A 110271-nucleotide genomic window follows, 5' to 3' on the forward strand; every position below is an offset into this window, starting at 1 on the left:
CGTGAACCCCGGCTCGGGGCGGCCGGTGACGGGCGGGACGACGCCGTCCGTCGTCAGGGGCTGGAGCTCCAGGTGGCCGCGGCGGAAGTGGGCGCTCGCGTCGAGCAGGTGGTCCACCCACCGCTGGCCCGACGCCGGGTAGGTCACCCCGATCGTGTGCCGCACGCCGTCGCCGCTGATGCGCTGCGAGACGCCCGCCAGGCCGAGGCTGTGGTCGCCGTGCAGGTGCGTGATCGCGATGCGCGTGAGGTCGGTCGCGGACACGCCCGCGAACGACATCTGGCGCTGCGTCCCCTCGCCGGGGTCGAAGAGGATCGCCTCGTCGTCCCAGAACAGCACGTAGCCGTTGTGGTTGCGCGTGCGGGTCGGGACCATGCTGGCCGTCCCGAGGACGACGAGCTCGCGGCGGGACATGGCCCCAGCGTGCCACGGCGCCGCTCCTCGTGGGGTGGCTCGTAGGGTGGCGGGAGTACCCCCGAGATCCGGAGAACCATGCGCCTGCTGCTCGTCCGCCACGGACAGACCCCGTCCAACGTCGCCGGCCTGCTCGACACCGCCCTGCCCGGCCCGGGCCTCACCGCGCTCGGCGCGCGCCAGGCGGCGGCGATCCCGGACGCGCTCGCCGACCGCGTCGTCGAGGGCGTCGCGGTGTCGACGCTCGTGCGCACGCACCTCACGGCCGCGCCGCTGGCCGAGCGGCACGGCTACGACCCGCTCGAGCTCGACGGGTTCCGCGAGGTCGACGCGGGCGACCTGGAGATGTCGGCCGAGCACGACGACCACATGACGTACCTCGAGACGGTGTTCGCGTGGGGGCGTGGCGAGCCGGGCCGACGCATGCCCGGTGGCCCCGACGGCGCGGAGTTCCTCGCTCGCTACGACGACGCCGTCGCGAGCGTCGTGCGCACGGGGTGGCGGACCGCCGTCGTCGTGTCGCACGGGGCGGCGATCCGCGCATGGGCGTGCGCGCGCGTCGCGGGGGTCGACCTCGACCTGCTCGCCCGGACCCCGCTCGCGAACACCGGGCTCGTCGAGGTCGAGGGCGACCCGACGTCGGGCTGGCGGCTCGTGGGCCTGAGCGACGGCCCGCTGGGCGGGGCCGCGCTGGACGACCTCGTCGCCGAGGACCCGACGGGCGAGTCCGTCGCCGAGGAGGAGCGACGCGCCGCGGCGGACGACTGACCTCTACCGACTGGTCGGCATGACGCAATGATTCGATCAGGGCGACATCCGCGAGGCATCGCACGGATCTAGCGGTCGTCACGTTCGTGACATAGCCTGACGGGATGGCCGCCGACGCACCGCTGCCCGCGCCGAACGAGCGCGCGCTCGAGTCCGACATCGTCACCGACCTGCGCGAGCAGATGACGTACGGGTCGTACCTGCACCTCGACACGCTGCTCGCGGCGCAGGATCCGGTGAGCGACCCCGAGCACCACGACGAGATGCTGTTCATCGTCCAGCACCAGACGACCGAGCTCTGGCTCAAGCTCGTGCTTCACGAGCTGCGGTCCGCGCGCGACCTCCTCGCGGCCGACGAGCTCGGGGTCGCGCTCAAGCGCATCGCGCGCGTCAAGCACGTGCAGCGCACGCTCACCGAGCAGTGGTCCGTCCTCGCGACGCTCACACCCAGCGAGTACGCGCAGTTCCGCGGGTTCCTCGGCCATGCGTCGGGCTTCCAGTCGTGGCAGTACCGCGCGGTCGAGTTCCTGCTGGGCAACAAGAACGCGCGCATGCTCGCGGTGTTCGACGCCGAGCCCGAGGCCCGCGCCGAGCTCGCCCGGCTGCTGGCCGAGCCGAGCGTCTACGACGAGTTCCTGCGTCACCTCGCCCGCCACGGGCACGACGTCCCGCAGCACGTGCTGGACCGCGATCTGACCGTCGCGCACACCCTCGACGACGACCTCGTCGAGGTCTTCCGGCGCATCTACGACGACCCCGAGGCGCACTGGTCGGCGTACGAGACGTGCGAGGAGCTCGTCGACCTCGAGGACAACTTCCAGCTCTGGCGGTTCCGGCACATGAAGACCGTGCTGCGGATCATCGGCACCAAGCGCGGCACGGGCGGGTCGAGCGGCGTCGGGTTCCTCCAGAAGGCGCTCGACCTCACGTTCTTTCCCGAGCTGTTCGCGGTGCGCACGGAGATCGGGCGGTCGTGACCGGCGCTCCCCTCGGCCGGCCGGGCGACGGCGGCACCTGGCTCCCGCCGCTTGTCGACGCGCACGTGCACCTCGGCCTCGTCGACCCCGTCGCGGTGCGGCGCGGCGGGATCGCCGTCGTGCACGACCTCGGGTGGGTGCCCGACGTCGCGCGCAGGTGGCCCGGCACTCCCGGCTTCCCCGAGGTCGCGTTCGCGGGCGCGTTCCTCACCGCGCCGGGCGGCTACCCGTCGGACCGGTCGTGGGCACCCACCGGGTCGGTCGAAGAGGTCGCGACGCCCGACGAGGCCGTCGCCGCCGTCGACCGCCAGGTTGCCGCGGGCGCGTCGTTCGTCAAGGTCGCCTTGCACTCCGACGCCGGGCCGGTGCCCGACGACGTCACGCTCGCCGCGCTCGTCGGCCACGCCCACGCACGGGGCCGGGACGTCGTCGCGCACGTCGAGGGGCAGGGCATGGCGGCGCGCGCGTTCGAGGCCGGCGTCGACCGCTTCGCGCACGCCCCGTTCAGCGAGCACCTGCGCGACGACCTCCTGCGTGCGATGGCGCGCCCCCGCGCGTCGGCCCGCCCGCGCCCCGACTCGCCGCGGCCCGACGCCGAGCACGACCCTGCCCGCCGTCGAACACGACCTGGCGGTCGAAAGGAGCCGGACAACGACCCTCATGTCGTGTTCGGCGGGGCGGGGGTGAGCTGGGTGAGCACGCTCGACGTCCACGGGTGGGGGAGCCCGAGGGCAGAGCAGGGCGTCGCGGTCGACAACGTGCGGCGCTTCGTCGCGCTCGGAGGCACCGTCGTCTACGGGACCGACCTCGGCAACGGTCCGCTGCCGCTCGGTGTGAACCCGCGCGAGCTGCGGGCGCTCGCGGCGGCCGGTCTCGACGCGCACGACCTCGTCGCGGCCCTCACGCGCGACGCCCCGGCCGGGCGCCGCACACCCGCTCGCGCGCCGCACGTCGAGACGGGGCGCCGGAACGCCGCGCTCGCGACGTGGGTCCCCGGCGACCCACCCGACCCCGACGACCCCGACGACGTCGCCGCGTGGCTCGCGCGCGCCGTCGTCGTCGAGCGGGACCGCGCAACGGACCCCGCTCCGGGCCAGGAGTTCCCGGACGCCGACCCGGACCCGGACGAGCCTGGAACCGACCCCGACCCCGACCCCGAAGGATGACCATGACCGAGGACCACGCCGCCCTTGCCGCCGCGCTCGACGCCGCCGACCCGCTCGCGCGGTTCCGGGACGCGTTCGTCGACTCCGACGAGGTCACGGCGTACCTCGACGGCAACTCGCTCGGGCGCCCGACCCGGGCGAGCGCGGACCGCCTCGCGCGGTTTGCGACCGAGCGGTGGGGCGCGCGGCTCATCCGGGGCTGGGACGAGGAGTGGTACGACCTCCCGCTGACGCTCGGCGACCGGATCGGCGCGGTGACGCTCGGCGCGGCACCCGGCCAGACGTTCGTCGGCGACTCGACGACCGTGATCCTCTACAAGCTGGTCCGGGCGGCGCTGTCGGCGCCGCAGGTCGCGGGCCGCGACGAGATCGTGCTCGACGCCGGCAACTTCCCGACCGACCGCTACGTGCTGGAGGGCGTCGCGCGCGAGCACGGCGCGACGCTGCGGTGGATCACGCCCGAGCACGACGCAGGCGTGACGCCCGAGCAGGTCGCCGGCGTCCTCTCCGACCGGACGGCGCTCGTGCTGCTCAGCCACGTCGCGTACCGGTCGGGGTACGTGAGCGACGCCGCCGCGATCACCGCGCTCGCGCACGACGCCGGGGCGCTCGTCCTGTGGGACCTGTGCCACTCGGTCGGGGCGCTGCCGGTCGAGCTCGACGCGTGGGGCGTCGACCTCGCCGCGGGCTGCACGTACAAGTACCTGAACGGCGGGCCGGGCGCGCCCGCGTTCGGCTACGTGCGGGCCGACCTCCAGGACGCGCTGACCCAGCCGATCCAGGGCTGGATGGGCAGCGCGGCGCCGTTCGAGATGGGCCCGGCGTACGCGCCGCACGACGGCGTCCGGCGCTTCCTCTCCGGGACGCCCGCGATCGTCGGGATGCTCGCGATGCAGGACATGCTCGACCTGATCGACGACGCGGGGATCGCGGCGGTGCGGGCGAAGTCCGTCGCGCTCACCGAGCACGCGACGGCGCTCGTGGACGACCTGCTGCTCCCGCTCGGAGCGCGCTACGCGTCCCCGCGCGACCCGGCCCGGCGGGGGAGCCACGTCACCGTCGACCACTACGCGTTCGAGGCGACGCTCCCGCTGCTGTGGGAGCGCGGCGTGATCCCCGACTTCCGACGCCCCGACGGGCTGCGCCTCGGGCTGTCCCCGCTGTCGACGTCGTTCGACGAGGTGCGTGTCGGCGTCGAGGCCGTGCGCGACGCGCTGCGGGAGGTCCTCGACGGCCGCGCGGTCGCGGTGGCCCGTGTCTCGGGCACGGCCGGGAGTGCGACGGGCCCGGACAGGGACGCCGCAGGCCTGGGCGGGGACGCGACCGGCCCGGACGGGGTCGCGTGATCCTCGACGACCTCGACTCCCGTCCCGGGAGCGCGACGTCGCTGCTGCGCAGCGTCGTCGGTCTGTACCTGCGTGACCTCGGGGGCGCGGTCGCGGTGGCCGACCTCGTCGAGCTGCTCGGTGCGCTCGGCGTCCCGGCGGTCGGTGCGCGCGGCGCGATCTCGCGCGTCAAGGCCAAGGGGCTGCTGGTCCCCGAGACCGTTGACGGACGCGCCGGGTACCGGCTCGCGCCCGGGGCCGGCTCGATGCTCGCGCGCGGCGACCGGCGGATCTTCGCGTACCGGCAGCAGGGCGACGACGACCCGTGGTGCCTCGTGTCGTTCTCGCTGCCGGAGGAGCGGCGCGCCGCGCGCCACCAGCTCCGGCGGCACCTCGCGTGGATCGGTGCCGGCACCGTCGCGGACGGCCTGTGGATCGTGCCCGGCCACCTCGCGGACGAGGTGGAGGAGGTCCTCGTCGCCCTGGGTGTGCGCGAGGCCGCGACGGTGTTCGTGACCGGACCGCCACGAGTCGCCGGGCCGTTCGCCGACGCCGCCGCGCGCTGGTGGGACCTCGACCGCGTCGCGGCGCTGCACCGCGACTTCCTCGCGCGCCACGGCGGCGCGGCGCCCAGCGGCACGGCGCCCGACGTCGCGGCGCCCGACGTCGCGTCCCCCGACGTCGCGTCCCCCGACGACACGTCGCCCCAGGACGTCGGCGCCTCGCCCCGCGCCGCGTTCGCCCGGTGGGTGCGCGCGGTCGACGACTGGCGACCCGTCCCGTACGCGGACCCCGGCCTGCCGGGCTCGTGGCTGCCCGCCGACTGGCCGGGAGCGGCGAGCGTCGCGCTGTTCGACGCCCTCCGCGGGGACCTCGCCACCGCCGCCGAGGACCACGTCCGGGTCGTCGTCGGGCGGTGACGGGGGCACAGTGAGGTCATGAGCGACTCGACGCCCGACCTCCCGCCCGCCCTGCGCACGCTCGTCGACGCGACCAACGCGGGCGACTCGGCGCGCTTCCTCACCGCGTTCACCGACGACGGCTTCCTCGACGACTGGGGACGTCAGTTCCGCGGGCACGACGAGCTCGCGAGCTGGGACCGCACGGACAACATCGGCAAGCGGTCGCGATTCGACGTAACCGGGCTGCGCGACGGCGCGTCCGCGGACGAGGTGCTGCTGGACCTCACGGTGTCCGGCGACGGGTACAACGGGCCGGCGACGTTCACGATCCTCCTGCGCGACGGCCTGATCGCGAGCCTCGTCATCTCCTGACCGGTCGGCCCTCGGCCGGGCGCGGGTCGACGCCGGTCCCTGCGCGACCCCACGCCCCCGGCTCCCGGAGCGGGTGCACCGAGTTCGCCGGTCGGTCCGCCGGTGTTCACCCGGGCGACGGATGCGCGCCACCCGGGCTCCCTACGGTGACAGCGCTTCCCACACGGGTTCGTCGCCGCCACGGTGGTCCGACGGTCGTCGCCGCGCGGACCCCTGACCCGCGAAGGAACCCATGAACCCGCAGACCTCCCGGCTGCCCGGCGCGCTGACGCGCGCGGCGGCCTCGGCGCTCGCCGTCTCCCTCGTGGGGACGGTGCTCGTCGCCGCGACCGCGACGCCGACGGCCGCCGCCGACGAGTCCCTCCTCTCGACGTCCGGCACGACCTGGCGCTACCTCGACGACAACACGAACCCCGCGGCCGGCTCCGCGGACCAGCAGGTGTGGACGACCACGGCGTTCGACGACTCCGCCTGGAAGTCCGCGACCGGCGCGTTCGGCGCCAAGCGCGGCGCCGCGACGGGGATCGGCGCCGCGTTCCCGATCACCACGCTCCTCACCCAGTACATCGAGGGCACGACGACGGACGTCCCCACGTTCTTCTTCCGCACCGACGTGGAGCTCACCGCGGCGGACCTCGACGGCGTCCCCGCGTTCGAGGGCGAGATCGTCTACGACGACGCCGCGATCGTCTACGTGAACGGCGAGGAGGTCGTGCGCCTCGGCGACGACGGCCGCGAGATCACCGAGAACCTCCAGTACCACGGCAACGGCCGCACCGACCCGGTGACGGGCACGTTCGTCGTCCCGTCCGACGCGTTCGTGCCGGGCGAGAACACGATCTCCGTCGCGCTCTACCAGGACGCGCCCACGAGCTCGGACATCTACCTCGACGTCCGCTCGCTCGTCCCGACCCACGGCGAGGTGCGCGACGTCGCCCTCAACGTCGGCGCGGACGAGACGCAGGCGAACGTCGCGTGGTTCTCGACCCTGCCCGGCGCGGGCGAGGTCCGGTGGGCCCGTGCCGACGAGGCGGGCGGCGAGGTCGACTGGCAGGCCGCCGCGACGTCGTCGTCCCGGAACGGCACCGCTGCGGACGGCGCGACGTACCACCACGCGACCATCGCCGGTCTCGAGGAGGACACCGCGTACGTGTACCGCGTGGGCAGCGCGACGACCGGCTGGTCCGAGCCGACGACGTTCACCACGGGCACGTTCGGCGACGAGTTCAGCGCGCTGTTCATCGGCGACGCGCAGATCGGCGCGAGCGGCAACGCCGCGAACGACGCCACCCGCTGGGCCGAGAACCTCGACAGCATGACCGCGCGGCACCCCGACACGGCGTTCCTCATCTCCGCCGGGGACCAGGTGGAGCACGCGGGCAGCACCCAGCAGTACACCGGCTTCCTCGCGCCGCGCCAGATGCGCGAGCTGCGCTTCGCCGTCCAGGACGGCAACCACGACACCGCGTCCGCGCTCTACGACCAGCACTACGCGATGCCGAACCTCTCGGCCGAGCAGCGCCGCGACTACTGGTACGCGTACAACAACGTGCTCGTCGTCGCGATCGACTCGAACGACTCGTCGACCGAGCAGATCGCCGGGCACGAGGCGTTCCTGCGCGACGTGGTCGGCACGCACGGCGACGCGTACGACTGGGTCGTCGTGACGTTCCACCACTCGCTCTACAGCCAGGCGTTCCACTCGCGCGACACCGACGTGGTGCGGATGCGCGACGCGCTGTCGCCCGTCTTCAGCGACCTCGGCGTCGACCTCGTGCTCGCGGGCCACGACCACATCTACACGCGCTCGTACCTCATGGAGGGCACGACGCCCGTCGTCCCCGCCGAGGCGCCCGCCGAGGGTGACGTCCTGACCCCCGACGAGGACCAGGTCCTCTACCTCACGGGCAACTCGTCGTCGGGCTCGAAGTTCTACGACTTCGACGGCGCGAAGCCGTGGACGGCCCGCTGGGAGCAGTCGCGCGAGGCGAGCTACTCCGACCTCGACGTCACGCCGACGTCGCTCACGGTCACGACCTACGCGACCGGGTCGCAGCGCGTCGTCGACCAGGTGACGCTCCAGCGGGCGGACGCCTCGGGCCCGGCGCTCGACGTCGAGACCAGCGCGCGCTGCCTCGCCGGCACCGCGTACGTCGCGGTCCGCGCGACGAACACGGGCGACGTCCCGGCGGACGTCACGCTGACGACGCCGTTCGGCGCGCGGACGGTCGCCGCGGTCGCGCCGGGCAAGGCCGCGTACCAGTCGTTCTCGGCGCGGTCGGCGGCTGCCGAGGCGGGGTCCGTCACGGTGACGGGAACCCTGCCCGACGGCGGCGCCTCGTCCGCGCAGGACGTCGCCTACCCGGCGGTCGCCTGCGGCTGAGCCACCCCGCCGAACCCGGGGTCGTTCCCCAGCGCGAGCGTGCGCTGGGGAACGACCCCGGGTTCGGCGCGCCAGGACGCCCGAGTCTCAGGGCGCGTCGGCGAGCGGTTCGACGACGATCCCGCCGAACCGGGCGTCACGCGCCCGGTGCTCGACGCCACCGATCCAGACGCGCCCACCCCGTACCGCGCCGGTCGCGGGCGACCCGTCGAGGTAGTGCGCCTGGTACCCGCCGCCGAGGTCCACGTTGCTCAGGGACACCGGCCGGCCTGCCTCGTCGGTGACGGCGGCGGAGCACCAGGCGCACACGTGCCGGGGGTAGCGGGGGTTCTCGCGCTGCCGGGTGCCGCACACGGGGCACCACTGCGCGGGGGCGGTGCCGCCGTCGGGCAGGGCGAGGCCCCCGGCGCGGGCGAGGCCGCCCTGCGCGGTGCGGCGGGCGAGGGCCGTGAGCACGCGGACCCCGATGCCGGGCCAGCCGTGCACGGCGGACGCCCATTCGTCGGGGACGGACCGCGCGCCGTAGCGGGCGCCGAGCAGCGAGCCCGCGATCGCGGCGACGGTGTCGGTGTCGCCGCCGAGACCGACCGCCTTCTGGAGCGCGGCCACGACGTGGTTGCGGTGGGCGAAGCTCGGTCCCTCGGCGCCGGACGTCGTCGCGATCGCGTGCCACGCCGCCTGCAGCGCGGTGACGGTGAAGCCGTTCTGCCGCAGGTCGGCCGCCGGTCGGGGGAGCTCGGCGTCCGTGATCCACGCCGACCAGCGCGCCGCCGCGTCGGCGTCGAGCAGGTCCAGGCCCGCGCGCACGTCGAGCCGCTCCTCGGTCACCGCGACCCGCACCGCCTCCGACCACAGCACGCACGACTCCGCCGCGAGCGGGTCGGTGTGCGTGACCTCCGCGACGGCGCGCGCGGCCCGCGCGGTCTCGTCCCGGTCGGTGAGCGCGACGAGCCCGACGACGCCCGTGCGCATGAGCGCACCGTTCCCGGCCGTCCGCCCGGTCGCGGCGTGCAGGGCGCGCGCAGCGTCGCGCAGGCGCGTCGCGGCGGGTCCCCGGCGGGCGGCGGCGTCGCGCAGCACGGCGGCGGTCTGCGTCCCGACGTCGGTCGCCCCTCCGGTCCGCCAGGCCTCGAAGGCTGCGGCGACCTCGTCGAGCGGCGTCGCGCCGAACGCGTCGGGAACGGGGGAGAGCACGTCACGGGCCGCGGTGACCCGGGCGACGCACACCGACATCTGGGTGTCGTCGCTCCACTCGCCCGGCGCGTACGGTCCGAGGCCACCGCCGCGCATGACCGCGACGGCGTCGCGCTGCCCGGGGCCCGGCGGCTGCGCGAACTCGTACGGCACGCCCAGCGCGTCGCCCGCCGCCTGGGCGAGCAGCACGCCCGACGCGCGGTCGAGGAGGGAGTGGTCGAGCGGGTCGAAGGTGCCGTGGGCGGGCGGGGGCGGCGTCGTCGTCACGGCGCGATCGTGCCACGATGACGGCATGACGACGACGCCCGACGACCTCGCCGCACTCCTCGCCTCCGTCGAGTCGGACGAGCGCGACCTCGTGCTGAGCACGTTCACGCACGACGACGCGTGGCGCCTCGGGTGCCTCCTCGTCGAGCTCGCGGACGAGCGCGACCTGCCCGTGACGATCGACGTCCGCAAGGGTCCGCAGCAGGTGTTCCACGCCGCGCGCGAGGGCACGACGCCGGACAACGACTCCTGGGTCCAGCGCAAGGTGCGGGTCGTCGAGCGGTTCGGGGCGTCGTCGTACCTCGTGGGGCTGCGGGCCCGCGCGAAGGGGACGACGTTCGCCGACCAGCACCAGCTCCCGCTGCAGGAGTACGCCGCCCACGGCGGCGCCTTCCCCGTGCGGGTCGAGGGCGTGGGGATCGTCGGCGTCGTGACCGTGTCGGGTCTCGCCCAGGGCGACGACCACGCGCTCGTCACCGAGGCGCTGCGGTCGTTCCTCGGGCGGTAGCGCCGGTCACTCCCAGACGAGCGGGACGTCCTCGAACGTCGGCCACGTGGGCACGACGTTCACGTAGAGCGACCGCAGCGACTCGTCGACCGGGCGCGGCAGGTACACCTCGTACCGGACGGGGCGGTCGACGACGGTGCGCGCGAAGAGCGGGTCCGTCTCGAGCTCGCGTGCGCCGCTCCCGCGCACCGGCGTGTAGGAGACGAGCGCGTACGGGTCGACGGCGGACGGCCGCAGCGAGCCCTGGCCCGTGAGGTCGTACACGGTGATCCGGTCCGCCTCGCCGTCGACCGGCCCCAGCGGGGTGAGCTGGACGCGCAGCCGCATGACGGAGCCGCGGACGACGATCGGTTCGACGGCGACCCGCACCTCCTCCACGCGCCCCTCGTCGTTCGGCACGACGACGGTGGTCTCCACGACCGTCTCCGCGTCCTCGACCAGGTCGGCGCGGGGGCCGTCGCCCGGCTCGTAGAGCGCGGTCACCGGCTCGAGCTCGTGCTCCTCGATCTCGATGCCGGACTCCCCGGGCGTGGTCCCGGAGTAGCGGAGCTCGACGCGGCGGTTCTGCGCGCGGTCGTCGGCGACGTCGTCGCCCGCCTCGTCGACCTTGAGCTGCGACTCCCCGAGCCCCTGGACGTCGAAGGTGACGTCGGGCCGGGCGACGCCGGCCGCGTCGGCCACGGCCTGCGCGCGGCGCTGCGAGAGGTCCAGGTTGTCCGCGTCCTCGCCCACGGAGTCCGTGTGCCCGAGGACGCTCGCGGTCACGCCGTCGGGCAGCTCGGCCGCGATCTCCTGGACCCGGGCGACGGCCGCGTCGGACAGCTCCGCGGAGTCGACGTCGAACAGCACGTCCGTCTCCAGGGTGACGACGACCTCGTCCTCCACGACCTCGACGTACTCGAACGACGTGACCGCGCCGTCGAGCTCGAACGTCGTCGCCGTCCCGGGGTCGAGACGCTTCGTCGCCCGGTCGAGGTCCTCGCGGCTGGGCGGCCCGCCGAGGTCGTCGAGGGTCAGCGGGTCGACGCCGGGGACGAAGCCCTCGGTGCCGTCGTCCGTGGCGGCGGTCGCGGGGGCCGCCACGGGGGCACCGACGACGAGCGCGGCGACGAGAACCGCCGACGTCGCGAGCCCCGCCCTGCGCCGCCTCACTCCTCGCTCTCCCACGTCACCGGGACGTCCTCGAACGTCGGCCAGGAGTCGTGGAGCCGCACGTCGACCGCGGCCGGGTCGCCCTCGGGCCGCGGGAACCACGCCTGGTACAGCACGGGGCGCCCGTTCACGGAGGCGGCGTGGACGACGTCCGTCGCGAGGTCGGTGCCGGACCCGGACACGACCTCGTACTGGGTGAGCGCGTCGACGTCGACGATCCGCGGGTTGTGGTCCTGGCCGAACATCTCGTAGACCGAGTGGGTCTCGGTCGGGTCGTCGCCGGCGAAGTGCGGCGTCATGAGGACCTTGAGCTCGACGGTCGAGCCGTCGGCGGTGAGCGAGACCAGCCCGAGCGTCACCTCGTCGTCGGGGGAGCCGGGGACGGGGAGCCGCGCCTCGAGGGCGGGCTTGTACTCCTGGGCGCCGACCGCGACGGGCGTCGGGCCCTCGTCGGCGTCGCCGCTGCACGCACCGAGGACGAGGGCGAGAGCGACCAGGCCGACGGCCGGGGCCGCGCGACGCGGGCGGGACGGCATGGCCCCGGGAGCGGGCACGGTCGAGCGCGGGGACGTGGGGCTCGGCATGGCCGGAAGAGTAGTTGACCGGGGCCCTGTGCGGGAACGGCCGCTCATGGGGAGAGGTGCCCACCGGGACGTCGGACGAGGCCGGCACCGCTGGGGTGCCGGCCTCGTCCTCGGGCCCGGTCGCGCAGGGGCGGGCGCGACCGGGGGTCATGGCCGGTGCGACGCCGCGCGTCGCACCGGCGGCGTCAGGCCGCGCGCGTGACCTCGATGCGCTGGGGAGCGCGGCCGGCGAACACGCCGGCGACGGTCACGGTGAGCACGCCCGCGTCGTACGACGCGCGGACGGCGTCGGCCTCCGCCGTCTTCGGCAGGGTGACGGTGCGGCGGAACTCGCCGAACCGCACCTCACGGATGCGCCGCCCGGCCGGGGCTGCCTCGGCGACGGCGGCGCCCGCCTCGGCCTGAGCCTCGGGCTGCGCGTCGGTCTGCTCGCCCTCGGCCTGCTCGCCGTCCGCGGCGTCGTCGGCCCCGGGGGACTCGACCGCGCGCTGGTCGCGTCGCTCGCCGCGGACGACGAGGCGACGGCCCTCGAGCTCGACGGTCACGTCGCGCTCCGGGTCGACGCCCGGCAGGTCGAAGCGGGCGACGAGGTCGTCGCCCTCGCGGTAGACGTCGGCGGCCGGCGCGTAGCCGGGCCGGGCGACGGGGGCACCCGAGGGCCGCGTCCAGAGCTGGCGCACGACGCGCTCGGTGGGCAGCGGGCGGAACGGTGCCACGGTGTAGGTGCTGATCATGGTGGTCCTCCAGGTCTGTCGTGCCACGGTCGGCCCGTGGCGTCCTGACCCGTCCAACCTTGAGCGCGCCTCGCTCAATCCCGCGTTCGCGCACGACGAACGTGCCCCCGGGACCTCAGCACAGCGCGTGGTGCTGCCACACGCCCCACTCGGTGTACGACGGCGTCTCGCCCCGGGTCCACCAGCGCGCCTGCCACAGGCTCCCGCCGTGCAGCACGCGGTCGCCACCGACGTAGACCGTCGTCGCGGACCATGCGGTGAGCGTCGGGTCGTCGCACTCCTCGGGGTGCTCGGGCTCGGGGTCCGGAGTGTCCGTCGGCTGCGGCTCGGCCGGGTCGGTGGGGTCCGGCGTCGGTTCCTCGGTGGGACCGGGCGTCGGCGTGCCGTCGGCGGGCACCACGGGGACGCCGGGGTTCACGAGGCCGTCGCCGCCGACGACCGTGTTGTCGTCCGTGACGGTGACCGGGCAGGTCACGGGGTCGTGCACGGTGACCTCGATCGCGTACCGACCGCTGCCCGCCGCGCCGTTGAGGTCGGCGTGGTTGCCGCGGAACACCGTCCCGCAGCCCCACCCGGGCGACTGCTGGTGGGTCTGGAAGCCCGACTTCGTCGTCGCCGTCCCCACGTTGTCCTCGACGACGTAGTCGTTCCCCTTCACGTCGACCCACGAGTCGTCGTAGTTCGCGCCCGTGAGCCCGTCTCCGACGAACGTGTTGCCCGCGATCCGTCCGCCCGTCGTCCCCTCCTTGACGTCGACGTTCTCGCCGCGCACCCGCGGCCCGATGGTGTTGTCGAGGATCTGCACGTGGTCCGACCGGTCGGAGTAGTCGTTCGCCGAGCCGACGTACACGCCCTCGCCCATGCCGCGCCGGTTCTGGCCCGTGTCGTGGATCGTCGAGCCGCGCACGACCCCGTACGAGCTCGACGACCGGAAGTGGATGCCCTCCATGTCGAGGTCGTGCACGGTGACCCCGTCGATCGTCACGTGGTCGGACGAGTCGACCATGATGCCCTTCTGCGCGTGCTGGAGAGTGACGCCCAGAACGGTCCAGTGGTCGGCGTCGGTGAGGTGCAGGACGTTCCCACCCCCGCTCGACGTCCGCAGCACGGCCGCGGCGCTCCCGCGCAGCATGACCGGGGCGCTCGCGGTCCCCGCCCGGCCCGTGACCTTGAAGTTGCCGACGTACGTCCCGTCCGCGAGCTCGATCGTCTGCCCCGGCGTGGCGGACGTCAGGGCCGCGCGCAGCTCGTTCGCCGTCTCCACGTGCACGACGACGTCACTCCCCGCGTCGTTCGCCGCGGCGCTCGCGGGCGCTCCGGCGAGCACGGCGCAGACCCCGACGAGGGCTCCGACGAACACCGCGCGGGGATGGTGCGACCGCGGTGCGGCCGCGCGCGGTGCCGAGGGCGGGGCCGGAGCGGGGATCGATCGGGTGGCGACCTCGTCGTCGCGTGCGGTGCGGGCCATGGGGCGACGGTCCCGCCGCGGCCTCCGCCCGGTCAACGGCCGGCGGCAGATCGTGTGGTTCTCCCGCACCGGCGTACGGGGAATCACTATCCTGGCCGCGGTCGCGGACAGGGTGACGCGACGTGGGCAGGCGGGCGGGACGGACGGTACGCATGGACGGGCGACGACGCAGGGGCGCCGCACGGCGGCGGGCCGCGGCATGGACGGCCGTCGCGGCGACGGTCGTGAGCGCGACGGCCTGCGGCGGCGCGGACGACGAGCTGCCCGGCGGGCACACCTGGGTCGTCGCGCTCAGCCACGCGGAGGGCGACTGGCGGGGGTGCCTCGACACGTCGGGGACCGCGGTCGTTGAGGAGTGGGGGACGGCCGACCTGCCGTCGTCCTCCTGGGCCGTCCGGCTCGCGCCGCGCACGACGCGGGATACCGCGGAGGCTCTCGTGGCGTGCATCGAGGGTGAGCTGACCGGCGGCACGGTGACGCTCGACGACGGCGGCACCTGGACCGGGAGCCCGTAGGGAGGACGTCGCCGCGAGTCGTTGCCCGGGAGGCTCGTTCAGGCACGCCGCACGGTGCGCCTCCTCTTGCGGGCGGCCGCGGCGCGCTCCTCGGCGGCGTCGAGCCGTGCGTCGGCCGCGTCGAGCGACTCGCGGGCCGTGGCCTCGGTGTCGCGCGCGTCGGCGAGCCGCGCACGCAGCTCCTCGCGCTCGTCGGCGAGCCGGGCCAGCTCGTCCTCCACACGCCCCAGCGCGTCCTCCACGTCGCCGACGGCGTCGCCTGCCGCGCGCACCGCGGCGTCGGCCTCGTCGCGCTCGGCCTCCCGGCGGTCGACCTCGGCCGCGGTCTCGTCGACCTCACGCTCGGCAGCCGCGACGGGGTCCTCGGGCGGCTCGTCGTCCGCGCGGGAGGGCTCCGAGCGCGAGGACCCGGCACCGGGCGCTCCGCTCCCGTCCCTCGCCTCCTTCTCCGCGGTCCCGGACCCGCCGCGCTCGGCCGCGCCGACGTATGCCCTCAGCTCGACGACGTCGGCGGGCTCGCCGCCCTCGTCGACGATGCCGAACCCGACGTGCTGGAGGGCCTGCGAGAGCCGCCCCGCGCGCACGAGCGCCCCCGCGTCCGGGTCCATGACCGCGGCGGTGAGCGTCTCGGCGAGCCGGTCGAGCGCCGTCGCGGACACCGCCCGGCCGGCGACCTCGCCCGCGTCGCGGATCTCGCCCACGATGCGCTCGACGCGCTCGCGCCGCAGCCGGTCGAGCGTCCTGATGCGCGTGCGGTCGCGGTCCGCCGTCGCGTCGCGCAGCTCGTCCCCGAGGCTGACGAGCGCGGCGACGTCGTCGGGTCGCTCGCGCGCGACCTGGTTGACGACCCACGCCGCCACGGTCGGCTTCGCGAGCCGCGCCACGCGCTCCGCGCCGACGGCGTCCCCCGACGCCTTGATCTCCTTCGCCGCCGCGGTGCGGGCGACGACGAACTGCTCGAGCGGCAGCGCGAAGAGCCCGTCGACGAGCGCGCCGACGTCGGTTGCGGCGCCGTCCGCGGTGCCGGGCGTGGTGCCCTCGCTCATGACGCCCAGCGTCGCACCCCGGTGCCGGACGTGCGCCCGCTCGCGGTGTCCCGCGTGGCGAGCAGGGCCGCGAAGGCCGCCTCGGTGACGACGGGGATGCCGTAGCGGCGGGCGGTGCGGGCCTTCGTCGAGAGCGAGTCCGGGTCGGCCGCGACGACGAGGCGGGTACGGCGCGTCACGTAAGGCCAGGGGGAGAGACCGGCGGCGCGCACGTCGCGCTCCCAGGTCTCGCGCGGGCGGGACATCGACCCGGTGAGCACGACCTCGGCGCCGTCCGAGAGCACGAACGCCGGACGCGGCCCGACCGCCGTCTCCTGCGTGAGCCGCGCCCCGAGCGCCGCGTCGACGGCACCCGCGACGTCGTCGGCGTCGAGGCCGAGCTGACCGGCGACCTCGTGCAGCGCGGGATCGTCGCGCAGGGTCGTGGCGTCGTCGTCGCGGGCGCCGCGGTCGGTCGTACCGGCTCGCGCCGCGACCTCCGCCGTCGCGAGGGCGGCGAGATAGTCCCGGTGCACCCGTTCGACGGCCGGGCGGTCGAGACCGGCGCGGCGTGCCTCGGCGACGAGCGCCGCCCGCTCGGCGTGGGACACGTACCGGTCGAGGAGGGCGTCGTCGAGCAGGCGCACGTACGCGTCGGGCGAACGCCCACCGGGGGTGCGGGGCACCACCTCGTCGAGCGCGGCGAGCCAGTGGCCGCGCGCACGGCTGGCCCCGCGCAGGACGGGTTCCACGTCGGGGAGCGTGGCGGGCAGCGACCACCGCACGCCGTCGGCCGCGGCGCGCGCCACGTCCCAGCACTCGTCGTCGGCCGCGACGTCGAGGTAGTGCCCGAGCAGCCCCGCGGTGGCGCGGGCGTCGCCCAGGGCCGAGTGGACGCCGTCGTGCACGACGCCGACTGTGGCGCAGCACGCGGCCAGCGCGCGCGAGCCCGTGAGGTAGCGGCCGGCGAGCTGCTGCGTGCACAGGCACGCGACCGGGTCGATCGCCGCAGAGATCCCGGCGCGCCCGATCTCCGCGCGCAGGAACCGCGTGTCGAACGCCGCGTTGTGCGCCACGAGGACGCGCCCGGCGAGGAGGCGCAGGAGGGCGGGGGCGACGCGGTCGAACGTCGGGGCGAGCGCGACGTCCGCAGCCGCGATGCCGTGCACGTGCTGCGGCCCCAGGTCGCGCTCGGGATTGACCAGGGTGCACCACTCGTCCTCGACCTGGCCCGCGTCGTCCAAGAGGACCACCGCGACCTCGGCCACCCGGTCGCCGAGCCGCGGGGAGAACCCCGTGGTCTCGAGGTCGACGACGGCGAATCCGGGCACGGGGCACATTCTGCCCGACACCGTCGCCACCCCCGTCCCGCCCCGCCGGACCGTGACGGCCACGTGAACACCCGGCGCCGTGGGGCGCAGGGCTTTCGCGCACGCCCCTGCGGGCCTACGCTCGCCAGCACACGAGCCTCCGCAGCGTCGCGTCTCGTGTGCGACTCGGCCGGACCCCGACACGACCGGGGGCGGTCGGCGGGGGCCACTGTCGAGGAGGATGCGTGAGACCACGAACGATCGTCCCGTCTGTCGCCGCCGCGAGCCTCGTGCTCGCGGCTCTGACCGCGGCGCCCGTCGGCGCCGCTCCCGGAGGTGGCCTGCGTGCCGCCGCCGGGCCGCCCCCGCTCGAGGACCTCGTCACCGGCGACGCGGTCATGGAACGGCTCCAGGACTTCCAGGACATCGCCGACGCCAACGGCGGCAACCGCGCGATGGAGACGCCCGGCTACGAGGCCAGCGCCGCGTACGTCGAGCAGGAGCTCGCCGCCGCCGGCTACGAGCCCGAGCGCCAGTACTTCACCTTCGAGGACCTGGTCACCGACGACCTGTCCCTCACCGCGGCGGGCGTCTCCGTGACGTCCGACCTGTACCCCGCCGAGTTCGCTCCCGACACCCCGGACGACGGCGTCACGGGCCCGATCGTGCAGCCCGGCGACCCGCTCGTGCAGGGTTGCACCGCCGACACCTGGGACGGGATCGACGTGGCGGGTGCCGTCGCGCTCGTCAGCCGCGGGTCGTGCCCGTTCGCGGACAAGGTGCTGCACGCCTCGACCGCCGGGGCCGCCGCCGTCATCCTCTACAACAACACCGACGGTGCTCTCAGCCCGACGCTCGGTGCGGAGAACGACGCGTGGGTCCCGACGGTCGGCATCACGCAGGCCGACGGCCAGGCGATCCTCGCCGCGATCGCGGGCGGCGCGCCCGCGGAGGCGACGTACGACCTGCAGACGCACGTCGAGCAGTTCGAGTCCTTCAACGTGCTCGCCCAGACCCCGGGCGGTCGCGACCACAACGTCGTCATGGCGGGCGCGCACCTCGACAGCGTCGAGGACGGTGCGGGGATCAACGACAACGGGTCCGGCTCGGCCGCGATCCTCGAGGTCGCCGTCCAGCTCGCCGCCGCGACCGACGGCGGGCAGGACGTCGAGAACGCCGTCCGGTTCGCGTGGTGGGGCGCGGAGGAGGTCGGCCTGCGCGGCTCGACCCACTACGTCGACGACCTCGTCGCGAACGACCCGGCGGCGCTCGACGACATCGCGACCTACCTGAACTTCGACATGGTCGGCTCGCCGAACTACATCATCGGCGTGTACGACGCGAACGAGTCGACGCACCCGGCGCCCGTGCCGGTGCCCCCGGGCTCGGCCGAGACCGAGGCCGTGTTCACGGACTACTTCGACGGCATCGGGCAGGCGTGGGTCGACACGGAGTTCTCGGGCCGGTCCGACTACCAGGCGTTCATCGAGAACGGCGTCCCGGCTTCCGGCCTGTTCACCGGCGCGGACGGCTCGAAGACGGCCGAGGAGGTCGCGCTGTTCGGCGGCACCGAGGGCATCTTCTACGACCCGAACTACCACTCCCCGGCGGACACCATCGACAACGTCGACCCGACGGCGCTCGACATCATGTCGCGTGCGATCGGGCACGCGGTCGCGGCGCTCTCCGAGGACACGTTCGCGGTCAACGGGGTGGGCAACCCGCGCGTCGACGGCATCGAGGCGCAGGCCCGCTGCCTCAACGGGACCGCCTACGTCGCGGTGCGCGCGACGAACGGGGAGGACGCCCCCGCAGACGTCCGACTCATCACCACGTTCGGTGAGAAGAAGGTGTCGTCCCTCGCGCCGGACAAGAACGTGTACCAGTCGTTCAACACCCGGGCGACGTCCGTCGCGGCGGGGACGGCGACCGTCGCCGCGTACCAGTGGCGCGGGGGCGACCCGGTCTACCAGCGGTACGACGTCGCCTACGACGCGATCGACTGCGGCTGACGCCACCGCACCAGGCGCCACCGTACAGGCGCGGCGCAGCGGGCCGGGGTCGTCCTCCACGTGGGGGCGGCCCCGGCCCTGCCATGCCGCGGGGTCGAGGTGCAGGCGCCCACGGGCACCGGCGTCCCGGCGTGCGACCGAGGTCTACGCTGACCCTCGGTGCGCCCGCCGTGGGGTGCGACGACGGGGGGCCACGTGGCGAAGGAACCGTTCCTCACGACGACGGACGACGAGCCGGGCGACGGCCCGGACCTGCCCGGGGTCGTGCCGGGCGACGACCGCGGCACCCTCGCACGTCTGCTCGGCGAGCGCCGGCTCCTGCGCGTCCCCACGCTCCCGACGATCCCCCGGCCGACGCTGCCCGCGGTCCCGCGGCCCACGTTCTCGCTGCCGGGCCGCCGGGCGCGACGTGACGACCCGACCGCGACGCCGGTGGCGGCGACGCGTCCTGCGGCCGAGGACGACGCCGCCGGCGCCGAGGGGGCGGACGTCGTCGACCCGCGCCTGGACGCGGAGCTCGAGGACGCCCTGGTCGAGGCGCTCGCCGGGGACGCTGACGTGCCGGAGGACGCGACCGAGGACGCGCCCGAGGGCACGACCGAGGACGAGACCGACGAGGGCGGGCTCGACGAGGTCGTCGCGGACTGGGTCCGGCGCGCGATCGCCGCCTACCCGCGCCCGTCGTACCCGCTGGAGCGCGAGTGGGACGTGTCGGTACAAGGCGTCGTGCGGCTCGTCCCGTACGTGCCGCGGTTCGCGACGGCGCCGCTCGCGCTGCTCGACCGGTTCGGTGCCGTGACGATTGGCCCCGAGAGGGTCGGCCTCGACGGGAAGGACGTCGAGTGGGACCGCGTGGTCGAGGTCCGCACGGCACCCGCGTGGACGTGCCTGTCCGCGGAGGCGCTCGAGGTGAACCTCGCGCAGTACGTGGTCGCGCTGCCGCCGCTGCCCGGCCGTGCGTGGGTGCTGCGCAAGATCAGCGAGCTCCTGCTCTCCCTCTACCTCGCCGTCCTGCCGCCGGACGAGGACGGCGCCGACGCGGTCGCCGACGCGCAGGCACTCCTGGGCAGGGAGGGCGACAGCACCGGTGACCGGCCGGACCCGATGTTCGACCGCGTCGTGACCCAGGTCGTGTACCGGCGACGGTTCGGGACGGGCGAGACGCAGGCGAGCACGACGTCCGTCCTGCTCCAGCTCGCGCTCCGCGGCGCGACCGACACGATCGTGCAGACCGCCGCCGAGCGCGGGGTCGAGGTCGTTCACGAGCGCGCGGAGGACACGAGCGTCGGGCAGGTCGTGGCGCGCGCCGCGACGTGGCGCCGCACCGCGCTCGACCTGCACGACCGGGTCGAGCGCCGCGTCCGGCGACGCTGAGCGCTACCGGTCGAGCGCCTCGAGGACCGGGGTCTCGCCCGCGGTGAAGCGGACGAAGCGACCGGAGGACGCCGGGGTGCGCAGCGCCTGCGCCACCACCATCGCGACGTCCGCTCGCGAGACCCGCGAGGCCGCGCCGTCCGGGACGTCGTCGGCCCCGTCGAGCCCGTCGGCGCCGTCCCCGACGACGCGGATCGCGCCGGTCGGGTCGTCGTCCGTGAGGGTGCCCGGGCCGAGGATCGTCCAGTCGAGGTCCGTGCCGCGCAGGTGGTCGTCGGCGGCGAGCTTCGCGTCCGCGTAGGGGAAGAAGCTCGAGTCCGGGTCGACGCCGTGGTCTGGCACCGACCCGATCCACGACACCATGACGTACCGCGGCACCTCCGCCGCGCCCGCGGCGTCCATCGAGCGGCTCGCGGCGTCGCGGTCGACGGCGTAGGTGCGCTCCGGGCTCCCGCCGCCCGCGCCCGCGGACCACACGACGGCGTCGAACCCGCCGAACGCGGCCGTGAGCTCGTCGGCCGAGGCGTGCTCGACGTCGAGCAGGAGCGGCTCGCCGCCCAGGCGGCGGACGAGCGGGAGCTGCTCCTCGGCGCGCACGATCCCGGTGACGGCAGCACCGTGGTCGACGAGGATCGGGACGAGCAGCCGGCCCACCTTGCCGTGGGCTCCGACGAGGGCGATCTTCATGCGGCGCACTCCTGTCTGCTGGCGGTGTGCGTCCACCGTGCTACCCCGTGGACGCCGTCGCCACCCGGGGAGCGTGTCAGGGGGGCGGGAGGTGTGTCAGGGGCACTTCCGTGCGTTCGGCGCGGCCGCCAACGTCACCGTGGCCGAGCCGCGCAGGAGGTCGCCGGCCGCCGGGTCCTGGACGCAGACCGTCCAGCCGTTCGACACGCCCGGCAGGGCACCCGCGCCCGGGTCGCGCGCGTCCACGACCACCACCGTCGACGCGCCCCGCTGCGCCAGGTCGGCGCGCGCCTGCCGGATCTTCGTCTCGACGAGGTTCGGCATCGGGAACGCGGGCTCGATCTCGACCGAGACCTCGACGCCGTCGGACCCGCCGGGCGGCACCGGCTGGCCCGGCCCGGTGGTCGGGGTCTCGGTGGGGCCGTCGGTCGGGGCCGCGGTCGGCTCGGCGGTCGGTCCGGTGGTCGGCTCAGCGCTGGGGGACGGCGGCGGGGTGCCCGGCCCGCCGGGAAGACCCTCGGCGCGGCACCCGGCCAGCGCCGTCGCGGCCACGACCGCGAGCACGGCGACGCGCCCCGCGCGTCGTCGGTTCCTGTTCCTCGTCCGGTACGTCGTCGCCGACGGTGCCGTCGTTCGTCCTGCCACCACACGTGCCCCCGGTTGCCCCTGCGAACTGCCTTGCGTCTTCGAGGGTACGTGACGGTCGCCGCGGGCGCGGGGCGGAGGGCCGCCGACGCCGGGTGATCCTCGGGGTGTCAGTCCCGTCCCGGCGTGGGGCGCTTGGGCGGCCGGACGGTCGGCACGTCGCCGACGATGGGGATCGGCCGGCGGTGGAAGGGGAACCCGTAGCGCGTGACCAGGCCGGCGAGCGTCGTCAGGCGGTTCCGCGGCCCGATGAGCCCCATGATGTGGACGAACAGCCACGCGAGCCACGCGACGCCCCGCGTGAGCCGGAGCCTCCCGACGACCTCAGCGATCGCCGCGCGCCGCCCGATGACCGCCATGGTGCCCTTGTCGAAGTACCGCAGGGACGTCGTCGGCCGGCCCTCCACCAGCGCGAGCACGTTGCGCGCGACCTGCGTGCCCGACTGGATCGCGGGCTGCGCGAGCTGCGGCAGACCGGCCGGCGAGATCGCGATGTCGCCCGCGGCGAAGACCCCGGGCAGCCCCTCCACCTGGAGGTCGTCGCCCACGACGACGCGCCCGCCCTCGCCGCGCGGCAGCCCCCAGTCGTCGACCTCCTCGTGCGGGTGGACGCCCGCCGACCACACCGTGAGGTCGGAGCGGATGCGCGTGCCGTCCGTGAGCACGACGGCGTCCGGCAGCACCTCGGCGACGCCGGCACCCAGGTGCAGGCCCACGTGGCGACGGCGCAGCTCCTCCGCCGCGTACCGGCGCAGGCTCGGGTGGAACGACTTCAGCACCTCGGGGCCACGCTGGACGATCTTCACCTCGAACGCGTCCCCGTGGATCTCGGGGTACGCGGGCCGCAGCCCCGCCGTGCGCAGCTCGGCGAGCGCGCCCGCGACCTCCACGCCCGTCGCGCCGCCGCCCACGACCACGACGCGCAGCCCCTCGTCCGTGCCCGGGTTCGCCGCGGCCTTCTCGAGGCGGATGAAGAGCGTGTCGCGGATCTTCATCGCCTGGGACCGCGAGTACATGGGGAACGAGTTCTCCTTGGCGCCCGGGGTGCCGAAGAAGTTCGCCGTGACGCCGTTCGCGAGGACCAGGTAGTCGAAGTCGACCCACTCGTCGTTGAGCAGCCGGATGCGCCGCGCCTCGTGGTCGACCTCGACGAGGTGCTCGTGCACGACCCGCACGTTCTTCTGCCCGAGCCGCAGCCCGCGCAGGAAGTACGTGACGTCGCCGGGGTTCAGGCCGCCCGTCGCGACCTGGTAGAGCAGCGGCTGGAACGTGTTGTACACGCGCCGGTCGACGAGCGTCACGCGCACCGGCGCCTTCGCGAGCCCCTTGACGACGGCGAGACCGGCGAACCCCGCGCCGACCACCACGACGTGCGGCGTCCGGGCGGCGGCTGCCGGGTCGGGCGCAACGGTGACGGGCTCGGGCACGGGGCCTCCTCGGGGCGACGGGCGGGGAGAGCGCCGGTGCTCGCCCGCCTGCGTCGCGGACGTCGCCGACGACGTCTGCCAGGTTACGGCGAACCCCGCCCGTACGCCGAACAGGCGGCTCGCTCCGCGAGGTAGAACCCTGGTCTGCCGAGGTAGAACCCTGGTTGCGCGAGGTAGAACCCTGGTTGCGCGAGGTAGAACCGTGGTCGGCCGAGGTAGAACTCTGGTTCTTGTGCCCGACGGCGCGTGGCTGGGTGGGTGGTCGGGGTGGGTGGTGGTGCCGCGTCTACCATCCGCCGCTCGTTCCTCGCGGCTCCCGCCAGGCCCGCCACGACGCGGCACCACCACCCACCCCGACCGTCGTCGTCTCACCCTGGCCTTGGCTCGCCCTGGGCTGGCGCCGCGCGGGCGGCCTCGGGCGCGCGACCCGGCCGGCGCCGGAGTCGTGGCGCTCGGTGGCCCGACCGCGGCGGGTCACCGCCCGCCGGACATCGGGGAGCACGTGACGAACGACCGCCGCGGGCGGCCGGTCGTCGCTGGGCACGACGGCGGTTCTACCTCGCGCGACCACAGTTCTACCTCGGCGGACCACAGTTCTACGTCGGGCGACCAGGGTTCTACTTCGGCGGAACCGGGGTTCTACCTCGCGCGACCAGGGTTCTACTTCGGCGGGACGGGGTTCTTGCTCGCGGGGGCCACGGTTCTGGGTCCGCGGGTCGGGTCTGCTTCGGGGTCAGGGGCGGTGGCGCTCGACGTCGTCGCGGTGCAGCAGGTCCTCGCGCACGACGCGGCGCAGGACCTTGCCGATCTGGGAGCGCGGGAGCTCCGGCACGACGGCGAGCGTGCGCGGCAGGGCGTAGCGGGCCAGACGCTGCTCGCCCCACTCGCGCACGGCGGCGAGGTCGACGCGCGGGGGTGAGCCGGCGCCGTCCGTGTCGTCGAGCACGACGACGGCGGCGACGTGCTCGTCCGAGCCGCCGCCCGGCACGCCCACGACGGCGACGTCCCGGACGCCGGGCATGCCGCGCAGGTGGTCCTCCACCTGGGAGGGGTACACCTTGAACCCGCCGGTGACGATCATCTCCTTGATGCGGTCGACGAGCGTGACGAGCCCGGCGTCGGGGCCGTCGAGCGCGACCCGTACGACGTCGCCGGTACGCAGCCACCCGTCGTCCAGGAGCTGGTGCGCGGTCTCCTCGGGGCGGTTCCAGTAGCCCTGGAACACCTGCGGGCCGCGCACGAGCAGCTCGCCGCGCACGGTGCGCGGTGCCGCGGGATCGTCCGTCGGCTCGGGGTCGGCGTCGCGCAGGTCGCCCGCGTCGAGCGCGTCGGCGTCGACGACGCGGATCTCGGTGCTGGGGAAGGGGAGGCCGAGCGTCCCGGGGCGGCGGTCGTCGGAGCAGGGGTTGCCGAGCGAGATCGGCGACGTCTCGGTCATGCCGTACCCCTCGATGAGCAGCCCGCCCGTCGCGTCCTCCCAGCGCGCCGCGGTCTCGGCGGTGATGGGCATGGCGCCCGCGAACGCGAGGCGGATCGAGGTCAGGTCGCCGCCGGCGCCCGGCACCGCGTCCGCCGCGTCGACGATGCGGTCGAACATGGGGGCGACGCCGGGCAAGAACGTCGCGGGGCGGCGCGCCTGCGCGGCGACGAACGCCTGCGGGTCGAACTTCGGGAACGCGACGAGCGTCGCGCCGATGCGCGCGGGCAGCGTGAGGCAGAACGTCAGGCCGAACGCGTGGAAGAAGGGCAGCACGCCGTAGACCGTCTCCGCGCCCTCCTCGAACGTCGCCCACGCCTGGCCCTGCACGACGTTCGCGACGAGGTTGCGGTGCGTGATCACCGCGCCCTTGGGCGTGCCGGTGGTGCCGCCCGTGTACTGGAGGAGCGCGACGTCGTCGGCACCCGGGTGGGGGAGCGCCGGCGGGAGCGCCCGCGCGCGGCGGACGAGGTCGTGCCAGTCGGGGACGCCGGCCGGCACGGGGCCGCGCAGCGCGTCGCGCTGGGTGCGCGCCCGCGCGACGGGCAGGCGCAGCGCGAGGCGGCTGCCGCGCGGCAGGTCGCGCGCGATGTCGAGCCCGACGACGGTCCGCAGCCCGGGCGCGTGCGCGCGGGCGTCGAGCACGGCGGGCACCGCCTTGGTCCACACGACGGCGACGCTCGCCCCCGAGTCGGCGAGCTGGTGCGCGAGCTCGTCGGCGGTGTACGTGGGGTTGTGCTCGACGACGACGGCGCCGAGGCGCTGGACGGCGTAGAACGCGACGACGTGCGACGTGCTGTTCGGGAGCACGAGCGCGACGCGGTCGCCGCCCCGGACGCCCAGGTCGTGCAGCGCGCTCGCGGCACGCTCGACCTGCGCGACGAGCCGGGCGTAGGTCGTTGTCGCGCCGAAGAAGTCGACCGCGACGCGGTCCGGCCAGCGCTCGGCCGCGCGGTAGAGGGCGGCCGTGACCGGCTCGTCAGGGACCTCGACGTCCTTCGGGACGCCGGGGGCGTAGCGGTCGGTCCACGGCCTCGTCGCCAGAGTGTTCACTACGCCACCGTAACCTACGGTTGCGTAGGTTCTGTGCCGCCACGGTGCGGGCCCGGTCGGAGACCGGCGCTCCGAGTTCCCGGCGAGGGTTCACCCTGCGTCTGCCGGGACCACCTCGTAGGCCTCGCCGGGGAGCCGCACGGTCACGACGAGGCCGCCCTGCGTCCGCGCGGCGAGCGTCACGTCCCCACCGTGCGCTGCCACGACGGCGCGGACGATCGACAGGCCGAGCCCGCTCCCCGCGCCGGCGCCGGTCCGTTCCCCGCCGAGGCGCCGGAAGGGCTCGAACAGGCCGGCGAGGTCGTCGGGCGCGACCGGGGGACCGGAGTTGGCGACCTCGAGCACGGCGTCGCCCGCGGCGTCGGACCGCGTGGTGACCCGCACCCAGCCGTGCGGGAGGTTGTGCCGCACGGCGTTCTCCACGAGGTTGCGCACGAGCTGCTCGAGAAGCAGCGGGTCGCCGGACGTGGGGGCCTCGTCGCACGACGCCTCCACCCGGACCCCGAGGTCCGGCGCGGGTGCGCCCGGCGGAGGGTCCAGCACGTGCTCGACGACGTCCGCGAGGTCGACGAACCGGCGGTCGGCGAGCCCGCGCTCGGACCGGGCGAGGAGGAGCAGACCGTCGAGCAGCCGCTCCTGCCGGGCCGTGACGTCCAGCAGGGACTCGCCGAGGCGGCGCACGTCGTCCGACGCCCCGGGCCGCTCGACCGCGACCTCGACGAGCGCGCGGTGCAGGGTCAGCGGCGTGCGCAGCTCGTGGGACGCGTTCGCGACGAACCGCCGCTGCGCGTCGAACGCGTCGTCGAGGCGCCCGAGCATGCCGTCGAACGTGTCCGCGAGCTCCGTGACCTCGTCGCGCGGGCCGTCCATCCCGATCCGCTCGTGCATGCGCCGGGCGGCGTCGGGGGACTCGGCGATGCGGTGCGCCGTCGCGGTGATCGTCGACAGGGGCCGCAGCATCCGCCCGGCGAGCAGCCACCCCGCCCACGCGGCGAGCGCACCCACCGTGACGAGCGCGAGCGCCCCCTGGGTCAGCACCGCGGTCAGTGCCTCGCCCCGCGCCGCGCCGACGAGCCCGACCAGCACCTCGTAGGTGATCTCCTGCCCGGGGGCGACGGGCGACTCGTCGGGTGCGGTGCAGCAGAACGACGCGCTGACGAGCGACGCCTCGCCCACGAGCCGCTGCCGCACGAGCGCCCAGGTGAGCGCGAGCACGACGGCGCCCGCGACGACGAACAGCGCGGCGTGCACGACCGTGAGCCGGGCGCGCAGCGTCAGGCGCGGACCTCTCGACCCGGACCGGCTCACCGGATCCGGTACCCCACGCCGGCCCCGGTCTCGATGATCGCGGGCTCGCCGAGCTTGCGGCGCAGCTTGAGGATCGTCACCCGGACCACGCCCGTGAGGGGGTCGACGTTCTCGTCCCACGCCTTCTCCAGCAGCCGCTCCGCCGAGACGAACCCCCCGTCCGCGAGCAGGAGCTCGACGAGGACGGCGAACTCCTTGCGCGACAGCGGCACGTAGCGGCCGTCGCGCACGACCTGGCGGTGGTGCAGGTCGACCCGGACACCCGCGCGCGACAGGACCGGGGGAGCCGCGGGTCGCGACCGTCGGCCCAGCGCCTGCACACGCGCGCCGAGCTCGGCGAACGCGAACGGCTTGGCGAGGTAGTCGTCCGCACCCATCGCGAGGCCCGCGACCCGGTCCTCCACGCTCCCGGCCGCGGTGAGCATGAGGACGCGCGTGGTCGGTGCGGACGCCGCGACGTGCCGGCACACGTCGTCGCCGTGCACGACGGGCAGGTCGCGGTCGAGGACGACGAGGTCGTAGTCGTGGACGGCGACGCGTTCGAGCGCGCTCGCGCCGTCTCCCACCACGTCGACGGCGTGCGCCGCGCCGCGGAGCCACTCGGCGACGGCGTCCGCGAGCAAGGGCTCGTCCTCGGCGACCAGGATGCGCATCCGCACAGTGTCGCGTGCCGCCCGTTGCGCGGGCGTTACCGGGACCGGTCACGCCCGGGAAACGCGCCGTCCGGTGGGGTGGAGGGCCAGGAGGACGGCCACGTCCTGCTCCCCACCGCCGAGGAGGCGCTCATGACCAGGTCGAGGAGGACCGCAGCGATGTCCGGACCGACCGGACCGACGGCCGGACCGACGACCGGACGGAGGCGCCGAGGGCGGGCGCCGGTCCTGCCGGCCCTCGCGCTGATCGTCGGGCTGCTCGTGACACTCCCGGTCGGGTGCGCACCGGGCGCCACGAGCGACGCGCCGTCGGTCGCGTCGCTCGACGACGCGACGACCGGGACGCCGACGAGCACCCCGTCGGAGCCGTCGGTCGACGGCGACCCGGCGGGCCTCAGCGCGTGCATGGAGGAGCAGGGCGCTCCGATCCCGCCGCCGACGAGCTCGGACGGCGAGTTCACCTACACCTACCCCGACGGCGTCTCGCGCGCCGAGGCCGACGCCGCGTTCGCGGCGTGCGGGCGCTACCTCCCGGGCGGCGGAGCCCCGCCGGACGCGGACCCGGAGCAGCTCGCCCGCCTGCGCGAGCTCGCCGCCTGCATGCGTGACCACGGCGTCGAGGGATTCCCCGACCCGAACCCCGAGGGCGTCGTCGACATGCCCGCGGGGAGCGGCGTCGACCCGTCGTCGCCGGAGTACACGACCGCGCTCGACGCGTGCACGGAGAGCCGCGCGCCGGCCGGGGAGGGCCAGGGATGAGCCCGCGGCCGGGCGGGCGCGCGACCGTGGCGCGCCGCGCGGGATGGGCGGTGCTCGGCGCGGCGACGCTGGCCGGTCTCGGACTCGTGGCCGCCGCGGCGGACGGGTTCGGGTTCGGGCCGTCCGACGGGCCGGTGGGTGCGGTCGCACCCGCGACCACGGAGGTCACGCGCCAGGACCTCGTGGCGACGACCGAGGAGCCGGGCGAGGTCGGGCTCGTCGGGCGCCGGACGCTCCGCGCTGCGTCCGGCGTGGTCACGTGGCTCCCCGTGGCGGGCGCCGTCGTCGGGCGCGGGGAGCAGCTCTACCGGGTCGACGAGGTGCCGACGGTCCTGCTGCTCGGGGACCTGCCCGCGTACCGGACGCTCCAGGAGGGCGTCTCGGGACCCGACGTGCGCCAGCTCGAGGAGAACCTCGCGGCCCTCGGCCGGACGGGCTTCGACGTCGACGACCGCTTCACGTCCGCCACCGCCGTGGCCGTGCGGGCGTGGCAGGCGGACCTGGGCGTGGCGCGGACGGGCGTCGTCGAGCCGGGGGTCGTGCACTACGCGCCCGACGCCGTGCTGGTCGCCGACCTGGTCGCCGAGGTCGGGGACGACGCCGCGGGCGACCTGGTCGTCGTCGCGGGGCAGGAGCGCGTGGTCACGGTCGACCTCGACCCGCGCGACGCACGGTTCGCCGTCGCGGGCGCGACGGTCTCGGTGACGTTGCCCGACGGCTCCGTGCTCCCCGCGACCGTCGCGCGCGTCGAGACCGTCGTGGTCCCCGGCCCGCCGGGCGTGGCCGGCGAGGAGGACGGCACCACGGTGCTGCGAGCGACGGTGACGCCCGACGACCCGGCGGCGCTCGCGGGGGACGACGCGCCGGTCGCGTCGACCGCGCGTGTCGCGTTCGCGGCGGACCGGCGCGACGACGTGCTCACCGTGCCGGTCGCAGCGCTGCTCGCGCTCGCCGAGGGCGGCTACGCGGTGGAGCGCGTCGACGACGGCGGGACGGCGCTCGTCGCGGTCGAGACCGGGCTGTTCGCGGACGGTCGCGTCGAGGTGTCCGGGGCCGGCCTCGCCGCGGGCGACCGGGTGGTGGTCCCGGGATGAGCGCCGTCGTCGAGCTCGACGCCGTCACCAAGGAGTACGACGGCGTCGTGGCGCTCCGGGACGCCGACCTCACGGTCGAGGAGGGCGACTTCGTCGCCGTCGTGGGCCCGTCCGGCTCGGGCAAGTCCACGCTGCTCCAGATCGTCGGGACGCTCGACCGCCCGAGCGCCGGCACGGTCCGCGTCGACGGGCACGACGTCTCGCGTCTCTCCGACCGCGGCCTGTCCGCGCTGCGTGCGCGCCGCATCGGGTTCGTGTTCCAGCAGTTCCACCTCGCCGCCGGGGTGAGCGCGGTCGAGAACGTGGCCGACGGGATGCTCTACCAGGGCGTCGCGCCGGCGCGACGTCGGCGCCTCGCCGTCGAGGCGCTGGAGCGGGTCGGGCTGGGCCACCGGCTCGCGCACCGGCCGCACGAGCTGTCGGGCGGCGAGCGCCAGCGGGTCGCGGTCGCGCGCGCCGTGGCGGGGTCGCCCGCGCTCCTGCTCGCCGACGAGCCCACCGGCAACCTCGACTCCGCGTCGGGCGGCGAGGTCATGGCCCTCCTCGCCGGGCTGCACCGCGACGGGACGACCGTCGTCGTCATCACGCACGACGCCGAGGTCGCGGCGAGCGCGCGGCGGCGCGTCGTCCTGCGCGACGGGCGGGTGCACGCGTGAGCGCGCTCGTGCCGGCGCGGCTGCGCGCCGCCGACCTCCTGCGCGTGGGTGGGGCCGGGCTGCGGGCGCGCCCCGCGCGGGTCGTCCTCTCCGCGCTGGGGATCGCGATCGGGATCGCGGCGATGGTCGCCGTGGTGGGCATCTCCAGCTCCGGTCGGGTCGAGCTGGACCGGCAGCTCGACCGGCTCGGCACCGACCTGCTGCGCGTCGTCCCCGGCGACGACCTCCTCGGTGGCGCGGCCGCCCTGCCCGACGAGGCCCCGGCCATGATCGCCCGCATCGGGCCCGTGACGGACGTGTCGTCCGTGGGGGCGGTCGACGCCGCGGTGTACCGCAGCGACCTCGTGCCCGCGGTCGAGACGGGCGGCATCGCGACGTACGCCGCGGACCTCGACCTGCCTCCCGCGCTCGGCGCGACGGTCGCCTCGGGGGCGTGGCTGAACGCCGCGACCGCCCGGTACCCGGCGGTCGTGCTCGGCGCGACCACGGCCCGGCTCCTCGGGATCGGTCACGCCGACCCCGAGGTGCAGGTGCTCGTCGGGGGCGAGCGGTTCACCGTCGTCGGGGTCCTCGACCCCGTGGTGCTCGCCCCGGAGATCGACACGGCGGCGCTCGTGGGCCGCCCCGTCGCGGCCGAGGTGCTCGGCTTCGACGGGCACCCGACCACGGTGTACACCCGTTCCGAGGAGGCGTCGGTCGCGGACGTGCGCGCCGTGCTCGCGGCGACCGCGAACCCGGCGGCTCCCCACGAGGTCAGGGTGTCGCGACCGTCCGACGCGCTCGCGGCGCGGGCGGCGGCGGACGAGGCGTTCACGGGGCTCCTGCTGGGACTCGGGGCGGTCGCGCTGCTCGTCGGCGGCGTCGGGGTCGCGAACACGATGGTGGTCTCGGTGCTGGAGCGCCGCGGCGAGATCGGCCTGCGCCGCTCGCTCGGCGCGACGCGCGAGCACGTCCGCGCCCAGTTCCTCGCCGAGTCCCTGCTGCTCGCGCTCCTGGGCGGGACCGCGGGCGTCGTGCTCGGCGTCGTCGCGACCACCGCGTACGCGGCCCTGCGCGCGTGGCCGACCCACGTCCCGGCGTGGGCCTCGCTCGGCGGCCTCGCCGCGACGGTCGTGGTCGGGGTGGTCGCGGGCCTCTACCCGGCCGAGCGCGCGGCCCGGCTCTCTCCCACGGAGGCCCTGGCCGTCCGGTGAGCCGTCAGCCCGCCAGGACGCGGTCGAGCGCCGCACGCCCCGCGGGCCCCCAGTGGGCCTTGCCGCCGGGCAGCCCGCGGTCCCCGTTCTGCCCCATGAGCAGGAGGAAGAGGGACTTGAGCGCCGCGAGACCACGGGCGCGCCGGACCGTCGCCTCGTCGGCACGCGCGTAGGCGTCGACGAACCGCGCGGCGGCGCCGGCGGGCAGCAGCACCCATGCGGCGGCGATGTCCCACGCCGGGTCGCCCGCGAACAGGTCGCCGAAGTCGACGACGCCCGCGAGCGTCCCGTCCGCGACGACGACGTTCGCGGGGTGCAGGTCCCCGTGCACCCACACGGGCGGCCCCTCCCACTCCGGGGCCGCGACGGCGTCGGCCCAGACGGACCGGACGGCGGCGGCGTCCTCGGGCGCGACGGCGCGGAGGAACCCCTCGAAGCCGTCCGTGGCGTCGCGGGGGTGGGCGCCCCGGTCCGTGGACGCGGGCGCGTCGGCGGGCGCCGGGACGTGCAGGGCGCGGAGGAAGCCCGCCAGCGCGTCGGCGGCGTACGCGCCCCGGGTGATCGTGCCGTGGTCGAGCGGCTCGCCGGGCACCCAGGTCATGACCGTCCAGTGCCGCGCGAGGGGTGCGGACGGCTCGCCGTGCCGCACGGGGACGGGGACGGGGAGGGGCAGGGTCGGGGCGAGGACGGGCAGCCACCGCCGCTCCTTGAGCTGGAGCTCCGGCGTCGGGTCCATGCGCTGCACCCGCACGGCCAGGTCGTCGCCGAGCCGCCACATCTGGTTGCCCCACCCGCCCGCGACCTCGCGGAGCGGCAGCCCCGCCAGGTCGGGATGCTGCTCGCGCAGCGCCTCGCGCACGCGGTCCTCGGTGATCTCGGTGCCGACGGCGCTCATGCGCGCCCACTGTACCGACGCGGCGACGGTGGTCCCGCGCCCACGTCGCCCCGGGCGCCGGCACGTGGTCAGGCGGGGTGCCAGCGGGCTCCCCACCTGCGGGTGAGCCGACCGCCCGACGTCGCGGCGTGCGCGCGCACGCCGGTCTCGACCGCGTCGGCGACCGCGTGCGCGGACGCGTCCGTGTCTGCGAGGAACCGGACGGTGACGCGCGCCTCGCCCCGCACGACACTGACGTCGTACGCCTCGACCGTGGTCAAGGCGCGGGCCGCCTCGGCGGCGGCCGGGAGCACGGCCTCGGGGTCGGCGCCCGGGTGCAGCAGACCCACGGCGAGGGTCACGCGGTACGACGGCACGGCTCAGCCGACCTCCGGCAGCCCGGCCGCGTCGCACGGGTCGAGGTCGACCGGCCCGGAGGCGTCGAGGCGCACCAGGTCGCCGTCGACGGTGACGCGTACCGACCACCCCGCGGCGTCCTCCGTCTCGACGTACGCAGACCCGCCGTGCTCGGGATACACGACGTCCGACGGCTCGCCGAGGCCGTGCTCGGCGAGCACCGGGGCGATCACGTCGGGGACGTCCGCGAGCAGGTCGTACGGGTCCGCGACCTCCTCCCTGAGCTTGGCGTCGGGGAGGAAGACGACGCAGCGCCCGTCCGGCTGCTCCTGCGCGCCGGGGCCGTCGTCCACGGTCCAGCCGTCCGCGCCGTAGACGTCCTGGACGGCGGCGAGGACGTCCTGCCGTGCCTGCTCGTAGGCGGCGACGGCGTCCGGGGCGGGCGGCGGCTCCGTCGGCTCGGCGTCGCCGCCGCACGCGGCGAGCGTGGCGAGGGCGCCCAGCGCGAGCACCGCCCGTGCGGCCCGCGTCGTCGCCCCGGCGCCGCGGTGTCGTGTCGTGGATCGCTCCGTCATGGTCCCCCTCGGCTCGTCGAGCGCGTCGTCCGCGGGGGACGCTACCAGCGGGGCCCCGGCGCGCGGCCCGCCGCGGCATGGGGAGGGCAGCCCATGGCCGCGGCGCGGCGACGGCGGTACCGTCACGGCGACCTGCGGGCGAGGGGGAGACATGAGCGGGATGTACGGCGCGGACGTCGCGGAGCTGCGACGGCTCGGGCAGCGGCTGTCGGAGGCCGCCGACCGGCTGGCGACGCTGCGGGGCGAGCTCGACGCGCTGGTGACGTCGAGCCCCTGGGAGGGGCCGGACGGCGACGCGCTGCGCGGGGAGTGGTCCACGTCGCACGGCCCGGCCGTCGCGGCGGTGGGCGCGGTCCTCGGGGACGCCGCGACCGCCGTCGTGCGCCAGGCGGACCAGCAGGAGGTCGCGAGCACCGACGGCACCGGCGGTCCGGGCGGGGGCGGCCCCGGCGGAGGCGGGGGCGGCGGCGACCGCGGCACGCCGGGCGAGGACGGCGACCGGCCCGGCGACCCCGGCCTCACCGACGACCTCGGCGACTACGAGGACGTCCCGCCGATCGACCTCGAGAACGAGGACTTCTCGATCCACGACATCAACCAGGGCCAGGTCGGGGACTGCTGGTTCCTCGCCGGGCTCGGTGCCGTCACCACGACCGACCCGGAGTTCCTGCGCGAGCACATCCGGCTCAACGACGACGGCACGTACACGGTGACGATGTACGAGGACGGCGAGCCGGTCGAGATCGTCGTCGAGCCGACCGTCCCGGAGAACGGCGTCGGCGGCCAGGACGGCGCGCCGAACTGGGTGTCGATCTACGAGAAGGCGGCGGCCGAGTACTTCGGCGGCGACTACCAGGACATCGACGGCGGGCACTCCGACGACGCGTTCGAGGCCATCACCGGCCGCCCGGCCGAGCGGTCGGGCGAGCTCAGCCTCTCCGACATCCAGGACCGGCTCCAGGACGGGCCGGTGGCCGTGGGGACGGAGGACGACGACGCGTTCTGGTTCTGGGAGGACGAGGTCGACGACAGCCGGATCGTCCCCAACCACGCGTACGTCGTCACCGAGGTCAAGGAGGTCGACGGCGAGCTGAAGATCCACGTCGTCAACCCGTGGGGACCCGGCGGCGGCATGCTGGACGGCGAGCAGAAGGTCGGCGACCTCTGGCTCACCGAGCAGGAGTACAAGGACAACTTCGACTCCGTCTACACGGGAGGCTGACGCATGGACGACGAGCTGCGCAGGGCCCGCGTCCCCCAGGGGGCGCAGGCGTCGTTCGCCGACGTACGGGTGGGGGTGATGCGCATCGGGGTCGGTGCCGGACGCGCGCTCGCGCAGATCGCGGTCCGCTCGCCCCGCGGCGAGGACGTCCTGCGGGTCGACCTCGGGGACGCGATCGACCTGCACGGCGCGGGCATGCTCCACGTCGACGACGTGGAGGGTGAGCCGGGCACGTCCGCCGGGGTCGTGACGTTCACGTTCCATCCCGCCTGACGGCCGGCCCGTCCGCGTCGCTCAGCCGGTGGCGCCCTCGGGCGCGGACAGGACCGCCACGAGGAAGTCGGCGTCCGCGGACCACGGGCGCAGGTCCCACGTGGCGAGCGCGACGTCGAGGTGCAACCCGGCCTCGTCGGCGTCGGCGAGGAACCGCTCGGGCGCGTAGCCCCGCCCGGCGCCGAAGCCGACGACGGCCCGACCGCCGGGCGCGAGGTGCGCGCGGAAGCGGCGCAGCACCTCGACCTCGGTTCCCGGGGCGAGGAACGTCATGACGTTCCCCGCGCACACGATCGCGTCGAACGGCGCGGTGACGCCCTCGGCGGGCAGGTCGAGGTCCGCGAGGTCGCCGACGCGCCAGTCGGGGCCCGGGTGGTCGGTGCGCGCCGCCTCGACGAGCACCGGGTCGACGTCGACCCCGACGACCGCGTGGCCGCGGGCGAACAGCTCCGCCCCGACCCGGCCCGGCCCGCACCCGGCGTCCAGCACCCGCGAGCCGCGGGGGAGCATCGCGTCGACCAGCCGGGCCTCGCCCGCGAGGTCGGCGCCGCGCGCCGCCATGGCCCGGAACCGTTCGACGTACCACGTGGAGTGCGACGGGTCGGCGGTGGTCTTCTGCTCCCAGCGGGACGGTCGGGCGGCGCTCATGCCGCCGACGCTACCCGGGCGGGCGAGGACACGTCCCGTGACCTTGGTCCCCGCCCTGCCCGTCCGGCTCGGGGCGCCGACCGTCCCGCCCCCCGCCGCGGTATGCCCGTGCTCGGCGGCCCCCGCGCTGCGAGAATCGAGGAATGTCCCCCGCAGCGCCCTCAGCCCCCACCTCGCACCCCGTCGCGACCCCGGCGACCGACCTCGCCACGGACCTCGCGTCGAGCGCGCCGACGGGGGAGGTCCTCGCCGTGTGCCGCGTGCACGCGCTCCTGCCCGACGCTGGCCCCGTCGGCGTCACGGCGATCGACAAGCGGCCCGTCGACGGGCCCGTGAAGGTGCGCCGGCTCGGGCTCTACGCCGACCTCCAGGCCGACCGGGCGAACCACGGCGGCGAGGAGCAGGCCGTGTACGCGTACGGGCAAGACGACGCGGACTGGTGGGTCGGGCAGCTCGAGCGCGAGATCCCGCCCGGCCTGTTCGGCGAGAACCTGCGTGTGCGAGGCATCCCCGTGAGCGAGGCCGTCGTGGGGGAGCGGTGGTCCGTCGGTACCGCGCTGCTCGAGGTCACCCAGCCCCGTACACCGTGCTCGACGTTCGCGCGCCGGCTCGGCGAGGACAGGTGGGTCAAGCGCTTCACCACCGCGAACAGGACGGGCGCGTACCTGCGGGTCGTGCGCAACGGCGAGCTGCGCGCGGGGGACGCGGTGACGGTGTGCTACCGGCCCGAGCACGGCGTGACCCTCGCCGACTGGTTCGGGGCGTGGAACGCGCGCGGCGCGGACCCCGAGCGCGCGGTGGACGTCGCGCGCCGCCTCATCGTCGCCCACCTCGAGGGCGACGTCGCGCTGACGGACGAGATGCTGGCCCGCGCCGAGATCGCGGTCGGGCAGGGCATCGAGGACTGAGCCGTCAGCGCTCCGCGCGCGGGATGCGAGGCGAGCGGGGGCCGCGCGGGGGCTCGTTCGGGGGCCACTCGCCGTCGTCGGAGCCGTCGTCGGCGGTGAAGAGCAGGTCGTGGAGGCGGACCTGCACGTCCTCGACGTCGGGCACGTCGTGGAGGTTCAGGCCCGGCTTGTCCGTCGCGTCGGAGATGACGAGCGTCCCGCACCCGAAGATCCGGTCGATCGGGCCCTTCTCGTAGTTGACGTCGTTGATGCGGTAGAGCGGGATGTCGCGCCCGGTGCGCGTGATGATCCCCGAGCGCATCGCGATGCGCTTGTTCGTCACCGTGTACTCGGTGGTGCGCCACCGCAGCCACGGCACGAGGACCCAGACGACAGCCGCGACGAGCGCGAGGCCCGCGACCACCCAGCGCACGACATCGTCCGGGACGAGCACGACCGTCACGACGACGGCTGCCACGAGCGCGACCAGCAGCACGAACGGCCAGAACAGGGCCTTCGCGTGCTCCTTGAGCTCCATGACGACGTGCTCGCCCTCGGTGAGGTGCTTCTCGCTCAGACCCATGGGGAGCATCGTGCCACCTCGGGCCCCGCGCCGGGAGGGGCGTCCGGGCGGGCGACGGCACTGACGGGTGCCTGCGTCCGGTCGTGCGCTCAGACGGGCGCCGAGAGGTTCCAGCCCTCGACCGTCCGCAGCCCGTGCCCGTACCCGAGCAGGCAGATCGCCGCCGTGCCGAGCTCGAACCGCGCGCCGAGGCCCGGGTCGACCCCGAGCCACACGGTCGCGAGGACGCGGAGCAGGTGACCGTGGGCGAACAGCACGACGTCCTGACCGCCCCGGAGCGTCGGCTCCACGCGGTCCAGCGCGCGACCCGCCCGGGCGGCGACCTCGGCCAGCTCCTCGCCGCGGTGCCCGTTCGCGGCCGCGAGGACGTTCACGCCGTCCCGGAAGATCAGCCACTCGTGCCCGAGCTGCTCGCCCACCGCGACCGCCGTCATGCCCTCGACCGGCCCGTAGTCCCACTCGGCGAGGTCGTCGTCGGTCGCCGCCTCGGGGAACCCGGCGAGGTCGGCGGTGCGTCGTGCGCGCTGGCGCGGGCTGGAGACGACGGCCGCGGGACGCCGTCCCCGACGATCGGCCCAGGCCTGCAGCCACACGCCCGCGGCGACCGCCTGATGCTCGCCGGCGACCGTGAGCGGGATGTCGGAGCGCCCGGTGTGCCGCCCGCTCGCGCTCCACTCCGTCTCGCCGTGGCGCACGAGGACGAGCTGCGGGTCGGGGGAGGTGTCGTTCGTGGTCACGGGTCGGCCTTCCTGACGGGGTCCTCCAGCAGGATCACCCCGCGCGGCCGGGAGCGCGCGTCGGCGCGGGTTCAGTCGGGGATGCCGTCGACCCCGTTGATCGCGAGGAACACGACGAGGGCGCCGAGCAGGACGACGGCGATCCCGGTCGCGACGAGCAGGACGGTGCGGGGGCGGACGCGCACGAGGGCTCCGGGGGGGTGGGGAGGAAGGACGGTCGGGACCATTGTCGCGCGGGCACGTGTCGGGGGCGGCGGGTACCGTCGGCGACCAGGAACGCCCGTGCCCGACGAGCCCGGGCGGCAGCGCTGCCGCGGACCTGGAGGAGGGCGTCATGGTGCACGAGACGGCGGACGGGCAGGTCGCGTACGGGAGCCCGGACTTCGACTGGTCGGTCCTCACGGTCCCGACGACGCTCGCGGTCGTGCGCGGCCAGCTCGGGTTCTCGTGGCTCGAGGTCGCGGAACGGCTCGCGACGCTGACCCAGGCGGAGCTCGAGTGGGAGCCGGGGCCGGACGCGCTGCGCGTCGTGCGGCGGGGCACCGAGCGCACGCCCCGCACGCTCGGCGTCGGCGACTGGGTGATGGAGTGGCCCGAGGGACCGGACTCGCCGCAGCCGCGGACGATCGCGTGGCTCGTCGCACACCTCACCGAGGCGTTCTTCGAGCGGTGGGAGTGGACGTTCGGTCCCCACGAGCGCCGTCGGGACGCGGTGACGTTCTCGGGCGAGGTCGGGCCGGCGGTCGCCGGCCTGCGGCACGAGGTGGACCGGTGGCGGGCAGGCGTCGACGGGCTCCCGGACGAGGGCGCGTTCACGGTCGGGCTGAGCCAGGCGACGGAGATCGACGCGCAGGCGCCGTTCGCCCACCTCGTGGCGCACATGAACCGCGAGCTGATCCACCACGGCGCCGAGATCATGGTGCTGCAGGACCTCTACCGTGCGGCGCACGTCACGCGCTGACGCCGGCTCGCGAGGGAATCGTGCGGTCGTCCAGATGGTTGAACTGTCACATGACCACGAACAGCCCCGTCGCGACGGACGCGTCGGCCCCCACGGTGAAGATCGACATCTGGTCCGACGTCGCGTGCCCCTGGTGCTACGTCGGCAAGCGGCGCCTCGAGACGGCGCTCGGCCGGCTCGCGGAGGCGGGTGACGGGCCGCAGGTCGAGATCGAGTACCACTCGTTCGAGCTCGCGCCGGACACTCCCGTCGACTTCGACGGCACCGAGGTGGACTTCCTCGCGGGCCACAAGGGCATGCCGGCCGCGCAGGTCGAGCAGATGCTCGCCCAGATGACGCAGCTCGCCGCCGCCGAGGGCCTGAGCTACGACTTCGACGCGCTCAAGCACACGAAGACCCTCACCGCCCACGAGCTGCTGCACCACGCGAAGGCGCACGGCAAGCAGGTCGAGACGAAGGAGCGCCTCCTCAAGGCGTACTTCGAGGAGGGCAAGCACGTCGGCCGGGTCCAGGACCTCGCGGACCTCGCGGCCGAGGTCGGGCTCGACCGTGCCGAGGTCGTCGCGGCCCTCGAGGACGGCCGCTACGCCGAGGACGTGCAGGCGGACATCGACCAGGCGCGCGCCTACGGCATCAACGGGGTGCCGTTCTTCGTGGTCGACGGCCGGTACGGGGTCTCGGGCGCGCAGGACCCGGCGGTGTTCGTCCAGGTGCTGCAGCAGGCCGTCGCCGAACGCGACGCCGCCTGACCGCGTCCCGCTCTGCGAGACGAGGTTCGGAGAGCGACGTATCTCACATCCGGTGCGGTAGACCTGCGACTCGGTATCACCGAGACTGGGACGCAGCCCGCACCGCCGCCGGCTCCACACGCGCACCGGCGCCCGTGAATCCCACGAGGAGGCCTCAGATGACCGACACCGCCACGAACCTGTACCACTCCATCGCCAACCCGCGACGCACCACGCTCATGAGCGTGAGCGCCGCCGACGCCGCGGCCCCGCACCGTGAGCCCGCACCCGCGCTCACGCTCGTGGGCGCCGACGACGCCGCCGTCTGCGTGGACGGGACGTGCGCTCTCCCCGAGTGAGCACCGACCGTCCGGGCCGGGCGCGAGCCCGGCCCCGCACCGCACGGACCGCCCGACGGCCCGGTACCGGAACCCTCCGGTACCGGGCCGTCGTGCGTCGTGGCCGACACGTCGGGCGACGACGAGCGACGAGTTCTCGGCGCGATGGAACCTCCCGGCGGGCCGTCGCGTGTGAAGAGGCGTGCACGGAAGAACCCGTGCGCAGCCGGACGACGGAGGGCGAGCGCACGTGACGGCCGCAGAGGTGGGGTTCGACGAGGTGGATGCGTCGCCAGGGGGATGCATCGACGTCGTCGTCACCAAGGCGGACCGCGACGCGGAGTTCGTCGCCTTCGTCGACCGGCACGGGCAGGGGCTCCACCGCCTCGCGCTGTTCCTCGCCGGGGACCGGTACCGGGCGGAGGAGCTCCTGCAGACGACCCTCGAGCGCACGTACCGCTCCTGGTCGCGGGCACGCGCCGGCGACCCGGCGATGTACGCGCGGCGCGTGCTCTCGAACGCGCGGATCGACTCGTGGCGCAGGGCGCGGCCGACCGTGCTGCTCACGGAGGAGGCGGTGCACGCCGGGCTCGGCGCCCGCGGTGACGCGAGCGACGAGCTGGGGGTGCGCGACGAGCTCGTGCGTGCCCTGCGGCAGCTCCCCGTCAGGCAGCGCCGGGTCGTGGTGCTGCGGCACCTGCTCGACCTCAGCGAGGCCGAGACCGCGGCGGAGCTCGGCGTGCCGGTGGGCACGGTGAAGTCCGCGTCCGCGCGAGGGATCGCCCGGCTCCGCACGATCCTGGGGGATCTGCGCAGCCACGACACCGACCGCCGGTCGGTGGACACAGCCATGGAGGGGGAGCAGGGATGAGCACGGAAGACGAGTACGGGAGCAGGCTGCGCGGCCTCGCCGGGACGGCGGTCCCCGGCGCCCCGGTCTCCGGTGAGCAGGCGCTCGGGATCGTGCGACGCGCCGGGCACCGGCGCCGGGCACGGAACGCCGTGACCGGCGCGGGCCTCGCGGCGGCGCTCGTCGTCGGCGGGACCGTCGGGGTCCCGGCGCTGCGCGACGCGGATCAGGTTCCGGCGCTGACGGCGGCGGCGTCCTCGGCGCCCGCCGCTCCCGACCTCACCCCGATCGAGGGCGTGCAGCTCATGGACCCCGGCGCCCGTACGTACGAGCGTGCGGACGGCCGCACGGTCGTCGACACCGGGCTCGGGTCGTGGGCGGACGGCGAGCGGTTCCTCCTCGCGGTCGCCCCGGGGACGGGCGGGTCCGCGGGGCGGATCGACGTCTACTCCGGGGACGACGTCGCGCTCGCGTCCCTCGTGGACGCGCCCGCGGCCCCCGCACCCGTGTGGACCGTCCCGGAGACCGGGTCGGCGGTGCTCGTCAGCCCCGACGAGGGCCGGGCGCTCGTGCTCGGCAGCATGCAGCGGCTGGGGGAGCCCGACCTCTCCCTCCTGCTGCAGGAGCCCTTCGCCACGGCGGGCGACGTGCGCGAGTGGACCGTGCCCGTGCTGCTGTCGCGGGTCGAGACCGGAGCGGAGTTCACCCACGCCGACGTCACGTTCGCGGGCTCCTCGCTCTGGGCGCTCACGCTCGACGTCGCGTCGGGCACGGTCCCGGAGCTGTACGGCGTGCTCTCGTCCGACGGCGACGGGAACGGGGGGGTCGGCGGAGCCTGCTTCGCGGCGGAGTGCGTCGCGACGTGGGACGGCTCCGGTCCCGCGACGGCCGGACCGGAGCGGCTGACCGTCACGCCGGCGACGCTCGACCTGCCCGGGCAGGAGGAAGCGCTCGCGGCGATGGCTCGGGCGACCGACCCGGACCAGCCGTTCGCCCTCCCGGGCGAGCTCTGCCTCGAGGGCCGTGAGGCCTGGGAGCGCGAGGCGGGGATCCGCACGACCGCGCGGGACCGGGCCGCCCTGTGCGTCGTGGACCGTCTCACCGTCGGGTTCGAGCAGCACGGGATGACGATCACGCTCTGACCCGGGGCCGTCGGCCGGGTCAGTGGTGCCGGTGGTCCTGGATCGAGAGGCGGGGGCCGCGCCGCGGGGCGTGGCCCCTGCCCGAGATCTCCAGGAGTCGCACGACGCGGTAGCGGTGCGGCGCGTAGGGCGCGAGGAGCTCGAGCATGCGGTCGTCGTCGACGCGCTCTCCGACGAGCGCCCAGCCGACCGCCTTCGCCAGGTGGTAGTCGCCGACGGACACGGCGTCGGCATCGCCGAGGGCGCGCTGCGCGACCTCGGCCGCGGTCCACACGCCGACGCCCGGCACGGCCCGGAGCCGGGCGTGCGCGGCGGCGGCACCCTGGGCGTCGAGCAGCGCCCCGCACTCCTCCAGGCGGCGGGCGACGCGCGCGGCCGCGACGACGGTCCGCGCCCGGCCCGGGTCGACGTTCGCCCGGTGCCAGTCCCACGACGGGACGCGTGCCCACGTCGCGGCGTCGGGCACGACGAGCATCCCGGCGTCGCCCGCGGGGCCGGGCGCGCGCTCGCCGTACCGGCGCAGGAGCCAGCCCCACGAGCGCCACGCCGCGACAGTCTGCACGCGCTGCTCGAGGATCGCCGGCACGAGCGCCTCCAGCACGCGCCCGGTGCGGGGGACGCGCAGCCCGGGGCTGCGCCGGTGCGCGTCGCGCAGCGGCGGGGGCGGGGTGAAGCCGGAGTCGTCGTCGCGTTCGCCGAGCAGGTGCGGAAGGGCGTCGAGCGCCTCCTCGGCACCCGGACCCCAGGCGTGCCCGACGACGTCGCGCGGCCCGGTCTGCACGAGGCGGCACGTCGTGGGCCCGGCGGGCATCCGCGTCGTGCGCCACACGTCGCCGGACGGCGTGCGCCGGAACGTCGGGTCGTAGGGTCCGCGGGAGAGCCGGTCGAGCGTGAGCTGCAGGTCGAGGGGGCGCTCGGACCGCACCCGGCGGACGAGCGTCTCGCCGGGCTGCGCGACCGGTCCCGGGAGGTCGCCGACCGCGGGCTCGGCGGGCCCGGGGCCCGTGCTCGGCAGGACGGTCACCGGACCATCGTCGCACCCGCCGCCGACGGTCCGGCGGGACCGCGCTCCACACCGAGCTGTACCGCGAGACCGGCGCGGTCGATCTGCATCCAGTACTCCACCACGCGGTCGTCCGCGACGCGGTAGACGCAGCTCGCGACCTGCACGACCTCCGCCCCGGTGGGGGCGTGGCCGTCCACCTCGCCGACGTGGCGGCCACGCTGGGTCCAGCGCACGTACACGCGATCACCGTCGGCGAGCAGCTCGTCGACCGTCAGGGCGAACCGCCCGTACGCGGCGAGCATCTCCTCGACGTGCTCGGCGTACTGTGCGGGCGTCCGGTGCACCGTCGTGGGCGCCTCGGACGTCACCTGGTGCGCCGCGACGAGCGGTGCGAGGAACTCGCCCGCGCGCCCTGGGGCGTCGCCCGAGCGGACGACGGCGAAGAACTCACGGACGAGGGCGGCGGGGGTACGTGTCACGGACCCATGATGCGCGACGTCCGCGCCGCCTCAGTCGAACAGGGTGTCCATGTCCCACGCGGGTTCCGCCTGCTTCGTGGCGGGCGCGGGCGACTGGCTCGGAGCGGTGGCCGTCGACGTCGGCGCGCCGGCTGGCACGCGGCCACCCCGTCGCGTCGGGTCGCCCAGCTCGGGCACGAGCGTCCCGTCGAGGTCGCCGCGCCCCGCGGCCCAGTCCTGGGCGGCGAGCCCGGCGAGCTGGTCGGCGCGCTCGTTGAACGGGTCGCCGACGTGGCCGCGCACCCAGCGGAACCGGACGGGCCCGGCGCGCTCGGTGATGACACGGTCGATCGCCTGGACGAGCTCCAGGTTCTTGACGGGCTGGCCGCCCGCGGTGCGCCACCCCTTGCGCTTCCACGCGACGACCCACTCGGACGCGCACTTGATCGCGTACTGCGAGTCGGACTCGATGAGCAGGGGCTCCGCGCCGGGGTGCGCGCGGACGGCCTGGAGCAGCGCGGTGAGCTCGGCGACCTGGTTGGTCCCGCTCACGGCGCCGCCGGAGTCGAACGTGCCGTCGTGGTTGATCCACGCCCACCCGATGGCGCCGCCCGGGTTGCTCAGGCACGAGCCGTCGGTGCTGACAGTGATCACAGCGCTCCTCGATCACGGACGTCCCCGCCCGCCGGCTGCGGCGCGGGGAGGCGAATGCGTCGAGCCACATTGTCCCCCGGACCGGAGGGTCGTGGGACCACCCGTCCGCAGGCGACCGGTCGGGGTCGCCTCAGGGAGGAACCGGGGGGATACCCCATGGTGCGGGACGTGCACGCGGTCGAGGCTGGGACGCATGGTCGCGTGGGTCGTGGAGCTGTGGGGACAGGTCGAGGCGTGGCTGCTCGCGCTCGTCGACTCCGTGTGGGCGTTGCCGACGCTCTTCGCGACGACCGCGGGCGACGGGTTCTTCCCGCCGATCCCCGGCGAGACCGTGATCGTGATGCTCGCGGTGGGGGCGCAGTCCGGCGGGGGCGTGGCCTGGGGGCTCGTGCTGCTCGTCGCCGCGCTCGGTGCGTGGTGCGGCGACCAGCTCGCCTTCACGCTCGGGCGGGCGCTCGGCACGCGGGCGCTGCCGGCGCTGCGTGGCTCGCGCGGTCGACGGGCCGTCGCGTGGGCGACGCGGTCGCTCGACCGACGTGGTGCGTCCGTCGTCCTGGGTGCCCGGTTCGTTCCCGTCGGGCGGACGGCGGTCAACGTCACCGCGGGCGCCGTCGGGTTCTCGCGCCGCCGCTTCATGGCGCTCTCCGCCGTGGCCTCGGCGGCGTGGGCGACCTACTCGGTCCTCATCGGCACGCTCGCCGCGGCGTGGATCGGTGACAGCCCGCTCCTCGCCGTCGTCGTGGGTGTCGTCGGCGGGATCCTGCTCGGCGTCCTCGTCGACACCGTGGTCCGCCTCCGCGCGTCCCGCCGGGAGAGGACGGCGACCGTCGCTGCTGCGCCGGCCCCGGCCGCGTCCCCGACGCCGGCCGTCGTCCCCACCGAGCAGGACGCCACCCTCGCCTCCTGCACCGGCCGGGCGAGCTAGAACCCTGATCGCCCGAGGCAGAACCGCGGTCGCGCGAGGTAGAACCGTGGTTACCCGAGGTAGAACCGTGGTCGTGCCCGACGACGACCGGCCGCCCGCTGCGGTCGGTCGTCGCGTGCTTCCTGATGTCCGACGGCGGGCGGTGACCCGCTGCGGTCGGGCCACCGAGGGCCGCGGCTCCGGCGCCGGCCGGGTCGCGCGCCCCGAGGCCGCCCGCGGGCAGTCGCCGGAGGCGTGCACAGACCGGGGTGAGACGAAGCCGGTCGGGGTGGGTGGTGGTGCCGCGTCGTGGTCGGGCCTGGCGGGAGCCGCGAGGAACGAGCGGCGGATGGTAGACGCGGCACCACCACACACCCCGACCACCCCACCCAGCCACGCGCCGTCGGGCAAGAAGCAACCACGGTTCTACCCCGGCCCACCAGGGTTCTACCTCGCGCGACCGCGGTTCTACCTCGGCGGGGCGGAGAGCACGAGGGCCCCGGTCGACGACCGGGGCCCTCTGCTCGTCGACGGGTCGGTCAGGACACGCCGAGGAGGTCGATGACGAAGATCAGCGTCTTGCCCGACAGGCGGTGGCCGCCGCCCGCGGGGCCGTAGGCGAGCTCGGGCGGCACGACGAGCTTGCGCCGCCCGCCGACCTTCATGCCGGGGATGCCCTGCTGCCAGCCCGCGATGAGGCTGCGCAGGGGGAAGTTGATCGACTGCCCGCGGTTCCACGAGGCGTCGAACTCCTCGCCGGTCTCGTACTCGACGCCGAGGTAGTGCACGTTCACGGTCGCGCCCGGCGTGGCCTCGGGGCCGTCGCCGACGGTGATGTCCTCGACGACGAGCTCGGTGGGCGCGGGGCCCTCCGGGGCGTCGACCTCGGGGCGGGACAGCTCGTTCTCTCCAGTGGTCATGCTCCCGATCCAACCACGCACCCGCGCCGCCGTCGTCCGGCGCGGCCTCGGACGCGGCCGTACGGAACGGGCGGTCGCGGGTCCGCGACGCCGCGACTTCGGTGCCGCGAAACACGGAGAGGCCGAAAATCGCCATCATGGAGGCATGTCCCCCTCACCCGAGACCGGCTCCGGCGCGCCTGCGGGCGAGCCGCGCGGGTCGACGCCCGACGTGCCCGACACCGCCACGCGTCGCCCGACACCGCAGGAGATCCGGCGGTGGCGCCGCTTCCTCGCCGACGAGCGGGCCGAGGCGGCGGTGTACCGGGACCTCGCGAGCCGACGCGGCGGGGAGGAGCGCGACATCCTCCTCGCGCTCGCGGAGGCGGAGAAGCGGCACGAGCAGCACTGGCTCGACCTGCTCGGCGACGACGTCGGCAAGCCCCTGCCGGGCGACTGGCGCACGCGGACCCTCGGCTGGCTCGCACGCCGCTTCGGCGGCGTGTTCGTCCTCGCGCTCGCGCAGCGCGCCGAGGCGCGCTCGACGTACGAGACCGACGCCGACGCGACGCCCACGATGGCCGCGGACGAGCGGATCCACGAGGAGGTCGTGCGGGGGCTCGCGACGCGCGGGCGCAACCGGATGTCGGGAACGTTCCGCGCCGCGGTGTTCGGTGCGAACGACGGGCTCGTCTCCAACCTCGCGCTGATCCTCGGCATCGGCGCGTCGGGAGCGTCGAACAGCACGGTCCTGCTCTCCGGCCTCGCGGGCCTGCTCGCGGGCGCGCTGTCCATGGGCGCGGGGGAGTACGTGTCGGTGCGCTCGCAGCGCGAGCTCCTGGACGCCTCGACGCCCAGCCCCCAGGCGTCGGCCGCGCTCCCCGACCTCGACGTCGACGCCAACGAGCTCGCGCTCGTCTACCGGGCACGCGGCATGGCGCCGGGCGAGGCCGAGGCGCACGCCGCCGACGTCCTCGCGACGTACACGCAGCAGACCGTCATCGCACCGCCGCCGAGCGCGGAGGAGCACGAGACGCACGGCACCGCGATGGGAGCGGCGGTGTCGTCGTTCCTGTTCTTCGCGTCGGGTGCGCTCATCCCGGTGCTGCCCTACCTCTTCGGCCTCACAGGCCTCGTGGCCGTGGGCGTGGCCACCCTCCTCGTGGGGATCGCGCTCCTCGCGACCGGTGCCACGGTCGGCCTGCTCTCGGGGACCTCGCCGCTGACGCGCGCCCTGCGGCAGATCGCCATCGGCTTCGGTGCGGCGGCGGCCACCTACCTCCTCGGCCTGGTGTTCGGGGCAACCGTCGGGTGAAATCGGGCGCTCCCGGTGGTGAGCGCCGCACGGGCGTGCCTACGGTGACCACGGGCGGGCCTGCGGGCCCCGCCCTTCGCTGCACCGACGACCCACGGGGCACACGATGGACGCGACGCACGACGCGCAGGGCAGGCGCGCACCCGCCGCCCGTCGCTGGCTCGTGCGCGCGCTCGTGGCCGGTGGCGGCCTCGGGGTCGGGTTCGCACTCTCGGTCGCGACCGCGGGCGGTGCGTCCGCCGCGGACGACCCGCTCGGGCTCGGCAAGGCCCTGTCTCCCGTGACCTCGACGGTCCAGAACGTCGTCGACCCGGTCGTGCAGGAGATCGTGAAGCCGGTCGTGCGTGACGTCGTCGCCCCCGTCGTCCAGCCGGTCGCCCCGGTCGTCGAGAAGGTCGTGACCCCGGCCGCTCCCGTGGTCGAGGAGGTCGTGCGGCCTGTCGCCCCGGTGGTGGAGCAGGTGGTCGAGCCGGTCGCTCCCGTGGTCGAGCAGGTCGTGGCGCCGGTGGCGCCCGTCGTGCAGCCCGTGACCGACGCCGTCGCGCCCGTGACCACGCCCGTCCTCGACGCGGTCGTGCCGGCCGTGACGCCGGTCGTCGAGACGGTCGCACCCGTGGTGAACCCCGTCCTCGAGACCGTCTCGCCGGCGCTCGACCCGGTGACGCCCGTCCTGGAGGCGCTGGCCCCGGTCCTCGACGTCCTGGCACCGATCACCGACCCGGTGCTCGGTCCCGTCACCGGGCCGCTCGCGCCGCTGGACCCGCTCGCGCCCGTGCTGCCCGAATCGCCCGGGACGGGCTCGGAGGCACCGGGTCCGTCCGTCCCCGGCAGCTCTGATCCGCCCGACCCCGTCCTCGGTGCTCCGACACCTTCGGCGCCGCCCTCCCCAGCCGACGGGCTGCGGCCCGCGCCACCGCCCGGTGCGGATCGCGCGGGCCCGCCGGCGTCCGTCGGTGCGTCGCGCTCGGGAGCCGACGGCGGGGTCACCCTCGCCGCGGTCGACGCGCCACCGGGTACGGTCGCGCCTGCGGGCGGTCCCGCAGCACCCGGCGGCATCCCCGCCGACGGCGGGCTCGGCACCACTCCCGCCCCCTCCGGCAGCGCGCAGCGCGCCGGTTCGGGCGGCGATCTCGCCGCGGTCGGCCACGGTGCCGACGCCCCCGCGCTCTCGTCCTGGACCGCCGTCGTCGACGACGCGCGGTCGAAGCACCCCTCGACGTTCTTCGAGGTCCCCGTCTCTCCTGCCTGAGGTGGTCCGCCGCTGCGCCCCGCGCGGCAGACGCGACCCGGCGCCGTCGTGCGCCACCACCTTCTGAGCAGGAGAGAGAACGATCATGCACACCTTCGTTCGGCGCGCGCTGCGCACAGCGCTCGTCACAGGCGGCCTCGTGGTCGTCGGGGCCGGAGCGGCCCACGCAGCCGAGGGCGACCTCCTCGGCGACCTCGGGCTGGACGTGTCGGTCGAGGCTCCGTTGAGCCAGGTGACCGAGGTCCTGCCCGACGTGTCGGTGGACGTGCCCGTGCACGTCCCCGTGACCGTGTCCGACGTCGCGGTGGGCGCCCTCGGCGACGCGACCGTGACCTCGACCCCCGCGCCGGCCGCCGAGCCGGCACCCGCTCCGGAGCCCGCTCCGGCGGGTCCGGCGGACGTGGACGTCGACATCCCGGTGACGATCCCCGTGGACGTGTCGGGTGTCGCCGTCGGCGTCCTGGGCGACGCCGCGGTGGAGCCGGCCGCTGACCCGGAGCCCGCACCAGCACCAGCCCCCGCCCCCGAGCCCGCCCCGGCGGACGCGGCGGACGTGGACGTCGACGTGCCGGTGACGGTCCCCGTGGACGTGTCCGGTGTCGCGGTGGGCGTCCTGGGTGACGCGGCGGTCACGCCGGCTCAGGCGGCTCAGGCCGCTCCGGCGGTTCCGGCCGGCGGCACCGAGGACGGTGCGGCGGGGTCCGGCTCGGACGTGGACGTCGACGTGCCGGTGACCATCCCCGTGGACGTCTCGGGTGTCGCGGTCGGCGTCGGTGGTGACGCGACGGTCGGCGGTGGCGCCGGTGCGGGCTCCGGCGACGGGGCCGGCTCCGACGACGTGTCCGACGGCTCGGGCCTGCTCGACGGCGTCCTGGGCGACGGCGGGCTCGTCGACGACCTGCTCGGCGACGGTCTCCTGGGTGACGGTGTGCTCGGCGGGGACGACGACCTCCTCGACGGAGTCCTCGGCGAGGACGGCCTCGTGGACGACCTGCTCGGCGGTGGTACGTCGAGCGACGGTCTGCTGGACGGCGCGCTCGGCGACGACGGCCTGCTCGACGGAGTTCTCGGGGACGACGGCGTGCTCGGCGCGCTGCCCGACCTCGACGTCGACCTGCCGGTGACGGTCCCCGTCACGGTCTGCGGCGTGGGTGTCGGTCTGCTGGGCGACGCCTCGGCGGCGTGCCCGACGGCCGCCGTCGTGCCGACGGACCCGACGGACCCGACGGACCCGACGGACCCCACCGACCCGACGGACCCGACGGACCCGACGGACCCGACGGACCCGACGGGCCCTGTTGACCCGGGGACCTCGGACGGCACGGACGGCACCGTGACCCGTGTGCTGAACCCGGTCACCGGGAACGGTGCGACGGCCGCGACCGGCGGTTCGACCGTCATGGCGTCGGCCCCGACGGCCCTCGCCACCACCGGTGCGGGCGGCGACCTCGGGCTGCTCGTGATGGCCGGGCTGCTCACGCTCGTCGGCCTGTCGCTCCAGCGCTTCCGCCGGAAGTCCTGGGTCGCGGACCCTGAGGCCTACACCTCGGTCTTCACCGAGCGGAGCTGACGCCCCGCACAGCAGGACCGCCCGGGCCGCGTGCCCGGGCGGTCCTCACCGTGCGTCGGGAGCCCCGCCGATCCGGCCGATCTCCCGGTCCAGAGCCGCGAGGGCGTCGGCGGCGTCGAGGCTGCCGACGAGCACGCGCGCGCCGTAGCCCTCGGCGAGGGCGAGGAGGCGCAGCGCGAGCGCGTCGGCGTCCTCGCCGTCGGGCAGGTCGCCCCGTCCGCGAGCCTCCACGACGAGGGCCGCACCCTCGAGGATGCCGCCCCGGTGCGCGTCGGCGAGGATCGTCGCGATCTCGGGGTCGTCGACGCTCTTCGCGTGGAAAGCGGTCCAGACGGCGACGCCCCGGGTGAAGCCGGGAGTCGTCGGGACGGCACGGTGGACGAGCAGCCGCAGCCGTTCGACGGGCGGGAGCGCCTCGCCCTGCGCGGCGTGCTCGGCCTGGGCGCCCTCGACCATGAGGCGGCACGCGTGCCGCACGAGCTCGTCCCGGGTGCCGAAGTAGTGCTGGACCCGGCCCATGGAGACGCCCGCCTCGGCGGCGACCCCGCGCAGCGTGACGCCCTCGATGCCCCGGCGCGCGACGATCGTCCACACCGCGACGACGATCTCGCGGCGGCGCTGGTCGTGGTCCACGTCGCGAGGCACGGGTCGATCCTCGCATGCCGCCGATCATTACGATGCACTTGCATTGCTACGGGCGGGATGGGACGGTGGCCGCATGGCCGAGAAGACGACCGCTCTGCGCGGCGCCCGCACGTCCGGCATCGGAGGATGGCGCGACGACGCCGGCCGGGAAGCGTTCGAGTCCGCCTACCGCGTGGCGATGGCCGAGCTGCCGCCGCCGGAGCGCACGTGGGACGTTCCGACGGACTACGGGACCGTCCGCGCGTACCGCTTCGCACCGTCGGCCGGTGTCGCCGGCACGCACGACCGGACCCCGGCGCTCCTCCTGCCGGGCTGGGGCGCGGCCGTCCCCATGTGGGGGACGAACCTCCCCGCACTGCTCGAGGAGCGTCCCGTCTACGCGGTCGACGCCCTCGGCGACGCGGGGCTGAGCGTGCAGACTGCGCCGCTGCGGACGCCGGACGCCCAGGCCGCGTGGATCGACCAGGCCCTGGCCGGGATCGGCGCGGACCGGGTGCACGTCGTCGGCCACTCGTTCGGTGGGTGGAGCGCGACGAACCTCGCGGTGCGGCGCCCGGGACGCGTGGCGTCGCTGAGCCTGCTCGACCCCGTGCAGACCTTCTCGCGCATCCGCTGGCAGGTGGTGCTGCTGTCGATCCCGTCGACCGTGCCCTTCCTGCCGCAGCGCTGGCGCGACGCCGCGCTGGCCCGCATCGGCGGGACCGACCGGATCGACCCGGACGACCCGGTGACGGCCGTGATCGCGGCGGGGACCCGCCACTACCGCTCCCGGCGGTCGTTCCCGGCGCTCTTCACGGCGGACCGGCTCCGCGCTCTCGCCGTGCCCGTCTGGGCGGCGATGGCAGGGGACAGCGCGGTGAACGCGGACCCCGACGCGGCCGTCTCCCGCGCACGGGAGAACGTCGCCGACGTCGAGGCCCGCGTCTGGCCGGGCGCGACCCACTCGTTGCCGTTCGAGCGCCCCGAGGAGGTCGGCGCCGCGCTGCGGGACTTCCACGCGCGGCACGACCCGGCGTGAGCCGCGCGCGGGCCGTCAGGCGACGGCGAAGACGAGCGCCGCGATGGCGAAGCCCATGAGGCCGATGGCCGTCTCCATGACCGTCCAGGTGCGGAGCGTCGTCTTGACGTCCATGTCGAAGAACCGGCCCACGAGCCAGAATCCGGAGTCGTTGACGTGGCTGAGCACCACGGACCCGGCGGCGACCGACACGACGACCGCGGCGAGCTCGATCGCGTTGAAGCCGCCCGCCTCCACGGCGGGGGCGATGAGCCCGGCGGCAGTGGTCAGCGCGACGGTCGCGGAGCCCTGCGCGACGCGCAGGATCGCCGCGATGAGGAACCCGGCCACGATGACCGGCAGCCCCAGGTCGCCGAGCACGTCGGCGAGCGCGTCGCCGATGCCGGTCGCGCGCAGCACGCCCCCGAACATGCCGCCGGCCCCGGTGATGAGGATGACCGAGCACACCGGGCCGAGCGCGGAGTCGAGGGTCTTCTCCAGCGCCGTCCCGGAGACGCCGCGACGGCGGCCCAGTACCCAGGCGGCGACGAGCACCGTGATGAGCAGCGCAACCGGCGTCGCGCCGATGGCGCGCAGCGTCTGCACCGCCGGGTTCTCCGCGTCGACGGCGCCGGCGGCGCGCAGGGCGTCGAGCCCGGTGTTGGCGAAGATCAGCACGAGCGGGAGCAGGAGGATCGCGACGACGGTGCCGAACTTCGGCGGGTTCTCGAGCTGGTCCTCGTCGGCCTCGCCCAGGATCGCGGGGATGGGCAGCTCGATGCGGCGTCCGACGTAGCGGCCGAACAGGTAGCTCGTCACGTACCAGGTGGGGATCGCGACGACGAGCCCCAGGAGGATGACGATGCCGACGTTCGCGCCGAGGAACTCGGTCGCGGCAACGGGTCCGGGGTGCGGCGGCACGTAGATGTGCATGACGGAGAAGGCACCCGCCACGGGCAGGCCGTAGAGCAAGAGGGAGCCGCCCAGCCGGCGGCCCACGGAGAACACGATGGGCAGCATGACGACGAGGCCGGCGTCGAAGAAGATCGGGAAGCCGAAGAGGAGCGACGCGAGTCCGAGCGCGAACGGCGCCCGCTTCTCGCCGAACTTCCCGATGAGGAAGTCGGCCATGACCTGGGCGCCCCCGCTCGTCTCGACGAGCCGGCCGAGCATCGCGCCGAGACCGACGAGCAGCGCGACCGTGGCGAGCGTGGTGCCGAATCCCGCGGTGAGCACCTCGATGATCGACCCCGTGGGGATGCCGGCCACGACGGCCGTGAGCAGGCTGACGAGGATCAGCGCGAGGAACGCGTGGAGCTTGAGCTTGATGATGAGGAACAGCAGGAGCGCGACGGCGCCCGCGGCGATCGCGAGCAGCGGTCCGGCGGTCAGGGTCTGGGTCCAGTCCTCGGGGGGCATGGTGTCTCCGTCGACGGTCGTCTGGGTCTGGGTCTGGGTCTGGGTCTGGGTCTGGGTCTGGGTCTGGGTCTGGGTTGCCGGTCAGCCGGCCGCGGGCCGTGGGTCGCCGCAGCCGGTCCGCCGGTCGAGCACGAGGTCGGCGATCTCCTCGGGCGTGCGCGTGACGTCGACCGTGAAGCCCGGCTCGTCGTCGTCCAGGGGCTCGAGCGTGGCGAGCTGCGAGGGCAGGAGCGAGGGCGGCATGAAGTGGCCGCTGCGGTGCTCCATGCGCTCGGCGAGGAGGTCGGGGCTGCCGTCGAGGTGGACGAAGCAGACGCGGCCCCGCGCGGTGCGCAGCAGGTCGCGGTAGGAGCGCTTGAGCGCGGAGCAGGTCACGACGCCGGAGCGTCCGGCGTCGGCCTCGGCGCTCAGCCAGTCACGGATCGCCTCGAGCCACGGCCACCGGTCCTCGTCGGTGAGCGGCGTGCCCGCGCTCATCTTCGCGATGTTGGCCTCGGGGTGGAACTGGTCGGCCTCGGCGTACTCGGTCCCGAGGCGCTGCGCGAGCAGCGTCGCGACCGTCGTCTTGCCCGAGCCCGCGACGCCCATGACGACGAGGTGCTGGGGCGGCTGTGTGGGCTCTACCGGGTCCTGGCTGGTCGCGGCGCTTCCGGCGTGGACCGTGGTGCTGACGTCCGTGTCCATGTGTCGACTTCCGTGTCGGGTGGGGCGTCCGGTGCGGGGTCTCTCGTGGTGCGGTCCCGTCCCGGGTGGCGACCGTCGTGGTCCCCACTGCGGTCCACTGTGGAGCATTGGTAGCACCTTTGGCAAGTGATTGATATCACCAATGGGCGCCACTAGGCTGCTGGCCATGGCGACGACGGTCCTGCACACCACCGTGCTCGACGCCCTCGGACGTCGCATCACCAGCGGAGACGTCCTGCCGGGCGCGCCGCTCACGCTCGAGTCGATCGGGTCCGAGTTCGGCGTCTCGCGCACCGTCGCGCGCGAGGTCATGCGGCTGCTCGAAGGGCTCGGCCTCGTGCGGTCGAAGCGGCGCGTCGGGCTCGTCGTCCTCGGCATGGACGAGTGGAACGTGCTCGACCCGCGCGTCATCCGCTGGCGCCTGGAGGGCCCGGGGCGCGATCCCCAGCTCCGCACGCTCACCGAGCTGCGGCACGCCGTCGAGCCGCTCGCCGCGGCGGGGGCCGCGGTGCACGCGACCGACGACGAGCGTGCCGAGCTCGTGGCGGCGGCGGCGCGCATGCGGATGCTCGGCGAGGCGGGGGACCTCGAGGAGTTCCTCGCGCTCGACGTGCGCTTTCACGAGCTGCTGCTGCGCGCGAGCGGCAACGAGATGTTCGGCGCGCTCGCCGGGGTCGTGGCCGCGGTGCTCAGCGGCCGCACCCACCTGGGCCTCATGCCCGCGTCCCCCGTCCCCGAGGCGCTGGACCAGCACGAGGCCGTCGCGCGCGCCGTCGCGGACGGCGACGCGCGCGCCGCCGAGGCGGCGATGGCGGCGATCGTCGGCGAGGTCCGCGCCGCGCTCGGCGGGGTCGACCGCGAGGCGTGACCCGACGGTCGCTCGCGCGCCTGCGCGGGTCTGCCGCGCGCCGGGGCGACGCCGCGCGGGGTGCGCCGCGCGAACTGCCCCGCGCGCGCTACGCCGCGCCGGCGGAGGCCGGGAGGGCGTGCAGCGCGTCGACGAGCGACGCGAGCTCGGGAGCCTGGGTCGCGTCGTGCAGGGCGGCCTCGAGAGTCGCGTCGTGGGTGGGCCGCGCGGCGAGCAGCAGGGCCTCGCCCGCGGGCGTGAGCTCGGTGTAGATCCCCCGGCGGTCGTCCTGGCACAGGATGCGCGTGAGGAGCCCGCGGTCCTCGAGCCGGTTGACCAGCCGGGTGGTCGCGCTGGGGGAGAGGGCGGCGGCGCGCGCGAGCTGCTGCATGCGCATGTGCCAGCCGTCCTGCCGGGAGAGCGCGTCGAGGACGGTGTACTCGACGACCGAGAGGTCGTGCTCCGACTGCAGGGCGCGCTCGAGCGCGGCATCGATGAGCCCGTGCAGCGCGGCGAGCGTGCGCCAGCCCTGTGCGCGGACTTCGACGGCGTCGTCGGCGATGCCCATGGCGTCCTCCTCGGGTGCGAGCGTGACCCCCCAACTATAGCGCTTGTGCAACTAATCGGCGTGTGCAACTATCGATAGCGAGCGCCTGCAACTAGTGCAGGCGCCAGGTGAACGCGTGCGCAACGCTTCTGACCACCTGACGCCGCCCACGTCCCGCACCAGGAGATCGTCATGCCAGTCGCCCTCTGGGCCCTCGCCATCGGGGGCTTCGGCATCGGGCTCACCGAGTTCGTCATCATGGGGCTGCTCCCCGAGGTGGCCGCCGACTTCGGGGTCACCGAGTCCGTCGCCGGCTACCTCATCTCGGGCTACGCGCTGTCCGTCGCCGTCGGCGCGATCGGCCTCACCGCCGCCCTCACGCGCGTCGACCGCAAGAAGGCCCTGCTCGGCCTCATGGTCCTGTTCATCGCGGGCAACCTGCTGTCCGCCGTCGCGCCGACGTACGAGGTCATGCTCCTCGGGCGCGTCGTCGCGGCACTGTGCCACGGCGCGTTCTTCGGGATCGGCGCGGTCGTGGCGGCCGACCTCGTCGCGCCCGAGAAGCGCGCCGGCGCCATCTCGATCATGTTCGCCGGGCTCACCATCGCCAACGTGCTCGGCGTCCCGTTCGGCACGTTCCTCGGGCAGGCTGCCGGGTGGCGCGCGACGTTCTGGGCCATCACCGCCATCGGCGTCGTCGCGCTCGCGGGCATCGCGCTCCTCGTCCCGTCGCGCGTCGGCTCGCCCGACGGCGTGCCCGCACCTGGCGAGCCCACCGCACCCCGGGCGGACCGCGCGTCGGGCAGCACGGGGCTGCGTGGCGAGCTCGCCGCGTTCCGCAGCGCCCAGGTGTGGTTCTCGATCGCGATCACGGTGCTCGGCTTCGGCGGCATGTTCGGTGCGTTCACGTACATCGCGTTCACGCTCACCGAGGTGGGCGGTTTCACGTCGGCGTCGGTCCCGTGGCTGCTCGTGCTGTTCGGCGGCGGGCTGTTCGTCGGCAACCTCGTCGGTGGGCGCGCGGCCGACCGCCGCCTCGGCACGACGCTCGTCGTGCTGTTCGCGGCGCTCACCGTGGTGCTGGGCGTCTTCGCGCTCACCGCGACGAGCCAGGTGATGACCGTCGTGAGCCTCGTCCTCATGGGCGCCTTCGGGTTCGCGACCGTCCCCGGGCTCCAGATGCGCGTCATGTCCTACGCGCAGGCTGCGCCGACCCTCGCGTCGGGCGCGAACATCGCCGCGTTCAACGTCGGCAACGCGCTCGGCGCCTGGATCGGCGGCCTGACCATCGCCGCCGGGCTCGGCTTCACGTCGCCCCTGTGGGCGGGTGCGGCGATGACGGCCGTCGGGCTCGTCGTCCTGCTCGTCGCGGTCACGGCGCGCGGCGGCGAGTGGTCCCGCGGCGCGCGGCCCACCCCGGAGGACGCGGTCGTCGCCCCCGCTCCGGAGGCACCGGCCGCCGTCTGACACCCGCGGTGCCGAACCCGGGGTCGTTCCTCACGACCGGCGCGTCGTGGGGAACGACCCCGGGTTCGGCGTGTCAGCGGGGGTGGACGCGGACCTCGGCCGCCTTGACGACGAACCAGACGCGCTCGCCCGGGACCAGGCGCAGCTCGGCGACGGCTCGCGGCGTGAGGTCCGCAGCCAGGTGCGGGGCGTCGTGCCCGACGACGGTCGTCGCCCCCGCGGCCGGGTCGCCCGTGCCCTCGCCGGTCACGCGCCCCCACACGCGCAGCAGCGGACCGTGCGGCTCGACGCTCGTGACGACCACCCGGTACGCGTTGCGGGGACTGCCCTCGGGCGTCGCCCGGTGGACGGCGACCGTGCGCGGCTCGAACACCGCGACGGCCCCGTCCCCGGCGGCGAGCGGCTCGTCCGCCGTCCCGCGCACACGGACCTGCGTGCCGTCGACGGCGAGGGTCGCCTCGCGTGCGGCGGCCTCCTCGTCCGGTCCCGCCTCGGTCGGGACGAGAGCCGCGTCCGCCCCGCCGGAGCCCTGCCTGCCCGGCCCCGTCCCGAGGCTCCCCACCGTGACGGGCTCCGGCACGGCGACGTGCACGACGCTCCCCGCGAGCAGGTTGACGCCCGCGAGGCGGGCCGCGAACCGGGACCGCGGGCGCGTGAGGACCCGGTCCACCGGGCCGTCCTCGACGACGCGGCCGTCCTCCAGCACGACGACGCGGTCCGCCAGCAGCAGCACGTCGAGCAGGTCGTGGGTCACCAGGAGCGTCGTGCGGGGTCGGTCGCGCTGCGCGTGGTGCAGCACCGACCGCACGTGCTGCGCGACGCCGACGTCGAGCGAGGCGAGCGGCTCGTCGAGCAGGAGCACGCGCGGGTCGGTGACGAGCGCCCGGGCGATCGCGACGCGCTGCGCCTGCCCGCCGGAGAGGTCGGTCGAGCGCCGGGTCGCGAGGTCGGCGGCGCCGACGTGCCCCAGCGCGGCCCGGGCCTCGCGCCGGGCGCGGGCGCGCGGCACGCCCCGTGCCCGGGGGCCGAACGCGACGTTGTCCTCGACCGACAGGTTCTCGAACAGCAGCGGCCGCTGGCTCAGCCACGCGAGCCGGCGACGGCGCGGCGCGACCCGCGTGACGTCGTCGTCCCCGACGGCGACCCGGGCGTCGTGCGCGTCGCCGGGTGGGAGGAGGCCTGCGACGACCTGCACGAGCGTCGACTTGCCCGCGCCGTTCGCACCGAGCACCGCGACGACCTCGCCCGGCGCGAGGGTGAGGTCGACGTCGAGCCCGCGCTCCGGCACGAGGGCACGCACGGCGAGTGCGGCGGGGGCTGCATCGTCGCGCGGCGCCGGCGCCGCGGCGGGTGCCGGAGCGCTCGCGGGCGAGACGTCCTCCCGGACGACCGGGCCGGCGTCGGGCAGGGTGCCCGCCGCGCGGGCCCCGCGGGCGCCTCGCCGCGGGCGGGCCGTCCGGGCGTCCGGGCCGCCGAGCACGCGCGGACCGTGGACGGCCGCCGTGATGAGCACCGCGACGACGACGAGCACGAACGAGAGCGCGACGGCGGCGTCCGGGTCGGCGCTGCGCTGGAGGTAGATCTCGAGCGGCAGGGTCTGCGTGACGCCCTGGAGCGCGCCCGCGAAGGTGATGGTCGCGCCGAACTCCCCGAGCGCCCGCGCGAACGCGAGCACCGCGCCCGACAGCAGCCCCGGCAGGACGCGGGGGAGCGTGACGCGGCGCAGCACCGTCGTCGGGCGGGCGCCGAGCGTCGCGGCGACGTCCTCGAGGCGCGTGTCCTGCGTGCGCAGCGCGCCCTCGAGGCTCAGCACGAGGAACGGCAGCGCCACGAACGTCTGGGCCAGGACCACGGCCGTCGTGGTGAACGCGATCTCGATCCCCAGCACCTCGAGGTGCTGGCCGATCAGCCCGCGGCGCCCGAACGTGTGGAGCAGCGCGATGCCGCCGACCACGGGCGGCAGGACGAGCGGCAGCAGCACGAGGGCGCGCGCGACGCGCTGCCCGGGGAACGTCGTGCGCGCGAGGACGAGCGCCATGGGCGTGCCGAGCAGCACGCAGCACAGCGTCGCGACGAGCGCGGTGCGCAGGGACAGGCCGAGCGCGTCGAGCGCGGCCGGGGACGTCACGAGGGCCCAGAAGCCGCCGGTCCCGTCCGGCCCCGGCGCCAGCTCGACGCGCGCGACCATCGCCACCACGGGGACGACGACGAACAGCGCGCCGAGCAGCGCGGGGACGAGGACCCAGCGCGGGAGCCCGCGCATCAGGACCTGCGGGGTGGTGCGGACGTCACGGCGTCGCCGCGTCAGGGGCGCCGAAGCCCGCGGCGGCGAGCGCGGCCTGCCCGGCGTCGCCGGTCACGAGGTCGACCCACGCCCGCGCGAGCGCGACCTGCTCCGGGCCGGCCTCCTCGGCCGCCGCGACGAGCGCGATCGGGTAGACGTTGAGCGCGGCGTCGGTCTCGGGCACGTCGACCACGTCGACGGCGTCGCCCGCGAGCGTCGCGTCCGTGACGTACACGAGTCCGGCGTCGGCCTCGCCCGACGTCACCTTGGCGAGCACGTCGGTGACGTTGGCCTCCTCGCTCACGCGGTGGATCGTGACGCCCGCCGCCTCGGCGACCGTGTCGGTCGCGCCGCCGCACGGGACCTCCGGCGCGCACACGACGACCTTGACGTCGTCGCGCGCGAGGTCGGCGAACGTCTCGACGCCCGCGGGGTTGCCGGGCGGGGTGACGACCGTCAGCGTGTTCGTCGCGAACGCGACGGGGTCGGACGCGTCGCCCGCGTCGACGACCCGGGTCATGGTGCGCTCGTCTGCGGACGCGAAGACGTCGGCCGGCGCCCCGGCGAGGATCTGGTCGCCCAGGTCGGACGACCCGGCGAACGACAGCGCCACGGTCACGCCCTCGTGCTCGGCCTCGAAGTCGCCCGCGAGGTCCGTGAACACGTCGCGGAGCGACGCCGCGGCGAGGACCGTGAGCGTGCGCTCCTCGGCCGGAGTGCTCGCGGGGTCCGTGGCGCCGTCCGACGACGCGACGTCCTCCCGGGCGCCCCCGCCCGTGCCGCACGCGGCGAGCGCGGCGACGAGGACCGCCGTCCCGAGCCCGGCGAGGGCTCCTCGGGCGCGGCGGCGGGAGGCGGTCGTGCGGGTGGTCGTGCGGGGGCGTGCGGACGCGCTCACGCGGTTCCTCCCGGGGTCTCGACGATGACGGTCGTCGCCTTGACGACCGCGACGGCCAGGCTCCCGGGCTCGAGGCGCAGCTCGCGCACGGCCTCGGTGCTCATGAGCGAGACCACGCGCTGACCCCCGCAGAGCATCTCGACCTGGGACATGACGGCGTCGCTCACGACGCCCGTCACGATCCCGACGAACCGGTTGCGCGCCGAGCGCGCCACGCCGGACGGGTCGGGCGTCGGGTGCGACTGGGCGACGGCGAAGCGCGCGAGCTCCGCGCCGTCGACGACCTTGCGCCCGGCGTCGTCGGCGCTCGCGGCGAGGTCCCCGGCATCGACCCAGCGTCGGACGGTGTCGTCACTCACCCCGAGCAGGCCTGCGGCCTCGCGAATCCGAAAGTGCGGCATGAACGCGACGATAGACCCGCACCTGCGGAGTGTCACGTCGCCGGACCGTGACAAACGACGCAGGCGGCGAGCGGGCGCTCCCCATGTCTCGCCACAGCGCTCGCTAGGGTGACGCATGGCCCTGCGACGACGCGCCCGTCCCGCCGCCGTCCCCGCGGATCGACGGGGGGCGCTCGCCGTCCTCGCGGCCGCCGTCGTCGCCCTCACGCTCACCGCGTGCACCGCGGGCGCGGCGCCCGACGACCCGACCACGGCCCCGACGTCGGGCACGCCCACCGACGGGCCGACACCGACGTCCGAGGTCACGACCCGGGAGACCGCGTCGGAGGGGTTCCCCGGGGTCTACGCGGTCCCGGACGGGCTCTCCGCCGACGACCCACGGCCCGCCGTCCTCGCGTTCGGCGGGTCGGAGGGCGGGTCGGAGACCGGGCGGATGGTCGCCGAGGCGGTCGCCGGCCTCGGGTACCCCGCGCTCGGCATCGGCTACTTCAAGGGTGTGGACCAGCCGTCGTCGCTCGAGGAGGTGCCGGCCGAGACGTTCCTCGACGCCCTCGCCTGGCTCCGGGAGCAGCCGGGCGTGGACGGCGACGCCGTCCTCGCGTTCGGCGTCTCGCGCGGCGGAGAGATGGCGCTGTGGCTCGCGGCGAACCGGCCGGAGCTCGTGCACGGTGCGATCGCCCCGGTCGGCGCCGACGCCGTGATGTGCGGGTACCCGGACTTCTCGCGCTCTGCCTGGACGCTGGACGGGGAGCCCCTCCCGTGCTCCTCGGACGTGCACGCGCAGACCGCGGCGAGCCCAGAGGCCCGGATCCCGCTCGAGGGGATCGACGGTCCGGTCGTGCTCGCGTGCGGCACCGAGGACGAGCTCTGGGACTCGTGCGCGTTCCTGCGGCGCGCGGAGAGCAGTCTCGCGGACCGTGACGCCGGGACGACCGTCGCGATCCGGGGCGACGGAGCGAGCCACTTCGTCGCGACGCCGCCCTGGCTGGACCAGCCCTGGGGCGACCCCGACACGGAGACGGAGGACCTCGACGTCCGCCGCCAGCTCTGGACGGCCGTCGACGAGGCGCTCGCGTCGCTCGACTCCTGACCTCGCGCGCGACGGCCGACCGGCCAGGACGGCTGCTGCGCCACGGTGCGAGCGAGGCGTCCACGGACGCATCGCTCGTCCACGGACGCGGCGCTCGATGTCGGCGCAGCGCTCGCCTCCGGACGCGACGACGGGCGTCCGGGGCCGTGTGGCACGCTCGGGCCGTGAGCGAGACGACGACCCGGGCGGACGTGCGCGTCGCCGTCGAGGACCCGACGGCCGAGGACGTGCTGGCGCTGCTGCAGGAGCACCTGGACGACATGCACGCGACGTCGCCGCCGGAGAGCGTCCACGCGCTGGACGTGGAGCGGCTGCGCGCGTCGGACATCACGTTCGTCACCGCGCGCGCCACGGACGGCGGGCTCCTGGGGTGCGGCGCGCTCAAGCAGCACGACGCGACGCTGGGCGAGCTCAAGTCGATGCGCACGACGGCCGCCGCGCGGGGCCGGGGCGTCGCCGCCACGGTCCTCGCGCACCTGCTCGACGTCGCGCGCGACCGGGGCCTCGACCGCGTGAGCCTGGAGACGGGTACGGAGGACTACTTCGCGCCCGCCCGAAGGCTCTACGTCCGCCACGGCTTCGAGCCGTGCGCGCCGTTCGCCGACTACACGGACGACCCGAACAGCGCGTACCTGACGATCGCGCTCGCCTGACGGGGCTGCGCCCGTCTCCCGCCGAGGTAGAACGTCCGGTCGCGGGATAGAGCTCGTCGCGTTCTACGTCGCGACCGGAGGCTCTACCTCGCGACGGCGAGGTCGGCACCCCGACAGACAGGACCCCGTGACCGGTACCGGTCACGGGGTCCTGTTCGTCGGGTCAGGGTGGGCGTGGGAGCGCCGAGGTGTCATGCGTCGAGCTTGAGCCGGGCACCGAGGGCGACCGCGGCGACGACGGCCGCGCCGGTGACGAGCACGACGTCCTTGAGGACGTACTGGCCCAGGAGGGTCACGCCGTCGCCGAAGAGCTCGTCGGCGAACAGCACGATCGGCGACAGGATGCCGGCCATCGCGACGGCGAGCGCGACCAGCCCGGTGCGCAGCAGCCTGCCCGTGATGAGGGTCAGGCCGATGAACGTCTCGAGGACCGCGGTGAAGATCACCGCCGCCGTCCCGCCGACGAGGCCGAACGTGAGCGTCTCGACGGTCCGTGCCGCGATCGACTCCGCCGGGCTCGCACCGGGGAAGAACTTCAGGACGCCGAACCCGAGGAACACGAGCCCGAGGGCGACGCGCAGCGCGGGGACGGACCAGCGGGTGAGGAACCGCGCGGTCGCGGTGACGGCCGTGTCGACGTGACCGGTCAGACGCTCGGTCAGGACGGCGACGCGGCGCGGGGCAGGGGGCGTGGTCGACGACGCGGACGGGCGGACGGCGCGGGGACGGCCGGCGGTCGTCGGGGCGGTGGTGGACATGCTCGAACCTCTTCCGGGTGACGGTCACGGTCGGGGTGACCGCCCCTGGAAGGAGGGGGCGTCGGGGCGTTCCGTGGTCGCCGCGGCGCCCTTTTCACCCGGTGGTGCCCGGTGGTGCCCGGTGGGTGCTCGGGGCGCCGGGGTGATTTCTGGGCGCTGACCTGGTACTCCGCGGGCGCGGCGGGGTTGCCCGGGATCATCGCCCGCGCGGGCGCTCCGAGGGGTCCCAGCCGGGCCGCGGGGCGCGCGCGGCGACCGAGGCCTCGCGCGACCGGTACACGACGTACGGGCGGAACAGGTACGGCGCGGGCGCGGAGAACGCGTGCACGAGCCGCGTGAACGGCCACAGGATGAACAGCAGGTTGGCGGCGACGATGTGGAGCTGGAACGCCGCGGGCACGCCCTCCATGAGCGCGGGCTGCGGCTGGAGGTACCAGAGCGAGCGGAACCAGGGGGAGATCGTCTCCCGGTAGTCGTACCCGTGGCCGCCGGCGAGGAGCTGCGTCTGCACGGTCGCCCACGACCCGAGCAGGATCGACGCCGCGAGGAACACGTACATGGTCTTGTCCATGCGCGTCGTCGCGCGGAAGACGGGTCCCGTGGTGCGGCGTCGGTAGATGAGGATGAGCAGCCCGGCGACGAGCGCGACCGCCGCGATCGACCCCATGTACGTGGCGACGAAGTGGTAGGCGACCTCCTTGATGCCCACCGCCTCCGTCCACGACTTGGGGATGACCAGCCCCATGAGGTGCCCGAGGATCACGAACAGCAGCCCGAAGTGGAACAGCGGCGAGCCGAGCCGCAGCAGCCGCTTCTCGTAGAGCTCGCTCGACCGCGTGGTCCAGCCGAACTTGTCGTACCGGTACCGCCAGATCGACCCCACGACGAACACCGCGAACGTCACGTACGGGAACACGACCCACAGCAGGATCTCGCCCGTGCTCACCCCGCTCATCGCACCGCACCTCCGGTTCGGTCGGCCCCGGCACCGTACGGCTCCAGCGCGAACGGCTCCATCCCCACGAGCTCGGCGGGCGGTCCCGCCGTCACGAGCTCGACGTACCGCTGCTGCGTCCGCTCGTCGAGCGGCGGCAGCGTGAGGCACACCGCCTCGACCAGGCCGGTCCACGGGCTCGCCATGCTCTCCAGCGCGGTCCGCAGCACCTCGATCCCGTCGCGGTGCGAGGCGAGCAGCCCCGCCGCGATCGTCGCGTCGTCGCCCTGCGTGCGGGCCGAGAACTCGAGCACGGTCGGCAGGTAGTCCGGCAGCTCCGAGCCCGTGACCTCCCAGCCCGCGGCCCGGTACGCCTCGACGAACGCGACGAGCGCGGTCCCGCGCCGCCGGGTGTCACCCGCGGCGTAGTACGACAGGTACATCGCGCACTTGCGCTTGAGGTCGAACGTCGCGACGTAGCGCGACTGGAGGTCGCGCAGGTCCTGCGGGTCCGCGCACGCCTGCAGCACCCCGCAGAACGCGTCGAGGCGCTCGCGGACGGGCGGGGGCAGTCCCGGCGTCGACGCCCGGACGGCGTCGGCCGCGTCGAGCAGGTCCGCGTCGGGGTAGGCGAGCAGGACGGACGCCGCCATGTGGGTCGTGCGTCGCTGGGTGCCCGACGCCGCGACGGGAGCCAGGTGGTCGGGCTGCGGCCCGCGGGGGCGCGCCCCGGGACGCAGAGCCGGGGTCGGGAGCAGCGAGCGCGTCCTCATCGGGTGCCCCCGTCGGGTTCGACGCCGGGACCGGGCCCCGGTGCGGGTCCACCGGTCGGGCGCTCGGGACCGGGGATCGTGTCGTGCCGCGCGTCCTGCCGGCCGCCGGGCAGCGAGCCGGGGGCGCCGGGCGTGACACCGCCCGTCCCCGTGCCCGCGCCGGTGCCTCCGGTCGTCGCGTCCTCGCCGGGTGGGAAGAGCCCCGGCGGGCGGCCGTTGCCGTCCCAGTTGAGGAGGTTCACGCGTCCCGGTGTCGAGGGTCCGTACGCGGAGTCCGCCGTCTGGCGGGACTGGAGCACGTGGAAGTTCTCGACGGCGACGGGCACCGGGCTCCCGGACGTCTCGCCGAACGGCCCGCCGCCGGTGAGGCCCATGCCGCCCATGCCGGGGCCGCCGTCGAAGTCGAGGGAGCAGGACAGCTCGTCGAGCTCGCGGGCGATCTCGGTGTGGGCGGTGGGGATGACGTACCGGTCTTCGTACTTGGCGATGGCCAGGAGGCGGTACATGTCCTGGACCTGGGTGCCGGTCATGCCGACGGCGGCCGCGGTCTGTTCGTCGGCGTCGCGGCCGAGGTTGATGTCGCGCATGTAGGAGCGCATGGCGGCGAGGCGGCGTAGGACGCGTTCGACGGGGGCGGTGTCGCCCGCGGTGAACAGTCCGGCGAGGTACTCCAGGGGGATGCGCAGCTGGGAGATGGCGGCGAACAGGGTGCGTCCGTCCTCGCCGTCGTTGCCGGAGGCGGTGACGACGTCGACGACGGGGGACAGGGGTGGGATGTACCAGACCATGGGCAGGGTGCGGTACTCGGGGTGCAGCGGCAGGGCGATCTCGTACCGGCTGATGAGGTCCCAGATGGGGGAGTTCTGGGCGGCGGTGATCCAGTCCTCGGGGATGCCCTCGGCGCGGGCGGCGGCGATCACTTCGGGGTCGTTCGGGTCGAGGAAGACGGCGCGCTGGGAGGCGAGGAGGTCGTGCTCGTCCTCGACCGCGGCGGCCTCGGTCACGCGGTCGGCGTCGTACAGGACCAGGCCGAGGTAGCGCAGGCGTCCGACGCACGTCTCGGAGCACACGGTGGGCAGGCCGACCTCGAGGCGGGGGTAGCACAGGGTGCACTTCTCGGCCTTGCCGGTCTTGTGGTTGAAGTAGACCTTCTTGTAGGGGCAGCCGGTGACGCACATGCGCCAACCCCGGCAGGCGTCCTGGTCCACCAGGACGATGCCGTCCTCGGCCCGCTTGTACATGGCCCCGGACGGGCAGGACGCGACGCAGGCGGGGTTGAGGCAGTGCTCGCAGATGCGGGGCAGGTAGAACATGAACGTCTTGTCGAGCTCGGTCGCGACGTGCTCGGACATGTGTTGCAGGATCGGGTCCTGGTCCATGGTCGCGGTGGACCCGGCGAGGTCGTCGTCCCAGTTCGCCGACCAGGAGATGTTCATGTCCTTGCCCGTGAGCAGCGACTTCGGCCGCGCGACGGGGGTGTGCGCTCCTTGGGGGGCGGACAGGAGCATGTCGTACTCGTAGGTCCAGGGTTCGTAGTAGTCGTGGATCGAGGGCAGGACGGGGTTGGAGAAGATCGTGGCGAGCTTCTTGAGCCGGCCGCCGGCGCGGAGCTTGAGCTTGCCCTTCTTGGTGCGGACCCAGCCGCCCTGCCAGCGGTCCTGGTCCTGGTAGGTGCGGGGGTAGCCCAGGCCGGGGCGGGTCTCGACGTTGTTGAACCACACGTACTCGACCCCGGTGCGGTTGGTCCAGGCCTGCTTGCACGTGACCGAGCACGTGTGACACCCGATGCACTTGTCCAGGTTCATCACCATCGACATCTGCGCCATCACCCGCACGACGCCACCCCCTCCCGTGCCGACGACACCCTGCCCGCGGCCTGGCCCCGCGCTGTTCCGGTCCTGGTGAGTGTCACGAGTACCGCACCTCCTGGCTGCGTCGGCGGATGACGGTCATCTCGTCGCGCTGGTTCCCGGTGGGCCCGAGGTAGTTGAACGCGTAGGAGAGCTGGGCGTAGCCGCCCGCGAGGTGCGTCGGCTTGAGCAGGATGCGCGTGAGCGAGTTGTGGATCCCGCCGCGCAGCCCGGACGTCTCGGCGAGCGGCACGTCGATCGTGCGGTCGGTGGCGTGGTGCATGTAGACCGTGCCCTCGGGCATCCGGTGCGAGACGACCGCCCGCGCGACCACGACCCCGTTGCGGTTGTACGCCTCGATCCACTCGTTGTCCGCGACGCCGATCTTGGCGGCGTCGGCGGGCGACATCCAGACGTTCGGACCGCCGCGCGAGAGGGACAGCATGAAGAGGTTGTCCTGGTACTCGGAGTGGATCGACCACTTGTTGTGCGGGGTCAGGTACCGCACCGCGACCTCGGCGTGACCGCCCGACGCGGGATAGCCCGACGGCGAGGTGTCGCCCATCACGGGCGAGTCGCCGAAGAGGCGGTGCATGTCCAACGGTGGTCGGAAGATCGGCATGTGCTCGCCGAGCTCGATCATCCAGTCGTGGTCGAGGTAGAGGTGCTGGCGGCCCGTCAGGGTGTGCCACGGTTTGAGCCGCTCCACGTTGACGACGAACGCCGAGTACCGGCGGCCCCCGTGCTCGGAGCCGGACCACTCGGGAGACGTGATGACCGGCGTCGGGCGCGACTGCACGTCCGGGAAGGTCACGCGCTTGCCCTGCTCGTCGAGGGCGAGGTCGGCCAGGCGCGTGCCCGTGCGCTGCTCGACGTGCTCGAACCCCTGCACCGCGAGCCGGCCGTTCGTCGTCCCCGACAGCGCGAGGATCATCTCGCACGCGTGCGTGTCCCGGTCCAGGCGCGGGCGTCCCGCAGCCGGACCGTCCTGGACGAGGCCGTTGCGACGTCCGAGGTCGGCGACCTCGGGTGCGGGCGAGAAGTGCACGCCCTTGGTGACCATGCCCGCCTTCTCGGTGAGCGGACCGAGCGCGGCCATGCGCGCGGCGAACGCCGGGTAGTCGCGCTCGACGACCACGAGCTTCGGCATCGTCACGCCCGGCACGAGCTCGCGCTCCGTCACGGGCAGGCCCGAGTCGCTGAGCGCACCGTGCGGGACGGCCATCTCGTCCGGGGTGTCGTGCGCGAGCGGCGCGGCGACGAGGTCCTCGCGGACCCCGAGGTGCGTCACCGCGAGCTCGGACACCTTCCCCGCGAGCGTGTGGAAGATGTCGAAGTCCGTGCGCGTCTGCCACGGCGGGTTGATCGCCGGGTTGAACGAGTGCACGAACGGGTGCATGTCCGTGGACGACAGGTCGTGCTTCTCGTACCAGGTCGCCGCCGGCAGCACGACGTCGGAGAACAGCGTCGTGGACGTCATGCGGAAGTCGAGCGTGACGAGCAGGTCGAGCTTGCCCTGCGGTGCTTCGTCCCGCCACGTCATCGACCGCGGCCGACGCTCGGGGCCCGACTCCGCCGCGTTGACCGCGGCGTCCGTGCCGAGGAGGTGCTGGAGGAAGTACTCGTTGCCCTTGCCCGACGAGCCGAGGATGTTCGCGCGCCACACCGTCACGACGCGCGGGAAGTTCGCCGGGTCGTCCGGGTCCTCGCACGCGAACCGCAGGGTCCCGGCCTTGAGCTCGTCGACCACGTGCTGCGCCGGCTCCTTGCCCGCCGCGCGCGCCTCGTCCACGAGGTCGAGCGGGTTGCGGTCGAACGTCGGGTAGCTCGGCATCCAGCCGCGCTGCGCCGACTCGACGAGCGTGTCCGCCGTCGTGCGGCCCGAGAACTGCCCCTGAGCGAGCGGCGACGCGAGGGCGTCCGCGGGCAGGCCGTCGTAGCGCCACTGGTCCGTCGCGAGGTACCAGAACGCGGTGCCGATCATCTGCCGCGGCGGACGCGACCAGTCCAGGCCACCCGCGTACTGCGCCCACCCGGTCACCGGGCGACACTTCTCCTGCCCCACGTAGTGCGCCCACCCGCCGCCGTTCACGCCCTGGCAGCCGGTGAGCGTCGTCAGCGCGAGCATCGCGCGGTAGATCGTGTCGGAGTGGAACCAGTGGTTGGTCCCCGCGCCCATGATGATCATCGACCGGCCGCCCGAGTCCAGCGCGTTCTGCGCGAACTCGCGCCCGATGCGCTCCGCCGCCGCGGCGGGCACCCCGGTGAAGCGCTCCTGCCACGCCGGCGTCGCGGGCGACGCGTCGTCGTCGTAGCCCGCGGGCCACTCGCCGGGCAGGCCCAGCTCCGGGCGGTTCACGCCGTACTGCGCGAGCAGCAGGTCCAGCACCGTCGTCACGAGCCGCCCGCCGACGCGCCGGGCCGGGACGCCACGCACGACGACGCCCGCGCCGCCCAGGTGCGCGGCGGCGTCGTCGCCCGGTGCCGGGTCGAGGTCGAACCGCGGCAGCGCGACGGCGACCGTCTCGTACGTGGTGCCCGTGCTCGGGCTGGGTCCGGCGGTGGGGGTGGCGTCGGTGCTCGGGCTGGCCGCGCCGTCGCCCTGGCCTGTCGGCCGTGCGTTCCCGAGCGCGGCTTTTACGCCCTTCGCATCCGACGCCGCCCCCACCGCCTCTGCCGTCGTCTCACCCCTCGCCGAGGGAGAACCCTGGTCGGTCGACGATGCGCGCTCGGGGACGGTGTCGCGGGTGGGAGCGGATTGCGGGGCGCCCCAGAAGACACCGTGGGCGTCGGCGACGGACAGGAGGGGGTCGATGTCGCCGAGGTCGAGGTTCCAGCGGCCCGCGTCGGCCTCGCCGTAGCGGTGGCCCAGGCTGCCGTTCGGGACGCGCGGGGTGCCGTCGGCGTCGAGCACGACGGTCTTGAACTGCGCGTTGGGCGCGGCGGCGTCGTCGTCGCCCGGGTGCCCGACGCCGTCGGGCAGGTCCGCCGCGGTGAGGAACTTCCCGGGCACGTACGCCGCGCGCGACCCCGAGCCGTCGTCGTGCTCGTCGAGGACGACGAGGTTCGGGAGGTCGGTGAAGCGCGCCGCGTACTCCGCGAACTGCGGGGTGCGGCGCTGCGCGTAGTGCTCGGTGAGGATGACGTGGCCCATGGCCTGGGCGAGGGCGCCGTCCGTGCCGGGGTGGGGCGCGAGCCACTCGTCGGCGAACTTGGTGTTGTCGGCGTAGTCGGGCGACACGACGATCACCTTCTGGCCGCGGTAGCGGGCCTCGGTCATGAAGTGGGCGTCCGGTGTGCGGGTGACCGGGACGTTGGAGCCCCACATGATGCAGTACGTCGAGTTCCACCAGTCCGCGGACTCCGGCACGTCGGTCTGGTCGCCGAACACCTGGGGCGAGGCGACCGGGAGGTCGGCGTACCAGTCGTAGAACGACAGCATGGTGCCGCCGAGCATCTGCACGAACCGGGCGCCGACACCGTGCGACACCATCGACATGGCGGGGATGGGGGAAAACCCGGCGACGCGGTCGGGGCCGTAGGTCTTGATGGTGTGCACGTGGGCTGCGGCGACGATCTCGGCGGCCTCGTCCCAGGTCGCGCGCACGAGGCCGCCCTTGCCGCGCGCGGACTTGTAGGCGCGCGCCGACTCCGGGTCGGACGTGACCTTCGCCCACGCGAGCACGGGGTCGCCGCCGACCGTGCTCTTCGCGCGCCGGTACAGGTCGAGCAGGGTGGCGCGGACGTAGGGGTAGCGCACGCGGGTGGGGGAGTAGGTGTACCAGGAGAACGCGGCGCCGCGGGGGCAGCCGCGGGGTTCGTACTCGGGGGAGTCGGGGCCGACGGAGGGATAGTCGGTCTGCTGGGTCTCCCAGGTGATGATGCCGTCCTTGACGTAGACCTTCCAGGAGCAGGACCCGGTGCAGTTCACGCCGTGGGTGGAGCGCACGACCTTGTCGTGGGACCAGCGGTCGCGGTAGAACACGTCGCCCTGACGACCGCCGGTGAGGAACACCTGCCGCAGGTCGTCCGACACCTGGCCCCGCCGCAGGTGCTTGCCGAGCCGCAGGAGGGCGTCCTCGACCGGTCCGTCGGACGTCGTCGTCATGGCGTGCTCCCGCCGCCCGCGCGGTGTCGCGGTCGGAACCACGAGGAATCGCGTACCGGCAGCGTTGACGGCACGGAGAGGTACGACATCTCGAGCCTCCTGGGCGAGCAGGGGACGGCGGGTCGGTCCACAGCAACTATGCCCAGACGAGGCAGATCGCGCGCGCCGAGCAACGATCGGCGGCACCGACCCGGTGACGTCCCCCGGCTCGCTACCGTGGCGCCATGAGCGCACCCACCGGACGGCCCGCGGACGCGACCGTCGCCGTCGTCACCGTGTCCGACCGCTGCTCCCGCGGCGAGGCCGAGGACCGTTCGGGGCCGCTGCTCGCGGGGTTCCTCGGCGCGGCAGGCTGGGCGGTTGCCACGGACCTCGTGCCCGACGGCGTGACCTCGGTCCGTGATGCCGTCGCCCGGGCGGTGTCCGGGGGAGCGCGCGTCGTGCTCACGACCGGGGGGACCGGCGTCGGGCCGCGCGACCTCACGCCCGAGGGGACGCGCGAGGTCCTGGAGCGGGAGGTCCCCGGGATCGCGGAGGAGCTGCGCCGACGCGGTGCGGAGCACGTGCCCGCGGCGGTGCTTTCGCGCGGCCTCGCGGGAATCACGTCAGGACCGGCGGGTCGGGTCCTCGTCGTGAACCTGCCCGGCTCGACGGGCGGCGTGCGCGACGGCTGGGCGGTCCTCGAGCCCCTCCTGCCGCACGTCCTCGCCCAGCTCGACGGCGGCGACCACTGACGACCAGGCGATCCAGCCCGCCCGAGCAGGCGCTTCCGGCGGGTCCGCGGAGCGTGACGAACCAGGATCGCCTGTTCGGCGGGGCCGGGTCAGCCGCCGGCGAAGGGGGGGAGGACGTCGATGGTCGCGTCCGCAGGCACCGGGGTGTCGTCGTGCGGCGCTCGGACGCCGTCGACGAGGAGCGAGCAGCGCGGGAGGACGTCCGCGAGCGCCGCGTGGCGCGCGACGAGCGCCGCGTGCAGCTCGCCGACCGTCGTCGCGTCGACGGTCTCGGTCTCCGTGCCGGCGGCGTCGCGGGCTCCGGCGAAGTAGCGGACGGTCGCCATCCCTCAGTCCCGCGTCTCGGCCTGCGCCGCGGTGCCGGGCAGCTCGGGCTCCGGCGTCCACGCGAGCGCGAGCGCGGCGGCGCGGTCGAGGACCTCCTGCACGGTGCGGCCCGAGGCGTCGTGGGCCGCGAGCCCGGCGACGTAGCCCGCGACGAACGTCGTGAGCGGGGCCGCGGGGCGCTCGATGCCGTGCGCGGCGTCGCGCGCGAGGTCGAGGATCGCGCCGATGTCGACCACCTGCGGGTCCAGGTCGAGGTCCTGTGCGAGGGCGTCGACCCAGCGTTCGAGGTTCGTCATCGTGGCCTCCTGCCGTCGTGCGGGTCGTGCGGGGTCTCGTCGGGCGGCGGTACCGCCCCCGCGCCCAGGCGGCGGTCCTGCTCGCGGGCATCCTCCCACGTGTCGACGTCGTCGGTGGCGCCGTCCTCGTCGGGGACCGCGAGCGCGGGGAGCCCGGAGAGCAGGTTGCGCACCGACGCGCCGTGCACCGCGGGCAGGGCGGCGAGGGCAGCGTGCAGTGCCGCCCGTTCGTACAGCCCGACGAGCCACTGGTCGCGCCCGCCGCGCACCGCGTGCACCGCCACCTCGTCCGTCCGGTGGCGTGCCGCGGCGAGCAGCGCGGGCACCGCCTCCGCGGCTCGGGGGACGTCGCACGCGAGGACGAGCACCCAGACCGCGCCGCCGTCGTCGGGCCCGGGCAGGGCGCTCAGCCCGGCGGCGATACCGGCGACGGGCCCCCCGAAGGGCGGGTCCTCGCGCGTCAGGGCGTAGCGGTCGGGGTCGGCGAGCTCGTCCGGCCCGACGACGACCGTCCGCCCCGCGCCGGACGTCGCCGCGAGCGCGTGCTCCAGCAGGGGACGACCCCCGACGACGACGCCCGGCTTGGGCGTCCCCAGCCGCTCCGCCCGGCCCCCGGCCAGCACGACGGCGTCGAAGTCGACCTCGTCAGGGCCGAGGCGGGTCACGGTTCGCGGTGCCAGTCGCCGGACTTGCCGCCGGTCTTGGCGACGAGGCGCACGTCCGTGAGCTCAACGGACTTGTCGAGCCCCTTGACCATGTCGACGACCGCGAGCCCGGCGACGGCGACGGCGGTGAGCGCCTCCATCTCGACGCCCGTGCGGTCGGCGGTGCGCACGGTCGCGGTGACGTCGACGCCGTGGTCGCCCACGACGAGGTCGACGACCGCGCCGTGCACCCCGATGACGTGCGCGAGCGGCAGCAGCTCCGCCGTGCGCTTGGCGCCCGCGATGCCCGCGATGCGCGCGACGGCGAGCACGTCGCCCTTGGGGACGGTGCCGTCGCGCAGCGCCGCGACGATCTCGGGGGAGCACCGCACGACGCCGGTCGCCGTCGCGGAGCGGACGGTGGGCTGCTTGGCGGTGACGTCGACCATGCGCGCGTGGCCGCGGTCGTCCAGGTGCGTGAAGCCGTGCGGGGAGCTCATGGCGCCACTCTCGCACGCGCGACCCGCCGGGCGGACGGGTCGGAGGGCCCGCGCGTGCGACGGCGGCCCGCACCCGAGAGGATCGGTCCATGCGCAGCTCACTCCTCGACCACGCCGAGCGCTCCGTCGAGCCCGGCTCCTTCCAGCTCCAGAACGACCGGATGCTCAAGGTGGACCTTCGCGGCACGGGCGGGTTCTTCTTCGCGAAGCAGGGCTCGATGGTCGCCTACCAGGGCGACGTCGACTTCGCGTACGAGGGCAGCGGCGGTCTCGGCAAGATGTTCAAGAAGGCGTTCACGGGTGAGGGCATGTCGCTCATGAAGGTGTCCGGAAGCGGCGACGTCTTCCTCGCGCAGGAGGCGGACCAGGTGTTCGTGCTGCACCTGGAGGACGAGGGCGTGACCGTCAACGGCGCGAACGTGCTCGCGTTCGAGAGCTCCCTGACGTGGGACATCAACCGCGTCGAGGGGGCCTCGATGCTCAGCGGCGGGCTGTTCAACACGACCTTCACCGGCACCGGGGCGCTGGCCGTGACGGCGTTCGGCACGCCCGTCGTGCTCGACGTCGACGTGCCGACGTTCGTCGACATGCAGGCCGCGGTCCTGTGGTCCACGTCGTTGCAGTCGTCGATCCGCAAGACGGCGAAGCTCGCCGCCGCGATCGGCCGCGGCTCCGGCGAGGCGTACCAGCTCGCGCTCTCCGGGCAGGGGATCGTCGTCGTGCAGGCGTCCGAGGGTCACCCGCCGCCCGCGCAGAAGTGACCCGGGTCAGTCCAGGAGCAGGACCCGGACGGCGTCGCCGGGCTCGACCGACGTGACGTCGGCGCCGACGACCGCGAGCGCGTCGGCGTGCGCGAGCGCGCTCACCCGGTGGGACCCGGACCCCCGCGCCTCCGCGGGGTCCCCACCCCGGTCGCGGTGCCGACCCGCGGGGACGACCTGACCGCCGTCGGGCGCGGTGTGCCGCACGAGCACGAGCTGCTCGCGCCCGGACGGCGACGACCAGCCCTCCGCGGCGACGCGCTCCACGAGCGCGCGGCCCGTGCCGGGGACGCCCCGCAGGCGGTCGAGGACGGGCCGGACGAACAGCTCGAACGAGACGAACGCGCTCACCGGGTTGCCGGGTAGCGCGAGCCACGGGACGCCGCGCCACCGCGCGAGGCCCTGCGGCTTGCCGGGCTGCATCCCGACCGCGACGAGCCGGGCGTCGTCGACCGCGCCCTCCCACGCCGTCCCGCGCCGGGTCGTGGGGTCGAGGACCTCGCGCACGACGTCGAACGCGCCCGCGCTCACCCCGCCCGTGCTGACGAGCAGGTCGGGCGGTGCGCCGTCGAACGCGCCGAGCAGGTCGTCGAGGGCGTCGACGAGCGTGCCCGCGGTGTCGCCGACCGCGCCCCGCCGCGCCACGTGCGCCCCGGCCGCCCGTGCGGACGCGGCGAGCAGGACCGAGTTGGAGTCGGGGATCCGCCCCGGGCCGGGCGCGGTCCCCGGCGCCACGAGCTCGCTGCCCGTCGAGAGCACGGCCACACGCGGTGCCCGGTGGACCCGCACTGTCGCGTGCCCCGCGGACGCCGCGACCGAGACGTGTCGCGCCGTCAGCACGACGCCCGCGGCGACGACGACGTCCCCACGGCGCACGTCCTCGCCCCGCGCCCGCACGTTGCTCCGCGACGCGTCGTGGATCTCGACCGCCGTCGGGCCGCTCCCGGGCTCGCCGGGCGTGAACCGCCCGGTCGACGTGCGCTCGACCGGCACGACGACGTCCGCGCCGGGCGGAACGGGCGCGCCCGTCATGATCCGGACCGCCTCGCCCGCCCCGAGCCGGGCGTCCAGACCGCGTGCCCCCGCCGCGACGTCGCCGACGACGCGCAGCGCCACCGGGGAGCCCGCCGTGGCCCCCGCCACGTCCGCCGACCGCACCGCGTAGCCGTCCATCGCGGACGCGTCGAACGCGGGCGCGTCGAGCGTCGAGACGACGTCGGCGGCGAGGACCGCCCCGACCGCGTCCTCGAGCGGGAGGTCCGTCGTCGGCGTCGGGCGGACGAGCGCGACCGCGTCGTCGGCGTGCTGGGCGATCGTCCGGCGCGGCTCGCGGGTCATGCCCCGCACCGTAGCCGAGCGCGGGTGCCGACCGCCCACGGGTGGGCTAGGTTGGGGACCGGAGTCATGAAGCGGCCCGCAGCCCCCCGAACCTTGGGAGGACACCATGACCTCGATCCCCGTGATCACCACCCCCAGCCCCGAGCAGACCGCTCCCGTGCGCCCTGCAGCCCTCGCCGAGGTGCTCGCCGTGGGCACGCACCTCCTCGTGGGGCAGTACCGCGTCGAGCTCGGCACCGGGACGTGGTGGTGGTCGGACGAGGTGTACACGATGCACGGCTGGACGCCGGGCGACGTCGAGCCCAGCCTGGACGCCCTGCGCTCGCGCAAGCACCCCGACGACCGCGCCCGCGTGGTGCGGGTCGCGACGGAGGCGATCCGGTCCGGCCGGCCCTTCTCGTGCGCGCACCGCATCGTCGACGGGCACGGCAAGGCCCGCTCCGTCGTCGTGACGGGTCAGGGACGCCGGGACGCGCGGGGACGCGTCGTCGAGATCGCGGGCTACGTCGTCGACGTCAGCCCGACCCACAAGGAGGCGCTCGAGCGCGAGTCGCAGCGCGCCGTGACGCGCGCGTTCGTCAGCCAGGCTGCCGTCGAGCAGGTCAAGGGCGTGCTCATGGCCGTGCACGGCGTCGACGACGTCGCGGCGGGCCAGCTCCTCGTCGAGGCCGCGGGCGAGGCGGGCGTCCCGGTCCAGGAGACCGCGGCGCAGGTCATGCGCGCGCTGAGCAAGGCGGGCGGGGTCGGCCCGACGGCGGAGGCGACCGTCGCGGGTGCCCTCGCCGCCGTGCGCCCGGTCGCGCGCCCCCGCGCGCACGAGGCGCAGCTCGCGCGACGCCGCGAGCCCGCGCGCTCCTGAGCGGGCGGCCTGCACGCACCACGACGAGAGGGAGGGACCACATGACGGACGAGACCGCGTTCCCGGCGCAGCAGCAGGAGCCCCCCGGGCTCACCGCTCCCATGGACCCGCCGCCCGACCACGGGGAGGAGTCGTACCGAGGGACCGGGCGGCTCGAGGGCCTGCGGGCGCTCGTGACGGGCGGCGACTCGGGCATCGGCCGCGCCGTCGCGATCGCGTTCGCGCGCGAGGGGGCCGACGTCGCGATCGGCTACCTGCCCGAGGAGCAGGAGGACGCCGAGGAGACGGCGCGCTGGGTGCGCGAGGCGGGACGCACGTGCGCCCTGCTCCCCGGCGACATCACGGACGAGGCCACCGCGCGTGCCCTGCCGGGACGCGCCGTCGCAGAGCTCGGCGGTCTCCACGTGCTCGTCAACAACGCCGGGTTCCAGATGGCGCGGCGCGAGTCGATCGAGGACGTCACGACGGACGAGATCGACCGCGTCCTCAAGACGAACCTCTACGCGCTGCTCTGGGTCACGCAGTCGGCGCTCGAGCACCTGGGCGAGGGGGCGTCGATCGTCAACAACTCGTCGATCCAGGCGTACCAGCCCTCGACGTCGCTGCTCGACTACGCGTCGACCAAGGCCGCGATCAACAACCTCACGGTGAACTTGGCCGCGGAGCTCGGGCCGCGCGGCATCCGGGTGAACGCGGTGGCCCCCGGTCCCATCTGGACACCGCTCCAGCCGGCGACCCAGCCCGAGGAGAAGATCGAGAAGTTCGGGCAGGACACCCCGCTGGGGCGGGCCGGGCAGCCGGCGGAGGTCGCGCCGGCGTTCGTCTTCCTCGCCTCCCCGACGGACGCGAGCTACGTCTCCGGCACCGTGCTCGGGGTGACGGGGGGCAAGCCCGTCTTCTAGCCCGTCGCAGGCCTCGCCCGCGCCGACCGCGGACGGGACGGGCGAGGCCTGCGACCCGGCTACCGGCAGCCGCGCGCGCGATCTACCCTGGGGCCGGAAGCCGTGAGGAGGCCGAGATGACGAGCATCGAGCAGAGCGTCGAGCAGGGCACCGTCGGGATGCCCGCAGGCCCTGGCGCCACCGTTCCCGCGCCGCAGGCCGAGATCGTCGCCGGGGTGCCGGAGATCGTGGGCGGTGCCGACGAGCAGAGCATCGCCGGCCTCGTGGCCGACGCCGCGCGGGCTCTCGCCGACGAGCCGACCCTCCAGCAGACCCTCGACCGCGTCGTCGAGCTCGCCGTGTCGATGGTGGACGGGTGCGAGTCCGCGGGCATCTCGCTCGTCACGCGGGGACGCATCGAGAGCCCCGCCGTCTCCGACCCGCTCGTCGCGCGCGGGGACGAGCTCCAGTACGAGCTCCGGGAGGGCCCGTGCCTCGACGCCGTGCACGACCACGCGCTCGTCGAGTCGGGCGACATCGAGACCGACGCGCGCTGGCCGTCGTGGGCGCCCGCCGTCGCGCGCGAGCTCGGGGTCCGGTCGATGCTGTGCGTGCAGCTCTACACGTCGGAGAACGCGCACGGCGCGCTCAACATGTACTCCACGAGCCACGACGCGTTCGACGCCGACGCCCACCACCTCGCGTCGACGTTCGCCGCCGTCGCGGCGGCCGCGATCTCGGCCGCGCGCACCGAGGAGCAGCTCCAGTCGGCCGTCCAGACCCGCACCCTCATCGGGCAGGCCCAGGGCATCGTCATGGAGCGCTACTCGCTCACCGCCGGGCGCGCGTTCGCGGTCCTGAGCCGCGTGTCCCAGGACGCGAACATCAAGCTCGTCGACATCGCGCGCCAGGTCGTCGAGACGCGGCGCATCCCCGGCGTCGGGGCGGACTGACGCGGGACGCCGCGTCGACGCGCTGCGCCGTCGCGCGCCGCGGCCGGGCGGTCGGGCCCCGGGCGGGTCAGTCGGGCGTGCGCCGGGGCCTCTCGTCGGCCTCGCCGACCGACCCGAGGAGCAGGTCGATGCGACGACGGGTGTCGTCGTCCACGACGCCGGCGCCCGTGACCGACCTGTCGACGACACCCGCGACCAGTCGGCGCGCGAGATCGCGCACGGGCACGTTCGCGTCGTTCGAGCGTCGGCGGAGCACCTCGAACGCGTCGTCCGGACCGATCGCGAACGCCGTCATCAGGACGCCCTTCGCCTGCTCGATCGCCGAGCGGGACGCGTCGGCCGCGCGGATCGACGCCGTCGCCTCACGACGCGCCGCCTCCTCGTGCGCGGTCGTCAGGTCCACGAAGTACCCCACGACCGCCGCCCACGGCGCCCCGCCGTCGAGGCGGCGGCCCTGCGCCGCCACGGCGAGCGTGCGAGTCCGGCCCGTCGCGTCCACGATGCGGTGCATGGAACCGAACGGCTCCCCGGTGCGCGCCGCCTGCGCGAGCTCGCTCGCGACGCGGTCGCGGTCCTCGGGGTGCTTGTGCGACAGGACGAGCGCCGTCGTCGGCACGACCTCGCCGGGCGCGAACCCGTGCATCTCGTACACCTCGTCCGACCACCACCACGTGTCCGTGGCGACGTCGACGCGGAAGCGGCCGACCGGCTGCGGGTCGCCCGGGCCGAGCGCGGCGAGGAGGTCGGCGAGAGCCGGAGGGACGACGTCGTCAGGTTCCGCGACGTCGGAGGGCAGGGCAGCGTCCATCGATGGGGGTCCCCGGGGATCGATCAGGACGGAGCCGATTCCTGACCCCAGCAGGAGGAAGATTATCCCAGCGGCGGCACGAGGGAGGACCCATGACCTCGCAGGTCAGCGACGGGCGTGACGAGTCGGCCGACGAGCGCTCGGACCGCAACTGGTCGGAGCTGCTCCAGGAGCTGCGCGTCATGCAGATGGGCGTGCAGATCCTCACGGGGTTCCTGCTCACGCTGCCGTTCCAGCAGCGCTTCGGCGACCTCGACGCGTTCCAGACCGGCGTCTACCTCACCCTGGTGGCGCTCGCCGTGCTGTCCACCGGCCTGTTCGTCACGCCCGTGAGCCTGCACCGCGCGCTGTTCCGCAAGCACCGCAAGACGGCGCTCGTCACGATGAGCGACCGCATCGCCCGCGTCGGCGTGCTCGTCCTCGCGTTCGTCGTCACCGGCACGGTCCTGCTCGTGGTCGACGTCGTCGTGAACCGCACCGCGGCCCTGTGGTCGAGCGCCTGCGCGCTCGTCCTGCTCGTCGGCCTCTGGTTCCTCCTCCCACGCCTCGTCGCCCGCGGCCCGGCCTCTCCCGCGTCCCCCTGACCTCGCGAGCGAAAGCCCTCTACGCGAGGTAGAACCGTGGTCGCGCGAGGTAGAACCCTGGTCCCACCAGGGTTCTACCTCGCGGGACCAGGGTTCGACCTCGGCAGACCGGGGTCTCCTTCGGCACCGACGGGCGTGTTCGGGGGATCAGGTCGAGGCGGAGGCGCGGGCCTGGACGCCGCGGCGGACGGGTCCGAGGGTGAACAGCAGGGTGAGGAGCGCGGTGAGGGCGAGGAGCGCGAAGCCGAGGCCGTAGGTGCCCTCGAGCTGGTAGACGGCACCCATGAGCAGCGGCGGGATGAAGCCGCCGAGGCCGCCGGCCGCGCCCACCAGCCCGGTGACGGCGCCGACCTTCTCGACCGGCGCGACCTTGGCGACGAGCGCGAACGTCGCGCCCGACGACGCGCCGAGCGCGGCGGCGAGACCGAGGAACGCGATGGTGCCGACGGGCACGAGCGACGGCTGGAACGCGACGACCGCCGCGAGCGCCGTCACGACGGCGAAGCACGCGACCGACACGGGGACGCCGCCGAACCGGTCGGACAGCGCCCCGCCGACAGGCCGCATGACGACGGCGAGCACGACGAACCCCGCGGTGCGGGCGGCGGCGTCGGAGGCGGTGAGGTCGTAGGCGTTGACGAGGAACGTGGGCAGGTAGACGGAGAACGCGACGAACCCGCCGAAGCCGACGGCGTAGAGCCACGAGAGCTGGAGGGTCGCGGGCAGGCGGAACGTGGCCCACGTGCGGGACCAGAAGCCGCCGGCGGGGGCGGTCGCGCGGCCGGGCGGGACGCGCAGCAGGAGCCACGCCACGACGGCGAACACGGCGAGGACGGCGGCGACGAGGAGGAACGGCGCGGCGTCGCCCCACGCGTCGCGGATGCGGACCGTCGTGAACGCGGAGATCGCGGTGCCGCCCATGCCCATGCCGAAGATCCCGATGGCGGTGCCACGGCGGGCGGGCGGGTACCAGGCGTTGACGAACGGGACGCCGACGGCGAACGCGGTGCCGCCGAGGCCGAGGAAGAAGCCGCCGACGAGCAACGCGACGAAGCTGTCCGCGACGAGCCCGACGAAGAGCACGGGCAGGATCGTCAGCGCGCTGACCAGGGGGAACATGACGCGTGCGCCGTACCGGTCGGTCAGCGCGCCCACGGGGATGCGCCCGAGGGACCCGACGACGACGGGGACGGCGACGAGGACGGAGACCTGCACGTCCGTGAGGTCGTAGAGCTGCCCGTACGCCGCGCCCAGCGGGCTGATGAGCGCCCACGCCCAGAAATTTACGGCGAACCCGATCGTCGCGAGGGCGAGCATGAGGGTCGGGGATGCGGACGGGGACGTCGTCGTCGGGGCGGGGCCGGTGGTCCCGCTCGCGTCCTGCTGCGCCATGGCGACTCCTGGTGGGAGGTGCCCGTCGCCGGGCACGGGAGGTCGTTGCGTCGAGCGACTCCACGCTAACGACGCTCGTCGCGCCGCGCGCGGCGAACCCCCCGTACCGTGGGGGCGTGCTCGACTGGCTCTTCGGGGGCGTGGCCCTGCTCAACGTGTATGCGCTCGCCCTCGTGGTGCTGCGCGCCCCGCTGTACCGCACGCGCCTGTACCGGCCGATGCTGCTCAACATCGGGCTGTCGATCGCGCCGGTGATCGTCCTGGGACTGGTCGTCGTCGTCGACGCGGTGCTCATCGCGGGCGGGGCGCCGCCGTGGGCGATCCTCACGTGCGCGGTCCTCGGGTTCGGCGTCTGGCTCCTGCTCCTGCCGAACGCGGGGTACCTCGTCACGGAGCTCAACTACAGCCACCGCCAGGAGGGCGAGGACGTCCCGCTCTGGTACGACATCGTCGCGGTGCTCACGCTCGCGATGTCGGGCGTCATGAACACGCTCGTGAACGTGTTCCTCGCCCAGGCGCTGCTCGCGCTCGTGCTCTACCCGAACGACGACGCGCCGTTCCGCCGCCCGGTCTCGTGGATCGCCGTCCTGGTCGTGCTCGCTCTGGTGTCGGTCGGGATCTACCTCGGCCGGTACGTGCGCTTCAACAGCTGGGACCTGGCCCACCCCGTGCAGTTCGTGCGCAAGCTCGCGCGCCACTTCCGCGCCCGTGGCGCCGTCCGGGACGCGCTGCTGTTCGTCCTGCTGCACACGTTGTTCTTCGCGTTCATGTACCTCATCGTCATGGGGCCGGTCACCGCGCTGCTCGTCCGCGGGGCCTGACGCCGGGTCGGCGGTCCCCGTAGGATGCCCGCCGTGACGTCGACCGCGCCGAGGGCCGCCCGCAGCGTCCCCCTGCTGCGCGCCGTCGTCGGCACGTGGCCGCGCCGCATCGCGCTGGGGGTCGTGCTCGGGCTCGTCGTCGGCACGACGGCGGCCGGCGGGTTCGCGCAGCACGTCGCCGCCGACGCGGGGCCGACCCGCGCCGCCGCGGGCGAGCCGGTCCCGACGGGCCCGTTCGACCTCACGGTGCGCTCGTGGTCCGTCACGGACACCGTGCAGGTCTCCTCGCTCGAGGACTCCGGCGCCGATGCGTGGCTCGTCGTGGTCGTCGGCGCGCTCGACACGGACCGGGAGCCGCGCCGTCTGGACCGTACCGCCGTGACGCTCCCGGACGAGCTGCCGGGCGGCCTGGCTCTGGCGGGCGACGCGGAGCCGGACCGCCCGGACCCGACGCTGCTCGTGCGCGACGCCTCGGTCTACCCCGTGCTCCAGCCGGGCCTGCCCGAGGACGTCGCGCTGCTGTGGCCGGTGACGGTCCCGGAGGGCGGCGCCACGTCCGCCGCCCCGGCCGAGCCGCTCACCGTCACCCTCCCGATGTTCCGCTACCGGGACATGACGGTCGGAGGCGGGCGCCGCTGGGCCGAGACGGGTGCCGTGGTGCTCGTGGACGCCCCGCCCGGGGACGTCCCGCCGGAGATCGTGGACCCGCCCGAGGACGAGGAGGCGTGGTGACCGAGCCCACCGTGGAACCGACGACCACGACCGCGACCGCGACCGCCGGCGAGCCTGCCCGGACGGCCGGTGAGCCCGCCGCAGCCGCGCGCCCTCGTCGGGCGGACGTGGTCGTGACCGTGGTCCTGCTCGTCCTTGCGGTGGGGGTCGGGGCCGCGGTGTCGCGCGTCGACTCGTGGTGGCCCACGCTCACGGCGACGACGTCGCGCGGCGACGTGGGTGAGGTCGTGACCGCGGGCCCGTTGCGCGTGCGCGTCGATGACGTGCGCACCGGCGCGGTGCTCGAGGACGGGTTCGACACCCTGACGACCGACGGCGTCTGGGTCGCCGTCGACCTCGCGGTGTCCGGCACGACGGTTGAGGCGGGCCTCGAGGTGCTCGAGCTGCGCGATGCGGACGGTCGCGACTACGGGGCCTCGCACCGCGCGAGCAACGCGATGATGAGCACGTTCGTGGACCCGGACGTCCCCGAGGCCGGGACGGTCGTCGTCGAGGTGCCCGCGCGGGCGCTCGAGGGCGACGTCGTGCTGAGGGTCCTCACGGAGCACGACGACGCGGACATCGACCGCCCGCAAGCGGTCGCCGAGATCGACCTCGGCCGCCTCGCTGTGCCCGAGGCCGGGACCGTCGTCGAGGTCGTCCCGCCCGCGCTCGTCCCGGGCGGGTGGGACGCATGAGCGGCGGACCGAGCGTGGGATGGTGGCGCGCCAACCGCTGGTGGCTGGTCGTGCTCGTGGGCGCGCTCGCGGCGCTCGGGGCGCTCACCTGGCGTTCCGACACCGTGCAGGGGTGGTGGACGTCGGAACCACGCCAGGCTCCCGCGGCGGACGCCGACGGCTGGGCGCAGGTCGGCGACGTCCATGCGCGGCTCGCCGGGCTGGAGCGGGTCGACTGGCTCGACGACGGGTACGGCGACCGGATCGAGGCGCCCGAGGGGTACACGCTCTGGGCCGCCGACGTGTCGCTGCGCTCGGACGCGCCCGACGCCCCGGCGAGCGCGGAGGAGACGTACTCGGCGTGCGAGGTCGTGCTGCTGGACACGACCGGGCGTGAATTCACCGCGGGAGCGTCGGCGCTCCCGGGCATGCCCTACCCCGAGGCCCCGGTCTGCACGGGCGCCGTCTCGACCCGCAGCACGCAGTACTTCCTCACGCCCGACGACGCAGAGCCGGCCGAGGTGCGCCTCGTCGAGCCGGAACTGCTCCCCGCCTACTGGTCGCTGCCCGCCCCCGACGCCGCCTGACGGCGCCTCGTGCGCAGCGCGGACGGCAGGCCGAGGCTCGCGAGCAGCGCGTCCGCCGCGGCGGCGAGCAGCACGGTGGTGAGCACCTGCACGACGACCGTCCCGACGATCTCGAGGGGGCCGACGAGCGCGCGCCAGGCGACGATGCCCGGCTGACCGACGACGCCCTGGGCCGCCGTGTAGACGACCTGCTCGCCGAGCGTCAGGAGGGCGAACGCGACGCAGAAGAGCAGCACGGCGCTCCACCGGCTGCGCCAGAGCATGCCGAGGGCGCCCACGAGGCCGCCGAACCGTCGGCCGGGGTCGAGCATGAGCTCCCAGGCCTTGCGTGCGCCGCTCTCGCCCAGCGTCCTGTTGAACCGGTCGACGACGCGCGTCGCACGGCCCGCGGGCTCGTCGCCGCCCTGCGTCGCGTGCGCCGGGTCGACGACGTCGATCGCCTCGACGCCGTAGACGATCGTGCCGAGGGTGAGCCAGGCGAGCGGCACGACGAGGCCGGTGACGACGCCCGCAAGGAGGAGGGACGTCGTCGGGCCCAGGGCGTCGACGAGCGGCTTGAGCACGTCGACGCGCGCGACGACGCCGTCCCACCAGGTCGTGGTCTCGACGACGACCACGCGCGTCGTCCACCACTCGCGCACCCGGCCGACGACGGCGGTGACGGTGAACGCGCCCACGACGATCCACACGACCTCGCAGTAGCCCGCGGCGATGCGGACGGCGGCCGATCGCGCGCTGCGCCGAGCGTCGCCGCCCGCGGTGGACACGCCCCGGTCGAGGCGCTTGGCGAGGCGCTCGAGGAGCGTCCGGGCGAGCAGCGCGCCCGCGACGACGAGCACGACGGTGAGGCCGAACCCCTCGGGGACCGGGCTGGCGGTCTCGATCCCCGCCCCGGCGGCGAACGCGTGGTCGAGGGCGGCGGAGTCGATGTACGTCTGCCAGTCGGACGACAGGCCGCCGTAGAACTCGTAGATGACGAGGTAGGGGACGAGGACCGACGCGATCGAGCCGAGCAGGGCCCGGACCTCGAGCCGGTCGCGCTCGGTGCGCGGCTCGCGGCGCAGGACGTGCAGCATGACCACGATGCCGACGACGGTCGCGAGCGGCGAGAAGCACAGCACGAGCAGTCCGAGCACCCCGGACGACGGGGCGACGGCGAGCGCCGCGCGCAGCGCGAGCTCGTGGACGACCTCGGCGAGGACGGCGATCGCGACGAGCGCGGGCCAGTGCCGGGACAGCAGGCGGCCTGCGTCGGCGAGGACGCGCACGCCCGATCGCAGGACCGGGTCCTGGGGAGCCGTCGTCGCGCTCGCGGGGGTCGCCGGTAGGGCCGTCACGCGCGCCAGGGTACCGGGGCGGGCGTGCCGGGCGCCGCCGGTCCACGAGCCCTGCGGCTGCGGTTGGCGGTGTTCACCTGGTCGGGGCGGAGGGGCGCGCTCCCAGCGTTCCCTGCACGATCGCGCGGGCGAGGCGGCGGGTCGTCTCGCGGTCGACGTCCCGCGTGGCGCTGACCAGGGAGAACAGCGCGCCGCCGTAGAGGGTGACGAGCGTGGGGACCGCGTCGGGCGGGACGTCGAGCCCCAGCGCTGCGTGCTCGTCGGCGGTGAACGCGGTCGCGACCGAGCCGAACCGAGCCAGCGCCGCGCCGAGCGCCGGGCGACGGCGCGCCTCGAGCTGGAGCTCGAAGATCGCGAGGTACCGCTCACGCGACGTCGTGACGGCGTCCTCGAGGGACGCGGCGAGGAGATCGGTCAGCGGTTCCAGGGAGCCGGAGACGTCGAGCGTCCGGTCGATCCGCCGCATGGCCGCGAGGTGCAGCTCGACGACTCGATCGGCCGCGGCGACGAGCAGCTCCTCCCGGGTGCGGACGTAGTTGGCCGCGGTGCCCGTCGGGAGCCCCGCGGCGCGCTCGACCGTGCGGTGGGTGACGCCGTGCACGCCGTCCGTGGCGAGGAGGGCGACGGCGGCGTCCGCGAGCGCGGTCCGCCGCTCGGGGTTGGTTCGCGGCATGGCTGCCAGTATGGCAACCTCGGTACTACAACGCACGTAGTGGTATGCCCGGACGGGCGGACCATCCTCTCGACCCTGGGAGCGTCACCATGACCCGTACCGCTATTGTCGTCGGGGCCGGGATCGCCGGCCTGTCGTCCGCGATCTCGCTCGCCCGGACCGGCTGGGGCGTCACCGTCGTCGAGCGCTCGCCCGCGCTCGGCGAGGTCGGGGCGGGCTTCGCGATGTCCCGCAACGCGGTCGCGGCGTTGCGCGGCCTCGGGTTCGACGACGACGCCGTCGCCCGGCTCGGGTACGCGACGTGGGCGGGCGGGACGTGGGACCTCCACGGCGACCCGATCCTCACGCTGCCGGACACCCCCGAGGTGCGTGCGTCCGTCGGGCTGATCGGCGTCCACCGGCGCCGGCTCCACGAGACGCTGCACCGCCGGGCGGTCGACCTGGGCGTCGAGGTCGTCACGGGGACATCGGTCACCACCCTGGATCCCGGGGACCCGGACGGAGCGCCCGCCGTCGTCGCGGGCCGCGAGGCGGACCTCGTCGTCGGCGCGGACGGGATGCGCAGCGCTGTCCGCGCGACCCTGTTCCCGGCGAACGTGCCGGTGTACAGCGGCTACTCGAGCTGGCGCGCGATCACGCCCGGCGCCTGGGGCGCGGAGGCCCTCACGCAGTACTGGGGGGCGCACGCGGAGTTCGGCCTGCTGCGCACCGCCGCGGACGAGACCTACTGGTACGGGTACGTCGCGATGCCCGAGCGGACACGGCTCGACGACGAGCTGGGCGCGGCCCGCGAGCGGTTCGCCGGGTGGGCGCCGCCGGTGCAGGAGGTCCTCGCCGCGACGGCACCGGACGCCGTCCTGCGACACGACGTGCACCATCTGCCCGGCGGGCTCCCGCACTACGCGACGGGCCGCGTCGTCATGGTCGGCGACGCCGCGCACGGCACGCTCCCGACGATGGGGCAGGGCGCGGCGACGGCGCTGGAGGACGGGCTGTGCGTCGGCCTCCTGGTCGGGTCGCCCGTCGCGGCGGGCGGTCGGCTCGCGCCGGCGCTAGCGGGGTACGACGCCGCGCGCCGGCCCCGGTGCCGGGCGCTCGCCCGGGCGTCGGTCGCGTCGGGGCGGTTCGGTTCACACCTGGGCGGCGGCTGGCGGCAGACGGTCCGGAACAGGATCATGCGCCTGACCCCGGCCTCCGCGATCGCGCGCGGCTCGCAGGCCGCGATGGGCTGGACCCCGCCCGAGCCCGCGGCCCCGGTGCGCTGACGCTGGCGGACGCTCGCCGTCAGGCGCGCACAGAGCCCGGGTTCTTCGTCGACACGACCGTGAGGGACGATCCCGCGTTCGAACGGTGGGTCACGACGCGCGCGACGCGAGGCGGGAGACGAACCGCTTGGCCTCCTTGCCGGCGAACCGGCGTGCGAGGACGCCGACGCCGGCGGCGACGGCGGCGAACGTGACGGCGGAGACGATGCCGACCTCCTCGTCGTCGAGGTCCTTCGGGGCGTCGTGACCGGTGACCTTCGCCCAGATGAACGTGACGAGCTTCTGCGCGGCCCAGCCTGCCGCGAAGGTGAGGGCGACGGTCCCGACCTTGAGGGCCAGGGTCTGCTCGGTCTCGTTCGTGTCGGCCACGAGGGGTCCTCCGTCGGTCGGGGCGCCGGTCGGCGCGGGCGTGCTCCCACCGTAGTGCGAACCGTCGACCCCTCGCCCGCCCGGCGCGCGTCGGGCGGGCGAGGGGATCGGTCACTCCTGGCTCACCGCGTCGAGCACGGGCAGCCGGGCCGCGCGCGTTGCGGGCCAGACCGCCGCGACGACCCCGACGACGGCCGCGAGCGCGAGCATCGCCCCGAGCTGCGCCCAGGGCACGGCGAGGGTCGTGAAGCCCTCGTCCGCGAGGACGGACGGGAGCGCGGCGGCCAGGCCCGTCCCCACGACCAGCCCGACGGCCGTCCCGAACACGGCGACGAGCACGGACTCGATGACGATCGTCGCCGAGAGCTGCGCCCGGCCGAGGCCTACGGCGCGCAGGAGCCCGATCTCGCGCGTGCGTTCCACGACGGACAGCGCGAGCGTGTTGACGATACCGAGGACGGCGACGAGGAGGGACAGGCCGAGCAGCGCGTAGACGATCGCGAGGATCGACTCGACCTGGGACGCGACCTCCCCGGCGAACTCGTCGGCGTCGAGCACGCTCGCCACGACGTACGGCGCGACGGCGTCCGCCACCCCGTCGCGGACGGACGCGAGGTCGGCACCGGGCTCGGCGTCGAGGAACAGCATCTCGGGGGTCGTCGCGCCCACCTCGGAGGCGACGTCCGGCGGCAGCAGCATGTCGACCGAGAACGCGTGGGAGTCGATCACCGCCCCGATGCGGACGTCCTGTGCCGGGAGGTCGGGCCGGGCGGGGTCGGCGATCGTCACGACGTCGCCGAGCGCCCAGCCGTGCTCGTCGAGCGCGTCCTCCATCACGGCCGCCTCCCCGCGGGCGTACGCGTCGAGGTCGCCCTCGACGGCCGTCGTGCGGACCGAGCGGCCGAAGCCCTCGGCGGGGAACCCCACGACGAGCTGCGGCTCGTCGTCGACGACGACCTGCCCGTACGTCGTGAGGTCGGCGGACGCGACGCCGGGCACGGCGCGGACGTCGGTCGCCACCCCCTCGGGGAGGTACGGGGTCGCGGACCGGACCACGAGGTCGGCGGCCGTCTCCTCGTCGACGATGCCGGTCACGGACTCGCGTGCCGAGAGCGCGAGGACCGACGTCGTCGACACGAGCGCCATCCCGACGACGAGCGCCCCGGCGGTCGCGGCCGTGCGCCGCGGCTGGCGCGTGACGTTGCCGCGCGCGAGCCCGCCGAGGGGTCGGACCAGCGCGACGAACGGCGCGGCGAGGACGCCCAGCACGGGGCCGACGGCGAGCGGGGAGAGCAGCAGCACGCCCGCGATCACCCCGACCGCACCGAGGCCGAGGAGCGGCGCCCCGCCGCTCCCGACCGCCGCGGCGCCCACCACGAGACCGGTGCCTGCGAGCAGGATCAGCGTCCCCGCGGCGACCCGGGCCACGCCGGGGCCGGCGGGCCGCACGACGTCGGCCCGCATGGCCTCCACAGGCCGCACGAGCGCAGCGTGCCGCGCGGGCAGGGCCGCCGCGACGACGGACACCACGACCCCGACGACGAGGGGGACCACGATCCCGGCGGTCGTCACGGGCAGCGACCCGGCGAGCTCCATGCCGACCGCGCCCAGCCCGGCCCGCGCGAGCTCGGCGAGCCCGAACCCGGCCGCGACGCCCAGCACCGCGCCGACGACCCCCACGACCGCGGCCTGTCCCAGGACCGAGGCGAACACCTGGGCCGGTGACACCCCGACGGCCCGCAGGAGCGCGAGCTCGCGCGTGCGGCGGCGCACGTGCATCGCGAACGTGTTGGTGATGATGAACGTGCCGACGAACAGCGCGAGCGCGGCGAACACGAGCAGGAACGTCGAGACGAAGCCGAGCTGGTCGGCGATGGCGGTGCTCGTCTCGTCGCGCAGGTCGGCCCCCGTCACGGCCTCCGCACCGTCGGGGAGCGACGTCGCGACGGCGTCGCGCAGCTCCTCCGGCGAGACGCCGTCGGCCGCGTACAGGGCGACCGACGGCACCAGGCCGTCCGGAGCGTACGTCGCGGCGGCCGTCCCGGCGTCGAGCAGGACGATCGTCGCGCCCGCCATCGGCGCGGACAGCGAGAGCTCGCCGACGACGCGCACGGGCCGCACCTCGTCGCCGAGCACGACGTCGGTCGTGTCGCCCACCGCGAGCCCGGACGCCTCGAGCGTCGCGGACTCGAGCGCGACCTCGTCGCCGTCCTCCGGCGCACGGCCGTCCACGACGCGCGGCCCGGGGTCGCGCGGGTCGTAGCCGACCGCCATGCTCGGCGCCTGCGTGCTGAGCACCGCGGTGCCGTCGGCGCCCACGAGGACGGCGGGGCCGCTCACCTCGGCGAGCGCGAGGCCGACGTCGTCGCGCGCGTCGAGCGTGCCGGCCAGGTCCGCCGGGACGAGGCTGCGGGCCCCGCCGAGCTGCGCGGACGAGGACTCGAGCGCGGACCCGGCGGCGGCGGCGCCGCGCACGTACGCGTCGGCCTGGATCGACGACGCGACGATGCCGTCGAACGTCGACTCCAGCATGGCGCGCAGCGCGAACGTGCCGGTGACGAACGCGACGCCGATCGTCACCGCGAGCACGGACAGCACGAGCTGCGCGCCGTGCGCGCGCACGCCGCGCAGCGCGATCCGGCCCATCATCGGACGCCCGCCGGTTCGTGCGCCGGGTCGGCGGGGTGCGCGCCCGCGGATGCCGCCGGCGTGAGGGCCCCGAGCGTGTCGAGGACGGCCTGCGGGGTCGGGTCGCGCAGCTCGGTCACCAGGCGGCCGTCCGCGAGGAACAGGACGCGGTGCGCGTACGACGCCGCCGTCGGGTCGTGCGTGACCATGGCGACGGACTGGCCGAGGTCGTCCACCGAGGAGCGCAGGAAGCCGAGCACCTCCGCGGCGGCGCGCGAGTCGAGGTTGCCCGTCGGCTCGTCCGCGAACACGACGGCCGGGCGGGACACGAGCGCCCGCGCGCACGCGACGCGCTGCTGCTGCCCGCCCGAGAGCTCCGCCGGGCGGTGCCCGAGGCGCGGGCGCAGCCCCACGGCGTCGACCACGCGGTCGAACCACTCGCGGTCCACGGGCCGGCGCGCGACGGCGAGCGGGAGCACGATGTTCTCCTCCGCCGTGAGCGTCGGGACCAGGTTGAACGACTGGAACACGAACCCGATGCGCGTGCGGCGCAGCCGCGTCAGGCGCCGCTCGCTCATCGCGGAGACCGTCTCGCCGTCGACGACGACGGTCCCCACCGTGGGGGAGTCCAGTCCGGCGAGGCAGTGCATGAGGGTCGACTTTCCCGACCCCGAGGGGCCCATGATCGCGGTCAGACGCCCCCGCTCGAGGTCGACGTCCACGCCGTCGAGCGCGCGGACCGTCGCCTCGCCGCGCCCGTAGGTCTTGACGAGGCCGCGCGCGGTGGCGATCACGGGACGCTCCGGCGTGGTTCCGGAGGCTCCTGCGGCCCCCGTGGCGTGCTCTGCGGACGCGGCGACGGTCGTCGTCGCACCCGTCGTCCCAGGTCTGCTGCTCATCGGTCCTTCCCCTCCTGCGGTCGTCGGCCGGGGCTCCCGGTCCGGTCGTCACGACCCTCCCGCGGGGGCGTACCCCCGGGCATCGGGGACCGGCCCGGACCCTTCCCTGGTCGCCGCAGGGCCGCTCTCAGGGTTCTCTCAGGGGGATTCCCGAGGGGCGGCCCGGTGTAGGCTCGACGTGAACGACAGGGGAGCTCCTGGAGGAGCTGAGAGTGCGGACCACCGCAGACCCTCGAACCTGACCCGGTTAGCACCGGTGGAGGAAGTCGGGAATCTCGATCACCTGCTCGTGCGGTCGTCCGCGCTCGTCGCAGCGTCGGTCGCGCGGGCCGGTGGACCCCTCCTGAACGTCCTGGGAGGACACATGCAACGCACGACCGCCCGCACCCGCCGGGCCCGGTCCCTCGTCACCGGCGCGGGGACGACCCTCGCCCTCCTCGCGCTCGCCGCGTGCAGCGGCGGCGACGACGCGACGTCAGGCTCGGGGGGCGACGACGCGTCGGGCACCGGCGACACCGTCACCCTCGTGACGCACGACTCCTTCGCCGTGAGCGACGAGGTCCTCGCGGCGTTCGAGGAGGAGAGCGGGCTCACCGTCGAGCAGGTCGCGCCCGGCGACGGCGGCGCGCTCGTCAACCAGCTGATCCTCACGAAGGACTCGCCGCTGGGCGACGTCGTGTTCGGGATCGACAACACGTTCGCGTCCCGCGCGATCGACGAGGGCGTGCTCGCGCCCTACGTGCCGGAGGGCCTGTCCGACTCGGCGGCCTCGTACGCCGTCGGCGACGGCGACGAGCTCACGGCGGTCGACCTCGGCGACGTCTGCGTCAACGTCGACCACGCGTGGTTCGCCGACGCCGGGATCCCGGAGCCCGTCTCGCTCGAGGACCTCGCGAAGCCGGAGTACGAGGACCTCCTCGTCGTGACCAACCCCGCGACCTCGTCGCCGGGTCTCGCGTTCCTCCTCGCGACCGTCGGGGCGTTCGGCGAGGACGGCTGGGAGGACTACTGGGCCGACCTGCGCGCCAACGGCGTGAAGGTCGTCGACGGCTGGTCTGACGCCTACTACGTCGACTTCTCCGGCTCCGAGGGCGCGGGGCCGCGCCCGCTCGTGCTGTCGTACTCGACGTCGCCCGCGTTCACGCTCACCGAGGACGGCTCCGCGTCCACGACCGGGGCTCTGCTCGACACGTGCTTCCGCCAGGTCGAGTACGCGGGCGTGCTCGCGAACGCGAAGAACCCCGAGGGCGCGCAGCAGCTCGTCGACTTCCTCGTGAGCGAGGCGTTCCAGGCCGACGTGCCCGGCCAGATGTACATGTACCCCGCCGACGACTCCGTCGCGCTCCCCGACGGCTGGGCCGAGTTCGCGCCGCTCGCCGACGAGCCCTTCGAGGTCGCGCCCGCCGACATCTCGGCGCACCGCGACGAGTGGATCAAGGCATGGACGGCGACGGTCGTCGACTGACGCCCGGTCCACGCGTGACCACGGTTCTACCTCGCGAGATAGAACCGTGGTCACGCGAGGTAGAGCCCTGGTCCCGCGAGGTAGAACCGTGGTCGGCCGAGGGAGAACCGTGGTGAGGGCGCGGGCACCCTGGCGGGGTCGCCTCGGGCGCGGGGCGGCCTGGGGGCTGGCGGCGGCGGTGCCGCTGGTGTTCCTCGGGGTGTTCTTCGCGTGGCCGGTGGTCACGCTCGTGGCGCGCGGGTTCGTCGGGGACGACGGCGGCCTGGACCTGTCCGGGTTCGCGGAGGTCTTCTCCCAGCCGCGGACGTGGCGCATCCTCGGGCTCACGCTGTGGCAGGCCGTGCTCGGCACGGCGTTCTCCGTGCTGCTCGGCGTGCCCGGTGCGTACGTGCTGTACCGGTGCCGGTTCCCCGGGCGGCGGGTCGTGCGCGCGCTCGTCACGGTGCCGTTCGTGCTCCCGACCGTCGTCGTCGGCGTCGCCTTCCGGTCGCTGCTCGTGCAGGGCGGCCCGCTCGGGTTCCTGAGGCTCGACGAGACGTTCGCGGCGATCGTCGTCGCGCTCGTGTTCTTCAACTACTCCGTGGTGGTGCGTACGGTCGGCGGGCTGTGGGAGCACCTCGACCCCCGCGCCGAGCAGGCCGCGCGGGCGCTGGGCGCGACGCCGTGGCGCGCGTTCCGCACCGTCACGCTCCCCGCGCTGACGCCGGCGATAGCGAGCGCCGCGTCGATCGTCTTCCTCTTCTGCGCGACGGCGTTCGGCGTCGTCCTCGTCCTGGGCGGCATCCGCTACGGGACGATCGAGACGGAGATCTGGATCCAGACCACCCAGTTCCTCGACCTGCGCACCGCCGCCGTGCTGTCGGTGGTCCAGCTCGTCGTCGTGGCCGCGGCCCTCATGGTCGCGAACCGCACGCGGGCCAAGCGCGAGCGCGCGCTGAACCTCTCGTCGTCGGCCTCGTCGGCCCACCCGCTGCGCCTGTGGCGCGACGGCCGCCCGACCGGCGACCTCGCGCCCGCTGCGCTCACCGCGGTCGTGGTCGTCGTGCTCGTCGGGCTCCCGCTCGGCACGCTCGTCGTGCGGTCGTTCCGCGTCCCGGGCGGCGGCTGGGGGCTCGACAACTACGCGAACCTCGGCACGACGGGAGGGCGCAACGCGCTGTCCGTCACCGTGTGGGAGGCGGCGGGCAACTCGCTACGGACGGCGGCGCTCGCGACCGTGCTCGCCGTCGTGATCGGCGGCCTCGTCGCGCTCGTCGTGTCCCGGCGCCCGCGCTCGCGCGGCGGGCGGCGCGCGATCTCCGTGCTGGACTCGGTGTTCATGCTCCCGCTCGGGGTCTCCGCGGTGACGGTCGGCTTCGGATTCCTCCTCACGCTCGACCGGCCGCTCGGGCTCGACGTCGACCTGCGCACGTCCGGGTTGCTCGTGCCGATCGCGCAGGCGGTCGTCGCGATCCCGCTCGTCGTGCGCACGGTCCTGCCGACGCTGCGCGCGATCGACCCGCGCCTGCGCGAGGCCGCCGCGACCCTCGGCGCCGCCCCCGGGCGCGTGTTCCGCACCGTCGACGGGCCGATCGCCGCGCGGTCGCTCGGGCTCGCCGTCGGGTTCGCGTTCGCCGTCTCGCTCGGGGAGTTCGGCGCGACGTCGTTCCTCGCCCGCCCCGACAGCGCCACGCTGCCCGTCGTGATCTTCCGGCTCATCGGGCGTCCCGGGGCCGAGAACTACGGCATGGCGCTCGCGGCGAGCGTCGTGCTCGCGCTGCTCACCGCGGCCGTCATGCTGCTCGCCGAGCGGTTGCGCGGCGACCGACCCGGAGGAGAGTTCTGATGGTGCAGATCGACCCCGCTCCCGCGCGTGCGGGCGCGCCGGAGCCGCCGCGCCCCGGCCCCGGCACCGGGGAGGCCGCCGGGCTCGCGGTGCGCGACGTCGTCGTGCGGTACGGCGGGCGTGGCGCCGGGGGAGCGCGCACGGACCCCGGCACGACGGCGGTCGCGGGCGTCACGCTCGACGTCGCGCCGGGGGAGATCCTCGCCCTGCTCGGACCGAGCGGGTGCGGCAAGTCGAGCCTGCTGCGCGCGGTCGCCGGGCTCGAGCCCGTGGCGTCGGGCGCGGTCGCGTGGGACGGGCGCGACCTCGCGGGCGTCCCCGTGCACCGCCGCGGGTTCGGGCTCATGTTCCAGGAGGGCCAGCTCTTCCCGCACCGCGACGTCGCGGGCAACGTCGCCTACGGGCTCGCGGGCCTGCCCCGCGCGGAACGGGACGCGCGCGTGACCGAGCTGCTCGACGTCGTCGGGCTCGCCGGGTACGAGCGGCGCGCGGTCGCGACGCTCAGCGGGGGCGAGCGCCAGCGCGTCGCGCTCGCGCGGTCCCTCGCGCCGCGGCCCCGGCTGCTGCTGCTCGACGAGCCGCTGTCCGCGCTGGACCGCGGGCTGCGCGAGCGCCTCGCGCTCGACCTGCGCGAGGCGCTGCGGGCCACCGGCACGACCGCCGTCTTCGTCACCCACGACCACGACGAGGCGTTCACCGTCGCCGACCGCGTCGCCGTCATGGACGCCGGTCGGCTCCTCCAGGTCGCGCCGCCGGAGGACCTGTGGCGAGCCCCGGCGTCGCGCCGCGTCGCGGAGTTCCTCGGCTACCAGGCGTTCGTCCCCACCGAGCCGTCAGCGGCAGGCCGGGCCATGGACCGACGAGGCCCGGACGACGATGCGCCCGGCGCGTCGGGCGGGTTGCTCGCGATCGGGCCGCGCGGGCTACGCATGGTCGGCTCGCCGGGTTCCGACGCCGAGAGCGGTTCGTCGTCGGGTCTCGGCACCTGGGCCGCGACCGTCGTGGGCAGCGTGTTCCGCCGCGGTGCGGTCGAGGTCACCGTCGACGTCGACCTCCCCGGGACCGACGAGGGCGCGCCCGCCCGACTCGTGGCGCTCGCGTCCGGTGCGGGTGGTGCCGACGCGCCCGGTCCGGGGCCGGGCGAGCGCGTGCGGGTCGTGGTCGACCCGGCGGGGTGCGCGGTCGTCGCCACCTGACCCGGGCCGTCGTGGTCGTGCGGCGAGCGAGAGCGCCGCACCCGACCTAGCGTCGGAGGATGGACGACGTGACGACCGGTGACCACCCCCCGGAGAAGAACGGCAGCAAGTCCGCGAAGATCCTGTACCGCCCCGTCGGGATCGTCAGCTCGATCGTGGGCGGTCTCGTCGCGGGGCAGGTGTTCAAGCAGATCTACAAGCGGGTGTCGCCGGGCCACCGCAAGGACGCGCCGACACCGCTGCAGTCGGAGTACCCGCTCAAGGAGATCGTGCTCGCCGCGCTCCTGCAGGGCGCGGTCTACGCCGTGGTGAAGGCGCTCATCGACCGCGGCGGGGCCCGCGCGTTCGAGCGCTGGACGGGGGAGTGGCCGGGCGACTGACCTCACCCCTCGGGCCGAGCACGACATGAGGGTCGTCATCGGGGCCAGGACGACCGCCAGGTCGTGCTCGACGGCGGGCCACGACGTGCTCGACCACGGGCGGGAGCGTGGCCGTCAGTCCAGGCCGGCGGCGTGGACGAGCAGGGCGACCTGGGTCCGGTTCTCCAGGCCGAGCTTGAGCAGCACGTTCGACACGTGGGCCTTGACCGTCGGGACGCTGAGGAACAGGCGCGCGGCGATGTCCGCGTTCGTCGCGCCGCGGCCCAGCTCGACCGCGACGTCGTGCTCTCGCCCGGTGAGCGCGTCGAGCGCCGCCCGGGCGCGGTCGCGCTCGCCGCCCGCGTCCGCGACCGAGGTCATGAGGCGCCGCGCGATCCCCGGCGACAGGACCGGCTCGCCCGTGGCCGCCGCGCGCACGGCCGCCACGATCCGCTCGGGCGGCATGTCCTTGAGCAGGTAGCCCGAGGCCCCGGCGTGGAGGGCACCGACGACCTCCTCGTCGCTGTCGAACGTCGTGAGCACGACGACGGCCGGTGCGTCCGTCCGCGACCGCACCCGTCGTGTGGCCTCGATCCCGTCGACGCGCGGCATGCGCAGGTCCATGAGCACGACGTCGGTCGGGTGGGCGTCGAGCACGGCCGTGACCTCGGCGCCGTCCGCGGCCTCGCCGACGACCTCGATCCCGTGCGCGCCGTCGAGCATGAGACGCAGCCCGGCGCGGACGAGCGCGTCGTCGTCGACGATCACGAGCCGGGTCCGCGACACGTCGCGCGGCGTCCCGCCGTCGTCGTGCCGGTCGCTCGTGCGCGCGCCGCCCCCGCGGCCACCCTGGTCGCTCACGCGTCCCACGGTAGCCGGACGTCCAGGACGAACCCGTCGTCGCGGGCCCCGACGTCGAGGGTCCCGCCGAGCAGGTCGACGCGCTCGCGCAGGCCGACGAGCCCGGTGCCGGTCCCCTCGCCGCCCCGCTCCCCGGTGCCGCGCCCGGCGGTGACGAGCCGCGGGCCGGCGTCGGACACCGTGACGCGCACCTCGCCCGCCCGGGCGGCGACCCGCAGGACGACGGGGCTGCCCGCCGCGTGGCGGCGGGCGTTCGTCAGCCCCTCCTGCGCGACGCGGAACGCCGCGACCTCGACGGTCCGCGGCACGTCCGCGGACCCCGACCGCTCGTAGGTCACGTCGCCGCCCGCCTCGCGCGCCTCGGCGACGAGGCGGTCGACGCCGTCGAGCGTCGGCTGGGGCGCGGGTGCGCCACCGTCGACGGGGTCGGCGCGCAGCACCCGCACGACGTCACGCAGGTCGCCGAGAGCGGAGCTCACCCCGGCCCGGACCAGGCCCGCGGCGCGCGCGAGCTGCGCCGGGTCGGCGTCGGGACGGTACTCGAGCGCTCCGGCCGTCGCGGCGAGGAGCGAGAGCCGGTGGGCGAGGGTGTCGTGCATCTCGCGGGCGATCCGGGTGCGCTCCGCGACCCGCGCTTCCGCGACGTGGCGCTCCTGCTCGCGCTCGGCGCGCCGGGCGCGGTCGCGCAGCGACCACACCAGCTGGGCCCGCGCCTGCCAGTACATGCCCCAGCCGAGCAGGGCGGCGTGCACCGCGAGGTCGCACAGGAGCCACCAGCCGAGCGGCAGGGCCTGCGGTCGCCACAGCGCCTGCACGGCGTGGCCGAGGAAGCCGGCGACCGCGACCGGGACCGCGGTGCGTGCCGGGTACCAGCGCGCGACCTGGAGGGTCGCGACCGTCGAGGCGGGGGTCGCCGCACCGGAGTACGCGGAGAGCGACGCGAGGACCAGCGCGCCGAGCACGGGGGCGTTGCGCGGCGACCGCGACCACAGGAGCGGGAGGGCTGCGAGCGCCAGCACCGCGACGGCGACGTCGATCGCGGGCTGCGCGCCCGGGTCGTCCTGACCGACGATCCCGGCCGTCGCGAGCACGGTGAGCGCCGCGACCGCGCCCCACGCGACGGCGAACGTCCACCACGGGACGAGCGAGCGGGTCCCGTCCCGGCGGGCGGCGGCCGTCGCGAGGACGGGAGGTCCGGCGAGCGGGGGGCAGTCGGTCGGCGTGGTCATGCTCCGGACGCTAGGGCGCGGCGCCCCGGGCGACCACCGACCAAGGTCGGGGGTCGGGGTCCGGCGGGAGGGTCCGGGGGCGACGCCGGTCGGGTCGCCCGTCGACGTCCGGCCGGTCCGCGGGTGCCGCGCCGCCGTGAGGGTGGACGACGTCGGCACCCCGCCGGCCGCGGCCCCGGCCGCGAGATCGCGCGGCACGGTCGCGCGACGAAGGAGGAACGACATGCCCACGACGCCGACCACCTCGAACGGTGCCCCGCAGGACGCCCGGAACGGCGCCACGCGTGGCACCTCGGGCGCCCCCCGGCACCCCGCCACGTCGGCGCCCGCCGCCTCGGGCGCACGACCCGGGACCGCGGTCGTCCCGGTCCGACGGCGCGTACCCCGCTGGTCCGTCCCGCTCGTCGCGGCGGTGCTCGCCGCGGTGGTGCTGCTGGTCGGGACGGCGCTGGGCGTCGACCCGGAGGTACGTACCGCGACCGGCACCCAGGACGTCGGCGTCGTCGCCGCGGTCGTCACGGCGCTCGTCGTCGGGTTCGCCGCGTGGGGCGTGCGCGCACTGCTCGGCCGACTCCTCTCCCGTCGTCCCCGCCGGGGCGAGGTCGCCTGGCTCGTGACGTGCGTCCTCGTGCTGCTGGTGTCGCTGCTCGGCCCCCTCGCCGCGGTGACGGCGGGAGCGGTGGCGCTCCTCGTCGTCGAGCACGTCGCGGTGGGCGCGACCCTCGCCCTCGGCCTGCGCCGCTGACCCGCTGCCGACCGCGCGTGAGGTCGTGCCCGGCGGGACGATGAGTTCGCGCGGGTGCGACGGTCTGACCCGACATCGACCATCCCGGACGCCGCAGACCGAAAGGCACCCCATGACCGCCACGCTCGTGTCCACCCTGTTCCTCTCGCTCGACGGCGTCGCCGAGATCGACCCCGCCTGGCACTTCCCGTACTTCGACGACAACATGGCGGCCGCCGTCGACGAGGACTACCAGGACGTCGACGCGCTGCTCCTCGGGCGGGTCACCTACGACAGCTTCGCCGGCGCGTGGCCCGAGCGGGAGACCGCCGGGGGCGAGGACGCGTCGTTCGCGGCGCGGCTCGGCGACATGCGCAAGATCGTCGCGACGCGCGGCGACCAGGAGCTCGGGTGGCGGCACGTCGAGCGGGTCGACGGCGACCTCGTCGAGGCCGTGCGCGCGCTCAAGGAGGAGCCCGGCCTGGGCAAGGTGCTCGTCGCCGGGTCGATCTCGGTGGTGCGCCAGCTCCTCGCCGCCGGGCTGCTCGACGAGCTGCGCCTGCTCGTCCACCCCGTCGCGGCGCGCACGGGCGAGCGGCTCTTCGACGAGGGCGAGCCGTACTACCCGCTCACGCTCCTGCGGTCCGAGACCTACCCGACCGGGGTCGTGCGCCTGGTCTACGCGCCGGCCGAGCCGCCGGCGGAGGTCACCTACGACGACGTCGCGGACAAGGTGCCGTCCGGCGACGCCTGACGCGCGACCGCCACCACGGCCACGTCGTCCTCGCGCCCGGGGTCGTCGAACGCGGCGACGAGGCGGTCGCACATCGCCTCGGGGCCGATCCCCGCGCTCTGCCCGGCGACCTGCGACAGACGGTCGAGCGCCTCGACGAGCGACCCGCCCCGGCGTTCGACGAGCCCGTCGGTCACGAGCACGAGGAGGTCGCCGGGCTCCAGGACCTCGTGGTGGGTGGGCCGCTCGTCGGGACTCGGCACGCCGAGGAGGCGGGAACCCGACTTCGCCCGGTCGACGGTCCCGTCGGTGCGGACGAGGAACGCGGGCAGGTGCCCGGCGTCGGTGAGCTCGAGGGCGCCGGTCGCCGGGTCGAGCACGCACACGCAGACCGTCGCGAACTCCGGGTGGTCGTCGCGCAGCGAGGCGTTGAGGAGGTCCAGCGCGGAGGCCGCGTCGTGGCCCTCGCGCAGGTAGGCGCGCAGCGTCATGCGCACCTCGGCCATCACGGTGGCGGCGCGCAGGGAGTGGCCCTGCACGTCGCCGATGACGACGGCCACCCGCCCGTCCGGGAGGTCGAACGCGTCGTAGAAGTCGCCGCCGACGTCGAGGCGTGCGTCCGACGCCTCGTACCGTGCGGCGACCTCGACGCCGCCCCGCACGTGCAGATCGGCCGGGAGGAACGCGCGCTGGAGCGCGAGCGCGATGCGGTGCTCCTCGGTGAAGGTGCGGAGGTTCGCCAGGGCGACCGTCGCCGCCTCCACGAAGCGCCCGGCGGCCTCGCGCTCCTCGTCGGACAGCGCCTCGTCGCCGACCTCGATGCCCAGCCCCCCGACGAGCGCGCCCGCGCCGTCGACGAGCCAGAAGGTGAACCACGCCGACGGCCCCACGCCGGCCTCGGCGAGGAGCGGGCGCCAGGGCGCGGGCACGTCGTCGGGGCCGAACACCGCGGTCGTCGCGCCGGTCGGCGGCAGGACCGCCGTCGGGCCCCGGCCGCGCACCAGCGCGGCACCCTCCGTGGCGCACACCGAGCGCAGCACCACGCCGGCCTCGGCGACGACCATCGAGACGACCGCGCGGCCGAGGACCGCGCACGCGCCGCGCGCCGCGTGGTCGGCCACGGCCTCCGGCGACCGGGCCTCGTGGAGCGGGACGAGCGCGTCGGTGAGCGCCTCGAGCCGCCGCGCCGTCCGGCCCGCGCCGCGCTGCGCGTCCACGCGCCGGCACAGGGCGCTGATGGTCGCCAGGAACTCGTCGCGGTCGAGCGGCTCCGGCAGGTAGGCGTCCGCCCCGCCCTCGAGGCCGGCGGTGCGCGCCGCCGCGTCGACGTCCGTCGCCGACACGTGCAGGACCGGGACGTGGGCCGTCGCCGGGTCGGCCTTGAGCCGGCTGCACACCTCGCGGCCCGGGATGTCCGGAAGGTTGACGTCGAGGACGACCGCGTCGACGTGCGCCGACGCCTGGGCCAGCGCCTCGCTCCCGGTCCCGGCCTCGACGACGTCGAACCCGGCGCGGCGGAGCCAGCTCGCCATGACGTAACGGTGCGCGTGCGTGTCGTCGACCACGAGCACGGTGCGTTCGGCGCTCATCGAGCGCTCACCTCCCGTCGCAGGGTCGCGACGAGGCGGTCGCGGTCGATGCCCGACTTCGCGAGGAACGGGGCGTCCCCGATCCCCGCGGGGGCAGGCGCGCTCGACATGAGCACCGTCGCCGTCGCGGGGTAGAGGCTCTGGATCGTCGACCGGAGGGCCAGCCCGTCCGTCCCCGGGAGGCACACGTCGAGGAGCGCGACGTCGGCCGCGCCGTCGTGCAGGAGCGCCAGGGCGTGCGACGCGTCGTGCGCGACGCTGACCCGCGCCGCGTCGTCGCGGAGCATCGAGGAGACGACCGAGGCGTAGGCCCGGTCGTCGTCGACGACGAGCACGTGCCCGAGGCCGCCGTCCGCCTCGTCGGGCTCGGGCCGCGCGTCCTGCGGGACCGCGTCGTCGACGGACAGCGACGGGAGCCGGAGCGTGAACACGCTCCCCTCCCCGGGGCGCGACGTCGCGACGAGCGTCCCCCCGAGCGCCTCGGAGGTCCGGCGCGCGTACGGCAGCCCGAGGCCCGTGCCCCGCACGGTCGGCTGGAGGCGGTTGGGGACCTGGACGAACTCCTCGAACACGGCGTCGAGCTGGTCCGCGGGGATGCCGAGACCGGTGTCGTGGACGTCGAACCGCACGACCTCCCCGTCGGCCTCGGCACGGAGCACGACCTCACCGTGGTCCGTGAACTTCACGGCGTTCGTGAGCAGGTTGCGCAGCACGCGGGACAGCAGCCGGCGGTCGGTGACGAGCACGAGGCCGGTTGCGGCGACGGTCCGCAGCGCGACGCCGGGGCGCACCACGGGAAGAGTCGTCCCGCGCAGCTCGTCGAGCAGCTCCGCCACGTCCACCCGGCTGGGCGCGACGTCCTCGTGCCCGGCCTCGGCGCGCGCGAGGTCGAGCAGCTCGTCGACGAGGGTGAGGAGCGTCGCCGCGCTCTCCCGGAGGAACCCCACCTGCTGGGTCTGCTCGCCGTCGAGGTGGGAGTCGACGAGCAGCGAGGTCAGCCCGAGGATCGAGTTCACGGGCGAGCGGAGCTCGTGGCTCACGTTGCGCAGGAAGCGCGTCTTCGCCTCGTTCGCGGCGGCGAGCTCGCGACCGCGCTCGTCGAGCTCGGCATAGAGCGCGACGACGCCGGTGTTCGTCTCCTCGAGCTCCGAGGAGAGCTGGTCGTACATCGCGAGGACGCCCCGGTTCGTCTCCTCCAGCTCCACGTTGAGGCGCCGCTGCTCCTCCTGCTGGCGGGTGAGCTCGTCGAGGGTGCGGACCAGCTCCGCGTTCTGGACACGCAGCTCGTCGACCGCGTCGGCCACGTGCGCGGCCGCGGTGGACCGCCGCACGGCCGCGAGCGTCGCCTCGTCGGTCCGCGCGGTCGCGGGGAGCGACTTGGTGAGCAGGACGCGCGTCCCGGTCGGGTCGACCTCGAGGCCACGGACGAGCCGGCGCGCCGCGGGGATGCCGCCGTCGCTCGAGTCGCCCTCGACGAGGAACGGCGTGCCGGCCACGATCTCGGCGCGCAGCGTCGCCTGGGGAAGACCAGGCAGGACCCCGACGACCACGTCCGCGGTGCCGGAGGCGACGGCGGACCGGCCGATCTCGGACAGCGCGGTCGCGACGCGCACCTGGTCCTGGGTGTCGAGCCCGAGCCGGTGGCAGATCTCCCGGCCTGCCCGGCGCAGCGCGATGACGTCGGAGTCGGAGCGGAGCTGGGTGACGAGCAGCGTCGTGCTCATGCCGCCTCCCGGCCGATCGGGAGCACCGCCACGCACGAGTCGTCCCGGCGCACCGCGTGGTCGCGCAGGACGACGCCCGCGACGACGAGCGGCGAGCGGGTCGCGAGCCCCGGGTAGTCGGCGAGCGACCACCGGGCGGTCAGCCCGTCGCTGTGCAGCACGACGACGTCCCCGGCCTCGACCGGGTAGGTGGTCTCGCGCAGCGGGCGTCCTCGGGTGCCGGCGATGCCGGGATAGCTCACGAGCCCGCGCGCCCGGTCGCCGTGGACGGCCCCGGCGATGTTGCCCAGGCCCGCGTACCGCAGCACACCGCCCCCGGCTGCCTGGGCGACGGCGACGGCGGCGCCGCGCGTGCCGCCGAGCGCCGCGTGCACGCGCTCGAGGAGGGCGACGGCCGACCCGGCCGGCGCGTCGAGGAACGCCCGCACGGCGGCGCCCGACGCCGCGGCGGCGAGCGGGCCGTGCCCCAGGCCGTCGGCGACGAGGAGGCTGGGGACGCCGTCGTCGTGGCGCACCGCGAGCGCGTCCCCGCACACCGACTGGCCCGTCATCGGCCGCGTGACGCCCGTGGGCTCGGCGAGCCCCACCACCGCCCCGTGCGCGGCGAACGTCGCCGCGATGACCGTCCCGCGGCCCGGCGACGTCCACGCGTCCCACGACGACGCGAGCCGCGGCAGCGTGCCCAGGCCGATGCCGAGCGTGCCGCGGCTCGAGACGCCGTCGCGCATGGCGGCGCCGATGTCCCGCATGCCCGGGCCGGAGTCGACCGCGAGCACCTCGAGCGCGGTGTCGTCGCCGGTGCGTCGCACGCGGACCAGCATCGAGCCGGACCCGGCGTGGCGGCACTGGTTGGTCGCGAGCTCCGAGACCACGAGCCCGATCTCGGCCGCGCGGTCGTCGTCGAGGCCGAGGCTCCGGGCCACGGTGCTCGCGCCGCGGCGCACGCTCCCGACCGCCGACGGGTGGTCGACGGTGTACCAGGTGCCGTCCTCGACGACGCTGCGGCGCTCGTCGGGACGGTCGGGGGCCGGGATCATCGGGACCAGGTCGCGATCTCGACGCGGGTGCCCGCGCCCGGTGCCGTGTCGATCGCGAAGTGCTGGACGAGCCGGCGCGAGCCCGACAGACCCAGGCCGAGCCCGCTCCCGCTGGTCCAGCCGTCCGTGAGCGCGAGGTCGAGGTCCGGGATGCCCGGGCCTTCGTCCGAGAAGACGGCGCGCACGCCGGTCCGCGCACCCTCGGTGACGAGCTGGACCTCGGCCTCGCCGCCCCCGCCGTAGACGAGCGTGTTGCGCGCGAGCTCGCTGGCCGCGGTGACGAGCTTGGTCTGGTCGACGAGCGACAGGCGTGCCTGCTGCGCGAGCGTGCGGACGAGCTGGCGGACCCGGACGACGTCGGAGTCGGTGCGCACGGGCACGCGCTCGGCCGTCGCGGCCGGCGGGGTCGTCGTCGTCATCTCTCCTCGCGCTCGGCGGCGGCGAGGAGCACGTCCTCGGCGGACCGCTCCTCGGGCGCGAGGAGCGCGAGGCCGCGCTCGACGTCGAGAGCCGTGCGGACGTCGCCGAGCGACAGCCCGAGCTCGACCATGGTGATCGCGACGGCGGGGCGCATCCCGACGACGACGGTCGTCGCGTCGAGCACGTGGGAGATGCCCGCGACGGACGCGAGCATGCGCCCGATGAAGGAGTCGACGATCTCCAGCCCGGAGATGTCGATGATCACGCCCCGCGCTCCGGTGTCCGTGATCCGCTGGGCGAGGTCCTCCTGGAGCCGCAGGGCGGTGTCGTCCTGGAGGTCGACCTGGATCGAGACGAGGAGCGTGGAGCCGATCTTGAGGATGGGGACGGCGTCGGTCATGCCGGGAGCCCGGTCCGCCGGGTGTCGCGGCCGGCGCGCAGCGCGTCCACGAGCGCGTCCGCGAGGCTCGCGCGCGTGCGGATGTCGCCGAACTCGATGCCGAGCGCGACGATCGTCTGGGCGATCTGCGGGCGGATGCCGCTGATCGTGCACTCGGCGCCCATGAGGCGTGCGGCGACGACCGTCTTGAGCAGGTGCTGCGCGACCTGGGTGTCCACCGCGGGGACACCCGTGATGTCGATGATCGCGTGCTCGCTGCCCGTGTCGACGAGCGTGTTGAGCAGCTTCTCCATGACGACCTGCGTGCGCGCCGAGTCGAGCGTGCCGACGAGCGGCACCGCGACGATGCCCTCCCAGAGCTTCACGACGGGCGTCGAGAGCTCGAGGAGCTGCTCGGCCTGCTCGGCGATGATCGCCTCGCGCGCCGCGGCGAACGTCTCGAACGTGAAGAGGCCGAGCTGGTCGACCAGGCGCAGGAGCGGGGTGACGTCGGTGTCGGCGTCCGTCGCCGCGGCGAGCCGGTACAGGCCCTCCTTGAGCGCGAACACGCCGATCGCCGTCTCGCGCGGGGTGAACCCGAGGCGGGCGCGCGCGGAGGAGACGTCGGCGAGGATGCCGCGGAGCTGGTCGAACGCGGCGTCGGACAGGCTGACGCCGCCCGAGCGCAGGCCGTCGAGGAGCGCGTCGAGGATCTCGCCCTGCTCCCGCTCGAGCTCGCCGCGCGAGGTGCGGCCGTGCAGCTCGTGCGCGGCGGCCTCGAGCCAGGCGCTGCGCACGTCGTCGGCGTGCTCCGTCAGGAGGTGGGCAAGGGTCTCGGGTGTGGCGGCGTCGGCCATCGGTGTCCTTCCGGGTTGAACGACGCCGAACGGGCTCGCGGCTGTCGCGCCGTCAGTGTACGCAGGGCGCGCGCACACGCAGCACGGCCGGAGGTCCGTCGTCCCGTGGACGACGGACCTCCGGCCGTGCTCGACGGGAGGCGGGTCAGCTGCGCAGGTCGAGGTACCGGTCGATGAGGGCCGCGGTGGACGGGTCCTGCGCCGCGAGGGCGTCCTCGTCGCCCGCGACGGCCGGCGCGATCTCGAGCGCGAGCTTCTTGCCGAGCTCGACGCCCCACTGGTCGAAGCTGTCGATGCCCCACACGACGCCCTGGACGAACGTGATGTGCTCGTAGAGCGCGATGAGCTGGCCCAGCACCGACGGCGTCAGCGCGGGGGCGAGGATCGACGTCGTCGGGCGGTTGCCCGGGAAGGTGCGGGCGCTCACGAGCTCCTCCGCCGTCCCCTCCGCGCGGACCTCGTCCGCCGTCTTGCCGAAGGCGAGCGCCTTGGTCTGCGCGAAGAAGTTCGCGAGGAACAGCCCGTGGACGTCCGCGCCGGGCTGGACCGCTCCGCCGTCGCCCACGTCGTCCGTCAGCGGGTGCGCGGGGTTCGCGACGGCGATGAAGTCCGCCGGGATGAGCCGCGTGCCCTGGTGGATGAGCTGGTAGAACGCGTGCTGGCCGTTGGTGCCGGGCTCGCCCCAGAAGATCTCGCCCGTCTCGGTCGTCACGGGCGAGCCGTCCCAGCGCACGCGCTTGCCGTTGGACTCCATCGTGAGCTGCTGGAGGTAGGCCGGGAACCGGTGCAGGTACTGCGCGTAGGGGAGCACCGCGTGCGTGTGGGCGTCGAGGAAGTTGACGTACCAGACGTTGAGCAGGCCCAGGAGGACCGGCACGTTGCGCTCGAACGGCGTGCGGCGCACGTGCTCGTCGATCGCGTGGAAGCCCGCGAGCAGCTCGGCGAACCGGTCCGGGCCGATCGCGATGGCGAGCGACGTCCCGATCGCCGAGTCCACGGAGTAGCGACCGCCGACCCAGTCCCAGAACCCGAACGCGTTCGCCGGGTCGATGCCGAACGCCGCGACCTTGTCGAGCGCGGTCGAGACGGCGACGAAGTGCTGCGCGACGGCGGCCTGGCGCGCCTCGTCCGTGTCGTCGAGAGCGCCCACCGCGGCGAGCTCCGTCCACAGCCAGTCGCGCGCGAGGCGCGCGTTCGTCAGGGTCTCGAGCGTGCCGAACGTCTTGGACGCGACGATGAACAGCGTCGTGCGCGGGTCGAGGCCCGCCGTCTTCTCCGCGACGTCCGTCGGGTCGATGTTGGAGACGAACCGGACCTCGATGTCCTGGTGCTTGTAGGGCAGCAGCGCCTCGTACGCCATGACCGGGCCGAGGTCGGAGCCGCCGATGCCGATGTTCACGACCGTGCGCACGCGCTCGCCCGTGACGCCCGTCCACTCGCCCGAGCGGACCTTGTCCGCGAACGCGTAGACCTTCGCGAGCTCGGCGTGCACGTCCGCGTCGACGTCCTGGCCGTCGACCACGAGGTGCTCGTCGGCGCCCAGCGGGGTCGGCCGGCGCAGGGCGGTGTGCAGGACGGCGCGGTCCTCGGTGACGTTGATGTGCTCGCCCGTGAACATCGCCTCGAGCCGGTCGTCGAGGTGCACCTCCTCGGCCAGGCGCACGAGCAGCTCGAGCGTCTCGTCCGTGACGAGGTTCTTCGACAGGTCGACCGTGAGGTCGGCGGCCTGGTGGGTGAGGCGGCGGGCGCGGTCCGGGTCGGCCGCGAACCAGGTGCGCAGGTCCGGCTCCACGGTGTCGCGGTGCACGGTCAGCGCGGTCCAGGACGGTGTGGTGGTGGGGTCGATCGGCGGCGGCACGGGCTGCGAGGTCATGCCCCCAAACTACTGACCGACGTCGTCACGCGCCCGCCCCGACCGTCCCCCGGTCGATGGTCCGGTGGCCTCACGAACCGGCGTCCTCGGTCCCTGGCGAGGACGCGCCGGGGTGCTCCGGGCGGCTCGCCTCGTGCCGGTCGAGGAAGTCGTGGACGACCGGCAGGACGCGGTCCGGCAGCTGCCACAGCACGCCGTGCCCGCCGCCGGGCACGATCGCGACCTCGGCGCGCGGCACGTGGTCGAGCACGCGCCGCGCCGCGGCCCGGGGGTCGCCGAGCCGGGTCTCGGCGCCGAAGACAGCGAGCGTCGGGGTGGTGATCGCCGCGAGCGCGGCGTCGTCGAGCGGGCTGGGCCAGGGTGTGCGACGGCGGTATCGCATCGCCGCACGGGCGAGCGCCCGGTCCTCGTCGGTGGGGTCCGCACCAGGGCTGAGCCAGGAGTCGAGGCGCGCGAACGCCCGCTCCGTGGGCCACAGCGAGGCGCCCACCATCCGCGCGACGACCCTCGGGGACGGCTTGACGAGCGTGGTGATCCCCTCGCCGAGCGTGAGGCTCGCCAGGCGCTCGGGCGCACGACCGCCGAGGAGGGCGCCGAACCACGCGCCCTCCGAGTAGCCGAGGACGTGCGCGCGCTCGATCCCGAGCCCGTCGAGCAGCTGCTCGCCCCAGGCGCCGTAGTCGGACGGACGGGTCAGGGGGGCGGTCTGCACGCTCGCGCCCGCGGTCCCCACGACGTCGGGTGCGTGGACCACGCGGTCCGCGGCGAAGCGCCCGACGACGGCGTGCCAGCTCAGGCCGGTGCCGTTGAGCCCGTGCAGGAGGACGAGCGGCGTGCGCGTCCCGGCGCCGGACGTGCGCACGCGGGTGGGGCCGAACGTGGTCTCGACCGTCGTCACGGTGGACGGCAGCGGCCAGCGGGCGGCCAGGTCGTCGTACGCGCGCTCGTACGCGAGCCGTGCCGCGTCGTCCCGGAACGCACCGATCGGGTCCGTCATGAGGCCTCCCTTGATGATATGCCCGTACCATAACGGTGGTACGGGCATATCATCAAGCCCGTGGCGGCCCCGGGAGAGGACGGGAGCGCCGGAGGGGAGCAGGGATGCCGCGGCTGGTCGACCACGCGGAACGACGAGCGCAGATCACCGACGCCGCACGGCGGGTCATCGGCCGCGAGGGCCTCGAGGCAGCGACGTTCCAGGCCGTCGCGACCGAGGCCGGTGTCTCGGTTCGCCTCGTCCAGTACTACTTCGGCAACAAGGACGGGCTGCTCGCGGCGACGCACCGCGCGGTCGTCGACGCGTCGGCGGCGCGGTTCGGCGCCGGCGGGCCCGCGCCCCGCACGCCTCCGACGCCGTACGACGTGCTGCGCGGGGTCGTCGTGGCGCTCCTGCCGCTCGACGCGGAACGCCGGGCCGACGCGGTCGTGCTCGCCGCCTTCCACGCGGCCGCGCTGACCCGGGGCCCCGCCGCCCAGGAGGCGCTGCTGCCCGCGCCGCGGGCGCTCGTCGACGTCGTCGCCGAGCAGCTCGACCGGGCGCGGGGCGTCGTCGGCCCCGGCGAGCGCGCCGCCGACACCACGAAGGACGCCGAGCTCGCGCTCGCGGCCCTCGCGGGACTCACCCAGTCCGTCGTCGCGCGCCACCTGGAGCCCGCCGAGGCGCTCGCCGTGGCCGAACGGCTGCTCGAGCACCTCCTCGGCGCGCCGCCCGGCCGGTCCGCGCCGTCGTCGTGATCCGGGGCCGGGCGGCGAACGTGGGTGGTGGGGGCCAGGATGGGCGCGTGCGCCGTCAGGCGCGTGCCGACGGCGACGCCGCCGTCGGGCCACGAGGACGGACGGAGGAGGGGCCATGGCCGAGGTCGTGCTGTTCCACCACGTGCAGGGGCTGACCGAGGGCGTGCGGACGATCGCGGAGACGCTGCGCCGCGCGGGGAACGTCGTGCACACACCGGACCTGCTCGAGGGGCGCACGTTCGCGACCCTCGACGAGGGCATGGCGCACGTGCAGGAGCTCGGCTTCGGCACCGTGCTGGAGCGCGGTCGTGCTCTGGCCGACGGGTACGACGCGGGCGTCGTGTACGCGGGGATCTCGCTCGGCGTGCTGCCCGCCCAGATGCTCGCGCAGACGCGCACCGGCGCCAAGGGTGCGGTGCTGCTGGAGGCGTGCGTGCCGGTGTCGGAGTTCGGCGACGCGTGGCCCGACGCCGTCCCCGTGCAGGTGCACGGCATGGACGCCGACCCGTCGTTCGCAGGGGAGGGCGACCTCGACGCGGCGCGCGAGCTCGTGGACTCCACGCCCGACGCCGAGCTGTTCGTCTACCCGGGCGACCGGCACCTGTTCACCGACCCGAGCCTGCCGTCGTACGAGCCGGAGGCTGCCGCGCTCGTCACCGAGCGCGTGATCCGCTTCCTCGACGGCATCCGCTGAGCGGCCGACGACGCGGCTCCGGGGTCAGGTGGTCGCGCCGGGCTGTCCGGGCCCTTCGCCCGGTGCGACGTCGAGCACGAGCTGCCACTCGGCGTCGACGCTCCCCGGCGCGAAGCCGAGCGCGACGTTGATCGCGAGCATGTGCGCGTTCTCCTGCGCGTTCCACGTGTGCACGCGGCGCGACGACGGCCGGGCCCGCGCGAGCTCGTCGAGCACCGCCACCTTGACGAGCATCCCGAGGCTTCGGCCACGGTGCTCGCGGAGCACGAGCGTGTCGTACTGGAACACGACCGCGGGCCGGTCGTGCGGGTACGAGACCATCGAGAACGCCGCGAGCGTGCCCGACTCGGCGTGCTCTGCCGCCGCGACGACGTAGCCCTGGCCACGGTCGAGGATCTCCTGGGACGTCGTGCGGACGCGCTCCGCGTCCCACGGGTCCTCCTCCAGGTCGAGCCCGCCGTTCGGGGCGTCGGTGCTCATGCGCGTCTCGAGCACCGCGAACTGGTCGATCCACTCCTCGGGCACCTCGTCCGTCCACACGTGGACCCGGTAGCCGTCGGAGCGCTCGGTGGCCGCCGCACGCAGCGGGTCGAGCACCTCGGGCGCGACCGGGAGGTCGAGCACCGAGTGGCGCATCACCTGCTCCAGGGTGAACCCGCGGTGCAGCGCGAAGGCGGTCGCGTCGTCGTGCGCCGGGACGCGACCGCTGCCCGTCGGTGCCTCGAGCGCGCCCGGGCCGGGCGGCGGCTCCGGCGCGAACGACGAGTCGGACTGGACCACGCGCCGACCCTCCGCGCGTGCGACCTCCAGAGCCGCGTCCCACAGCGCGGAGCCGACGCCCCGGCGCCGGTGCGCGGGGTCCACGCCGACGTAGACGACCGCCACGTGCGTGTTGCCCTGCTGCGGGAGTGCCACCATCGACCGCCCGACGACGGCCTCGGGCCGGGGCGCCGTCTCGTGCGGGGCGTCGTCGCGCACCGCGACCCAGCGCAGCACGCGGCGGTAGCCGGCGCTCGCCACCGTGCCCGCGACGGTCGCCGCGTCCAGGGCGAGGTCGGTGTGGCCGTGGATCGCGCGGTCGATCGCGTCGCCGACCCGAACCGTGCCGTGGACGGCCCAGGCGTCCGGCGCGTCGAGGCTCCCCGGGACGGGCTCGATGCGCACGCGCACGGCGCGCGCGGTGGTGGTGGTCGGTCCTGCCTGCGCTGCGGTCACTCGCCGTCCTTCGGGGTCGTCCTGCGCTGCCACGCGGCCCACACGCCCGCGGGCCGGAACCCGAGGGCGACGTTGATCGCGAGCATGTGGTCGTTCTCCTGCGCGTTCCACGTGTGGACGCGCCGGGTCGTGGGTCGCTCGGCGGCCAGCGCGTCGAGGTTCGCCACCTTCACGAGCATCCCGAGGCGGCGCCCGCGGTGCTCACGGAGCACGAGGGTGTCCTCCTGGAACGCGAAGTCGTCGTGGTCGTGCGGGTACAGGAAGACCGTGAACGCGGCGAGGGTGCCGGTCGGCGCGTGCTCCGCGGCGCTCAGGAGGAAGCCGTT

The 110271-nt window shown here is 75.2% G+C and carries 111 protein-coding genes and 1 riboswitch (2 of these 112 cut by a window edge); of the genes, 51 read left to right on the forward strand and 60 right to left on the reverse strand.

The annotated features are described in order from the left end of the window. Positions 1-414 carry the beginning of a ribonuclease Z gene (locus FIC82_RS04125; RefSeq protein ID WP_154797672.1) on the reverse strand. The gene continues 528 nt to the left of window position 1, outside the view, so the window shows 414 of its 942 coding nt (coding positions 1-414); the start codon lies at positions 412-414; the stop codon falls past the left edge of the window. 78 nt (positions 415-492) lie between these two features. On the opposite strand from FIC82_RS04125, the gene FIC82_RS04130 reads away from it, so the two are divergent. From FIC82_RS04130 to FIC82_RS04160, 7 genes are all read left to right on the forward strand, one after another. Then, on the forward strand, positions 493-1182 hold the full coding sequence (locus tag FIC82_RS04130) for a histidine phosphatase family protein (protein WP_154797673.1): 690 nt from the start codon (positions 493-495) through the stop codon (positions 1180-1182). A 104-nt stretch (positions 1183-1286) separates the two neighbouring features. Next, positions 1287-2159 carry a tryptophan 2,3-dioxygenase gene (gene kynA, locus FIC82_RS04135; RefSeq protein WP_154797674.1) on the forward strand — a complete coding sequence of 291 codons (873 nt, stop codon included), beginning with the start codon at positions 1287-1289 and terminating at the stop codon, positions 2157-2159. Further along, positions 2156-3325: an amidohydrolase family protein gene (locus FIC82_RS20800; protein WP_216609983.1), complete on the forward strand. Its 1170-nt coding sequence runs from the start codon at positions 2156-2158 to the stop codon at positions 3323-3325. The genes kynA and FIC82_RS20800 overlap by 4 nt, the downstream gene beginning before the upstream one ends. A gap of 2 nt (positions 3326-3327) precedes the next feature. Continuing rightward, complete coding sequence (locus FIC82_RS04145; RefSeq protein WP_154797675.1) at positions 3328-4671, forward strand: kynureninase; 1344 nt, start codon at positions 3328-3330, stop codon at positions 4669-4671. After that, complete coding sequence (locus FIC82_RS04150) at positions 4668-5570, forward strand: PaaX family transcriptional regulator (RefSeq protein WP_168731473.1); 903 nt, start codon at positions 4668-4670, stop codon at positions 5568-5570. The genes FIC82_RS04145 and FIC82_RS04150 overlap by 4 nt, the downstream gene beginning before the upstream one ends. A gap of 18 nt (positions 5571-5588) precedes the next feature. After that, positions 5589-5924 (forward strand): nuclear transport factor 2 family protein, encoded by a 336-nt coding sequence (locus tag FIC82_RS04155; protein WP_154797676.1) that lies wholly within the window; start codon positions 5589-5591, stop codon positions 5922-5924. Between the two features lie 232 nt (positions 5925-6156). Continuing rightward, positions 6157-8307: a purple acid phosphatase family protein gene (locus FIC82_RS04160; protein WP_154797677.1), complete on the forward strand. Its 2151-nt coding sequence runs from the start codon at positions 6157-6159 to the stop codon at positions 8305-8307. Between the two features lie 87 nt (positions 8308-8394). On the opposite strand, the gene FIC82_RS04165 is transcribed toward FIC82_RS04160, so the two are convergent. After that, positions 8395-9768 carry an ADP-ribosylglycohydrolase family protein gene (locus FIC82_RS04165; RefSeq protein ID WP_253691432.1) on the reverse strand — a complete coding sequence of 458 codons (1374 nt, stop codon included), beginning with the start codon at positions 9766-9768 and terminating at the stop codon, positions 8395-8397. A 25-nt stretch (positions 9769-9793) separates the two neighbouring features. Between FIC82_RS04165 and FIC82_RS04170 the strand changes: the two genes are divergently transcribed. Next, positions 9794-10276, forward strand: a complete 483-nt coding sequence (locus FIC82_RS04170) for a heme-degrading domain-containing protein (RefSeq protein ID WP_154797678.1) — start codon at positions 9794-9796, stop codon at positions 10274-10276. A gap of 6 nt (positions 10277-10282) precedes the next feature. Here FIC82_RS04170 and FIC82_RS04175 read toward each other — a convergent pair whose 3' ends face one another. The 4 genes from FIC82_RS04175 to FIC82_RS04185 all read right to left on the reverse strand — a co-directional run bounded on the left by FIC82_RS04175 (position 10283) and on the right by FIC82_RS04185 (position 14214). Then, positions 10283-11428, reverse strand: coding sequence for an OmpA family protein (locus tag FIC82_RS04175; protein ID WP_269808401.1), 1146 nt, complete (start codon positions 11426-11428; stop codon positions 10283-10285). Then, complete coding sequence (locus FIC82_RS21000; protein ID WP_253691436.1) at positions 11425-12012, reverse strand: hypothetical protein; 588 nt, start codon at positions 12010-12012, stop codon at positions 11425-11427. Before FIC82_RS21000 ends, FIC82_RS04175 begins: the two co-directional genes overlap by 4 nt. A gap of 185 nt (positions 12013-12197) precedes the next feature. After that, positions 12198-12746, reverse strand: coding sequence for an Hsp20/alpha crystallin family protein (locus tag FIC82_RS04180; protein ID WP_154797679.1), 549 nt, complete (start codon positions 12744-12746; stop codon positions 12198-12200). A 115-nt stretch (positions 12747-12861) separates the two neighbouring features. Beyond that, the gene (locus FIC82_RS04185) at positions 12862-14214 is read right to left on the reverse strand and encodes a right-handed parallel beta-helix repeat-containing protein (protein WP_154797680.1); all 1353 of its coding nucleotides are present in this window, start codon (positions 14212-14214) and stop codon (positions 12862-12864) included. Positions 14215-14366: 152 nt separating this feature from the next. On the opposite strand from FIC82_RS04185, the gene FIC82_RS04190 reads away from it, so the two are divergent. Beyond that, positions 14367-14729, forward strand: a complete 363-nt coding sequence (locus FIC82_RS04190; protein WP_154797681.1) for a hypothetical protein — start codon at positions 14367-14369, stop codon at positions 14727-14729. Between the two features lie 38 nt (positions 14730-14767). Here FIC82_RS04190 and FIC82_RS04195 read toward each other — a convergent pair whose 3' ends face one another. Both FIC82_RS04195 and FIC82_RS04200 read right to left on the reverse strand, forming a co-directional pair. Continuing rightward, positions 14768-15775: a hypothetical protein gene (locus tag FIC82_RS04195; protein ID WP_154797682.1), complete on the reverse strand. Its 1008-nt coding sequence runs from the start codon at positions 15773-15775 to the stop codon at positions 14768-14770. Beyond that, positions 15772-17085, reverse strand: coding sequence for an exonuclease domain-containing protein (locus FIC82_RS04200; RefSeq protein ID WP_168731474.1), 1314 nt, complete (start codon positions 17083-17085; stop codon positions 15772-15774). Before FIC82_RS04200 ends, FIC82_RS04195 begins: the two co-directional genes overlap by 4 nt. A 224-nt stretch (positions 17086-17309) precedes the next feature. Between FIC82_RS04200 and FIC82_RS04205 the strand changes: the two genes are divergently transcribed. Beyond that, positions 17310-19076, forward strand: a complete 1767-nt coding sequence (locus FIC82_RS04205) for a M28 family peptidase (protein WP_253691438.1) — start codon at positions 17310-17312, stop codon at positions 19074-19076. Positions 19077-19271: 195 nt separating this feature from the next. Beyond that, on the forward strand, positions 19272-20450 hold the full coding sequence (locus FIC82_RS04210) for a hypothetical protein (RefSeq protein ID WP_154797684.1): 1179 nt from the start codon (positions 19272-19274) through the stop codon (positions 20448-20450). 3 nt (positions 20451-20453) lie between these two features. Here FIC82_RS04210 and FIC82_RS04215 read toward each other — a convergent pair whose 3' ends face one another. The 6 genes from FIC82_RS04215 to FIC82_RS04240 all read right to left on the reverse strand — a co-directional run bounded on the left by FIC82_RS04215 (position 20454) and on the right by FIC82_RS04240 (position 27700). Next, the gene (locus FIC82_RS04215) at positions 20454-21137 is read right to left on the reverse strand and encodes an SDR family oxidoreductase (RefSeq protein WP_154797685.1); all 684 of its coding nucleotides are present in this window, start codon (positions 21135-21137) and stop codon (positions 20454-20456) included. A gap of 96 nt (positions 21138-21233) precedes the next feature. Further along, a complete protein-coding gene (locus tag FIC82_RS04220; RefSeq protein WP_154797686.1) occupies positions 21234-21701 on the reverse strand; it encodes a hypothetical protein in 468 nt (155 codons plus the stop codon). A gap of 191 nt (positions 21702-21892) precedes the next feature. After that, positions 21893-23209 (reverse strand): NAD(P)/FAD-dependent oxidoreductase, encoded by a 1317-nt coding sequence (locus FIC82_RS04225; protein WP_168731475.1) that lies wholly within the window; start codon positions 23207-23209, stop codon positions 21893-21895. Positions 23210-23942: 733 nt separating this feature from the next. Beyond that, entirely contained in the window at positions 23943-25739 is a 1797-nt protein-coding gene (locus tag FIC82_RS04230) for an AMP-binding protein (protein WP_168731476.1), read from the reverse strand. A gap of 90 nt (positions 25740-25829) precedes the next feature. Then, positions 25830-27047 (reverse strand): sensor histidine kinase, encoded by a 1218-nt coding sequence (locus tag FIC82_RS04235; protein WP_168731477.1) that lies wholly within the window; start codon positions 27045-27047, stop codon positions 25830-25832. Further along, on the reverse strand, positions 27044-27700 hold the full coding sequence (locus FIC82_RS04240; RefSeq protein WP_154797687.1) for a response regulator transcription factor: 657 nt from the start codon (positions 27698-27700) through the stop codon (positions 27044-27046). Before FIC82_RS04240 ends, FIC82_RS04235 begins: the two co-directional genes overlap by 4 nt. A 159-nt stretch (positions 27701-27859) precedes the next feature. Here FIC82_RS04240 and FIC82_RS04245 point away from each other — a divergent pair, with 159 nt between their 5' ends. Genes FIC82_RS04245 through FIC82_RS04260 form a run of 4 tightly spaced genes read left to right on the forward strand, consistent with a single transcriptional unit; the run spans position 27860 to position 31402 of the window. Continuing rightward, on the forward strand, positions 27860-28459 hold the full coding sequence (locus FIC82_RS04245) for a hypothetical protein (protein ID WP_154797688.1): 600 nt from the start codon (positions 27860-27862) through the stop codon (positions 28457-28459). Further along, positions 28456-29553, forward strand: a complete 1098-nt coding sequence (locus FIC82_RS04250; protein WP_154797689.1) for an efflux RND transporter periplasmic adaptor subunit — start codon at positions 28456-28458, stop codon at positions 29551-29553. Before FIC82_RS04245 ends, FIC82_RS04250 begins: the two co-directional genes overlap by 4 nt. Next, on the forward strand, positions 29550-30209 hold the full coding sequence (locus FIC82_RS04255; protein ID WP_154797690.1) for an ABC transporter ATP-binding protein: 660 nt from the start codon (positions 29550-29552) through the stop codon (positions 30207-30209). Before FIC82_RS04250 ends, FIC82_RS04255 begins: the two co-directional genes overlap by 4 nt. Further along, the gene (locus tag FIC82_RS04260) at positions 30206-31402 is read left to right on the forward strand and encodes an ABC transporter permease (protein ID WP_168731478.1); all 1197 of its coding nucleotides are present in this window, start codon (positions 30206-30208) and stop codon (positions 31400-31402) included. The genes FIC82_RS04255 and FIC82_RS04260 overlap by 4 nt, the downstream gene beginning before the upstream one ends. 4 nt (positions 31403-31406) lie before the next feature. Here FIC82_RS04260 and FIC82_RS04265 read toward each other — a convergent pair whose 3' ends face one another. The 3 genes from FIC82_RS04265 to FIC82_RS04275 form a co-directional block, all read right to left on the reverse strand. Next, positions 31407-32297: a phosphotransferase gene (locus tag FIC82_RS04265; protein ID WP_154797691.1), complete on the reverse strand. Its 891-nt coding sequence runs from the start codon at positions 32295-32297 to the stop codon at positions 31407-31409. 68 nt (positions 32298-32365) lie between these two features. Next, positions 32366-32653, reverse strand: a complete 288-nt coding sequence (locus tag FIC82_RS04270; RefSeq protein ID WP_168731479.1) for a hypothetical protein — start codon at positions 32651-32653, stop codon at positions 32366-32368. A gap of 3 nt (positions 32654-32656) precedes the next feature. Next, positions 32657-33208 carry a hypothetical protein gene (locus FIC82_RS04275; protein ID WP_154797692.1) on the reverse strand — a complete coding sequence of 184 codons (552 nt, stop codon included), beginning with the start codon at positions 33206-33208 and terminating at the stop codon, positions 32657-32659. A 151-nt stretch (positions 33209-33359) separates the two neighbouring features. Between FIC82_RS04275 and FIC82_RS04280 the strand changes: the two genes are divergently transcribed. Together FIC82_RS04280 and FIC82_RS04285 are read left to right on the forward strand one after the other, a co-directional pair. After that, a complete protein-coding gene (locus FIC82_RS04280) occupies positions 33360-34430 on the forward strand; it encodes a C2 family cysteine protease (protein WP_154797693.1) in 1071 nt (356 codons plus the stop codon). A 3-nt stretch (positions 34431-34433) separates the two neighbouring features. After that, entirely contained in the window at positions 34434-34703 is a 270-nt protein-coding gene (locus FIC82_RS04285; protein WP_154797694.1) for a hypothetical protein, read from the forward strand. Positions 34704-34724: 21 nt separating this feature from the next. Here the strand turns inward: FIC82_RS04285 and FIC82_RS04290 are convergent, their stop codons facing one another. Beyond that, positions 34725-35351 (reverse strand): class I SAM-dependent methyltransferase, encoded by a 627-nt coding sequence (locus FIC82_RS04290; protein WP_154797695.1) that lies wholly within the window; start codon positions 35349-35351, stop codon positions 34725-34727. 143 nt (positions 35352-35494) lie between these two features. Here FIC82_RS04290 and FIC82_RS04295 point away from each other — a divergent pair, with 143 nt between their 5' ends. Then, on the forward strand, positions 35495-36259 hold the full coding sequence (locus FIC82_RS04295; protein WP_154797696.1) for an MOSC domain-containing protein: 765 nt from the start codon (positions 35495-35497) through the stop codon (positions 36257-36259). A gap of 4 nt (positions 36260-36263) precedes the next feature. Here the strand turns inward: FIC82_RS04295 and FIC82_RS04300 are convergent, their stop codons facing one another. Both FIC82_RS04300 and FIC82_RS04305 read right to left on the reverse strand, forming a co-directional pair. Next, on the reverse strand, positions 36264-36821 hold the full coding sequence (locus FIC82_RS04300) for a PH domain-containing protein (RefSeq protein WP_154797697.1): 558 nt from the start codon (positions 36819-36821) through the stop codon (positions 36264-36266). Positions 36822-36910: 89 nt separating this feature from the next. After that, entirely contained in the window at positions 36911-37558 is a 648-nt protein-coding gene (locus FIC82_RS04305) for a histidine phosphatase family protein (RefSeq protein ID WP_168731480.1), read from the reverse strand. Positions 37559-37892: 334 nt separating this feature from the next. Between FIC82_RS04305 and FIC82_RS04310 the strand changes: the two genes are divergently transcribed. From FIC82_RS04310 to FIC82_RS04330, 5 genes are all read left to right on the forward strand, one after another. Beyond that, positions 37893-38519, forward strand: coding sequence for a DinB family protein (locus FIC82_RS04310; RefSeq protein WP_154797699.1), 627 nt, complete (start codon positions 37893-37895; stop codon positions 38517-38519). 50 nt (positions 38520-38569) lie between these two features. Beyond that, positions 38570-39268: a DsbA family oxidoreductase gene (locus FIC82_RS04315; protein ID WP_154797700.1), complete on the forward strand. Its 699-nt coding sequence runs from the start codon at positions 38570-38572 to the stop codon at positions 39266-39268. Between the two features lie 158 nt (positions 39269-39426). Further along, positions 39427-39606, forward strand: a complete 180-nt coding sequence (locus FIC82_RS04320; protein ID WP_154797701.1) for a hypothetical protein — start codon at positions 39427-39429, stop codon at positions 39604-39606. 229 nt (positions 39607-39835) lie between these two features. Then, positions 39836-40456 (forward strand): SigE family RNA polymerase sigma factor, encoded by a 621-nt coding sequence (locus tag FIC82_RS04325; protein ID WP_253691440.1) that lies wholly within the window; start codon positions 39836-39838, stop codon positions 40454-40456. Continuing rightward, positions 40453-41577 (forward strand): hypothetical protein, encoded by a 1125-nt coding sequence (locus tag FIC82_RS04330; protein WP_154797702.1) that lies wholly within the window; start codon positions 40453-40455, stop codon positions 41575-41577. Before FIC82_RS04325 ends, FIC82_RS04330 begins: the two co-directional genes overlap by 4 nt. A 19-nt stretch (positions 41578-41596) precedes the next feature. Here the strand turns inward: FIC82_RS04330 and FIC82_RS04335 are convergent, their stop codons facing one another. Genes FIC82_RS04335 through FIC82_RS04345 form a run of 3 tightly spaced genes read right to left on the reverse strand, consistent with a single transcriptional unit; the run spans position 41597 to position 43695 of the window. Next, positions 41597-42601, reverse strand: a complete 1005-nt coding sequence (locus FIC82_RS04335) for a DNA-3-methyladenine glycosylase family protein (protein WP_253691442.1) — start codon at positions 42599-42601, stop codon at positions 41597-41599. Continuing rightward, the gene (locus FIC82_RS04340) at positions 42598-43062 is read right to left on the reverse strand and encodes an ester cyclase (RefSeq protein WP_168731481.1); all 465 of its coding nucleotides are present in this window, start codon (positions 43060-43062) and stop codon (positions 42598-42600) included. The genes FIC82_RS04335 and FIC82_RS04340 overlap by 4 nt, the downstream gene beginning before the upstream one ends. Before the next feature lie 30 nt (positions 43063-43092). Next, positions 43093-43695, reverse strand: a complete 603-nt coding sequence (locus tag FIC82_RS04345; RefSeq protein ID WP_168731482.1) for a ribonuclease H family protein — start codon at positions 43693-43695, stop codon at positions 43093-43095. A gap of 193 nt (positions 43696-43888) precedes the next feature. On the opposite strand from FIC82_RS04345, the gene FIC82_RS04350 reads away from it, so the two are divergent. Continuing rightward, complete coding sequence (locus FIC82_RS04350) at positions 43889-44620, forward strand: DedA family protein (protein WP_168731483.1); 732 nt, start codon at positions 43889-43891, stop codon at positions 44618-44620. Positions 44621-45138: 518 nt separating this feature from the next. On the opposite strand, the gene FIC82_RS04355 is transcribed toward FIC82_RS04350, so the two are convergent. After that, positions 45139-45519: an FKBP-type peptidyl-prolyl cis-trans isomerase gene (locus tag FIC82_RS04355; RefSeq protein WP_087470098.1), complete on the reverse strand. Its 381-nt coding sequence runs from the start codon at positions 45517-45519 to the stop codon at positions 45139-45141. A gap of 145 nt (positions 45520-45664) precedes the next feature. Here FIC82_RS04355 and FIC82_RS04360 point away from each other — a divergent pair, with 145 nt between their 5' ends. The 3 genes from FIC82_RS04360 (at position 45665) to FIC82_RS04370 (ending at position 49632) form a co-directional block, all read left to right on the forward strand. Then, positions 45665-46813 carry a VIT1/CCC1 transporter family protein gene (locus FIC82_RS04360; protein ID WP_154797704.1) on the forward strand — a complete coding sequence of 383 codons (1149 nt, stop codon included), beginning with the start codon at positions 45665-45667 and terminating at the stop codon, positions 46811-46813. 106 nt (positions 46814-46919) lie between these two features. Beyond that, positions 46920-48062, forward strand: a complete 1143-nt coding sequence (locus FIC82_RS04365; protein ID WP_154797705.1) for a hypothetical protein — start codon at positions 46920-46922, stop codon at positions 48060-48062. Between the two features lie 85 nt (positions 48063-48147). Continuing rightward, positions 48148-49632 (forward strand): hypothetical protein, encoded by a 1485-nt coding sequence (locus FIC82_RS04370; protein ID WP_168731484.1) that lies wholly within the window; start codon positions 48148-48150, stop codon positions 49630-49632. 45 nt (positions 49633-49677) lie between these two features. Here FIC82_RS04370 and FIC82_RS04375 read toward each other — a convergent pair whose 3' ends face one another. Then, positions 49678-50277 carry a TetR/AcrR family transcriptional regulator gene (locus tag FIC82_RS04375; protein WP_154797706.1) on the reverse strand — a complete coding sequence of 200 codons (600 nt, stop codon included), beginning with the start codon at positions 50275-50277 and terminating at the stop codon, positions 49678-49680. Positions 50278-50350: 73 nt separating this feature from the next. Between FIC82_RS04375 and FIC82_RS04380 the strand changes: the two genes are divergently transcribed. Continuing rightward, a complete protein-coding gene (locus FIC82_RS04380; protein ID WP_154797707.1) occupies positions 50351-51295 on the forward strand; it encodes an alpha/beta fold hydrolase in 945 nt (314 codons plus the stop codon). Positions 51296-51310: 15 nt separating this feature from the next. Here the strand turns inward: FIC82_RS04380 and FIC82_RS04385 are convergent, their stop codons facing one another. Together FIC82_RS04385 and FIC82_RS04390 are read right to left on the reverse strand one after the other, a co-directional pair. Beyond that, positions 51311-52693, reverse strand: coding sequence for a GntP family permease (locus FIC82_RS04385; RefSeq protein ID WP_154797708.1), 1383 nt, complete (start codon positions 52691-52693; stop codon positions 51311-51313). Between the two features lie 81 nt (positions 52694-52774). Continuing rightward, on the reverse strand, positions 52775-53377 hold the full coding sequence (locus FIC82_RS04390; RefSeq protein ID WP_154797709.1) for a gluconokinase: 603 nt from the start codon (positions 53375-53377) through the stop codon (positions 52775-52777). 166 nt (positions 53378-53543) lie between these two features. Here FIC82_RS04390 and FIC82_RS04395 point away from each other — a divergent pair, with 166 nt between their 5' ends. Beyond that, positions 53544-54245 carry a FadR/GntR family transcriptional regulator gene (locus FIC82_RS04395; protein ID WP_154797710.1) on the forward strand — a complete coding sequence of 234 codons (702 nt, stop codon included), beginning with the start codon at positions 53544-53546 and terminating at the stop codon, positions 54243-54245. 88 nt (positions 54246-54333) lie between these two features. Here the strand turns inward: FIC82_RS04395 and FIC82_RS04400 are convergent, their stop codons facing one another. Beyond that, positions 54334-54792 (reverse strand): MarR family winged helix-turn-helix transcriptional regulator, encoded by a 459-nt coding sequence (locus tag FIC82_RS04400; protein ID WP_154797711.1) that lies wholly within the window; start codon positions 54790-54792, stop codon positions 54334-54336. Between the two features lie 171 nt (positions 54793-54963). On the opposite strand from FIC82_RS04400, the gene FIC82_RS04405 reads away from it, so the two are divergent. After that, positions 54964-56238 (forward strand): MFS transporter, encoded by a 1275-nt coding sequence (locus FIC82_RS04405; protein ID WP_154797712.1) that lies wholly within the window; start codon positions 54964-54966, stop codon positions 56236-56238. A gap of 73 nt (positions 56239-56311) precedes the next feature. On the opposite strand, the gene FIC82_RS04410 is transcribed toward FIC82_RS04405, so the two are convergent. Genes FIC82_RS04410 through FIC82_RS04420 form a run of 3 tightly spaced genes read right to left on the reverse strand, consistent with a single transcriptional unit; the run spans position 56312 to position 59821 of the window. Continuing rightward, complete coding sequence (locus tag FIC82_RS04410) at positions 56312-58501, reverse strand: ABC transporter permease (protein ID WP_154797713.1); 2190 nt, start codon at positions 58499-58501, stop codon at positions 56312-56314. A 25-nt stretch (positions 58502-58526) separates the two neighbouring features. Next, the gene (modA, locus tag FIC82_RS04415) at positions 58527-59420 is read right to left on the reverse strand and encodes a molybdate ABC transporter substrate-binding protein (RefSeq protein WP_168731485.1); all 894 of its coding nucleotides are present in this window, start codon (positions 59418-59420) and stop codon (positions 58527-58529) included. Further along, complete coding sequence (locus FIC82_RS04420) at positions 59417-59821, reverse strand: TOBE domain-containing protein (protein ID WP_154797714.1); 405 nt, start codon at positions 59819-59821, stop codon at positions 59417-59419. Before FIC82_RS04420 ends, modA begins: the two co-directional genes overlap by 4 nt. A 115-nt stretch (positions 59822-59936) precedes the next feature. On the opposite strand from FIC82_RS04420, the gene FIC82_RS04425 reads away from it, so the two are divergent. Then, positions 59937-60911 (forward strand): acyl-CoA thioester hydrolase/BAAT C-terminal domain-containing protein, encoded by a 975-nt coding sequence (locus tag FIC82_RS04425; protein WP_154797715.1) that lies wholly within the window; start codon positions 59937-59939, stop codon positions 60909-60911. 164 nt (positions 60912-61075) lie between these two features. Beyond that, positions 61076-61564, forward strand: a complete 489-nt coding sequence (locus FIC82_RS04430) for a GNAT family N-acetyltransferase (protein WP_253691444.1) — start codon at positions 61076-61078, stop codon at positions 61562-61564. A gap of 191 nt (positions 61565-61755) precedes the next feature. Here the strand turns inward: FIC82_RS04430 and FIC82_RS04435 are convergent, their stop codons facing one another. The 5 genes from FIC82_RS04435 to FIC82_RS04455 form a co-directional block, all read right to left on the reverse strand. Continuing rightward, positions 61756-62322, reverse strand: a complete 567-nt coding sequence (locus tag FIC82_RS04435; RefSeq protein ID WP_154797716.1) for a DoxX family protein — start codon at positions 62320-62322, stop codon at positions 61756-61758. 196 nt (positions 62323-62518) lie between these two features. After that, positions 62519-63277 (reverse strand): respiratory nitrate reductase subunit gamma, encoded by a 759-nt coding sequence (gene narI, locus FIC82_RS04440; RefSeq protein WP_141388954.1) that lies wholly within the window; start codon positions 63275-63277, stop codon positions 62519-62521. Next, positions 63274-64029, reverse strand: a complete 756-nt coding sequence (narJ, locus tag FIC82_RS04445; RefSeq protein WP_154797717.1) for a nitrate reductase molybdenum cofactor assembly chaperone — start codon at positions 64027-64029, stop codon at positions 63274-63276. Before narJ ends, narI begins: the two co-directional genes overlap by 4 nt. After that, positions 64026-65864, reverse strand: a complete 1839-nt coding sequence (narH, locus tag FIC82_RS04450) for a nitrate reductase subunit beta (RefSeq protein ID WP_168731486.1) — start codon at positions 65862-65864, stop codon at positions 64026-64028. The genes narJ and narH overlap by 4 nt, the downstream gene beginning before the upstream one ends. A gap of 73 nt (positions 65865-65937) precedes the next feature. Next, the gene (locus FIC82_RS04455; protein WP_154797718.1) at positions 65938-69987 is read right to left on the reverse strand and encodes a nitrate reductase subunit alpha; all 4050 of its coding nucleotides are present in this window, start codon (positions 69985-69987) and stop codon (positions 65938-65940) included. A 224-nt stretch (positions 69988-70211) separates the two neighbouring features. On the opposite strand from FIC82_RS04455, the gene FIC82_RS04460 reads away from it, so the two are divergent. Beyond that, positions 70212-70721 carry a MogA/MoaB family molybdenum cofactor biosynthesis protein gene (locus FIC82_RS04460; RefSeq protein ID WP_154797719.1) on the forward strand — a complete coding sequence of 170 codons (510 nt, stop codon included), beginning with the start codon at positions 70212-70214 and terminating at the stop codon, positions 70719-70721. Positions 70722-70810: 89 nt separating this feature from the next. Here FIC82_RS04460 and FIC82_RS04465 read toward each other — a convergent pair whose 3' ends face one another. The 4 genes from FIC82_RS04465 to moaC are packed head-to-tail and all read right to left on the reverse strand — an operon-like array spanning position 70811 to position 72488. Next, the gene (locus tag FIC82_RS04465) at positions 70811-71047 is read right to left on the reverse strand and encodes a MoaD/ThiS family protein (protein WP_154797720.1); all 237 of its coding nucleotides are present in this window, start codon (positions 71045-71047) and stop codon (positions 70811-70813) included. Positions 71048-71050: 3 nt separating this feature from the next. After that, positions 71051-71344 (reverse strand): DUF6457 domain-containing protein, encoded by a 294-nt coding sequence (locus FIC82_RS04470; RefSeq protein ID WP_154797721.1) that lies wholly within the window; start codon positions 71342-71344, stop codon positions 71051-71053. Further along, a complete protein-coding gene (mobA, locus tag FIC82_RS04475) occupies positions 71341-72009 on the reverse strand; it encodes a molybdenum cofactor guanylyltransferase (protein ID WP_253691446.1) in 669 nt (222 codons plus the stop codon). The genes FIC82_RS04470 and mobA overlap by 4 nt, the downstream gene beginning before the upstream one ends. After that, on the reverse strand, positions 72006-72488 hold the full coding sequence (gene moaC / locus FIC82_RS04480; RefSeq protein ID WP_154797723.1) for a cyclic pyranopterin monophosphate synthase MoaC: 483 nt from the start codon (positions 72486-72488) through the stop codon (positions 72006-72008). Before moaC ends, mobA begins: the two co-directional genes overlap by 4 nt. 89 nt (positions 72489-72577) lie before the next feature. On the opposite strand from moaC, the gene FIC82_RS04485 reads away from it, so the two are divergent. After that, positions 72578-73249, forward strand: coding sequence for an AIM24 family protein (locus tag FIC82_RS04485; RefSeq protein ID WP_154797724.1), 672 nt, complete (start codon positions 72578-72580; stop codon positions 73247-73249). Between the two features lie 6 nt (positions 73250-73255). Here FIC82_RS04485 and FIC82_RS04490 read toward each other — a convergent pair whose 3' ends face one another. Further along, a complete protein-coding gene (locus FIC82_RS04490; RefSeq protein WP_154797725.1) occupies positions 73256-74587 on the reverse strand; it encodes a molybdopterin molybdotransferase MoeA in 1332 nt (443 codons plus the stop codon). A 106-nt stretch (positions 74588-74693) separates the two neighbouring features. Between FIC82_RS04490 and FIC82_RS04495 the strand changes: the two genes are divergently transcribed. From FIC82_RS04495 to FIC82_RS04505, 3 genes are all read left to right on the forward strand, one after another. Beyond that, positions 74694-75446 (forward strand): PAS and ANTAR domain-containing protein, encoded by a 753-nt coding sequence (locus tag FIC82_RS04495; protein WP_154797726.1) that lies wholly within the window; start codon positions 74694-74696, stop codon positions 75444-75446. A gap of 41 nt (positions 75447-75487) precedes the next feature. Further along, complete coding sequence (locus FIC82_RS04500) at positions 75488-76348, forward strand: SDR family oxidoreductase (protein WP_154797727.1); 861 nt, start codon at positions 75488-75490, stop codon at positions 76346-76348. A gap of 116 nt (positions 76349-76464) precedes the next feature. After that, a complete protein-coding gene (locus FIC82_RS04505) occupies positions 76465-77280 on the forward strand; it encodes a GAF and ANTAR domain-containing protein (protein ID WP_253691448.1) in 816 nt (271 codons plus the stop codon). Positions 77281-77347: 67 nt separating this feature from the next. Here the strand turns inward: FIC82_RS04505 and FIC82_RS04510 are convergent, their stop codons facing one another. After that, positions 77348-78088, reverse strand: coding sequence for a PAS and ANTAR domain-containing protein (locus FIC82_RS04510; RefSeq protein WP_154797728.1), 741 nt, complete (start codon positions 78086-78088; stop codon positions 77348-77350). 92 nt (positions 78089-78180) lie between these two features. Here FIC82_RS04510 and FIC82_RS04515 point away from each other — a divergent pair, with 92 nt between their 5' ends. Further along, entirely contained in the window at positions 78181-78672 is a 492-nt protein-coding gene (locus FIC82_RS04515) for a DUF6328 family protein (protein WP_154797729.1), read from the forward strand. 147 nt (positions 78673-78819) lie between these two features. Here the strand turns inward: FIC82_RS04515 and FIC82_RS04520 are convergent, their stop codons facing one another. After that, positions 78820-80064, reverse strand: a complete 1245-nt coding sequence (locus FIC82_RS04520; RefSeq protein WP_154797730.1) for an MFS transporter — start codon at positions 80062-80064, stop codon at positions 78820-78822. Positions 80065-80180: 116 nt separating this feature from the next. Here FIC82_RS04520 and FIC82_RS04525 point away from each other — a divergent pair, with 116 nt between their 5' ends. Genes FIC82_RS04525 through FIC82_RS04540 form a run of 4 tightly spaced genes read left to right on the forward strand, consistent with a single transcriptional unit; the run spans position 80181 to position 82860 of the window. Continuing rightward, the gene (locus tag FIC82_RS04525) at positions 80181-80885 is read left to right on the forward strand and encodes a DUF1361 domain-containing protein (RefSeq protein WP_168731487.1); all 705 of its coding nucleotides are present in this window, start codon (positions 80181-80183) and stop codon (positions 80883-80885) included. 33 nt (positions 80886-80918) lie between these two features. Beyond that, positions 80919-81617: a hypothetical protein gene (locus FIC82_RS04530; protein ID WP_154797732.1), complete on the forward strand. Its 699-nt coding sequence runs from the start codon at positions 80919-80921 to the stop codon at positions 81615-81617. Continuing rightward, the gene (locus tag FIC82_RS04535; protein ID WP_154797733.1) at positions 81614-82294 is read left to right on the forward strand and encodes a hypothetical protein; all 681 of its coding nucleotides are present in this window, start codon (positions 81614-81616) and stop codon (positions 82292-82294) included. Before FIC82_RS04530 ends, FIC82_RS04535 begins: the two co-directional genes overlap by 4 nt. Further along, positions 82291-82860: a hypothetical protein gene (locus FIC82_RS04540; RefSeq protein ID WP_154797734.1), complete on the forward strand. Its 570-nt coding sequence runs from the start codon at positions 82291-82293 to the stop codon at positions 82858-82860. Before FIC82_RS04535 ends, FIC82_RS04540 begins: the two co-directional genes overlap by 4 nt. Here the strand turns inward: FIC82_RS04540 and FIC82_RS04545 are convergent. After that, positions 82827-84197, reverse strand: a complete 1371-nt coding sequence (locus FIC82_RS04545) for a hypothetical protein (protein ID WP_154797735.1) — start codon at positions 84195-84197, stop codon at positions 82827-82829. The genes FIC82_RS04540 and FIC82_RS04545 overlap by 34 nt on opposite strands. A 73-nt stretch (positions 84198-84270) precedes the next feature. Continuing rightward, positions 84271-84870, reverse strand: a complete 600-nt coding sequence (locus tag FIC82_RS04550; RefSeq protein ID WP_154797736.1) for a TetR/AcrR family transcriptional regulator — start codon at positions 84868-84870, stop codon at positions 84271-84273. Positions 84871-84959: 89 nt separating this feature from the next. Here FIC82_RS04550 and FIC82_RS04555 point away from each other — a divergent pair, with 89 nt between their 5' ends. Further along, positions 84960-86135, forward strand: coding sequence for an FAD-dependent oxidoreductase (locus FIC82_RS04555; protein WP_216609985.1), 1176 nt, complete (start codon positions 84960-84962; stop codon positions 86133-86135). A 90-nt stretch (positions 86136-86225) separates the two neighbouring features. Here FIC82_RS04555 and FIC82_RS04560 read toward each other — a convergent pair whose 3' ends face one another. The 3 genes from FIC82_RS04560 to FIC82_RS04570 all read right to left on the reverse strand — a co-directional run bounded on the left by FIC82_RS04560 (position 86226) and on the right by FIC82_RS04570 (position 90031). Continuing rightward, positions 86226-86504 (reverse strand): DUF4235 domain-containing protein, encoded by a 279-nt coding sequence (locus FIC82_RS04560; protein WP_168731488.1) that lies wholly within the window; start codon positions 86502-86504, stop codon positions 86226-86228. A gap of 111 nt (positions 86505-86615) precedes the next feature. Further along, on the reverse strand, positions 86616-89153 hold the full coding sequence (locus FIC82_RS04565; RefSeq protein WP_336240316.1) for an ABC transporter permease: 2538 nt from the start codon (positions 89151-89153) through the stop codon (positions 86616-86618). Beyond that, positions 89150-90031 carry an ABC transporter ATP-binding protein gene (locus FIC82_RS04570; RefSeq protein ID WP_154797738.1) on the reverse strand — a complete coding sequence of 294 codons (882 nt, stop codon included), beginning with the start codon at positions 90029-90031 and terminating at the stop codon, positions 89150-89152. Before FIC82_RS04570 ends, FIC82_RS04565 begins: the two co-directional genes overlap by 4 nt. 177 nt (positions 90032-90208) lie before the next feature. Further along, positions 90209-90313, forward strand: a riboswitch (TPP riboswitch). Positions 90314-90395: 82 nt separating this feature from the next. Here FIC82_RS04570 and FIC82_RS04575 point away from each other — a divergent pair. From FIC82_RS04575 to FIC82_RS04590, 4 genes are all read left to right on the forward strand, one after another. After that, the gene (locus tag FIC82_RS04575; RefSeq protein ID WP_154797739.1) at positions 90396-91496 is read left to right on the forward strand and encodes a thiamine ABC transporter substrate-binding protein; all 1101 of its coding nucleotides are present in this window, start codon (positions 90396-90398) and stop codon (positions 91494-91496) included. 109 nt (positions 91497-91605) lie between these two features. Further along, a complete protein-coding gene (locus tag FIC82_RS04580; protein WP_253691451.1) occupies positions 91606-93321 on the forward strand; it encodes an ABC transporter permease in 1716 nt (571 codons plus the stop codon). After that, positions 93321-94517, forward strand: coding sequence for an ABC transporter ATP-binding protein (locus FIC82_RS04585; protein WP_154797740.1), 1197 nt, complete (start codon positions 93321-93323; stop codon positions 94515-94517). The genes FIC82_RS04580 and FIC82_RS04585 overlap by 1 nt, the downstream gene beginning before the upstream one ends. Positions 94518-94585: 68 nt before the next feature. Next, positions 94586-94897, forward strand: coding sequence for a DUF4235 domain-containing protein (locus FIC82_RS04590; protein ID WP_253691453.1), 312 nt, complete (start codon positions 94586-94588; stop codon positions 94895-94897). Positions 94898-95011: 114 nt separating this feature from the next. Here FIC82_RS04590 and FIC82_RS04595 read toward each other — a convergent pair whose 3' ends face one another. Both FIC82_RS04595 and FIC82_RS04600 read right to left on the reverse strand, forming a co-directional pair. Further along, a complete protein-coding gene (locus FIC82_RS04595) occupies positions 95012-95644 on the reverse strand; it encodes a response regulator (RefSeq protein WP_216610030.1) in 633 nt (210 codons plus the stop codon). Positions 95645-95733: 89 nt separating this feature from the next. Continuing rightward, entirely contained in the window at positions 95734-96966 is a 1233-nt protein-coding gene (locus FIC82_RS04600) for a sensor histidine kinase (RefSeq protein WP_154797742.1), read from the reverse strand. Positions 96967-97189: 223 nt separating this feature from the next. Here FIC82_RS04600 and FIC82_RS04605 point away from each other — a divergent pair, with 223 nt between their 5' ends. Further along, positions 97190-97711, forward strand: a complete 522-nt coding sequence (locus FIC82_RS04605; protein ID WP_216609986.1) for a DUF6069 family protein — start codon at positions 97190-97192, stop codon at positions 97709-97711. A 112-nt stretch (positions 97712-97823) separates the two neighbouring features. Further along, positions 97824-98444 carry a dihydrofolate reductase family protein gene (locus FIC82_RS04610; protein WP_154797743.1) on the forward strand — a complete coding sequence of 207 codons (621 nt, stop codon included), beginning with the start codon at positions 97824-97826 and terminating at the stop codon, positions 98442-98444. Here the strand turns inward: FIC82_RS04610 and FIC82_RS04615 are convergent. The 8 genes from FIC82_RS04615 to FIC82_RS04650 all read right to left on the reverse strand — a co-directional run bounded on the left by FIC82_RS04615 (position 98402) and on the right by FIC82_RS04650 (position 107299). After that, positions 98402-100012 carry a fused response regulator/phosphatase gene (locus FIC82_RS04615; protein ID WP_154797744.1) on the reverse strand — a complete coding sequence of 537 codons (1611 nt, stop codon included), beginning with the start codon at positions 100010-100012 and terminating at the stop codon, positions 98402-98404. The two genes, FIC82_RS04610 and FIC82_RS04615, sit on opposite strands and share 43 nt — an antisense overlap. Next, entirely contained in the window at positions 100009-101736 is a 1728-nt protein-coding gene (locus FIC82_RS04620; RefSeq protein WP_047233651.1) for an ATP-binding protein, read from the reverse strand. The genes FIC82_RS04615 and FIC82_RS04620 overlap by 4 nt, the downstream gene beginning before the upstream one ends. Next, positions 101733-102773 (reverse strand): anti-sigma regulatory factor, encoded by a 1041-nt coding sequence (locus tag FIC82_RS21325; RefSeq protein ID WP_047233650.1) that lies wholly within the window; start codon positions 102771-102773, stop codon positions 101733-101735. The genes FIC82_RS04620 and FIC82_RS21325 overlap by 4 nt, the downstream gene beginning before the upstream one ends. Further along, positions 102770-103192 (reverse strand): ATP-binding protein, encoded by a 423-nt coding sequence (locus tag FIC82_RS04630; RefSeq protein ID WP_047233649.1) that lies wholly within the window; start codon positions 103190-103192, stop codon positions 102770-102772. The genes FIC82_RS21325 and FIC82_RS04630 overlap by 4 nt, the downstream gene beginning before the upstream one ends. Continuing rightward, on the reverse strand, positions 103189-103593 hold the full coding sequence (locus FIC82_RS04635; protein ID WP_047233648.1) for an STAS domain-containing protein: 405 nt from the start codon (positions 103591-103593) through the stop codon (positions 103189-103191). The genes FIC82_RS04630 and FIC82_RS04635 overlap by 4 nt, the downstream gene beginning before the upstream one ends. Beyond that, on the reverse strand, positions 103590-104429 hold the full coding sequence (locus FIC82_RS04640; protein WP_064315699.1) for an STAS domain-containing protein: 840 nt from the start codon (positions 104427-104429) through the stop codon (positions 103590-103592). Before FIC82_RS04640 ends, FIC82_RS04635 begins: the two co-directional genes overlap by 4 nt. A gap of 145 nt (positions 104430-104574) precedes the next feature. Next, positions 104575-106302 carry a glucose-6-phosphate isomerase gene (pgi, locus tag FIC82_RS04645; RefSeq protein WP_154797745.1) on the reverse strand — a complete coding sequence of 576 codons (1728 nt, stop codon included), beginning with the start codon at positions 106300-106302 and terminating at the stop codon, positions 104575-104577. A 70-nt stretch (positions 106303-106372) separates the two neighbouring features. Next, positions 106373-107299, reverse strand: a complete 927-nt coding sequence (locus FIC82_RS04650; RefSeq protein WP_154797746.1) for an alpha/beta fold hydrolase — start codon at positions 107297-107299, stop codon at positions 106373-106375. A 104-nt stretch (positions 107300-107403) separates the two neighbouring features. Here FIC82_RS04650 and FIC82_RS04655 point away from each other — a divergent pair, with 104 nt between their 5' ends. Beyond that, positions 107404-108036 (forward strand): TetR/AcrR family transcriptional regulator, encoded by a 633-nt coding sequence (locus FIC82_RS04655; protein WP_154797747.1) that lies wholly within the window; start codon positions 107404-107406, stop codon positions 108034-108036. A gap of 115 nt (positions 108037-108151) precedes the next feature. Next, positions 108152-108730 carry a dienelactone hydrolase family protein gene (locus tag FIC82_RS04660; RefSeq protein WP_154797748.1) on the forward strand — a complete coding sequence of 193 codons (579 nt, stop codon included), beginning with the start codon at positions 108152-108154 and terminating at the stop codon, positions 108728-108730. Between the two features lie 24 nt (positions 108731-108754). Here the strand turns inward: FIC82_RS04660 and FIC82_RS04665 are convergent, their stop codons facing one another. Beyond that, positions 108755-109945 (reverse strand): GNAT family N-acetyltransferase, encoded by a 1191-nt coding sequence (locus tag FIC82_RS04665; RefSeq protein ID WP_154797749.1) that lies wholly within the window; start codon positions 109943-109945, stop codon positions 108755-108757. Beyond that, positions 109942-110271: the 3' portion of a GNAT family N-acetyltransferase gene (locus FIC82_RS04670; RefSeq protein WP_154797750.1), read on the reverse strand. It continues 855 nt past the right edge of the window; the window shows 330 of its 1185 coding nt (coding positions 856-1185); its start codon lies beyond the right edge, outside the window; its stop codon occupies positions 109942-109944. Before FIC82_RS04670 ends, FIC82_RS04665 begins: the two co-directional genes overlap by 4 nt.

This window comes from Cellulosimicrobium protaetiae (assembly GCF_009708005.2).
GTDB classification, from domain to species: domain Bacteria; phylum Actinomycetota; class Actinomycetes; order Actinomycetales; family Cellulomonadaceae; genus Cellulosimicrobium; species Cellulosimicrobium protaetiae.

Excerpts from the sequence above, each read along its gene's own strand:
- FIC82_RS04130 (WP_154797673.1), top strand. The coding sequence starts at position 493 with ATGCGCCTGCTGCTCGTCCGCCACGGACAGACCCCGTCCAACGTCGCC.
- kynA (WP_154797674.1), top strand. The coding sequence starts at position 1,287 with ATGGCCGCCGACGCACCGCTGCCCGCGCCGAACGAGCGCGCGCTCGAG.
- FIC82_RS04145 (WP_154797675.1), top strand. The coding sequence starts at position 3,328 with ATGACCGAGGACCACGCCGCCCTTGCCGCCGCGCTCGACGCCGCCGAC.
- FIC82_RS04155 (WP_154797676.1), top strand. The coding sequence starts at position 5,589 with ATGAGCGACTCGACGCCCGACCTCCCGCCCGCCCTGCGCACGCTCGTC.
- FIC82_RS04160 (WP_154797677.1), top strand. The coding sequence starts at position 6,157 with ATGAACCCGCAGACCTCCCGGCTGCCCGGCGCGCTGACGCGCGCGGCG.
- FIC82_RS04170 (WP_154797678.1), top strand. The coding sequence starts at position 9,794 with ATGACGACGACGCCCGACGACCTCGCCGCACTCCTCGCCTCCGTCGAG.
- FIC82_RS21000 (WP_253691436.1), bottom strand. The coding sequence starts at position 12,012 with ATGCCGAGCCCCACGTCCCCGCGCTCGACCGTGCCCGCTCCCGGGGCC.
- FIC82_RS04180 (WP_154797679.1), bottom strand. The coding sequence starts at position 12,746 with ATGATCAGCACCTACACCGTGGCACCGTTCCGCCCGCTGCCCACCGAG.
- FIC82_RS04185 (WP_154797680.1), bottom strand. The coding sequence starts at position 14,214 with ATGGCCCGCACCGCACGCGACGACGAGGTCGCCACCCGATCGATCCCC.
- FIC82_RS04190 (WP_154797681.1), top strand. The coding sequence starts at position 14,367 with ATGGACGGGCGACGACGCAGGGGCGCCGCACGGCGGCGGGCCGCGGCA.
- FIC82_RS04195 (WP_154797682.1), bottom strand. The coding sequence starts at position 15,775 with ATGAGCGAGGGCACCACGCCCGGCACCGCGGACGGCGCCGCAACCGAC.
- FIC82_RS04215 (WP_154797685.1), bottom strand. The coding sequence starts at position 21,137 with ATGAAGATCGCCCTCGTCGGAGCCCACGGCAAGGTGGGCCGGCTGCTC.
- FIC82_RS04240 (WP_154797687.1), bottom strand. The coding sequence starts at position 27,700 with ATGCGCATCCTGGTCGCCGAGGACGAGCCCTTGCTCGCGGACGCCGTC.
- FIC82_RS04245 (WP_154797688.1), top strand. The coding sequence starts at position 27,860 with ATGTCCGGACCGACCGGACCGACGGCCGGACCGACGACCGGACGGAGG.
- FIC82_RS04250 (WP_154797689.1), top strand. The coding sequence starts at position 28,456 with ATGAGCCCGCGGCCGGGCGGGCGCGCGACCGTGGCGCGCCGCGCGGGA.
- FIC82_RS04255 (WP_154797690.1), top strand. The coding sequence starts at position 29,550 with ATGAGCGCCGTCGTCGAGCTCGACGCCGTCACCAAGGAGTACGACGGC.
- FIC82_RS04265 (WP_154797691.1), bottom strand. The coding sequence starts at position 32,297 with ATGAGCGCCGTCGGCACCGAGATCACCGAGGACCGCGTGCGCGAGGCG.
- FIC82_RS04275 (WP_154797692.1), bottom strand. The coding sequence starts at position 33,208 with ATGACGGAGCGATCCACGACACGACACCGCGGCGCCGGGGCGACGACG.
- FIC82_RS04280 (WP_154797693.1), top strand. The coding sequence starts at position 33,360 with ATGAGCGGGATGTACGGCGCGGACGTCGCGGAGCTGCGACGGCTCGGG.
- FIC82_RS04285 (WP_154797694.1), top strand. The coding sequence starts at position 34,434 with ATGGACGACGAGCTGCGCAGGGCCCGCGTCCCCCAGGGGGCGCAGGCG.
- FIC82_RS04290 (WP_154797695.1), bottom strand. The coding sequence starts at position 35,351 with ATGAGCGCCGCCCGACCGTCCCGCTGGGAGCAGAAGACCACCGCCGAC.
- FIC82_RS04295 (WP_154797696.1), top strand. The coding sequence starts at position 35,495 with ATGTCCCCCGCAGCGCCCTCAGCCCCCACCTCGCACCCCGTCGCGACC.
- FIC82_RS04300 (WP_154797697.1), bottom strand. The coding sequence starts at position 36,821 with ATGGGTCTGAGCGAGAAGCACCTCACCGAGGGCGAGCACGTCGTCATG.
- FIC82_RS04310 (WP_154797699.1), top strand. The coding sequence starts at position 37,893 with ATGGTGCACGAGACGGCGGACGGGCAGGTCGCGTACGGGAGCCCGGAC.
- FIC82_RS04315 (WP_154797700.1), top strand. The coding sequence starts at position 38,570 with ATGACCACGAACAGCCCCGTCGCGACGGACGCGTCGGCCCCCACGGTG.
- FIC82_RS04320 (WP_154797701.1), top strand. The coding sequence starts at position 39,427 with ATGACCGACACCGCCACGAACCTGTACCACTCCATCGCCAACCCGCGA.
- FIC82_RS04330 (WP_154797702.1), top strand. The coding sequence starts at position 40,453 with ATGAGCACGGAAGACGAGTACGGGAGCAGGCTGCGCGGCCTCGCCGGG.
- FIC82_RS04350 (WP_168731483.1), top strand. The coding sequence starts at position 43,889 with ATGGTCGCGTGGGTCGTGGAGCTGTGGGGACAGGTCGAGGCGTGGCTG.
- FIC82_RS04355 (WP_087470098.1), bottom strand. The coding sequence starts at position 45,519 with ATGACCACTGGAGAGAACGAGCTGTCCCGCCCCGAGGTCGACGCCCCG.
- FIC82_RS04360 (WP_154797704.1), top strand. The coding sequence starts at position 45,665 with ATGTCCCCCTCACCCGAGACCGGCTCCGGCGCGCCTGCGGGCGAGCCG.
- FIC82_RS04365 (WP_154797705.1), top strand. The coding sequence starts at position 46,920 with ATGGACGCGACGCACGACGCGCAGGGCAGGCGCGCACCCGCCGCCCGT.
- FIC82_RS04370 (WP_168731484.1), top strand. The coding sequence starts at position 48,148 with ATGCACACCTTCGTTCGGCGCGCGCTGCGCACAGCGCTCGTCACAGGC.
- FIC82_RS04380 (WP_154797707.1), top strand. The coding sequence starts at position 50,351 with ATGGCCGAGAAGACGACCGCTCTGCGCGGCGCCCGCACGTCCGGCATC.
- FIC82_RS04385 (WP_154797708.1), bottom strand. The coding sequence starts at position 52,693 with ATGCCCCCCGAGGACTGGACCCAGACCCTGACCGCCGGACCGCTGCTC.
- FIC82_RS04390 (WP_154797709.1), bottom strand. The coding sequence starts at position 53,377 with ATGGACACGGACGTCAGCACCACGGTCCACGCCGGAAGCGCCGCGACC.
- FIC82_RS04395 (WP_154797710.1), top strand. The coding sequence starts at position 53,544 with ATGGCGACGACGGTCCTGCACACCACCGTGCTCGACGCCCTCGGACGT.
- FIC82_RS04400 (WP_154797711.1), bottom strand. The coding sequence starts at position 54,792 with ATGGGCATCGCCGACGACGCCGTCGAAGTCCGCGCACAGGGCTGGCGC.
- FIC82_RS04405 (WP_154797712.1), top strand. The coding sequence starts at position 54,964 with ATGCCAGTCGCCCTCTGGGCCCTCGCCATCGGGGGCTTCGGCATCGGG.
- FIC82_RS04410 (WP_154797713.1), bottom strand. The coding sequence starts at position 58,501 with ATGCGCGGGCTCCCGCGCTGGGTCCTCGTCCCCGCGCTGCTCGGCGCG.
- FIC82_RS04420 (WP_154797714.1), bottom strand. The coding sequence starts at position 59,821 with ATGCCGCACTTTCGGATTCGCGAGGCCGCAGGCCTGCTCGGGGTGAGT.
- FIC82_RS04425 (WP_154797715.1), top strand. The coding sequence starts at position 59,937 with ATGGCCCTGCGACGACGCGCCCGTCCCGCCGCCGTCCCCGCGGATCGA.
- FIC82_RS04435 (WP_154797716.1), bottom strand. The coding sequence starts at position 62,322 with ATGTCCACCACCGCCCCGACGACCGCCGGCCGTCCCCGCGCCGTCCGC.
- narI (WP_141388954.1), bottom strand. The coding sequence starts at position 63,277 with ATGAGCGGGGTGAGCACGGGCGAGATCCTGCTGTGGGTCGTGTTCCCG.
- narJ (WP_154797717.1), bottom strand. The coding sequence starts at position 64,029 with ATGAGGACGCGCTCGCTGCTCCCGACCCCGGCTCTGCGTCCCGGGGCG.
- FIC82_RS04455 (WP_154797718.1), bottom strand. The coding sequence starts at position 69,987 with ATGACGACGACGTCCGACGGACCGGTCGAGGACGCCCTCCTGCGGCTC.
- FIC82_RS04460 (WP_154797719.1), top strand. The coding sequence starts at position 70,212 with ATGAGCGCACCCACCGGACGGCCCGCGGACGCGACCGTCGCCGTCGTC.
- FIC82_RS04465 (WP_154797720.1), bottom strand. The coding sequence starts at position 71,047 with ATGGCGACCGTCCGCTACTTCGCCGGAGCCCGCGACGCCGCCGGCACG.
- FIC82_RS04470 (WP_154797721.1), bottom strand. The coding sequence starts at position 71,344 with ATGACGAACCTCGAACGCTGGGTCGACGCCCTCGCACAGGACCTCGAC.
- moaC (WP_154797723.1), bottom strand. The coding sequence starts at position 72,488 with ATGAGCTCCCCGCACGGCTTCACGCACCTGGACGACCGCGGCCACGCG.
- FIC82_RS04485 (WP_154797724.1), top strand. The coding sequence starts at position 72,578 with ATGCGCAGCTCACTCCTCGACCACGCCGAGCGCTCCGTCGAGCCCGGC.
- FIC82_RS04490 (WP_154797725.1), bottom strand. The coding sequence starts at position 74,587 with ATGACCCGCGAGCCGCGCCGGACGATCGCCCAGCACGCCGACGACGCG.
- FIC82_RS04495 (WP_154797726.1), top strand. The coding sequence starts at position 74,694 with ATGACCTCGATCCCCGTGATCACCACCCCCAGCCCCGAGCAGACCGCT.
- FIC82_RS04500 (WP_154797727.1), top strand. The coding sequence starts at position 75,488 with ATGACGGACGAGACCGCGTTCCCGGCGCAGCAGCAGGAGCCCCCCGGG.
- FIC82_RS04505 (WP_253691448.1), top strand. The coding sequence starts at position 76,465 with ATGACGAGCATCGAGCAGAGCGTCGAGCAGGGCACCGTCGGGATGCCC.
- FIC82_RS04510 (WP_154797728.1), bottom strand. The coding sequence starts at position 78,088 with ATGGACGCTGCCCTGCCCTCCGACGTCGCGGAACCTGACGACGTCGTC.
- FIC82_RS04515 (WP_154797729.1), top strand. The coding sequence starts at position 78,181 with ATGACCTCGCAGGTCAGCGACGGGCGTGACGAGTCGGCCGACGAGCGC.
- FIC82_RS04520 (WP_154797730.1), bottom strand. The coding sequence starts at position 80,064 with ATGGCGCAGCAGGACGCGAGCGGGACCACCGGCCCCGCCCCGACGACG.
- FIC82_RS04540 (WP_154797734.1), top strand. The coding sequence starts at position 82,291 with ATGAGCGGCGGACCGAGCGTGGGATGGTGGCGCGCCAACCGCTGGTGG.
- FIC82_RS04550 (WP_154797736.1), bottom strand. The coding sequence starts at position 84,870 with ATGCCGCGAACCAACCCCGAGCGGCGGACCGCGCTCGCGGACGCCGCC.
- FIC82_RS04555 (WP_216609985.1), top strand. The coding sequence starts at position 84,960 with ATGACCCGTACCGCTATTGTCGTCGGGGCCGGGATCGCCGGCCTGTCG.
- FIC82_RS04565 (WP_336240316.1), bottom strand. The coding sequence starts at position 89,153 with ATGATGGGCCGGATCGCGCTGCGCGGCGTGCGCGCGCACGGCGCGCAG.
- FIC82_RS04570 (WP_154797738.1), bottom strand. The coding sequence starts at position 90,031 with ATGAGCAGCAGACCTGGGACGACGGGTGCGACGACGACCGTCGCCGCG.
- FIC82_RS04575 (WP_154797739.1), top strand. The coding sequence starts at position 90,396 with ATGCAACGCACGACCGCCCGCACCCGCCGGGCCCGGTCCCTCGTCACC.
- FIC82_RS04585 (WP_154797740.1), top strand. The coding sequence starts at position 93,321 with ATGGTGCAGATCGACCCCGCTCCCGCGCGTGCGGGCGCGCCGGAGCCG.
- FIC82_RS04600 (WP_154797742.1), bottom strand. The coding sequence starts at position 96,966 with ATGACCACGCCGACCGACTGCCCCCCGCTCGCCGGACCTCCCGTCCTC.
- FIC82_RS04605 (WP_216609986.1), top strand. The coding sequence starts at position 97,190 with ATGCCCACGACGCCGACCACCTCGAACGGTGCCCCGCAGGACGCCCGG.
- FIC82_RS04610 (WP_154797743.1), top strand. The coding sequence starts at position 97,824 with ATGACCGCCACGCTCGTGTCCACCCTGTTCCTCTCGCTCGACGGCGTC.
- FIC82_RS04615 (WP_154797744.1), bottom strand. The coding sequence starts at position 100,012 with ATGAGCGCCGAACGCACCGTGCTCGTGGTCGACGACACGCACGCGCAC.
- FIC82_RS04620 (WP_047233651.1), bottom strand. The coding sequence starts at position 101,736 with ATGAGCACGACGCTGCTCGTCACCCAGCTCCGCTCCGACTCCGACGTC.
- FIC82_RS21325 (WP_047233650.1), bottom strand. The coding sequence starts at position 102,773 with ATGATCCCGGCCCCCGACCGTCCCGACGAGCGCCGCAGCGTCGTCGAG.
- FIC82_RS04630 (WP_047233649.1), bottom strand. The coding sequence starts at position 103,192 with ATGACGACGACGACCCCGCCGGCCGCGACGGCCGAGCGCGTGCCCGTG.
- FIC82_RS04635 (WP_047233648.1), bottom strand. The coding sequence starts at position 103,593 with ATGACCGACGCCGTCCCCATCCTCAAGATCGGCTCCACGCTCCTCGTC.
- FIC82_RS04640 (WP_064315699.1), bottom strand. The coding sequence starts at position 104,429 with ATGGCCGACGCCGCCACACCCGAGACCCTTGCCCACCTCCTGACGGAG.
- pgi (WP_154797745.1), bottom strand. The coding sequence starts at position 106,302 with ATGACCTCGCAGCCCGTGCCGCCGCCGATCGACCCCACCACCACACCG.
- FIC82_RS04650 (WP_154797746.1), bottom strand. The coding sequence starts at position 107,299 with ATGACGGACCCGATCGGTGCGTTCCGGGACGACGCGGCACGGCTCGCG.
- FIC82_RS04655 (WP_154797747.1), top strand. The coding sequence starts at position 107,404 with ATGCCGCGGCTGGTCGACCACGCGGAACGACGAGCGCAGATCACCGAC.
- FIC82_RS04660 (WP_154797748.1), top strand. The coding sequence starts at position 108,152 with ATGGCCGAGGTCGTGCTGTTCCACCACGTGCAGGGGCTGACCGAGGGC.